The sequence below is a fragment of the Streptomyces sp. NPDC058375 genome (genome assembly GCF_042723425.1).
GTDB lineage: Bacteria > Actinomycetota > Actinomycetes > Streptomycetales > Streptomycetaceae > Streptomyces > Streptomyces durocortorensis.
On sequence record NZ_JBHXJG010000001.1, the window covers coordinates 1 to 112,701 of the forward strand.

Sequence of the window (112,701 nt, forward strand, 5' to 3'; positions counted from 1 at the left end):
ATCACCGTCCTCCCGGGGGCTTCCGCGTACCGGGTACTACTTCACGTCGACGAAGTCACCGGCGGCCGAGACGGCCGGGGTGGTGGACGTACCGGCGAAGCTGTAGCGCCAGTAGCCGTCGGCCGAGGCCTTGACGGTGGTCTTCAGGGCGCCGGTGGAGCTGGAGGTGACGGTCTTGACCGTCGTGTAGCTGGTGGCGTCCTTCGCGCGGAACTGGAGCTTCACGGGCTGGTTGGTGTAACCCTTGTACGTGTTGGTGTCCCAGTGGGCGCGGGTCAGCTTGCCGGTGGCCGTCAGGGTCGCGCCCTTCTTGACGGGCTCCGGGGCGGCGTTCACGGTCAGCTTCGAGAAGCGCTGGAGCGACGTCTTGGCGACCGCGTAGTTCTCGATGACCTCGCCGTCGTTGGTGAGGGCGGCCGCACCGATGGTCCAGGAGCCGGCGTCCGAGTTGTACAGGAACGCCGGGTCGAAGGTGACGGTCATCTTGCAGGTGGTGGTGGTCGCGTTGACCGCCGTGCAGTCGGACGCTTCCTCGTTCTGGTCGATGCCGATGCTGTTCGGGTCGTCGATGGACGAACCCCTCCAGACGAAGGCGTAGATGTCCGAGACGCCGGTGGCCGTGACCGACAGGCTGTAGGTCTGCGGCGTCTTGGTGCCCGCCACGGCGGGCTTGCCGCCGTTGAGGACGGCGGCAGTGATCTTCGCGGCGCCGGCCTTCGCGGTGGCGCCGAACGAGCTCTTCCCCTTGCCGGACTCCGCCTTCGCGGGCTGGGAGGCCGAGAACGGCTGGGGCACCGACCACGAACGGTCGTCTTCGGCCTGCGCGGCCGGTACGGCGAGAGCGGACAGGGCCAGGGCGCCGGAGACGGCGGCCACGGTGGCACGGATACGCATGTGTTCCCCAAGTGGAGAAGGGGCCCCGGGGCACGTCGTCAGCCCGGGCGGGGCCCAATCTGGTCCAGGAGCCTGTTGGCTCACAGGGGTAGACAGGCGAAACGCGTGAACAGTTGTGCGCCCGAATGAACTTTCTGTGAAAGGAGTGAAGATCGCATCGACGCCCCGCCCGTCACCCCCGCCACTCTCGTCACGCCAGCCACCTGCACACTGCCCCTCACACCCGCCCCACGGGCCGCGCCCCCTCAGTCGAACCAGCGGTCCCGCGCCAGCTCCTCCGTGCGTGACGGGTCCTCCAGCAGGGCCGCGACCTCGAAGCGGCGGGGCCACTGGCCGGCCGCCCACGCCAGCCCCGCCGCGACGCCCTCCAGGGTGGCGGCGTGCACGACACCGTCCGGGGTGCGGCGCCAGTCCAGTTCGACGCCGCCCGCGCGGAGTTCGGGGTGCTCGATGTACGCGTCGGGGGTGGCGGGGCCGAGCAGGACGCGGACCGGCTCCGGTACGCGGTGCTCCTCGCCCTCGCTGGTGACGTCCGCCTCGACCGTCTCGCCGAGCCGCCGCACCTGGAGGAGGTCGGCCAACTCGGCGGCCCGCGAAGGGGCTACGGGGAGCAGGGGCAGCCCCTCCGTCAGCGGCAGGACGTCCGGGGCGTCCGCGATCACGGCGTCCGCCGCGTCGACCACCGTGACGTCCCCGTCCACCACCGCGCGCAGCTCGTCCGGCAACGTCACCTGGTCCGGGTCCAGTTCGGCGAGGGCCGTGTACAGCGCGTGCAGTTGTACGGGGGTGACGGGGCGGTCCTCGTCGGCGAGGCGGCCCAGCAGTTCGGCCGCGCCGCCCGGCTCGTCCAGGAGGGCGGCGACCGAGGTACGCACCCCGAGGGCCCGCAGGACCTGGGCGTCGTCGAAGCCGGTGGCGTCCACCGCGTCGTACAGCCCGGCCAGCAGCGGATCGCCGCCCGCCGCGCGCAGACCGGCCGGGCGGCGGCCGTCCAGCACCGGGTGGTCGCGCAGCCACCACGCGGTGTACGGGCGCACGGACTGCGTCGTGCCGTCCGGGAGCAGCACCCGCACCGGCTGCGTCAGCGCGTCGCGCAACGGCGGCTGCGCCAGCAGCGCGAGCGCCTGCGGCCAGGCGTCGTCGTCGACCAGGTCCAGATCCCGTACGGCGACGATCTCGGTGGCGACCGGCGGCACCGGGGTCTCCGGCAGCTGGTCGAGCAGGTCCTCGCACCAGACGTCGACGGCGTCCAGCAGGCCGGCGTCGTCGGGTTCGGCGAAGTCGCTGTCGCGGGGCTCCAGTTCGTCCGGATCGAGGACGACGTCGGTGGCGCGTACGAGAGCGAAGGTGGCGAGCACTCCGCAGGCGGTGAGGGGCGCCTCGCCCCAGCGGTCGACCAACTCCTGGTCGACGAGGGCGAGTTCCCCCTCCCGCATGATCTGCGCGAACGGGCTGCCGGGGAGGACGAGTTCCCCGGCGGGAGCGGGCTCGCCCTCCTCGTCGGGGAGGGCGAGCGCCCCGAGCCAGGGCTCGTCGCCGGGGGCCAGTTCGGCGTCCCGGACGAGAGTGAGGACCGTCTCGGCCAGCTCGTCGCCGTCGAGCGCGTCCTCGTCCCAGATCTCCCCCGCGTCCAGCGATCCGGCGACGGCCGCTCGCACTTGAGGGGTCGTCAGCACGGCGCGGGGCGTGGCGGGAAGCGCCCCGAGCTTCTCCAGCAGCGGGTGGGCGGCGTCCGGGTGCGCGACCTTCAGCCCGAGCCGGGAGAGGCGGCCGAGGACGGGGCCGGTGAGCGCGTCCGGGAGGGGCAGCAGGATCTGGCGCGGCCCGACCGTGGTGCGCGGCGGGCGGCCCGCCTGCTCGTCCTCCGGGTCGCCCGCGAGCGGCACGGGGAGGCCGGTGAGCCGGTCGGGGTCGGTGCCCGCGAGACTGTCGTAGAGCCGGTGCCACCAGGCGGGGTCGCGTTCCAGACCGGCGAGGCGGTCGATGGCTTCGGTGAGGGGCACCCGGGCGACGCCGAGCGTGCGGAGCTCGGGGCGGCGCTCCAGGCCGGCGGGCAGCAGACAGGGCAGCACCTCGGCGAGCACCCATACGGTCTCGGCCCCGACGCCCTCGACGACCTCGGCCTCGACGGGCCGCAGGGCGGAGGAGGCCTCGGTGGCGGCCTCCGCGCGGTCCCAGTCGTCGCCCCAGCCGCTCTCCGCCTCCGGGTCGCGGGGTGCGGCGGGCTCCAGGAACGCGATCCGGGGCAGCCGGGCCAGGATCGCCCCGCGCAGGGCCCCGTCCAGCGCGCCCTTGCCGAGCCGGCCCGGCACCAGGTCGATCGTCCCGGTCGACACCGGCCGCCAGTCGCCCAGCAGCTCGGCGTACGCGTCGGCCGCCCGCTCCACCAGGAAGTCGGTCAGCGGCCCCGGCGCGGGGTGCCTGCGGGCGGTGTCCAGCGGGAGCGAGGCGATCAGCAGGGCGGGGACGCCGAGAGGTTCGTCGGTGGGGGTCGGGGCATGCACGACCGGCGCCGTACGGGGGTGGAGCGGGGCACCGGACTCGTCGACCGGGACCGCCCAGGTCACCGACCAGTGCGGGCGCAGCCGCTCCTCGACCGGGCGGTCGGCGAGCAGGGAGGGCTCGATGGGCCCGTGGTGGAGGACGGTGCGCCAGCGGCCCAGACCGCGCGCGGAGTCGTCGATGTGCGTGTACGGGCCGTGCTGCGACCGGGTCAGGGTCCGCGTGCCGTCCGGGGTGTCGATGACGACCTCGTCCAGGCCGGGCAGGGTGAGCAGCAGCGCGTCGTCCACGGCGGCCAGCAGCCGGGCCACCAGGTCCTCGGCGGTGCCGTCGCGCAGCGGCAGCACGACGACGGTGTCGTACCCCTGGGGCGCGGAGCCCTCGGCGGGCAGCGGCAGGCGCAGCAGCGGCACGTGTCCGTCGCGGCGGCGCAGCTCGTCCCCGAGGCCGGGGGAGCCGACGGCCGCCTGGCGGGCCAGCTCGCGCGCCTCGGCCAGCGACCAGCGGACGCCGCCGTGGCGGCCGAGCACGGCCGGTTCGTCGCTGACGGCGAGGACGGCGGCGAACCCGACGCCGAAGCGGCCCACCGCGGACTCGTGTCCCTCGCGCTTGGCGGAGGCCCGCAGGGTGCTCAAGGACTCCACGCCGGTGGCGTCGAGCGGTGCGCCGGTGTTGGCGGCGGCCAGCACGCAGCGGGCGTCCGGGTCGCCGGGGGCGGCGGGGTGCAGGGTGAGGCGGAGCCGGCCGGGGGTCTTGGCGCGGGCGGCGGCGTCGGCGGCGTTCTGGGCCAGCTCGACGACGAGGCGGTCGCGGTAGCCGCCGAGCGCGAGGTCCTCCTCGGCGTTGGCGTCCTCCCGGAACCGGGCGGGTCCGGCGCCCCATGCGTCGAGCACGCCGCGCCGCAGCCGTGCCGTCCCGAACGGATCGGCCCCCTCGGTCGCCTTGATGCTCACGCTGTCGACTCCGTCCGCCGTGGTGTTGGGTGGCGTGCCAGTTCCTGCCGCCCAGTGTGCGCCCGAAGGTACCCCGCGCGCCGCCCACGCCGTACCAACGTTCCGGCCCACCCGGCCCCCAGCCCGTCCGGCGTTTGAGGACGGAACCGTCGACATGGTGCGCCGAAATCAAGCCAAGCCCGTCCGGCGCTTGAGGACGAAACCCTCGCCTGGGTAGGCGGCCACGAAACAGGACCCCGGAGCCTAAGCCCCTGAAGCGGCACCCCGGACCACCGCCACGGTTCCGTCCTCAAACGCCGGACGGGCTGGGGTGGACGGGCTGGGGTGGGCGGACCTCAGGAGTGGCCCAGGTCCTCCGACGCGCCGTCCGGCTCGGTCGGGACCGAGCCCTCGCCCCGCTTCGGCCGCAGCGCGTACGCGTCCACCCGCATCGTGTCCAGCGCATGATCCGCCGGCCGCACAGGCTTCGGCATCACCGCCGCCTCCGAGTGCCCACCGCACCCGTACGCCAGCGACACCACATGCCCGTCCGCCGGACCGAACTCGTTCGCGCACACCCCGAACGCCTGCTTCAGCGAGCCCGCCATCGGGATCAGGAACGCACAGCTCACACACGTCGCCGGCGCCGCCTGCGCCATCGGCGTCTTCGGCCCGAACGCCTCGTCCCACCGGTCCGCCGCCTCGTACAGCCCGTACCGCGACAGCACCCGCGCCCGACGCGTACCCAGCTCCTCGGCCACCGCGGCGATGGAACCCCGGCTGGTCGCGGCCACCGGCCGGTCCGTCAGCTCGGCGTCCTCCGAGTCGACCAGCTCCGCCAGCTCCTCGGAGACGATCGAGTTCGGCGGCGGCTCGTCCTCGCCGGTCCAGCCGGGCTCCAGGCGCAGGTCCTCCGCCTCGGTGGGCAGCAGGTCCCCGGGGCCCATGTCGCCGGGGCGAAGCCGCTCGCTCCACGGCACCCACTCCGGCGCCAGGAGCGCGTCCGCCCCCGGCAGCAGCACCGTTTCGTCCAGGGTGACGTTCTTCGCGCGGGAGGCCCGCGCCACCGTCACCGCCCAGCGCCAGCCCCGGTAGCCGGCTTCCTTGGCCTCGAAGTAGTGCGTGACGACCCGGTCCCCTTCGGAGACCACGCCGACATGCTCACCGACCACACCGGGCGCGGCGGCCTCCTCGGCGGCCGCGCGCGCGAGGTCCACCGCCTCGGCGCACAGGCGGTCGGGAACGGGGGTCCGGGCCGTACGGCTTCGCGTCGTCGTCGCAGCACTCACAGGTCTTCGCTTCTCTCCATACGCCAGTCTCACGAGCGCGCCAGCTGCTGCACGATTGCCGTTTTCGGCCAGACAAGTGCGGGCGGAGCGGACCTGGGGGCCGCGTCGACGTCCACACCCGTTGTGCCTGCCTCGGGCGCGCCTTCTGCCACCCATTCTGCGGGATCGCCGAGAGGCGCGCGGCCAAGAACAACCGCCGGTGGCGCGTTACGCACGCTACCCTCTCCGCCGCTCTGCGCCCACCTGCCCGCCCCAAACGTGCCGTATCCGTTCCCGACGGGTTCCCGCCGACACCGATCACCGCACGGCGCCGGCCCGCTCGTCCGACAGGGCGTCACCCACCGCGTCCCACGCGAGTCCGCGGCCGATCACCGTTCATACCGGCCAGGGTTGGGGCACTATGACGGGGTGACTGCCGCCAGGTCGCACGACGGTCCCGGCCCGCTCCGCAGGGCGGGACGGGCGACGGGCCATGCCCTGCGCGCCCCGTTCACCGGCACGGCGCGCTCCATCCGCAAGGCGACGCACGCCCACGGAGCGGGCGAATCCGGCCTCGGCAAACTCATCGAGCTGCACGCCGTGAACGGCGCGGGCGACGTCATGATCACCGTCGCCCTCGCCTCCACCGTCTTCTTCTCCGTGCCGACCGACGAGGCGCGCGGCCGGGTCGCCCTCTACCTCGCCATCACCATGGCCCCCTTCACCCTCCTCGCCCCGGTGATCGGCCCGCTCCTCGACCGGCTGCCGCACGGCCGCCGCGCCGCGATGGCGGGCGCGATGCTGGCCCGGGCGCTGCTGGCGATCACCATGTCGGGCGCGGTCGCCACGGGCGGTCTGGAGCTGTATCCGGCCGCGCTCGGCGTCCTGGTCTCGTCGAAGGCGTACGGCGTGGTGCGCAGCGCGGTCGTGCCTCGGCTGCTGCCACCGAATTTCTCCCTGGTGAAGGCCAATTCCCGGGTCACTCTGGCCGGGCTGCTGGCCACGGGGGTGGCGGCCCCGATCGGCGCCGGCCTCCAGACCATCGGCTCCGCCTGGCCGCTCTACGGCGCCTGCGCGATCTTCGTCGCGGGCACCTTCCTCGCCTTCACACTGCCGCACAAGGTCGATTCCGCGAAGGGCGAACGCCGGGCGCGGCTGATCGTCCCGCACCACGGGGAGAGCGCGCCGCGGCCCGCCCCCGGCAAGGCGTCGGGGCGGACGGGCAGCACCCGGGCCGGGCTGCGCAGAGGCGGCGGCAAGGCCGGCAACGGGGAGAAGCCGGCCAAGGAGCGGCCGCCGGGCCTGCGGTCCGTCGGCGGGTCCGTCCTGCACGGGCTCCAGGCCAACGCCGCGCACCGAGCCCTCTCCGGCTTCCTCATCTTCTTCCTGGCGTTCCTGCTCCGCGAGCACCCGCTGGCCGGGCAGAGCGCGGCGGTCTCGCTGGGCATCGTCGGCGTGGCGGCCGGGGTCGGGAACGCCTGCGGTACGGCGGTGGGCTCCTGGCTCCGGGCCCGCGGCCCCGAGGTGATCATCGCGACGGTGCTGGGGCTCGCGCTCGGTGTGGCGGTCCTCGCCGCGGTGTTCTTCTCCACCCTGCTGGTCGCCGCCCTCGGCGCGGTCGCCGGCTTCACCCAGGCCCTGTCAAAACTGTCGCTCGACGCGATGATCCAGCGGGACGTGCCCGAGGAGGTCCGCACCTCCGCGTTCGCCCGGTCCGAGACGTTGCTCCAGATGGCGTGGGTGGTCGGCGGCGGTATCGGCATCGCCCTACCGCTCAACGCGGTGCTCGGCATGTCGGTCGCCGCGGGCATCCTCGCACTCGGCGCGGCCACGTCCGTACGGGGCCTCCTGGGGGCCGCGCGGCGCGGCACGCCGCACCCCCGCGTGGCGTGAGCGGAGGCGACCGATAGCCTTCGGCCCATGACCGTTGCGTTCTTCTCCGGTAAGGGCCGTCGAATCGGCGTCGCTCTTGGTGCCGTGTCCGCGGGACTCCTTGTCCTGTCCGCCTGCGACAAGCCGACGCCGCTCGCGACCGTGACGGTCGGCAGCGACTCGGTGAACACCGAGGCCGCGTGCTACGACGACGGCAACCCGATCAAGGAGTCGCTGATCCAGGGCTGCCTGAACAAGAAGGCCGACAAGACCGTCAAGATCTCCATGGACGACAAGGTCCGCTTCGGCGTCGACCCCGAGATCGCCGAGAACGGCTGGACGCTCTTCATCAACGGCCAGCAGGCCGAGCAGGAGCCGTACAAGAACACGTACCGGACGATCCCCGGAAACGCGTTCCTCGCCAGCCAGACGGGCGAGACCTCCAAGGAGACGACCGTCTCCATCGTGGAGACCAAGGGCAAGAAGCTCACGGGCGTCTGGCAGTTCAAGTTCGAGAAGAAGGACTGACCCTGCAGGACCGGGGCCGGCCCTTCGCCCTGTTCCGCCCTGCTGCTCCCCGTGCTGCTCCCCGTCCTCGACTTTGAGGCTGACTTCCGTGCGTGTGCTCGTCGTGACCGCTGTCCCGGTGGAACGGGACGCGGTCACGCGTGCGTTCGGGGGCGCGTCGGAGTCCGTGGCGCTGCCGGGGGGCGAGCTGCACCGCCGCGGGGCGTTCGACGTCCTGGCGGGCGGCGCGGGCCCGGCCGCGGCCGCCGCGGCCACCGCCTTCGCCCTCGCGTCGGGGACATCGGCCCCGGAGCCGTACGGGCTGGTCGTCTCGGCCGGGATCGGCGGGGCGTTCACGCCCCTGACCCCGCTCGGTTCGCTGGTCGTGGCGAGCGACATCGTCGCCGCCGACCTGGGCGCCGACACCCCCGAAGGCTTCCTCCCCGTCACCGCGCTCGGCTTCGGCCGGGACCGCTTCACCCCGCCGCCCGCCCTCGTACGGGAGGTGGCGGCCGCCACCGGCGCGACCGCCGGCCCCGTCCTCACCGTCTCCACCGTGACCGGCACCGCCGAACGCGCCGGCGGCCTGCTCGCCGCGCACCCGGGGGCGCTGGCCGAGGCGATGGAGGGCTTCGGGGTCGCGGAGGCCGCCGCCCGGGCCGACGTGCCCGTACTGGAGCTGCGGGCCGTCTCGAACGCGGTCGGCCCCCGCGACCGGGACGCCTGGCGCATCGGCGACGCGCTGGCGGCGCTCACGGACGCTTTCGGGAAGACGGCACCCGTACTGGAAGGTTGGAACCGGCATGACGACCGACACCGCAGCTAGCGGCACCCCGGCCGGGGACGCGATCGAGATCGCCTTCTCCCCGTGCCCCAACGACACGTTCGTCTTCGACGCCTGGGCGCACGGCCGCGTCCCCGGCGCGCCCGCGCTGGACGTGACCTTCGCCGACATCGACATCACCAACGGCATGGCCGAACGCGGTGAGCTGGACGTCCTGAAGGTGTCGTACGCGGTGCTGCCCTGGGTGCTGGACGAGTACGCGCTGCTGCCGTGCGGCGGGGCGCTGGGCCGGGGCTGCGGTCCGCTGGTCCTCAGCAAGGAGCTGGGCCTCGACCTGACCGGCCGGACCGTCGCCGTGCCGAGCGAGCGCTCGACGGCGTACCTGCTGTTCCGGCTCTGGGCGGCGGAGATGGTCCCGGGCGGCGTCGGCGAGGTCGTCGTGATGCCGTTCGACGAGATCATGCCCGCCGTACGGGACGGCAAGGTGGACGCGGGCCTGGTCATCCACGAGGCCCGCTTCACATACCGGAACTTCGGCCTCCACAACCTCGCCGACATGGGGCGCCACTGGGAGGACACGACCGGCCTCCCGATCCCCCTCGGCGCGATCATCGCGAAGCGCTCCCTCGGCGAGGAGACCCTGCGCCGCCTGGCCGACGCCGCCCGCAGCTCGGTCCGGCTCGCCTGGGACCACCCGGAGGTCTCCCGGCCGTACGTCCTGGAGCACGCCCAGGAGATGGATCCGGCCGTCGCGGACCAGCACATCGGGCTGTACGTGAACGAGTTCACCGCCGACCTCGGCGAGGACGGCTACGCGGCGGTCCGCGGCCTGCTGACCCGCGCGGCGGCCGAGGGCCTGGTCCCGCCGCTGGGGCCGGACGCGCTGGCGTTTCCCTGACAGCCGGGCCCGGCCCGAAACCGCCGTGTGGGCCCGGCCCCGACAGCCGGGCCCGGCCCACACGTCGAACCGGGCCGGCTACACGTCCAGCTGGTCGGCGACCGCCCTCAGCAGGCCCGCGATCTTCGCGCCGGCGGCCTTGTCCGGGTAGCGGCCCCGCTCCAGCTGGGGCGTGATGTTCTCCAGGAGCGTCGTCAGGTCCTGCACGATCGACGCCAGCTCGTCCGGCTTGCGGCGCTGGGCGGCCGCGACGGACGGCGTGGGGTCGAGGACCACCACGGAAAGGGCCTGGTCGCCGCGCTGGCCCGCCACCACGCCGAATTCCACGCGCTGGCCGGGCTTGAGTGCGTCGACTCCGGCAGGGAGTACCGACGAGTGGACGAAGACGTCGCCGCCGTCGTCGCGGGAGAGAAAGCCGAAGCCCTTCTCGCTGTTGAACCACTTGACCTTGCCGGTGGGCACGTCTGTCCTCGTCCTCGTACTCGTCGGTGTGCGGGAGAGCCGGTCCTCGGGGAGGGCGAGGAGAACGGCTCCGGATAGCAGTACAGCGGGTCACCGCGACCCGCCGGGTTCCAGGCTAATGGCCCTACGGCCGGTGACAAGACGTCCCCGGAGAGTTCCTCCGGGCTGGGAACTACCCTGGTGACGTGAGCACTACTCCTTCAGGCGCAGGCGACCGGCTCGTTCAGGTCGGCGCGATCGTCTTTTTCGTCGGCGCACTGGCCACCCTGGTCACCGTGGCCCCCCTGTTCCTCGGTACGGACCCGTTCCCGCCGGTCGCGTACGCCGTCTGCATGCTGATGGGCGTCGGGTTCCTGATCGCCGGGGCGGGCGTCGTCCGCTCGGCATGGGTGAACTCGCCGAAACGGGCCGCGAACCCGTAGCCGGCGTGCCTAGGCTCGGTCCCGTGAACCACGCAGGACGTACCCCGCAGACCCCGCTCCCGGGCCCCGGCTGCGCCGTGCCGGGCAGGACCGCGGAGCACATCGACGATCTCCTGGTGCAGGTCGCGTACGGCAGCGAGGACGCCCTCGGCCGGCTCTACGACCTGCTCGCCCCGATACTGCTGGCGCTGCTGCGCACCCGGCCGGCCACCGCCGACGACGCGCCCGACGCGCTGGTCGAGGTCTTCGCCGGGATCTGGCGCGACGCCCCCGCCTACGCCCCGGGACCGAACGGCCTGGAATGGGTCCTCGACCGGACCCGGGAACGGGCGGTGGCCTAGGGGGTGTCCTGACCTGCAGGACACCCTCTGAGCCCGGCCCGGCCGCCGCTACGCCGCCCGGTCCGCCTCGAAGGCCGTCAACCAGGCCGGGAAGCCCGTCAGGTCCTCCAGCACCACGTCCGCGCCCGCCGTCCGCAGCTCCGCCGCGTCGCACGGGCCCGTCGTCACCCCGACCGACAGCGCGCCGGCCGCCCGCGCCCCGCGCACGTCGCCGGTGTGGTCGCCGACGTACACCTGCGCACCGTGCTCACGCAGGGCCTCGCCCTTCGCCTCCGCCCACAGCCAGCCGATCACCGCGTCCGGCTCGATTCCGAGGTGGGCCAGGTGCAGCTCCGCGTGCGCCGCGTACTTGGCCGTGACGACGATCGCCCGGCCGCCGAGCGCCCGGACCGCCGCCACCGCGTCCCGCGCCCCGGCGAGCGCCGTGCTCGGGGCTATCGCGTGGTCGGGGTAGATCTCCCGGTAGCGGGTGGCGACGGACGGCACGTCCTCGGCCGGGAACCAGTGCGCCAGCTCCGTCTCCAGCGGCGGGCCGAGCCGGCTCACCACCAGGTCCACGTCGATCGGTGCCCCCGTCTCCGCGGACAGGACCCGGAAAGCGGCGGCGATGCCGGGCCGGGAGTCGATGAGCGTCATGTCGAGGTCGAAGCCGACCGTCAGGGGGTGCTGAACCGTGGAAGCCATGCCTGCCATTGTGCCGACCCGCCGCAGGCGGCCCCGAAGCCCCCGTCGGGGACCGCCATCGGGGCCGGAAAGCCGCCGCCTAGACTGAGGCGCGCACTTAGCCAAGCCTTACCGGCCCGGCACCGTGCCCCAGCCCTACTCAGGTTCCGTGTCCGGCCCGATTGGTTCCCATGTCAGCGTCAGCGCCCGTGCGGGCCGCCGCGCCACCCGGTGCGCCCCGCGCACCCCGCCTCTCCCGACGCGCGACCGCGACGGCCGCGGCCGTCGTCGCCCTGCTGCTGGCGGTCCTGCTGAGCCTCGCCGTGGGCGCGCGTTCCATCCCGCCGGGCGAGGTGGTCGACGCCCTGCTGCACGGCGGGCACTCCGACGCCGCCGAGGTGATCCGCACGATGCGGGTGCCGCGCACGCTCATCGGGCTGATGGTCGGCGCGGCGCTGGCCCTCGCGGGCACGGTGCTCCAGGGCATCACCCGTAACCCCATCGCCGACCCCGGCATCCTCGGCATCAGCCAGGGCGCGTCGGTGGCCGTGGTCATGGCCATCGCGTTCGCGGGGGTCCACACGCTGACCGGTTACGTGTGGTTCGCCTTCGCGGGCGCGGGCGTCGCCTCCGTCGCCGTGTACGCCATCGCCTCCCGGGGGCGCGGCGGCGCGACCCCGGTGAAGCTGGCGCTCGGCGGTGCGGCGATCAACGCGCTGCTGGTGTCGGTGACGATGGGGATCCTCACGACGAAGGCGTCGGCGCTGGACGAGTTCCGCTTCTGGCAGGTCGGGTCGATCGCCGGCCGGGAGGCGGACGTCGTGCAGCAGGTGTGGCCGTTCCTCCTGATCGGCGTCGTCCTCGTGCTCTCCGTCGCCCGCGGCCTGGACGCCCTCGCACTCGGCGAGGACGTGGCGAAGGGGCTCGGGCAGAACGTCGCGGCGGTCCGGATCGTCGGCGGGACCGGGGCGACCGTGCTGACCGGGGTCGGGGTCGCCGCCGCCGGGCCGATCGCGTTCATCGGGCTCGCCGTCCCGCACATCGCCCGCGCGGTCGTCGGCAACGACCACCGCTGGGTGCTGCCCATGGCCGCGCTGATCGGGCCCGTGATGCTGCTGGTCTCGGACGTCGTGGGCCGGATCGTGTTCCCGCCGAGCGAGGTCCCGGCGGGCGTGATGACGGCCCTGATCGGGGTGCCGTTCCTGGTCGCCCTCGTACGCCGGAAGGCGGTGCCGGCATGAGCGGTACGTCTGTGACCGACACGGCCGTACGGGTGCGGCCCGCCGGGTACTCGGTGGTGAAGGCCGGGCCCCGCGGCCGGTTCCTGCTGCACCGGCGGGCGTCCGTCGTCGCGGCGGGCCTTCTCCTCCTCCTGGCCGCCGTCTGCGTCGCCTACCTCTGCGTCGGGGAGAGCTTCGTCGCGCCCGGCGAGGTCGTGAAGGTGGTCCTCGGGCAGCCGTCGTCGGCCGAGCTGGTCGTGGGCACGCTGCGGCTGCCGCGCATGGTCGTCGGGCTGCTGGTGGGTGCGGCCTTCGGGGTCGCCGGGGCACTGATCCAGACGGTCGCCCGCAACCCGCTGGCCAGCCCCGACATCATCGGCATCAGCCAGGGCGCGAGCGCGCTCACGGTCGGGGCGATGACCTTCGGCATCACCTCGTACACGGTCCTGCCCTACCTCTCCGTCGTCGGCGGAGTGGCCGCGGCTGCGCTCGTCTACGTCTTCGCCTGGCGCGGCGGTCTGCACGCCACCCGCTTCGTCCTCATCGGCATAGGCTTCGCCGTCGCGCTGCGATCGGTGACCACCCTCTTCCTGACCAAGGGCGACTACCTGGTCGCCCAGCAGGCGCAGATCTGGATGACCGGTTCACTCAACGGGCGCGGCTGGTCGGAGGCCGCCCCGATCGGCTGGACGCTGTTGATCCTGCTGCCCGCCATCGCCTGGGCGGCCCGCGCACAGCGCACCGTGACGATGGACGACGACACGGCCACCGCGCTGGGCGTACGCCTGGGGCGCGTACGGCTCGGGCTCGTCGCCCTCGGGGTGGTCCTGGCGTCCGTGGCGACGGGCACGGCGGGCCCGGTGGACTTCGTGGCGCTGCTCGCCCCGCAGGTCGCCCGCCGGATGACCCGGACCGCACAGATCCCCCTGCTGTCCTCGGCGCTGCTGGGCGCAGTGATCGTCGTCCTCGGCGATCTGCTCGCCCGCAGGCTGTTCTCGCCCACCGAACTGCCGGTGGGCGTCCTCACGGCGGCGGTGGGCGCCCCGTACCTGATCTGGCTGATCATCCGCGGCCACCGTAGCCGCAGTGGAGGCACCGCATGAGCCCGAGCCCGACGACCGACACGGCGCAGACGGGCTCCCGCCTGGCCGCCCGCTCCCTGACCCTCGCGTACGAGGACCGCACCGTGGTCCACGAGCTGGACCTCACCGTGCCGGACGGACAGGTCACCGTCATCGTCGGCCCGAACGCCTGCGGCAAGTCCACCACCCTGCGGGCGCTCGGCCGGCTGCTGAAGCCGCGCGGCGGGGCGGTCCTGCTGGACGGTACGGAACTGGCGCGGATACCGACGAAGGAGATCGCCCGGTCCATCGGGCTGCTCCCGCAGACCCCGGTGGCGCCCGAGGCGATCACCGTCTCCGACCTCGTCGCGCGCGGCCGCCAGCCGCACCAGAGCTGGTGGCAGCAGTGGTCGGACGCGGACGAGCGGGCGGTGACCGGCGCCATGTCCCGCACGGATGTGACGGCGCTGGCCGACCGGCCGGTGGACGAGCTGTCGGGCGGTCAGCGCCAGCGGGTGTGGATCGCGATGGCGCTGGCCCAGGACACGGACCTGCTGCTGCTCGACGAGCCGACGACGTATCTGGACATCGCGCACCAGGTGGAAGTCCTCGACCTGGTACGCCAGTTGGCATCCCCAGCCGCGGACGGCACCCGGGGCCGTACGGTCGTCACCGTGCTGCACGACCTCAACCAGGCCGCCCGGTACGCGGACCGGCTGGTCGCCATGAAGGAGGGCCGGATCGTCGCGGAGGGCGCCCCCGGGGACGTCGTCACGGCCGAGCTCGTCCGTGAGGTCTTCGGCCTGGAGGCGGTGATCGTCCCGGACCCGGTGACGGGCTCGCCGCTCGTCGTCCCGGGCGCACCGTGGGCCCCCGCGCCCGTTCCGTCCTCCGCTTCCGCTTCTTCTCAGCCCTCCGCTTCTGCTTCTTCTCAGCCCTCCGCTTCTGCTTCCGCGTCCGACCCGACTCCCGGAAAGGTCCTCCGACCATGACCCTGCGCAGCCTCCGCCCCCGCGCCCTGGCCGCCGTGTCCCTGTCCACGGTCGCCGCACTGACCCTGGCCGCCTGCGGCTCCTCCGACGACTCAGGTTCCGACTCCGACTCCGCCTCCGGCTCCACCCGTACGGTGAAGACGGCGATGGGCGACGTGAAGGTCAAGGAGGCCCCCGCGCGGGTCGTCGTCCTGGACACCGCCGAACTGGACTCAGCCCTCACCCTCGGTGTGAAGCCGGTCGGCGCGACCCACGCGGACGTGTCATCGGGCTTCCTGAACTACCTGCCGAAGGACCAGGTCGCGGGCATCGAGGACGTCGGCCGGATGATGACCCCGAACCTGGAGGCCATCGCCGCCCTGAAGCCCGACCTCATCCTCACCAGCAAGGTCCGGCACGGCGACAAGTACGCCGAGCTGTCCGAGATCGCGCCGACCGTGATGACGGAGAACACCGGCTACCCCTGGAAGGAGAACTTCCAGGTCCACGCGGAGGCCCTCGGCAAGGAGGCCGAGGCGAAGATGGTCGCGGACGGGTACGCGGACCACGTCGCGGACGTGACGAAGGCGCTCGGCGGCAAGGAGGAGGTCGCCGGGACCGAGGTCAACATGGTCCGCTTCGTCGAGGGCGCGGACATCCGTATCTACGGCAAGCAGAACTACATCGCCACGATCCTGGCCGACGTGGGTCTGGGCCGCCCCGCGATCACCGACAAGGCCAAGGACGGCTTCTCCTACGACGTCAGCCCCGAGAAGATCGACCTCGCGGACGCGGACGTGGTCTTCCACTCGACGTACGGCGACCCGAAGAAGGCCAAGGAGACGCAGACCACCGGCAGCGGCCTGTGGAAGAACATGGACGCGGTGAAGAACGACAAGGTCTTCGCGGTCGACGACCAGCTGTGGATCCAGGGCATCGGCTACACGGCGGCCGACAAGATCCTCGGCGAGCTCCACAAGAGCCTGAGCGAGTAGCCGACGCGCCCGGACCTCACCCCGTACGCCTCCGCGCCCGCCACACCAGGTAGAGCGCGGAGGCGACGGCGGCGACGCGGACGACCACCGGCCAGGTCTCCAGCAGGACGTCCCGCATCGCGCCCTCACGGATCGGCTCGCCCCAGCGCCCCTCCATCCGGCCCCAGATCCATACGAGGGCCGTGGCGGCCACCACGCCCGGCAGGCCGAGCGCCGCCCACTTCGCCTCCGTACGGGAGAGGGTGCGCGAGCTGTACGCGATCAGCCAGCCGCCCGCCAGCGGCAGCCAGGAACCGGTGACCACTCCTGCGACGAGCAGGACTGCGGCCAGAAGCAGCAGCGGGTGGGCGAAGCCGCCGCGGCGGCCGGGGGCGGCGACGGCAGGCTCGGCGACGACGTGAGCCGTCCTGCGGCGGCGGAGCTTCACGAGGCGCAGGGCGCGACGGCGGCCGGCGGTGTTCGCGCCGCTCTCGGCCTTGCCGTCGCCCGCACCCTCCGGGCCGTCCTCCCCGTCTGCCTTCTCGCCCTGCGTGCCCTTCTTGTCCATGTCGACGGAGCTGCTCGGCCGCCTGCCGAGAAGCTCCGGGGCCTCGATGCCGCCGAAGAACCCGGGAACAGCGGTCCCCTCGTCGAAGGGGCCCGGCTCCAGGCGCCACCAGTCGGTCGGGCCGTCCCCGTCGCCCTGCTGGTCCTGGCCGAGCATGTGCGGGGCGGAGGGGTCGGGCCAGGAGTGGACGGGGACGTCGGCGGGGCCGGGGGCGGGGGCGTGGTCGTCGGGGGCGGTCCCGGGTCGAGGCACGGCGGCAGCACCGGCCGAACCGGCCGCACCAGCGGCACCAGCGGCACCAGCGGCGCCAGCGGCACCAGCGGCATCCGTACGGCTCTCCGGCGTATCCCCGGCATCGCGGCGCGACGCGCCCCGCCCGAAACCGGCTTTCGGCCTCTTGAGGCTCTGGGCGTCCCGGCCCCCGCCCGCCAGGGGGCCAGCCTCCTTCAGGCCCTTCGGCTCCCTCGGCTCCCTCGGCTTCTTCGGCTGCCTCGGCTCGCTCGGCTCCTTGCGCAGCAGCCCGCTCCGGGGCCGGGGCAGGCCCCGCCGCTGCGGCTCGCCGCTCCCCGCCCCGGTCCGGGCGGACGGCAGGGGGACCGTGCCGTCGGCGGACCGCGCCGCCGCGGCGACCAGTTCGTCCGGGCTGCCCAGCCTGCCGATGATGCGCCGCACGGTCGCCGGGGAGTCCGCGCCCTCCGTGGCCCGGCGGCGGTCGATCTCGCCCCGGAGCGTCGAGACGAGCCGCATCCGGGCGCCCGACGAGAGCTGTTGCTGCTGAGCCAGGTCGCCGACCCGGCTCAGGTAGTCGTACACGAGCTGGTCGCTCTCGATCCCCACGCGGTGCATCCCCTCTACCCGGCCCTGCCCCGACGGTAGCGTTCCAGCGGCTACCGTGGGACGGATGGGGACGACCACACCACCGCGCACGCTCGCCGAAGCCCTGCGCGCCCGGGGCGACGAATCGCTGGCCGGGCTGCTGCGTGCCCGCCCCGACCTCCTCAATCCGGTGCCGAACGACATCACGCAGCTCGCCACGCGGGCCGGTACCCGGGCGTCCGTCGTCCGCGCGCTGGAGCATCTGGACCGGTTCGCGCTGCAGACCGCCGAGGCGCTGGCGGTGGCCCCGGACCCGGCCCCGTACGACACGCTGCTCTCCCTGCTGACCGGCGACGGCCTGGACGACGGCGACCAGCGCGACGACGCGGGCGCGGCGATCACCGCCGCGCTGCCGACGGCTCTGACGACCCTGCGTGAACAGGCCCTGGTCTGGGGCGAGGACGACCGGCTGAGGCTGGTGCGCACCGCCCGCGAACTGCTCGCCCCGTCCCCGCAGCACCACTCCCCCACCGGCCTGGGCCCCACGGTCACCGAGGCGACGGCGGGCATGTCGCCGGGCCGCCTCCAGGAGATCCTGGCGGCGACGGGGCTGCCCGCGACGCACGACCCGGTCTCGGCGGTGGCCGCGCTGTCCGCTCTCTTCACGGACCGGACGCGGATGGCGGAGCTGCTGGACACGGCCCCGGTGGAGGCGCTGTCGGTGCTGGACCGGCTGGTGTGGGGGCCGCCGTACGGGGAGGTCACGCCCAACCCGACTCCCCCCGTGAAGTGGCTGCGCGACCGGGGCCTGTTGCTGCCGGTGTCCACCCGCACGGTGGTGCTGCCGCGCGAGGCGGCGCTCCACCTGCGCGCCGGGCGCGCGCACCGGACGCCCGAACCGGTCCCCCCGGTCGTCGCGGCGGCCGCCGAACGCGATCCACAGGCTGTGGACAGGGCGGCGGCGGGCCAGGCGTTCACGGCGCTGTCCACGATCGAGGAGCTGCTGAAGCTCTGGAACGGCGGCGGGCCCACGATCCTGCGCGCGGGCGGCCTGAGCGTACGGGAGCTGAAGCGCGCCGCGACCGCCCTCGACGTGACCGAGCCGATCGCCGCGTTCTGGATCGAACTCGCCTACGGAGCGGGCCTGTTGGCCTCCGACGGGGAGACCGACGAGCGGTACGCGCCGACGCCCGCGTCCGACGAGTGGCTCGACCTGTCCGCCGAGGACCGCTGGACGCACCTGGCGACCGCCTGGCTCGCCGCCACCCGGACCCCGGGCCTGGTCGGCGGCCAGGACGCCAAGGGCCGGGCTCTGTCCACGCTCGGACCGGAGCTGGACCGCTCGGCCGCCCCCGACGTACGCCGCCGGGTCCTCTCCCTCTTCTCCGAACTCCCGCCGGGCACCGCGCCGGACGCCGAGTCGCTGCTGCGACGGCTGCGCTGGGAACGCCCGTTGCGCGGCGGAACGACCACGTCCACCACCTCGACGGAGGGGGCGGACCTCCGCTCCCGCCTGGCCCTGTGGACGCTCAACGAGGCGGAGCTGCTGGGCATCACGGGCCGGGGCGCGCTCTCCGCGCAGGCCCGCGCGCTGCTGGAGGAGGGTGAGGAGGCGGGGGCGGCCCTGCTCGCCCCGCTGATCCCCGACCCCCTGGACCACGTCCTGCTCCAGGCCGACCTGACGGCGGTGGCGCCTGGCCCGTTGGAACGCCCCCTCGCGGAGACCCTCTCCGTCCTGGCCGACGTCGAGTCCAAGGGCGGGGCGACGGTGTACCGCTTCACGCCCGGCTCGGTGCGCCGCGCCCTGGACGCCGGGCAGGCGGCGGCCGACCTGCACGCGTTCCTGGCCGCGCACAGCCGTACGCCGGTGCCGCAGCCGCTGAGCTACCTCATCGACGACGTGGCCCGCCGCCACGGCCACCTGCGGATCGGGGCGGCGTCCGCGTACGTACGCTGCGACGACGAGGCGGTCCTCAACGAGATCCTGGCCGACCGCCGCTCCACGGGCCTACGCCTGCGCCGCCTGGCCCCCACGGTCCTGGCCTCCCAGTCCGACCCCGGCTCCCTCCTCGAAGCCCTGCGCGACATGGGGTACGCCCCGGCCGCCGAATCCGCCGAGGGCGACGTCCTGATCACCCGCGCCGGCGCCCGCCGCACCCCGCCCCGCACACCCCCGGTCCCGGTCCCCGAAGGCCCGCCGACCCCGGACGACACCCTCCTCGGCGCGGCGGTCCGGGCCATCCGCGCCGGCGACACGGCCGCCACGGTCGTCCGCAAGGAACCACCGGAGGGCACCACGGGCCCCACCCCCTCCGACACCCTCCCCCGCACCACCCCGGCCGAGACCCTGGCCACGGTCCAGGCGGCCGCGATGACGGGCTCCGCGGTCTGGATCGGCTACGTCAACGCGGACGGCGCGGCCAGCCAACGCGTGATCGCCCCGGTCCGCGTGGAGGGCGGCTTCGTCACGGCCTACGACCACACGGCCGACGAGGTCCGCACGTACCCGCTGCACCGGATCACGGGGGTGGCGGAACTGGCGGAGGACGGGAAGGGGTAGGCGCGGGGCGCCCCTGCCTCACGCGTGTCGAGCTGCTTTCAGCAGAGCCACCGTTTCCCGGCCTGTGAGTGACGTGGGAACAGCCTCGGGCGGCATGGGACAGGTCAGTCGGACGGGAGCTCCACGGAGGGGCAGCCGTGTTGCTTTCCGGCGGCGTCGAGGAAGGCCTGGAAGACGTCTCGGGGGGCCGAGTCCGACGGATCCGAGCGGTTCAACGGTTTCAGGTAGCGATGGTCCCAGCGCACGCCGAGGTAGAGCTCCTTGCCTCCGCACTCCAGAATGGCCCGGCTGTTTCCGTCCACCACACCCGTGCCGTCCGGCAGGTCCTCGAAACCGACGCTTGTCTTGAGACGTTCGTTGACGATGTTCGGGTCGAAGCTGGAACCGAACGACAACCGGGGCTCGTCCTGACCGCCGGACCGGTAGAGGTCGCAGGCCCAGGAGCTCGTTGGAGCACCCGGCAGCGGCGGCGACCTTCGGCTTGAGCGCGTCGATGGTGATGCCGCGGCCGGCGGAATAGCTCTGCTGGGCCTCGCTCTTGGCGACATCCGTCACCGACTTGGACGCTGCGCCCGGCCTCCTTGCCCTCGGCGTCGCCGTAGTCGAGCAGGTTGATCGTGTCGTGCATGATGCGGGCCTCGGCCTCGGTGTGGCGGCCGAGCTCCTCGCCCGGCGAGTCCGGCGGGCGCCCCGTGGCGGCGGCTTCGAGGGCGAGGCCCAGTCCGGCCCGGATGTCCTTGTCGAAGGTGTCCTTGCCGGGGATCTCAAGGTTGCCGCGCCAGTCCACGGTGTTGGCGGTGTCCCAGTCGCGCTTCGTCAGCAGGTACTCCAGGCGGTTCTTGTCGCCGTCCGCCACCGGGTCGAGGTAACCGGTCGCCGTCTGGGGGTCACGGCTCATGACCGGAATGCGCCACGTTGTCGAGCGTGTTGGCGAGCTTGATCGTGCCCTGCTCCCCCCGTGGTAGGCATCGAGATCACGTCACCTTGGACACCAGTTCCATCAGGGCGTCGAGGCGCGGTTCGCAGCACCTTGCCGGGCGCTGGGTGGTCTTCCGGTCGCTCGACGCCTCGCGACCGGTCCCTATGTTCCGGTGCGCTTCGGCCGCCAGGTGCGCCCCGGGCCGAGGCGGTCCTGCGAGTCATGAAGTCCTGAGGCGCCCCGCCTCAGAACCCGCGCAGTTCGTCGGGGGTCCTCTCTACGGAGCCATCTCATCGAGTACAGCGTCGGAGAAGTCCGGCGGCAGTTCGACACCTGTTTCACCGCCCGAGCAACCGGTGGTTCGCCGGTTACCTCCGGGGAGGGCACAGAGGTCCGGTTCGTCGCGCCGGCCGAACCGGAGGCGCTGCTCATGATGCAGCACACGAGCACTCCATCGTTCCGGCCCAGCCGTCGTACCCGTCTGCAATGCTGCGAACATGTCCATCGCCCGCCGCACCCCCGAACCCGTGTCGCCCGCCCCGCCCACCGCGCCGATGCCTCCGCTGCTCACGCAGTCCTGGCTGGATCTGGCGTTCCTGCACTGGGCGGTCGACCCGGCGGACGTGGCGCCGCTGCTGCCGCGGGGGACCGTGCCGGACACGTTCGACGGGGCGACGACGTACGTGGGTCTGGTGGCGTTCCGGATGTACCGGGTGGGGGTGCTCGGGCTGCCGGGGATTCCGTACCTCGGGAGCTTTCCCGAGACCAACGTCCGGCTGTACTCCGTGGACGAACGCGGTCGGCGCGCTGTCGTCTTCCGGTCGTTCGACGCCTCCCGGCTCGTCCCCGTCCTCGTGGCGCGGGCCGCGGTCCGGTTACCGTACGTGTGGTCCCGGATGGGCGTCGAGCGGTCCGGCGACACCCTCACGTACACGAGCAGGCGCCGGTGGCCCGGTCCGCGTGGGGCGGGAAGCAGGATCGTGTTGCGGACGGGTGACGCGATTGACGAACCCACGCCCCTGGAGCACTTCCTGACCGCCCGCTGGGCCCTGCACACCTCGTTCTTCGGCCGGACCGCCTATCTGCCCAATGCCCATCCCCGCTGGCCCCTCCACCGGGCCGAGCTGCTCGAGTGCGACGAGGACCTGGTCGCGGCGGGCGGGCTGCCCGCGCCGGGCGGGGAGCCGTTGAGCGTGCTCTACTCCCCGGGCGTCCCGGTGCGGTTCGGGCCCCAGCGGCGCGGAGCCTGAGGCCCGGACGGGCCTGCCCCGGGCTCGTACGCCTACGCCTGCGCGGTCGTCAGCCCGCGTCCATGTCCGAGAACCTCTCGAACGTGTCCGTCCCCGTGGCGCCCTTCTTCCACGTGACGGTCAGCGTGTCGCCGTTCTGCCGCAGGTTGCCGACCCGGTCCTTGCTCGCGACCCGGACGCCGTCCTCCTCGCACAGCAGAGCCATCTCCAGGAAGTCGCCGCTCTCGTCCTCCTGCCAGCGGCCCTTGCACTCCAGCCCGTCGCGGATGCTCAGGATCGCGTTGATCCTCGCGGGCTCGTCGGTGTACGCCTCGCCGAGCCCGAGCATCGTGGAGTCCGGCATCTTCCACACCGCCTGGAGCCCGGTGCCGGTGGGCTGGGGCACCAACGGGTTGTCCGAGCGGGCAGGCGGTGAGACGGACGGCTCCCCGGCCGGGTCCGTCGACGGGTCCGTCGCCTCCGGGCTCTCCCCGGCGCTCCCGTCGGTCCCGGACCCGGTCGCGCTCGGAGTCCCCACGGACGTGGGCGACTTGGCGTCGTCGCCACCGCTGTCGTCCCCCTGGCTCACGGCGAACCACACCCCGCCGCCGACGACCGCCACGGCCAGCACGGCGGCGACCGCGATGAGCGCCGTCTTCTTCCGCGGGGCGGGCGGGCCCGGTTGCGGCGGGAAGCCACCCGCTCCGGCGCCGGCCCCGGGGAACCCGTACGGGCCGTGGGGGCCGTGGGGCGGTGCCTGGCCGCCGTTCCCGTACGGAGAGGGCTGCTCGTTCCCGTACGGAGAAGGCTGCGCGCCGCCGTATCCGTACCCCTGCGGCTGGCCACCCTGGACCGGCTGCGCATACGGATTCCCGGCCACCGGCTGCTGCTGGCCAGGTCCGGCCACCGGCTGCTGCCCCTGCTCCGGCGGGCCGTGTCCGGGCTGCGGCGGCCCCGGCGGCATCGGCGGCGGGGTGCCGAAGGGCTGCTGCCGGCCCGATGGCGGCGCCGGCTGCGACGGTTGCGGCTGCCCTTGCGGCGTCGGCGGCTGCTCGTCGTACGGCTGAGACACGTGTGTCCTCCCCCGTACCGGCGCCCTGCCGGCACGCCACCTCTTTGTATCAGCCACCCATCCACCGGGGTTGCGTGGTGGTGGGAACACCAGTGTCAGCACACTCCCCGGTATTCCGGTGCGGCGCTGCAAGGCTGGATGCGACACCGAGGCCCGGAAGCGGCTGATGAAGCTGACCCGGAACCTCTGCGGCGGATCATGAGGTGAGCCGGTCCGCGGCCGGAGGCATGCCGGTCGCCGCGGGTCGGCTCCGCCGGCATGCACCGGCCCAGGCGCATCCGCCCACCCCGCCCCGCCGCCCGATGCGGCACACTGGACGTTTGGCCGCTGCCGTGGCCGTACCCCGCAGAAAGGGCCGAAGCGCGTGACCGGACCCCTCATCGTCCAGAGCGACAAGACGCTGCTCCTCGAAGTCGACCACGACCTGGCGGACGCCTGCCGTCGTGCCATCGCGCCGTTCGCGGAGCTGGAGCGTGCGCCCGAGCACATCCACACGTACCGGGTCACCCCGCTCGGGCTGTGGAACGCCCGTGCCGCCGGGCACGACGCCGAGCAGGTCGTCGACGCCCTGGTCGAGTTCTCCCGCTACCCCGTGCCGCACGCGCTCCTGGTCGACATCGCCGAGACGATGGCGCGGTACGGGCGGCTCACCCTGTCCAAGCACCCCGTGCACGGGCTCGTGCTCACCACCACCGACCGGCCCGTGCTGGAGGAGATCCTCCGGTCGAAGAAGGTCCAGCCGCTGGTCGGGGCCCGGATCGACCCGGACACCGTCGCCGTGCACCCCTCCGAGCGCGGGCAGGTCAAGCAGACGCTGCTCAAGCTGGGGTGGCCCGCCGAGGACCTCGCCGGTTACGTCGACGGCGAGGCCCATCCGATCGAGCTGGCCGAGGACGGCTGGGCCCTGCGGCCGTACCAGAAGCAGGCCGTGGAGGGGTTCTGGCACGGTGGGTCGGGGGTTGTGGTGCTCCCCTGCGGGGCGGGCAAGACGCTCGTCGGCGCCGGTGCCATGGCCGAGGCCAAGGCCACCACGCTCATCCTCGTCACCAACACCGTCTCCGCCCGGCAGTGGAAGCACGAGCTGGTGAAGCGGACCTCGCTGACCGAGGACGAGATCGGGGAGTACAGCGGGACGCGGAAGGAGATCCGGCCGGTCACCATCGCCACCTACCAGGTGCTGACGACCCGGCGTAAGGGCATCTACCCGCACCTCGAACTCTTCGACTCCCGCGACTGGGGTCTCGTCGTCTACGACGAGGTGCACCTGCTGCCCGCCCCCGTCTTCAAGTTCACCGCCGACCTCCAGGCCCGGCGGCGGCTCGGGCTCACCGCAACCCTCGTACGGGAGGACGGGCGGGAGTCGGATGTGTTCTCGCTCATCGGGCCCAAACGGTTCGACGCCCCCTGGAAGGAGATCGAGGCGCAGGGCTACATCGCGCCCGCCGACTGCGTCGAGGTCCGCGTCAACCTCACCGACTCCGAGCGGCTCGCCTACGCCACCGCCGAGACGGAGGAGAAGTACCGGTTCTGCGCCACCACCGCCACCAAGCGGAAGGTGACCGAGGCGCTGGTGCGCAAGCACCAGGGGGAGCAGACCCTCGTCATCGGGCAGTACATCGACCAGCTCGACGAGCTGGGGGAACACCTGGACGCGCCCGTCATCAAGGGCGAGACCAGCAACGCCCAGCGCGAGAAGCTCTTCGACGCGTTCCGGCAGGGCGAGATCAGCGTGCTCGTCGTCTCCAAGGTCGCCAACTTCTCCATCGACCTGCCCGAGGCGACCGTCGCCATCCAGGTCTCCGGCACCTTCGGGTCGCGCCAGGAGGAGGCGCAGCGTCTCGGCCGCGTCCTGCGGCCGAAGGCCGACGGGCACGAGGCCCGGTTCTACTCGGTCGTCGCCCGCGACACCATCGACCAGGACTTCGCGGCGCACCGCCAGCGGTTCCTGGCCGAGCAGGGGTACGCGTACCGCATCGTCGACGCGGACGAGCTGCTCGCGGAGAGCTGAGGAACGGAACGGCTGCGGCGGGTCCTCAGCGGGCCCGCCGTACGCCCGCCTCTTCCGCGTACTCCCCCAGGACGACGACGCCGAACGCCGTCGTCACGAACACCTTCACGGCGCGCAGCGCGTCTCCGACGCGGTGGGGTCGGTGGTCACCGGTCACCGCGGTCGCGCCGTGCGCGGGGCCGGTCCTGCGTGGGTTCAGGGTGGCTGTGCTCATGTATCCATGGTGCTCCTGTCACCCGTTCGGGCGCGTCGGCCCGCAGACGGAAGCCGGTGAGCGGGCGTGTAGGTCTGCGGTGCCATGCGGGGGCCCGGCATCCCCTACGGGTGCCCCTTGGACCCGCCCCCTCAGGTGGAGCCCGCGTACGGTCAGCCCGCGTACGGTCAGCCCGCGTACGGTCCCCTGCGCGGCGGAGCCCCGTAATTCGTTTCGACCGTACGCCGCCCTGTGGCTACAATCGCCGGTCTGCCCGCCTCCCGCACCGTGGTACCGGCCTTCGCTGCCGGCAGCCGGGGGAGCGCCGCCGGCCGGACGGAAACCGGCCGACACCCACGCGAACCAACCTTCCGAGCGGACCGCCCTGCTCCGGCTTCAGCCGGCACCGGCGCGGTCCGCCGTCCTGCGTTGAAGAGCCGGAGGCAACACCGTGCCCGCGCACGTAGCAGAAAGCGATTCCACCCCCGAGCCCACCGGCACCACCGACCCCACCGGCGGCACCGACCCCCTGGCGCACGAGCGTGCCCATCTCGCCGCGTCCCGCGCCGCCCTGCGCGGGATGCGCGAGGACGTCCAGGCCCTCGACATCCGCGATGTCACCGCGAACTGGGTCAACGCCGCCGTGCTCCAGTCCCAGGTCGACGACCGCATCAAGGCGCTCGCCGATCTCTCGCACACCCCGCTGTTCTTCGGCCGCCTCGACTATCTGCACGCCGTCGGCGGCGAGCCGGCCGAGGGCGCGGACGGCGAGCGGTTCTACATCGGCCGCCGGCACGTCCACGACGCCGCCGGGGATCCCATGGTCATCGACTGGCGTGCGCCGGTCTCCCAGCCGTACTACCAGGCGTCCCGCACCAGCCCCCAGGACGTGGGGCTGCGCCGCCGCTTCGGTTACACGGGCGGCGAGCTGACCGCGTACGAGGACGAGCACCTCACCGACCCCGCCCAGGACGGCCCCGGGGCCGAGCAGACCAGCCGGCTCCTCCAGGCGGAGATCGAGCGGCCGCGCGTCGGCCCGATGCGCGACATCGTCGCCACCATCCAGCCCGAGCAGGACGAGATCGTACGGAGCGGTCTCGGCGGGACGGTCTGCGTGCAGGGCGGGCCCGGCACCGGGAAGACCGCCGTCGGCCTGCACCGGGTGGCGTACCTGCTGTACGCGCACCGCGAGCGGCTCGCCCGCACCGGCACCCTCGTCATCGGGCCGAACCGTTCCTTCCTCCACTACATCGAGCAGGTGCTGCCCGCCCTCGGTGAGCTGGAGGTGAAGCAGGCCACCGTCGACGACCTGGTGCGCACCGGCGTCGAGGTGCGGGGCGAGGACGAGGCGGCCACCGCCGTCGTCAAGGGCGACGGCCGCATGGCCGAGGTGCTGCGGCGGGCCATCCGCTCCCATGTCACCGCCCCCACCGAGCCCGTCGTCGTGGTGCGCGGCTCCCGGCGCTGGCGCGTGCCCGCGTACGAGATCCAGGAGATGGTCGACGAGCTGCTGGCCCGCGACATGCGGTACGGGGCGGCGCACGAGGCGCTGCCGCAGCGGATCGCGCACGCCGTCCTCGTACGGATGGAGGAGGCCGGGGAGGCTCCCGACGACCGGGTGCAGAACGCCGTGGCCCGGAATCCGGCGGTGAAGGCGGCCGTGAAGGCGATCTGGCCCGCAGTGGATCCGGCGAAGCTGGTGCTGCGGCTGCTGTCCGACGCGGAGTTCCTGGCCGCGCACGCGGAGGGGCTGCTGAGCGAGGAGGAGCAGAAGCGGCTCCTGTGGGCGAAGCCCGCCCGCAGTGTGAAGTCCGCGAAGTGGTCGGCGGCGGATGCGGTGCTCATCGACGAGGCCGGTGACCTCATCGCCCGTACGCACTCGCTCGGCCATGTCGTGCTCGACGAGGCGCAGGACCTGTCCCCCATGCAGTACCGGGCGGTGGGGCGGCGCTGCTCGACCGGTTCGGCGACCGTCCTCGGCGACCTGGCGCAGGGGACGACCCCGTGGTCCACGGAGAGCTGGGGCGAGGCGCTGTTCCACCTGGGCAAGGCGGACGCGGTGGTGGAGGAGCTGACCGCCGGTTTCCGCGTGCCGCGCGAGGTCATCGCGTACGCCTCCCGGCTGCTGCCCGCGATCTCGCCGGGGCTCGCGGCGGTGGAGTCGGTGCGGGAGTCGCCGGGGTCGTTGGCCGTACGGGAGGTGGCGGGCGGGTTGGCAGGTCTGGACGCGGCTGTCGTCGCCGCCTGCGAGGAGTCGTTGCGTAACGAGGGGTCGATCGGGCTCATCGCCGCCGACGCCCGGATCCCGGTGCTGGGCGCGGCGCTGGAGGCGGCAGGGCACGCGTACCTGTCTCCCGGGGAGGAGACCACCGCCGCGTCCCGGCTGACGCTGGTGCCCGCGTCTCTGGCGAAGGGCCTGGAGTACGACTACGTGGTGCTGGACGAGCCCGCCGCCGTGGTGGACGGCGAGCCGGACGAGCGGACCGGGCTGCGGCGGCTGTACGTGGCGCTGACCCGTGCGGTGTCGGGGCTGACCGTGCTGCACGCGGCGCCGTTGCCGGAGGTGCTGGTTCAGGCGTAGGGCCCTCGGGTGCGGGACTGTCCGGTCCCGCACCCCGTCAGCCCTCAGGCGTCCAGCGCCTCGCGCCACTCCCGTACGGCTGCCGCCTCGACCGGGGCCGACCAGCCCCGGGGGCGGGCCGCGCCGCCGATGTGGACCGCGTCGATCCCCGCCGCCCGCAGCCGGGGCAGGTGGTGCAGGTGGAGACCGCCGCCGACCAGGATCTGCGCCTGGTAACCCGGCTCGCCGGTACGGGCCGCCTCGGCCAGGAGGGCCGGGATGCCGGCGTCCACCCCGTCCGGCGAGCCCGCCGTGAGGAACGTGTCGAGGCCGGGCAGGTCCGCGAGTTGCTTGCGCAGGGCGTCACGGTCGGCGGCCCGGTCGATCGCCCGATGGAACGTCCACCGGCAGCCGTCCAGCTCGGCGACGAGCCGCTCGACGGCGACGAGGTCGGCGTGGCCCTCCTCGTCGAGGAAGCCGAATACGAACTCGTCGGCCCCCGCCTCCCGCATCTCGTGGGCCTTGCCGACCAGTACCTCGATGTCACCGGCGGCGAACCCGTCCGCCACCCTGAGCATCACGCGCAGCGGGATGTCGACGGCGGACCTGATCGCCGCGAAGGTCTCCCGGGACGGTGTCAGACCGTCGGCGGCCATGTCGGTGACCAGTTCGAGGCGGTCTGCACCACCGGCCTGGGCAGCGACCGCGTCCTCCGCGTCGAGAGCGATCACCTCCAGGACTGCACGGTTGCTCATGGGTCCTCATTCCTCCGATGCACAGCTACAGGTCTAGTCCAATGGCCAGCCTACGGGTCGGTAGACGGACAGCGCAGCCCTCTATCTCAACGCATGGCCGCGGTGACGCGCGAGCCGACCCCGCAGACGAGTGACCCACACCTCCGACTCTCCCCCGACTCTCCTCCGACTCCCCCTCCACCTCTCCCCCACCCCCCTCCCGTCACACCTTGCACTTCATAGGGGCGGGGGGTATACATGGAGAGAGAAGAAGATACCCCCTAGGGGTATTCGGACGGCTTCAGGGAGGACCTCGTGTCCGCGCACTCCGCCACCACCGCTACCACCGCTTCCGGCTCCGGCTCCGACGCCGGCACCGCCGCGGTCGAGCTCGCGATCGGCGGGATGACCTGCGCCTCGTGCGCGGCCCGAATCGAGAAGAAGCTCAACCGGATGGACGGCGTCGAGGCCACGGTGAACTACGCCACCGAGAAGGCGAAGGTCACCTACCTGGGCGCCGACGTCTCCGTCGAGGATCTGATCGCGACCGTCGAGGCCACCGGCTACACCGCCCGGCCGCCGGCTCCGCCCGCCCCACCCGCGTCCGCCGCCGCTGCCCCACCGGGGAGCGGCGCCACGGACCGGAGCACGGACCGAAGCGCGGACCGGGGCGCGGGGCAGGGCGCGGGACCGAGCGCGGACGACGACGGGCTCACCACCCTGCGCCAGCGCCTGATCACCGCCGTCCTCCTCGCCGTACCGGTGATCGCGATGGCGATGGTCCCGGCGCTCCAGTTCGATTACTGGCAGTGGCTCTCCCTGACCTTGGCCGCCCCGGTCGTCACCTACGCCGCCTGGCCGTTCCACCGTGCCGCCTGGACCAACGCGAAGCACGGCGCGGCGACGATGGACACGCTGATCTCCGTCGGCACGTCGGCCGCGTTCCTGTGGTCGGTGTGGGCGCTGTTCTTCGGGACCGCGGGCATGGCCGGGATGACGCATCCCTTCGAGTTCACGATCGCCCGCAGCGACGGCGCCGGGAACATCTACCTGGAGGCGGCGGCCGGGGTGACGGCGTTCATCCTCGCCGGGCGCTTCTTCGAAGCCCGCTCGAAGCGGAAGGCCGGGGCGGCGCTGAGGGCGCTGATGGAGCTGGGGGCGAAGGAGGTCACGGTTCTGCGCGACGGCGTCGAGTCGACGATCTCGACCGCAGCGTTGCAGGTCGGGGACCGTTTCCTGGTGCGTCCGGGGGAGAAGATCGCGACGGACGGGACGGTGGTCGAGGGATCCTCCGCCGTGGACGCGTCCATGCTGACGGGAGAGTCCGTGCCCGTGGAGGTCGCTGTCGGCGACACCGTCACCGGCGCCACCCTCAACGCCGGCGGCCGCCTCGTCGTCGAAGCCACCCGCGTCGGAGCCGACACCCAACTCGCCCGCATGGCCCGCCTCGTCGAAGACGCCCAGAACGGCAAAGCCTCCGCACAACGCCTCGCCGACCGCATCTCCGCCGTCTTCGTCCCCGTCGTCATCACCCTCGCCCTCGCCGCCCTCGGCTTCTGGCTCGGCAACGGCGCCGGACTCACCGCCGCCTTCACCGCGGCCGTCGCCGTCCTCATCATCGCCTGCCCCTGCGCCCTCGGCCTCGCCACCCCCACCGCCCTCATGGTCGGCACCGGACGCGGAGCCCAACTCGGCATCCTCATCAAGGGTCCTGAGGTCCTGGAGACCACCCGCCGCGCCGACACCATCGTTCTCGACAAGACCGGCACCGTCACCACCGGCCGCATGACCCTCCAGGCCACCCACACCGCCCCCGGAACCACCACCGAAGCCGAAGTGCTGCGGCTGGCCGGTGCGTTGGAGAACGCCTCCGAGCATCCCATCGCCCAGGCCGTCGCCGTCGCCGCGACCGACGCCGTCGGCCCGCTCCCCACCCCCGAGGACTTCACCAACGTCCCCGGACTCGGCGTCCAGGGCATCGTCGAAGGGCACGCCGTCCTCGTGGGACGCGAACAGCTCCTGGCCGAGTGGGAGATCCGGCTGCCCGCTCCCCTCGCCGAGGCGAAGCAGGCAGCCGAGGCGGCCGGGCGCACCGCGATCGCCGTCGCCTGGGACGGCGAGGCGCGGGCGGTGCTGGAGGTCGCCGACGCGGTGAAGGACACGAGCGCCGAGGCCGTCCGCCGGCTGCGCGCCCTCGGCCTCGCCCCGATCCTCCTCACCGGCGACAACCGGGCCGTGGCGGAGTCGGTCGCGGCGGAGGTCGGCATCGACGAGGTGTACGCGGAGGTCATGCCGCAGGACAAGGTCGACGTGGTCAAGCGCCTTCAGAGCCAAGGACGTTCGGTCGCGATGGTCGGGGACGGGGTCAACGACGCCGCCGCCCTCGCCCAGGCCGACCTGGGCCTCGCGATGGGCACCGGCACCGACGCCGCCATCGAGGCCGGGGACCTGACCCTCGTCCGCGGCGACCTCAACGCCGCCGCCGACGCGATCCGCCTCTCCCGCCGCACTCTCTCCACCATCCGCACCAATCTCTTCTGGGCCTTCGCCTACAACGTCGGCGCCCTCCCGCTGGCCGCCGCCGGGCTCCTCAACCCGATGATCGCCGGGGCCGCGATGGCCTTCTCCTCCGTCTTCGTGGTCGGCAACTCCCTGCGGCTGCGCACCTTCAAGGGCGTGTGAGGCCCGGGGCTCGGGGCCGGGCGCGGCGGGAACCCTTTCGGTCCCGCCGCGCTCAGGCGCGTCCTGAGCCGCGTACGAAACGCAGCCGGGTTCCCGGCACCGCCTGCGCCGCCGCGGCGAGGGCCCGTTCGGGGACGACACCGACGACCGGGTAACCGCCGGTCGTCGGATGGTCGTTGAGGAAGACGACGGGCCGGCCGTCCGGCGGCACCTGGATCGCGCCCAACACCATCCCCTCGCTGGGCAGTTCCTCCGTACGGGACCGCTCCAGCGGCGGGCCGTCCGTGCGCAGGCCGATGCGGTTGCTCTGCGACGAGACCCGGTAGGCGGCGGTGAGGAGCGTACGGAGCGCGGCATCGGTGAACCAGTCGTGGCGGGGGCCGGGATGGACCGGGAGCACCAGCTCTGCGGGGACGCCCGGCCAGGGGACGGGACCAGCGGGCGGTGGCGGAGCGTCCGACGCCGGTTCGCCCAGGGGGAGTTCGTCGCCCTCGCCGAGCGGGGCGGGCCCGAGCCCCGAGAGGAGGTCAGCCGAGCGGCTGCCCAGCACCGGGTCCGGCGCCAGGCCGCCCGCGAACGCCAGGTAGCTCCGGAGTCCGGTCCCGGCGGGGCCCGCGTCCAGCACCGCGCCCGCGGGCACCTGTGCCGGCGCGCCCCACGCCACCGGCCGCCCGTCGACCGTCACCCGGCAGCCCGCCCCGCCGACGACGGCCACGACCGGCCGGTCCGGGCGGACCGCGCACCCGGTGAGGGTCGTCTCCAGGACGGCGGCGTCCGGCGGGTTGCCCACCAGCCGGTTGGCCAGCCGGGCGGCGGGCCCGTCCAGCGCCCCGGCCCGGCCGACCCCGAGGTGCGCCCAGCCGGGGCGGCCCGCGTCCTGCACGGTGGTCAGGGCTCCGGGGCGTACGACGTGCAGGCGGGCGGCGGCCCCGGGGGGCGGTGCGGACGTCATGCGCGCTCCTTGCCTCCGCCGCCGGCCCGGGGATCCTGCGGCTCGCCCCCGCTGGGCTGGCCCGCCCGGGGAGCCGGCACCGCGCCCGCCCCGCCGTCCTCCCCGGGAGCCGGCACCGCGCCCGCCCCGCCGTCCGTCATCGCCGTGGTGGCGGGAGCGATGCTCCCGCCGTCCGCCGGCGCGGCCCCCACCGCCTCCACCGCCACGAACCTCACCGGCGTCCCCGGCACGAGCAGCGCCGCCGGCTCCCGGGCCGGATCCCACAGGGCCCCCGGGTCCGGCATCCGCCCGACGATCTGCCAGCCGCCGGGCGAAGGGCGCGGGTACACCCCCGTGTAGGGCCCGGCGAGGGCCACCGCCCCGGCCGGCACCCGGGTGCGCGGGGTCGTGCGCCGGGGCACGTGCAACCGCTCGGGCAGCCCGGTGAGATAGCCGAACCCGGGGGCGAACCCGCAGAACGCCACCCTGAACGCGGTACGGGAGTGGAGGGCGGCCACCTCTGCGACCGGCACGCCCCAGAGCGCCGCGACCTCGCCCAGGTCGGGGCCGTCGTAGACCACGGGGATCTCCACCGGGTCGCGGCCCTCGCGGTGCGGCGGCTCCACCCGCCACGAGGCGAGCTCGCGGGCGAACCGGTCCCGCGCGCCGGGCGTGCGCTCCGCAATCCCGTCGAGCAGGACGGTACGGGCGGCCGGGACGATGTCGCGTACGGCGGGGATCCGGCCGTGCTCGCGGCGGCGCAGCAGTTCGGCGTGGAAGGCCTCGGCGTGCTCGCCGTCGGCCAGCTCGACCAGCAGCGCGTGCGGCCCGGCGGGCAGAACGCGCACCTCGCCCGAGAACGCGGCCGCCCCCGCCGGAAACGTGGCCGCCTCCGCCGAAGACGTGGCGGCCTCCCCCGGCGACGTGGGGGCCTCCCCCGTACCGTCCGGGCCGGTCACGCGAACGCCCGTACCGCGACGCCCGCTTCCTCCAGCGCGGCCCGGACCCGGCGGGCGAGGGCCGCCGCGCCCGGGGTGTCCCCGTGGACGCAGAGCGAGCGCGCCGAGACCGGTATCCGGCTGCCGTCCGCCCCGGTCACCGCGCGCTCGACGGCCATGCCGACGCTCCGGCGGACGACCTCGTCCGGGTCGTGCACCACCGCGCCCGGCTCACCGCGCGGGACGAGGGTGCCCTCCGGGGTGTACGCGCGGTCGGCGAAGGCCTCCTCGACGGCGGGCAGTCCGGCGTCGGCCGCGTGGGCGAGCAGCCGGGATCCGGGCAGTCCGAGCACGGCCAGGTCGCCGCCCGCGAGCCGGACGCCCGCGACGACGGCGGCGGCCTGGTCGTCGTCCCGGACGGCCCGGTTGTAGAGCGCGCCGTGCGGTTTGACGTAACTGACGGAGGACCCGGCGGCCTCCGCGAAGACCCGCAACGCGCCTATCTGGTAGGCGATCTCGGCGGTCAGCTCGGCGGACGGCACGTCCATCGGCCGCCGCCCGAACCCGGCCAGGTCCCGGTAGGAGACCTGCGCCCCGATCCGTACCCCGCCGGCCGCCGCCGTGTCGCAGACCCGCCGCATCACGGAGGCGTCGCCCGCGTGGAAGCCGCAGGCCACGTTGGCGCTCGTGACGACGGCGAGGAGCGCGTCGTCGTCGGTCAGGGTCCAGGCGCCGAAGCCCTCGCCGAGGTCCGCGTTGAGATCCATCGTCACGGGCGCACGGTAATGACCGTTCAGCGGCGCGACAAGGGCCGGTCCGGCGAGTGGCGGGCCTGCGGGCCCCGCGCACCGCCGGTCTTGACCCGTACGTCCTAGAGTCGTCCCATGACGGACAGCCCACGCCTGCCCTACGACCCCGGCCTCCGGCAGCGCTGGCACGACACACTGCTGGCCGCGCGCGCCGGGGCGGACGGACCCGACCCCCTGCCGTACGCCGAGAACCTCCTCGCCCGCTGGGCCGAGCCGCAGCGCCGCTACCACACGACGGCCCACCTGACCGCCGTCCTGGACGGCATCGACGCCCTGGCCGGGTACGCCGACGACGTGCACGCGGTACGCCTCGCCGCCTGGTTCCACGACGCGGTGTACCGGCCCGACCGGAGCGAGAACGAGGAGCGCAGCGCCGCCCTCGCCGAGCGTGCGCTGCCCGAGGCGGGGGTGCCGGAGGCGGTGACGGCGGAGGTGGCCCGGCTGGTCCGGCTCACCGTCACGCACGACCCGGTGGACGGCGACCGCAACGGCGAGGTGCTGTGCGACGCCGACCTCGCGGTCCTGGCGAGCGGGCCGCAGGAGTACGGGACGTACGCGGCCCGGGTCCGGGAGGAGTACGGCTTCGTGCCGGACGAGGCGTTCCGGGCGGGCCGGGCGGCGGTGCTGCGGCAACTCCTCGGCCTGCCACGGCTGTTCCGTACCCCGCACGGCGCGGCGGAGTGGGAGGCGCGGGCCCGGCACAACCTGGCGACGGAGCTGGAACTGCTGACCTCGTCCGGCACGGCCTGACCACGCGTCCCGTCCCCGCGAATGTTCCGGTTCGTTCACGGTGTCGTCCCGGTCAGGCCCTCGCCCGACCGGTGAAGCCCGGCGACCGCTAACGTCTCGCATCGCAGATGCACACACTCTGCAAACGCAGCTCTTTCATGTTTCCGCTCATACGAACTCCACGGGGGTACCGCGAAATGTCCAAGGGATACGGCACGACGGTCGGCAGAACTTCCCGGCGGCGAATGCTGCGCCTGGCCGGGGGCGGCCTCACCATGGCGGCGCTGGGAGCCGGACTGACCGGCTGCGAGGACGAGAGCGCGACCGGCGGCGAGGGCAGCACGCCGCCGCCGCCCAGCGCTTCCCCCGAGGAAGGAAAGGCGCCCGAGGGCGGCGGGGCCCCCGCGCCGCTGTGGACGAAGTCGGTCTCCGCGCAGACGTACGGGGACAACGACGAGCTGGTGACCGTCGACGGCGTGGTGATCGCGAGCGGCGATCCGCTGGCGGCCCTCGACGGCGCGACGGGCGAGGAGCGGTGGTCGCTGCCCGGCGGCGCGGTGCCCGGTGCGCCGCTGCTGCTCGGCGACGGCACCCTGTATCTGGCCAGCGGCAAGTACGACGGCAGCGTCATCGGTTACGTACCGGGTTCCGGCAAGGAGTCCTGGCGCAGCCACCTCGGCAAGGAGTACCGGCAGCCGAGGCCGATCGCGGTGGACGGGGAGCAGGTGTACGTCATCGCCGAGATCCTGGAGGCAGACAACTCCTCCCGCACCAACGTGATCGCCGCGCTGAACAGCACCACGGGCAAGGTCGCCTGGAAGGAACAGCGCGACCTCGGCACCCAGCAGAACGGCATCCACGCCGCCGTACAGGGCCGCCATCTCGTCTACACCGACTTCAAGAACAACCTCACGGTCCGCGACACCGCCACCGGCCGGCAGGTGTGGACGCAGAAGACGACGAAGACGAGTTACGGGCCGTTCGTCGTCCACCAGGATCTGGTGATCGTCCCGCAGGGGCAGCGGCTCCAGGCCTTCGCGCTGTCCGACGGGGCCGAGAAGTGGTCCGTGGAGGCTGAGGAGTTCGCCCTGTTCCGGGAGCCGAGCCTCGTGGAGGACGTGCTGTACATCGCGGACAGCGGCCGCACGCTGTGGGCCCTCCAGCCGGGGACCGGAAAGAAGGTCTGGCAGTCCACGGCCCTCAAGGACGCGAGCGCCCAGGTGCCCCGGCAGTTCGTCACGGCGGGCGGCACGCTCTACGGGGCCACCGACCTGGACCCGCAGGGCGGGATCCACGCCTTCGACGCGAAGACGGGCGGCCTGCGCTGGACGTTCAACGACAAGTCCGGCGACCACCACGCCTGGCTGGTGGCCACCGACGGGAAGCGCGTCTACGCCCTGCACGGCAAGAAGCTCCACGCCCTGCCCGTGTGACAGGTGACTTACGTGACAGGGGTGTGAACAGGCGGGCCCTCCTCCCGGCGCCGGGGAATGCGGATGCGTTCTCCGGCGTTGGGACGAGTCATGCCCGACTCTCCCGCCCGCCGCGCACCCATGCCCCTGGCCGTATACATTCTCGGCCTCTCGGTCTTCGCACTCGGCACCAGCGAGTTCATGCTGTCGGGCCTGCTCCCGCCGATCGCCGACGACATGAACGTGTCGATCCCGCAGGCCGGGCTCCTCATATCCGCGTTCGCGATCGGCATGGTGGTCGGCGCCCCGCTGCTGGCCGTCGCCACGCTCCGGCTGCCCCGCCGCACCACGCTGATCGCGCTGATCTCGGTGTTCGGCCTCGGCCAGATCGCCGGTGCGCTGGCCCCGACGTACGAGATCCTCTTCGCCTCCCGCATCGTGAGCGCGCTGGCCTGCGCGGGTTTCTGGGCGGTCGGCGCGGCCGTGGCCATCGCGATGGTGCCGGTGAACCAGCGGGCGCGGGCGATGGCCGTGATGATCGGCGGGCTGTCCGTCGCCAACGTGCTGGGCGTGCCGCTGGGGGCGTTCCTCGGCGAGCACCTCGGCTGGCGTTCGGCGTTCTGGGCGGTGGGCGCGGCCTCGGCGGTCGCCCTGGTCGGCGTCGTGACACGCATCCCGCACATCCCGCTGCCGGAGAAGAAGCCCGAGCTGAAGCGGGAGCTGGCGATCTACCGGGACCGGCAGGTCTGGCTGGCCATCGTGATCACCGCGCTCGCGGCGGGCGGGGTGTTCTGCGCGTTCAGCTATCTGGCGCCGCTGCTGACGGACGTGGCGGGCCTGGACTCGGGCTGGGTGCCGTGGATCCTCGGCCTGTTCGGGGTGGGCGCGCTGATCGGCACGATGATCGGCGGCCGGGTCGCGGACGCGCACCTCTTCGGGGTGCTGCTCAGCGGCATCACGGCGTCCACGGTGTTCCTGGCGGCGCTGGCCCTGTTCGCCTCCAGCCAGGTGGCGGTGATCGCGCTGGCGTTCCTGCTGGGCCTGTCCGCCTTCTTCACGGCCCCCGCGCTGAACGCCCGGATGTTCAACGTGGCCGGGGCCGCCCCGACGCTGGCCGGAGCCACCACGACGGCCGCGTTCAACCTGGGCAACACGAGCGGCCCGTGGCTCGGAGGCACGGTGATCGACCTGGACTTCGGCTTCGCCTCCACGGCCTGGGCGGGCGCGGCGATGACGGCCCTGGCCCTGGCGGCGGTGGGCGTGGCGCTGCACCTCCAGCGCGGCGGCGGCGAAGGCGGGACCGGCCGGTCGCGGTCGCGGCTCATCGCGAAGAGCACGACGGCGGGCGCCGGGCGCACGGCGCGAGCCGATTCCGTCCCGTCGACGGGCGCGTGACTCCGTAACTCCGGGCCTACCGAACCGGACTCCGTAGCTCGGGGCCCACCGAACCGGACTCCGTAGCTCGGGGCCCACCGAACCGCTTTCGGCCGCCGCCCGGCCGATACCCGTCGGGTCTGCCGAACAGCAGCCGAAAAGTCGCTACCGACCAGTAGCGAGACGGCCACCCGCCCTTCATCATTGAGCGCGAGCATGACAACCCGTCGTCCGACCGACGCACGGGCCATCGGCAGGTTTCCCACCCAGGAGTCCTCATGCATGCAGGCGCCACCGTCCAGCGCACCGCCGCGACGCTGACCGCGACGCTCGCCCTCGTCGCGATCCCCGTCACTTCGGCCGGAGCGACGGAGATGACGACCCCGGCCCGCACCGCCCCCGCGACGACCGCCACCGCCCGTGCCGCGGACGTCGACTACGCCGCCTGGCGGCGGGACGTCGCGGCGGTCGTCGCCGAGGCGCGGCCCTGGATCGAGGCCCGGACGGGGAGCGCCGGGAGCGAGAAGCAGGCGATCGTCCTCGACATCGACAACACCGCGCTGGAGACGCACTTCCACCCGTTCTGGGCGCTGCCCACGCCCGCCGTCGCGGATGTCCGCGAACTGGCCCGCTACGCCGACTCGCGCGGCGCGGCCGTCTTCTTCGTCACCGCACGGCCGGGCATCATCCACTCGCTCACGGACTGGAACCTGAAGAAGGCCGGCTACCCGGTCGACGGACTCCACGTACGCAGCCTGCCGGACCTCTTCGAGGAGGTCAGCGCGTACAAGACCGAGCAGCGGGCGGAGATCGAGGCGAAGGGCTACAAGATCATCGCCAACATCGGGAACAACACCACCGACATGGTCGGCGGCCACGCCGAGCGCGGCTTCAAGCTCCCGGACTACGACGGCCAGCTTTCCTAGCGAGTCGGCAGCGAGCCGACAGCGAGCCTTTCAGCAGACGGGGCGGCGGGCCGCCGGGGTGGGCTACCCCGGCGCCGGCCGCCCCTTCGGCCTGCGGAGCCCCGCGGCCGTGAGCCGCCGGACCAGCTCCTTCGAGCCGATCTCCCGCGCCCCGGCCCGCACGGCGTCCGCGTAGTGCGCCTGTGGTACGTCGTAGTGGTCGCGCTCGAAGGCGCGCGGCGGGCAGCCGATCGCGGCGGCGAAGGCGTGCAGCTCCTCGAACGAGACATCGCTGACCAGGTGCGACCAGAGGCGGCCGTGTCCGGGCCAGGTGGGCGGGTCGATGTAGAGCGTCACCGCCGCAGCACCTCGCCCAGCGCCCCCACCGGCGCCACCGCCACGGCCGCCTTGGTGCAGACCCAGTGCGGGTCGGGCCCGAGTTCCGGCTCGACGTCCAGGGCGTGCGGCTCGTCCTCCGGCGAGCACGCGGGGCACAGCGGCCACCGCCCGTACCGTTCCAGCAGCGCGTCCTGCACGTCCTGGGCGACCAGACCGGCCACGAACTCCGCACCCTCGGGCCACTGCTCCACCCACCAGCGCCGGTGCGTCACCGCGTCCTCGACCAGCGAGACGATGTCCGCCTCGGCGACGTCGGCCGCCGCCAGGTCGGCCATGACGAGCGCGCGGGCGGTGTGCAGGGCCTGCTCCAGGGGGTTCAACTCCATGCCCCCCATTGTGCGCCCGGGGCGGAAAGGGCCCCGCCAGAGGTCTGCCAGAGGTCTGCCAGAGGCCGCCACAGGTCTGCCAGAGGTAGGGACCAAAGAGGGGTTGACGGACCTCGGGGTTGAAAATATCTTTCAGACGTGACCAGTGACGTGAAGGAAATTTTCAGCAGCGACTCTCCGCCCGCCCCCGCGGCCCTCGCCGCCAAGGTCCGGACCCTCGCTCCCTCCATGACCCGCTCGATGCAGCTGGTCGCCGAAGCCGTGGCGGGCGACCCGGCCGGCTGCGCCGCCCTCACCGTCACCGGTCTCGCCGAGCGCACCGGCACCAGTGAAGCCACCGTCGTCCGCACCGCGCGCCTCCTTGGCTACCCCGGCTACCGGGACCTGCGCCTCGCGCTGGCCGGCCTCGCCGCGCACCAGGAGTCCGGCCGGGCCCCCGCCGTCACCGCCGACATCGCGGTGGACGACCCGATCGCCGACGTGGTCGCCAAGCTCGCCTACGACGAGCAGCAGACCCTCGCCGACACCGCCGCCGGGCTCGACACCGTACAGCTGGGGGCCGCCGTCGCCGCCGCGTCGACCGCCCGCCGCATCGACGTCTACGGCGTCGGGGCGTCCTCCCTCGTCGGCCAGGACCTGGCGCAGAAGCTGCTCCGGATCGGGCTGATCGCCCACGCCCACATGGACCCGCACCTCGCGGTGACCAACGCCGTGCAGCTGCGCAGCGGCGACGTGGCCATCGCGATCACGCACTCCGGCTCCACGGGCGACGTGATCGAGCCGCTGCGGGTCGCCTTCGACCGCGGGGCGACGACGATCGCGATCACCGGGCGGCCCGACGGGCCCGTGTCGCAGTACGCGGACCATGTACTGACCACGTCCACGGCGCGCGAGAGCGAGCTGCGCCCCGCCGCGATGTCGAGCCGGACCAGCCAGCTGCTCGTCGTGGACTGCCTGTTCATAGGCGTCGCACAGCGGACGTACGAGACCGCCGCGCCCGCCCTGGCCGCCTCCTACGAGGCCCTCGCCCACCGCCACACCCCGCGCACCCGCTGACCCGCCCCGGGCACCCGGCCGACCCTCCGGAACGGGCCCCGCACCACCCGTACGCGTACGAGACCGAGCACCCCGAGAAAACCGAGAAAGCTGAGCCGCACCCCATGACCTCCACCACCGACGCCAACCCCGACACCCCTGGCTCCGCCGTTACCTACGGCGAGCTCCGCGCCCAGCTGGCCACTCTCACCACCGAGGCGTTCCGCCCCGAGCTGGCCGAGATCGACCGGCTGGCCACGCAGGAGATCGCCCGGATCATGAACGGCGAGGACGCCACCGTCCCGGCCGCCGTCGCCGAGCGGCTGCCGCAGATCGCCGCCGCCATCGACGCCACCGCCGAGCGCATGGCCCGCGGCGGCCGGCTGATCTACGCGGGCGCGGGCACGGCGGGCCGCCTCGGGGTGCTGGACGCCAGCGAGTGCCCGCCCACCTTCAACACCGACCCGGCCGAGGTCGTCGGCCTGATCGCGGGCGGCCCGTCCGCCATGGTCACCGCCGTCGAGGGCGCGGAGGACAGCAAGGAGCTGGCCGCCGCCGACCTGGACGCGCTGAAGCTGAGCGCCGACGACACCGTGGTCGGGATCTCCGCCTCCGGCCGCACGCCGTACGCGATCGGCGCGGTCGAGCACGCCCGCGCGCAGGGCGCCCTGACCATCGGGCTCTCCTGCAACGCCGGCTCCGCGCTCGGCACCGCCGCCGAACACGGCCTGGAGGTCGTCGTCGGCCCCGAGCTGCTCACCGGCTCGACCCGGCTGAAGGCGGGCACGGCGCAGAAGCTGGTCCTCAACATGATCTCGACGATCACGATGATCCGGCTCGGCAAGACGTACGGGAATCTCATGGTCGACGTGCGCGCTTCCAACGAGAAGCTGCGCGCCCGCTCCCGGCACATCGTCTCCCTGGCTACCGGCGCGTCCGACGCCGCGATCGAGGCCGCCCTCACCGCCACCGACGGCGAGGTCAAGAACGCGATCCTGGTCGTCCTCGGCCAGGTCGACGGCCCCACCGCCGCCCGGCTCCTGACCGAGTCCGACGGCCACCTGCGCGCCGCCCTCGCGGCCGTACGCACCACCTGACCCACCCCCGGGTACCCCGACCCCACCCCCCGCACAGCAAGGCACCGAGCACCATGGCCACAGAAGACAAGAACCGCGCCACCGCCGCCGCGATCCTGCCGCTCGTCGGCGGCGGGGCGAACGTCGCCTCCATCGCCCACTGCATGACCCGACTCCGCCTCGGGCTGCACGACCGGAGCCTCGTCGACGACGAGGCGCTGAAGGCCCTGCCCGCCGTAATGGGCGTCGTCGAGGACGACACGTACCAGATCGTGCTGGGTCCGGGCACGGTCGCCCGGGTCAGCCCGGAGTTCGAGCAGCTGGTCGAGGAGGGCCGCGCGGCCGCCCCGGAACCGACGCCGGGTGACGCCCCCGCCGTCTCGGCCGATGAACTGGCGGCACAGGGCGCGGCGATCAAGGCACAGCAGAAGGCGAAGAACGCCACCCCGTTCAAGCTGTTCCTGCGGAAGATCGCCAACATCTTCGTGCCGCTGATCCCGGCGCTCATCGGCTGCGGGATCATCGCGGGCCTCAACGGTCTGCTGGTGAACCTGGAGTGGCTGCCGTCCGTGACGCCCGCGCTGGCGGCGATGGCGTCGGGCTTCATGGCGCTGATCGCGGTGTTCGTGGGCTACAACACGGCGAAGGAGTTCGGCGGTACGCCGATCCTGGGCGGTGCGGTGGCGGCGATCATCGTCTTCCCGGGCGTCGCGAACATCGACGCCTTCGGCCAGACGCTCTCGCCCGGCCAGGGCGGTGTGCTCGGCGCGCTGGGCGCGGCGGTCCTCGCCGTGTACGTCGAGAAGTGGTGCCGCCGGTGGGTGCCGGAGGCGCTGGACGTGCTGGTCACGCCGACCCTGACGGTGCTGATCTCCGGCCTGGTGACGATCTTCGGCCTGATGTACGTGGCCGGGGAGATCTCCTCCGCGATCGGCACGTTCGCCGACTGGCTGCTCTCCAACGGCGGCGCGGGCGCGGGCTTCGTGCTCGGCGGCCTGTTCCTCCCCCTCGTCATGCTGGGCCTGCACCAGGCGCTGATCCCCATCCACACCACGCTCATCGAGCAGCAGGGCTACACGGTCCTGCTCCCGATCCTGGCGATGGCTGGGGCGGGCCAGGTGGGCGCGGCGATGGCGGTCTACTTCCGCCTCCCCCGCAACGAGTCGATCCGCCGCACCATCAAGTCGGCGCTCCCGGCGGGCCTGCTGGGCGTCGGCGAACCCCTGATCTACGGCGTCTCCCTCCCCCTCGGCCGCCCGTTCATCACGGCGTGCGTCGGCGGGGCGTTCGGCGGCGGCTTCGTCGGCCTGTTCAACCAGCTCGGCGACACGGTCGGCTCGACGGCCATCGGCCCGTCCGGCTGGGCCCTGTTCCCGCTCCTGGACGGCAACCACGGCCTGGGCTCGACGATCGCGATCTACGCGGGCGGCCTGCTGGTGGGCTACGTCGCCGGCTTCCTGGCCACGTACTTCTTCGGCTTCGGCAAGGACCTGCTGGCCGAGTTCAACGTCTCCCAGGAACCGGCCCCGTCCACCATCGCGGCGACGGGCGGCACGACCCCGGCGACCGCGCCCCCTGCCAAGGGCAGCCCGGACTCCGGCGGCACCGACCCGGGTTCCCCGGCCAAGGCCCCGGCGGGCGTCTGACCACGAGGTAACAGCCGGCGAACGTCCGCGTACACCGCCACTGACGGGACCACCACTGACGCCGCGCACCGGCGCCCGCCCTGCGGACTACGCCGTAGGTACGGCCCGCACAGGACCACCGACCGATCCGCCCCGGGCACCCCGCCGCCTAGCGTCGTCTCCATGCGAATCGGACTGCTCGGCACCGGAAATGTCGCCCGCGCCCTGGCCCACGGCTGGCGCGCCGCAGGGCACGACGTGCTCCTCGGATCGCGCCACCCCGGGGAGCGGACCGGCCTCGGCCTCCCCGTCGCGGGCCTCGACGAGACGGCCGCGCACGCGGAGGTCCTGGTCAACGCGACGCCCGGCGGCGTCTCCGTGGACCTGCTCCGCTCGATCGGGGCCCCGGCGCTGGCCGGCACCCTGCTGATCGACGTCGGGGTCGGCCTCTCCGACGACTTCAGCGCCCTCACCCACCCCAACAGCAGCCTCGGCGAACTGATCCAGGAGGCGTTCCCCCTGACGCCCGTCGTCAAGACGCTCTGCACGATGGACTCGACCACCATGACCGCCCCGGGCGACCTCACCGAGCCCGGCACGGTGTTCCTCTCCGGCGACGACCCCGAGGCCAAGGCCACCACAGGCCGGCTGCTCACGGACCTCGGCTGGCCGGCCTCCTCCCAGCTCGACATCGGCGGCATCACGACCGCCCGCGGCCAGGAGCACTTCGCGTTCCTGTTCATGGGGATCGCGGGCGGGGTGAACTCCCACACCTTCAACATCAAGGTGGTCACCCGGCCGTAGCCCCTCCACCCCTCAGGCAGGGCCGGGGAACTCCTCCGTCAGCAGCTGTACGTCGAACGGGGACGGCACGGTCAGCGGCTTGCCGAACGGCACCGCGTCCGTGTGCTTGTAGGTGCCGTCCTCGTTCGGTTCGGTGAACAGCGTCACCATCAGCCCCCGGGTGTCGAACCGGTCGATCAACAGATACATCGGAACGCCGGCCCGGGCATACGCGCGGTACTTCTTGGTGCGGTCCTCCCGGGCATTGCCGCGCGAGGTGATCTCGACGACGAGCAGCGCCTTTGAGGCGTCCATCGGGTCGCTGGTCCCGGGATCGGCGGCGGCGATCAGCTCGGTGGGCATGACGACCAGATCGGGGACGTACAGCTTGCCGAGCGGCGCGATGTGGATGCCGAGCGTCTGGTAGATCTCCAGATCCTCGGGCAGCGTCGCGTAGAGCCTGCGCTGAACCCGGGCAGCGATCCCGTTGTGGTGTGCGTGCCGCGGCGGTACCAAAACGATCTGCCCCTCGTCGATCTCGGCGCGCCACCCCTCGGGCACGTCCAGCTCACGCCATGTCTGAAGCAGGTAGCCCCACGCGCGCCCATCCGATGCCTGGCCGTTCTCGACAAACGCTGCGGTCATCGCGGATCCCTTCTTCCGTGGCCTTGCCGGAGCAGGCTAGATCGGGGGTTTCACGGCCGCCGGCCGTTCCCTCACAGCGTCCCGCGAACGAGTGGTCGCGCACAGGCAGCACGCCCTTACCGCCCGGTACCCACGACCCAGCCCCAGGAATGAGAACCGGCCCGCCGGTCATACTGGCCCAGGACAGACAGTGGACAGCCCGCACCCTCGGCGCCCGCTCGGGGAGGTGTGGGCCGACCGCCGAGGGGCACACGACGGTCAGCAGAGATATCCCGGACGTATCGATGAACCGTCGCGCGAACGAGCCAGGCGACCTTCGCGAAAGGAGCCACACATGAGCGACTCCCTCTGGGGCTACCAGCCGGCGAGCGGTCACACCGCGGGCGCCGACCTGACCGGATATGCGGTCGAGGCGACCGACGGCAGTATCGGAAAGGTCGACAAGCACTCCGAGGAGGTGGGTTCGGCCTATCTGCTCGTCGACACCGGAGTCTGGATCTTCGGCAAGCACGTCCTGCTGCCCGCGGGCACGGTGAAGCGCATCGACGCCGAGGACCGGAAGGTCTACGTCGACCTCACCAAGGAACAGGTCAAGGACTCCCCGGAGTTCGACCGCCACCAGCAGACCGAGGACCCGACCTACCACGAGCAACTGAGCGCGCACTACATGGCCTACCGCGTCATGTGACGCGGTGCGCGCCCCCTCGACGGCGGCGGGCCCGACCCCGAGGAGGGGCCGGCCCCGCCGCCCCACGTGCGGGCGCACGGGTGGGCGGGCGTATGGACGGCGGCCCTCAGACCACCAGGTCCGACCAGAACGGCACCCGGTCACCGGCCGCCGGCTCCGGCCACCCCTCCCCCGGATCCCGGTCCCCGAACTCCTGCTCCACCCACTCCGCCAGGTCCCGCCCGTAGTGGATGGTGTCGGCCCCGACGACGGAGAGCACGGGCCTCCCGTACGCCGTCCCGCTCACACTTGTCCCTGTCCCGACCCCCGCGCCCCGCGCCGCCAGGTACCGGTGCGAGTAGAGCGGGATCAGCTTCGGTACGGAGGCGAGTGCGGCCCGCGCCACCGCGACGGCCTCCGCCGGGTCCGCCGGGCGCGGCCCCCAGCGGCCGCCGGGGAGCCACCAGCCCCTCTCCACCGAGAACAGCAGTCCCTCCACCGGCCACGCCAACCGCTCCCGGATCAGGGCCGGGTCGCCGTCCCGCCAGTCGTTCCACGGGTTCCGCGGAGACTCGCCCTCCTCCGGCGGGGCCGCCCGGCCCACCGGCAGCCCGGCCGCCAGGAAGCCCCGGTGGTCGTCGGCGAAGACGATGCCGTACGCCGCCTCGATCCGGTCGAACTCCGCGTCGCTCAGGCCGGGCCGCAGCTCGCACACGCCCAGCTCCGCCAGACGGCGCGCCGCCCGCACTCCCTCGTCACCGGTCATCGGGGCAGCGTAGCGACCGCACCCCGCCCGGCGAGCGGGGGGCAGCCGGTCGCGCCGCCCGTCCGCACCCCTGCCGGCCTCAACGCGGCAGCTGCCCCTCCCTGTTGATCTCCGTCACCCGGGCCCGCAGCACCACGCCCGGCGACGCCGGCCGCACCGCCTCCGGCGGGCAGTCCCACTCCGGCCCGCCGCCGGGCGGCCGCAGCCGCACGTCCGGCCCCGACCGGCCCGTCACCCGGCCCACCCGCCCGTCCCGCGCGTCCACGGCGAACGCGCCCTCCTCGGGCGCACCCGGCACACATCCCTCACCCGTCATGACCGCTCTCCTTCTCCGCCAGCACCTCGCACAGCCGCAACGCGGTGTCGATGTTGCAGCGGCCCAGATCGACCAGGGGCGCCGGTTCGTCGCCCGCGCACGAGACCGGGTCGATCCGCAGGGACGGCAGCTTCACCCCGAACTCGGCGAGCCCTTCCCTCAGCTGCTCCACGGCGTCCTCCGCCGTCCGTACCCGCTCCGCCGCCGCCTTGCGCCGCTCCATCGCTTCCATGCCACACACCTTCCACTCTGCGTGATGGGCATGCATACCCAGCGTGTTCAACGCGCAGTTGACCCGGAAGAGGCGCCTACCGGGGCTCCACCACCCGCCAGGCCCCCGGAACCTCCTCTGGGAGCGCTCTCAGCACTGTCGGTGCCCGGCGCTAGGCTGTAGACGAGCCGGCGGCCCGCGTATCGCCGCCCCGTCGACAAGGAGCGACCGCCTTGACCGAGCAGTCCCCCGGATCCCGGCCCACCCTGGAAGCCGTCGCGGCCCGCGCGGGGGTGTCGCGGGCCACCGCCTCGCGGGTGGTCAACGGGGGCGACGGCGTCCGCAAGCCGCTCGTGGACAAGGTGCTCAAGGCCGTCGACGAGCTGGGGTACATCCCGAACCACGCGGCGCGGACCCTCGTCACGCGGCGCACCGGCGCGGTGGCCGTCGTCATAGCCGAGCCGGAGACCCGGTTCTTCTCGGACCCCTTCTTCTCCCAGCAGATCCGGGGTATCAGCAAGGAGCTCACCGCCCACGACACCCAGCTCGTCCTGCTGCTGGTGGAGGGCCCCGGGGACTTCGACCGGATCGCCCGCTATCTGTCCGGCGGGCACGTCGACGGGGCGCTCGCGTTCTCGCTGCACACCGACGACCCGGTGCCCGCGATCACCCGGCGGGCGGGCATCCCGGCGGTCTACGGCGGCCGCCCCAGCTGGACCGCCGACCCGGGTGACCAGGCCGTTCCGTACGTCGACGCGGACAACCGGGGCGGGGCGCGGCTGGCCGTGCAGTATCTGAAGGACCTCGGGCGGCAGCGCATCGCGCACATCGGTGGCCCCGCCGACCAGACCTCGGCGATGGACCGGCTGGACGGCTACCGGGACGTGCTGCTGGACGTGGACCCGACGCTCGTCGCCGACGGGGCGTTCACCGTGGAGAGCGGGGCGCGGGCGATGGCCGAGCTGCTGGAGCGGCGGCCCGACCTGGACGCGGTGTTCGTCGCCAACGACCTGATGGCCTCGGGCGCGCTGCGGGTCCTGCGCGAGCGGGGGATACCCGTGCCGGAGCAGGTGGCGCTGGTGGGGTTCGACGACATGGACTCGGTGGCCTCGGAGACCGATCCGCCGCTGACGACCGTCGGCCAGGAGATCGAGGGGCAGGGGCGGCTGATGGCCCGGCTGCTGCTGCGCGCCCTGGACCGGGAGCGTACGGGCAGCGGCGAGGTCCCGGAGTCGGTGATCACCCCGACCACCCTGGTGCGCCGCGCCTCGGCCTGAGGGGCGGGGACGCGGCCCGAGAAGCCGACCGGCTCCGGGCATGAGTACGGCGGGCCGCCGCCCTGAGGAGCCGGAGACCCGCCGCACCGATCGTGCCCGTACATCAGCGTTCTACGCGTACGGGATGTCGCCCCGCACAGGACCTACACGTACGGGATCCGCAGCACCGCCGCGTCCGTACCGGTCTGCACCTGGGACGTGCCGCTGCCGAGCGCGTTCCAGATCTCCAGCCGGACCGTGCCGTTCTTCAGCTCGCCCAGGCTGCCGGTGGCCGCCTTGACGCCCGCCGCCTGCGTGTACTCCTCCCACCCGTTCACCGGGTCGGTCGCGAAGTAGCGGAAGGTCTCGGCCCGGTCGAACGTGCCGTCGCCGGTCAGGTCGTAGCTGACCCGGACCTGCGGGGCGAGCCCGACCTTGGTGCCCGCGTCCACCCGGAGGCGGAACGCGGTGGCGGCCCCGGCGGATACCTTGCCGTTGACCTTCTTCACCTCGTAGACGGTCGGGCGGTACGGGGTGCCGTCCCGGTTGACGCCGTCGGCCGAGGCGATGGTGTCCGCGCCCGCCGGATCGGTGGTGGCGGTGGTGAGGACGCCGCCGGTCTTGAGGCGGAAGGTGTTCCCGGTGCCCGGCTCCCCGGGCTCCTCCGGGTCGGGGTCGGGGTCGGTGCCGCCGGGGCCGGTGCTCGTGGCCGTCGAACGGGCGGGCACGGACAGGGTCTTGCCGTCGGAGAAGGTCACCGTACGGGCGCTGGAGCCGTGGTTGTGCGCGGTGTAGGTGCGCGTCCCGTTCTTGGAGAACACGGCGGAGGTGGGGATGTCGCCGCTGACCGTCATGTCGGGGGCGCCCACCGCCGCGAGGGTGTTGATCCAGTGGTAGGTGTGCGCCTTGGACTCACCCTGCTCCGGCTCGTAATTCCCGTTCACCCCGTCCCACTTGGCCTTCGCGGCCGCCGGGTCGGAGAGCGACTCGAACTCCCAGAGCAGGTCGCGCCACTCCTGGGCGGGCCCGCCGTTCTCGCGCTCCATCTCGGCGATGTTCCGCTTGATGGCGGCCTTCTCACGGGCCAGGTGCAGCGAACCGCCGGTCACCGGAAGGACGTTGATGCCGTGGATCTCCTCCGGGTTGGCGGTCCACCAGGTGGAGTACGCGCCACCGCTGCCCCAGACCATGCCGACCGTGTCATGGCCGAAGGAGCCGGGGAAGACCTGCTGGTCGGCGTCGAACCAGTATTGGGTGATCGCCTCGGACTCGGTCGTCAGCAGGTAGCTGCCGAGGTCGCGGAGGGAGTTGTCGCCCATGGCCGAGCCGAAGAGCACCAGGGCGGCGCTGAGGTTGATGGACTCCGAGGAGGACTCCTGGTTGTTGCCCGCCGCGAAGCCCTGGTGGCCGGAGGCCCAGCTGTGGCCCGCGTAGACGTCGAAGCCGCGCAGGAAGGGGTAGGCGGAGTCGGTGCGGCTGGCGTTGGCGGTGTCACGGATGAGGTGCTTGATCATCGTGCCCCAGGCCGAGTCGGCCGCCCAGGCCTGGTCGTACTGGGCGATGATCGCCGCCGCGTAGACGTAGTAGCTGTAGTGGAAGTGGTGGTCGTTGAGCTCGGTGTCGCTGCCGTACGAGGCCGGGTAGCCGGTGAGGGTCTTCCAGTCCTTGTCGTAGCTGAACTCACTGGCCCCGCCCGCCGTGAACCACTCCTGGAGCCGGCCCTTCATCAGGCCGAGGAGCTTGTCGCGGGTGGCGGTCTGGCCGATCTGGTCGGCGACGGGCACCAGCTGGGCGAGGCGGCCGAGCGCCTTGCCGGTCCAGTAGGTGTCCGAGGCCCCGGAGAAGGGGTCGGAGGCGTTCGCGACCTCGTTGAGATAGCCGGTCAGCCGGGCCTTGTCGACGCCGCTGGAGGCGGGCAGCGCGGGCACGACGCCGTTGTTCTTCTGGCTGGTGGTGAAGGTGGCTGACTCGCGCACCTTCATCGTGCCGCGCGGCGAGACGTACGTGTACGGGGTCAGCGCGTCGGAGGTGTGCAGCCACTGGTGGCGGTAGAGGGCCTGGAGCGTGCCGCGCTCGGTGCCCTCCTTGGCCTCGGTGGTCAGGCTGTAGGTCGCCCGCACGTTGCCGCCGGTGGTCTGCCAGGCCACCTGCGAGCCGGTGACGAAGCTGAAGGCGTACTTGCGGTAGGTGGCGAGCGCGTCCGTGGAGGGCAGCACGGCCAGCGAGAAGTAGTCCTTGGAGCCGAGCCCGGCGGTGATCGTGGAACCGGAGACGTTCCAGTCGCTGCCGGTCGGGGCGAAGAGCGCGTAGTGGTGCCCGGCGACGGTGATGCCGAGGACGTTTCCCTGGTCGGAGAAGACGGTGGGCGCGGAGGCGGTCGTGATCCGGGCGTCGCCGCCGGAGCCCTTGGCGTACACGAAGGGCATGCCGTGGCCGATGGTGGCCCGGAAGGTGCGGGAGCCGTCTGCCCAGTAGGGCGTGACTGTCCAGTCGGACCAGGCGTCGGCCTTGGTGTCGGGTGAGTTCAGGCCGGAGAGCCCGACGGTGAGGTCGGCCTTGTGGGCGTACTCGTACTGGCGGCCGTCGCCGACGATCGCGGGCGTGGTCGGATAGCCGACCTCCAGGCCGGAGGCCTTGGCCTGGTACGTGAGCGGGTGACCGTACATGGGGGTGCTGTACGGGTTGTCGCCGTAGCGCTGGAAGGCGAGCGAGGACCACCAGTCGTTCGTCGGGACCGGCTTGTCCCGGGCGGCGGTGGTGAGCTTCGGGGTGACGGGCGCGCCGGTGTTGGTGGTCGGCCCCTGGGTGCCGGCCGGGCGCGCGTCGGTGTAGCTGCCGGCGCCGGCGGGGATGGTGGCGGCGGCAGCGGGGGAAGCGGCGGGGCCCAGGCCCACAGCGGCCACGGCGATCGCGAGGAGCGTCGCGGCCGCGGGTCTGGGGGTGACTCGGGAAACGAGTCCGGAGAGGGAGGTCAGCACGAGCAGCACCTCGATCATGGGGGGCGAAGAGCGCATTCGAGAGCGCTCTCAAGTGCCAAGGAACGTAAAACTCCTGAAACGTGAGTGTCAAGAGAACGCACACAGACGGCAGTTGGGCGGACGTCCGATGTAACCCCAAGCTGTTATGCGTTCGAGTCTTGACGGGGCGGAGGTGGTGGGAGACGCTCCAGACGCAGGTTTTGAGAGCGCTCTCAAGGCGCTCGGTTCATCCCGAAGCCAAGGGAGGCTTCCCATGCCCATCGCCCGAGCCGCCAAGAGAGCCACCGCCCGCCTCGGCGCGGTCGTCCTCGCCGGGGCCCTCCTCGCCGCCTGTGGATCCGGTGACTCGTCGGACTCGTCCGACAGCGCGGGCGGAAAGGTCACGCTCAACGTCGACCTCTTCGGGTCCTTCGGCTTCAAGGAGGCCGGCCTGTACGAGGAGTACCAGAAGCTCAACCCGAACATCACGATCAAGCAGAGCGACACCCAGGACGAGGCGGACTACTGGAAGTCGCTCCAGACCCGGCTCGCGGGCGGCGGCGGTCTGGCGGACGTGCAGGGCGTCGAGGTGGGCCGGATCGCGTCGGTCACCCAGCAGCAGTCCGACAAGTTCCAGGATCTGAAGGAGTTCGGGGCCGACAAGCTCAAGGGCGAGTTCGCCGAGGCCAAGTGGTCGGCGGCGACCACCAAGGACGGCAAGATCCTGGGTCTCGGTACGGACGTCGGCCCGGAGGCGATGTGCTACCGCACGGACCTCTTCAAGGAGGCCGGGCTGCCCACGGACCGCGAGGAGCTCGCCAAGAAGTGGGCCACGTGGGACGGCTACCTGGAGCTGGGCAAGGAGTACAAGAAGAAGGCCCCCGCCAAGAGCGCCTGGCTGGACAGCGTCGGCTCGCTCTACGGGATCATGATCGGCCAGGAGAAGGAGCGCTATTACGACGCCTCCGGCGAGCTGATCTACGACAAGAACCCGGCGGTCAAGGAGGCCTGGGACACCTCCGTGGAGGCTGCCGAGGCGGGCCTGAGCGCCAAGCTCGACCAGTGGTCCCCGCAGTGGAACCAGGCGTTCTCGGCCGGTTCGTTCGCCACGATCCCGTGCCCGGCCTGGATGCTCGGCTACGTCAAGGGCCAGGCCGGCGACGCGGGCAAGGGCAAGTGGGACATCGCCAAGCTGCCCGGTGGTGCGGGCAACTGGGGCGGCTCCTACCTCTCCATCCCGCGTGCGGCCAAGCACAAGGAGGAGGCGTACGAGCTGATCGAGTGGCTGACCGCCCCCGAGCAGCAGGCCAAGGTCTTCCGGAAGCTGGGCAACTTCCCGTCCTCGACCGGCGCCATCGAGACGATCGCGGACGCCAAGGACGACTACTTCTCGGGTGCGCCGATCGGCCAGATCTTCGGTGACGCGGCGAAGGAGTCCCCGGTCCAGGTGCTGGGTGTGCACGACCAGAACGTGATGCAGCAGATCACGAACGCGCTGAGCGAGGTCGAGCGCAAGGGCGTGTCGTCGGACAAGGCGTGGGGGACGGCGAAGAAGGGCGTGGACAACGTGATCGGCTGACCCGCCGGTCCGTACCGTTCCGTTCCTCCCCGCCCTCCCCGGGGCCGGGCCACCGGTGCACACCACGGTGGCCCGGCCCCGCCCCCGTACGCCGCTCCGCCCTCTCCGTAACCAGCCCGCCCCCCGATCCCGAAGGGCCGCACCGTGTCCCTCACCGCCACCGCGAAGGCCGGGCCCCCCAGCCCCGCCGGAACCGGGCCCGGCCCCGACGACGGCCGGGCCGCCGCGCTCCGGCGCACCTGGCGCAAGGCCTCCCCGTACGCCTACATCGCCCCCTTCTTCACGCTCTTCCTGGCCTTCGGCCTCTTCCCGCTCCTCTACACCGCGTTCGTCTCGCTCTACCGGGTCGAGCTGCAGACGAGCGGCGAGATGGAGTGGCGAGGCATCGCCAACTACACGGCGCTGTTCACCGACGAGTTCTTCTGGACCTCGCTGCGCAACACGTTCACGATCGGCGTGCTGTCCACGGTCCCGCAGCTCGCGATGGCACTCGGCCTCGCGCACCTGCTCAACTACAAGCTGCGCGGCCGCACCTTCATCCGCACCGCGATCCTGCTCCCGTACGCGACGTCCGTCGCCGCCGCGACGCTGGTCTTCGCGCAGCTCTTCGGCAAGGACTTCGGGCTGATCAACTACGTGATCGGGCTGGTCGGCTTCGACCCGGTGGACTGGCAGACCGGCACGGTGGCCTCGCAGATCGCGGTGTCGTCGATCGTCGTCTGGCGCTGGACCGGCTACAACGCGCTGATCTACCTGGCGGGCATGCAGTCGATCCCGCACGAGCTGTACGAGGCGGCGGAGATGGACGGGGCGTCGCGCTGGCGCCAGTTCATCCACGTGACCCTGCCCGGCCTGCGCCCCACGATCGTCTTCACGGTGATCATCTCGACGATCGGCGCGACGCAGCTCTTCGGTGAACCGCTGCTGTTCGAGGGATCGATCTCGGGCGGTATCTCGCACCAGTACCAGACCCTCGGCCTGTACATGTACGAGCAGGGCTGGGGCTTCTTCCACCTGGGCCGGGCCGCGGCTATCGCCTGGGTGATGTTCGTCCTGATCGTGGTGCTCGTCGGGGTCAACGCCCTGCTCGTGCGCCGCCGCGCCGCTAAGGAGGCCGGCCGATGACCGCGCTCGCCGCACCGCCGACCGCCCCCGAGAAGGGCGATCCGCCGCAGACCCCGCCGTCGGGCCGGCGCATCGGCAAGGGAGGCGCGGGCCGCACGATGAAGGGCGGCTGGCTCTCCTACCTCATCCTCGGCTTCGCCCTCCTCATCTCGGCGTTCCCGTTCTACTGGACGATCGTCGCGGCCAGCCGGTCCAACGCCGACATGGCGAAGGTCCCGCCGAGCCTGCTGCCGGGCCCGAACCTGATCAAGAACTTCGAGCAGGTCCTCGAAGAGGCGGACATCGGCAAGGCGCTGCTGAACTCGCTGATCGTGTCGGGTTCGATCACGATCGGCACGGTCCTGTGCTGCACGCTGGCCGGATTCGCCTTCGCCAAGCTGAAGTTCAAGGGCCGCAACGCGCTGCTGACGCTGACGATCGGGACGATGATGATCCCGCCGCAGCTCGGCGTGATCCCGCTGTTCATGCTGATCGCCGAGCTCCAGTGGGTGAACCAGCTCCAGGCGGTCATCCTGCCCGGCCTGGTCTCCGCCTTCGGTGTCTTCTTCATGCGCCAGTACCTGGTGCAGTCGCTGCCGGACGAGCTGATCGAGGCGGCCCGGGTCGACGGCGCGTCCACCGCGCGCATCTTCTGGTCGATCGTGATCCCGATCGCGCGGCCGGGGATGGCGGTGCTCGGGATGCTCACGTTCATGACGGCGTGGAACGACTTCTTCTGGCCGATCATCGCGCTCTCCTCGCAGGAGCCGACCGTGCAGGTCGCGCTGCGCCAGCTGGGCGGCGGTTACGTCAACGACCAGTCGGTGATCATGGCCGGCACGCTGCTCGGCACGCTGCCGGTACTGCTGGTCTTCGGCCTGCTGGGCCGGCAGATCGTCGGCGGCATCATGCAGGGCGCGGTGAAGGGCTGACGCCCTGAGCCCCACCGCTGGGCCACCCGTCCCCTCCCCCCTCACTTCCTGGAGTGTCAGTCTCATGACCGCTGTCGATGCCCGCCCGGCGACCGCCGCAGGCACCCTCCCCGAGACCGGTACGGTGCTCCGTTTCCCCACCGCCTTCCGGTGGGGCACGGCCACCGCCGCGTACCAGATCGAGGGCGGGGCCGCCGAGGACGGCCGTACGCCGTCCATCTGGGACACGTTCAGCCGGACGCCCGGGAAGGTGCGCAACGGCGACACCGGTGACATCGCCGCCGACCACCTGCACCGGATGCCGGACGACGTACGCCTGATGAAGGAACTCGGCGTCACGGACTACCGGTTCTCCGTCTCCTGGCCCCGGGTCCAGCCGACCGGCCGGGGCCCGGCGGTGGAGCGGGGCCTCGACTTCTACCGCCGTCTGGTGGACGAGCTGCTGGCGGCCGGCATCAGACCGGTGGCGACGCTCTACCACTGGGACCTGCCGCAGGAGCTGGAGGACACGGGCGGCTGGCCGGAGCGGGACACGGCGCATCGGTTCGCGGAGTACGCGGGCCTGGTGGCGGGGGCGCTGGGCGACCGGGTGTCGACGTGGACGACGCTGAACGAGCCCTGGTGCGCGGCGTTCCTCGGGTACGGGAACGGGGTCCACGCCCCGGGCCGTACGAGCGACCTGGCGGCCCTGCGCGCGGCCCACCACCTGAACCTGGCGCACGGGGCGGGCGCGAGGGTCCTGCGGGACCGCCTCCCGGAGACGGCCGAGATCTCGCTCACCCTGAACCTCCACGCCCTGCGCCCCCTGACCGACACGGCGGCGGACCGGGACGCCGTGCGCCGGATCGACGCGGTGGCGAACCGGATCTTCCTGGACCCGGTGTTCCACGGGAGGCTGCCGGAGGACCTGGTGGCGGACACGGCGGCGGTGACGGACTGGTCGTTCGTGAAGGACGGCGACCTGGAGGTCACGTCGACCCCGATCGACTCGCTGGGCATCAACTACTACTCCCCCAGTGTGGTTTCGGCGGGTACGTCGGAGTCCCCGTCCCCGTGGGCGGGCGCGGAACAGCACGTGGCGTTCACCCCGGCGGAGGGCCCGCGCACGGCGATGGACTGGCCGGTGGACGCGAACGGCCTGTACGAACTGCTGACCCGCCTGCGCGACGAACTCCCGTCCCTGCCGCTGCTGGTGACGGAGAACGGAGCGGCGTACGAGGACTACGCGGACCCGGAGGGCGAGGTCCACGACCCGGAGCGGGTGGCGTACCTGGACGGGCACCTGACGGCGGTGCACCGGGCGATCGCGGACGGGGTGGACGTACGCGGCTACTTCCTGTGGTCGCTGCTGGACAACTTCGAGTGGGCGTACGGCTACAGCAAGCGGTTCGGCATCGTGCACGTGGACTTCGCGTCGCAGCGGCGGACGGTGAAGGACAGCGCGCGGTGGTACGCGGGGGTCATCGGGCGGGGCGGGCTGGAGCGGAGCTGATCCCCCTCGTTCACTGAAGGGCCCCCGGGTGCGTGCGCCTCGGGGCCCTTCGGCGTGCGCGACCCGGGGCCCTTCGGCGGGCGCGTCCCGGGGCCATTCGGCATGAGCACCCCAGGGCACTTCGGCTTGGGCGCCCGGGGGCCCTTCGGGGTGCGCGCCCGGGGGTCCTTCGGCGTGCGCGCCCGGGGGCCCTTCGGCGTGCGCGCCCGGGGGCCCTTCGGCGTGCGCGACCGCTGATTCTCCAGGATTCAACCGGACGCCTGACGCCCGATTCCTCCCGGATGCGGCTGGGCGGCTTTCGGCCGGATGGAAGATCGGGGATGCGCGGGAGGCGAGCGGTTGGCGGCAGCGATGAGCAACAGGGCCCCCGGGTGACCGAGAGCCCGTCCCGCCCCGGTGAACCGAGGTTGATGCCTGCCGGACTCCGCGGAAGGGCACACACCGCCCCCGTACGGCGACCGTGCGGGCAACCGCTTTCACTCCCCGAAGCAACATGGCGCGAATGCACCCCACGCGACAGGTGCCGCGAGACACGCCCCTTGACGACCGCCCAACCCTCGTCCGTATGGTCTAGACCAAGCAGCGAGGGCGGCCGGCCCCGTCGATCACGCACCGGCCCCAGCCTCGCTTCCCGCCCCCACCTCCAGGCGCGCACCGCCCCGCACGATCAACGGATTCCCCCCATCGCCCCAGGTGCCCGACGAGCCGCGCGGGTCCACCCATGCACGTTTTCCCACCCCCACAGACATCACGGGAGACCGCACATGAGCAGCCACACCGTAGAACCGAGCCTGTCCCCGACCGATGAAAGTCCTGAATCCTCACTGGCAGAGCCCCAGTTGGAGCAAGCTGCCCGCCCTCCCGGCTCCCGGTTCCCTCTCCGACTCGCCGAGCTGGTCGACACCCACGCCCTCACCCTGCTGAGGGCGACGGTCGGCATCGTCTTCGTCGGCTTCGGCATGCTGAAGCTGTTCCCCTCGGCCAGCCCCGCCGAGCAGGTGGCCATCGACGCGGCCACGAAGATGACCCTGGGCCTCGTACCGGAGACAGTGCTGCTGCTCTCCCTCGCGGCGCTCGAAACAGCCATCGGCATCGGCCTGATCGTCGGCCGCCGCCTGCTGCGCCCCGCGCTCGTCGCGTTCTTCCTGCATATGGGAGGCGTGTTCTCGACCCTCTTCCTCCTCCCCGACGCGATGTGGCAACCCCACTCGCCGGCCCCGACGATGGAGGGGCAGTACGTCGTCAAGAACGTGGTCCTGGTGGCGGTGTGCCTGGTCGTGGCCGCGAACGAGTGGAGTCACGGGGCCCGCCGCGGGTCACGAGGACGGTGACCGGCACAGCCGGCGGAACAGGCGACCTACGGATTCGACGCCGCCCGAAGCAGGCGCAGTTGACCGATCTCGGCGACGTTCTTCATCAGCTCGGCGTTCAGCCAGGCGGCCGCGTGTCCGATGGTGTTGTCCGGCGAGGTCTGCCACGGCAGCGTGGAGACGGCGTCAAGATCGACGTCGGTGAGTTCGTCGAGGACAGCCAGCCACTGGGTACGCAGATCCTGAAGCCAGGCGACAGCCGCCGGCCCGTTGCCCGGCCACGTGACGTCGGTACGCTCCCGGGGCGTCCGGCCTCGTAGGTGAGCGATGGCGGTACTCCACCACCAGCCGATATGCCAGCTCACCCAGCCGATGGTGGGAACAGGGACGGGGTCGGGCTCGGTCTCGGCCCAGTCCGGCAGCCAGTTTCCGGCGGGATCCGGACGCACGGTCCACGACAGATCAGCAGGTTCCCACAGGAAGTCATCGGCCCCGAGCCGCTCCAGGTGGTAGTCGAACAGTGACCAGGTCATGTCGAACTGCCAGCGCAGCAGCTCGCAGCGGGGATTGCTCATCCTTCGATCCTCGCATTCGGTCACGTAATCCGCTGAAAATCCGGCGCAGTTCAACACCGCTTTCATGGAACGGATTCGCTGAAACAGAACCTGGACATGCGCAGGATCATTTCAGGATGGAGCCGCCCCTAACGTCGTCGATGTCAGCACGGAGCACCGCAGTCGACCGCCGTTGGAGTTCATGATGCGCTCGCGTCTCGCCACCCGTTCCGCCCGTCTCGTCCTGGCCGCCGCCGTCGTGACAGCCCTCGCCGCGACCACGGCCTGCGGCCCCGAGGACCCCGCGGAGAACGGTGCCCCCGCAGCCCCCTCCGCTTCCGCTTCCTCCACCGGTGACGGCAAGAGCGAGACTCCGTCGGGCGACAACGCCTCCGCCAGTGAGAGCGCGTCGGCCGGAAGCTCCAAGAGCGGCGGCTCCACGTCCGGTGACAAGGGAGAATCCACCGGCGGCGACAAGAGCGGCTACGGCCAGTCCTGCGGCACCAACGACCTGGACTTCACGGTCACCTGGGAAGCCCAGCCGATCAGCCACTACCTCGTCACCGCCAAGGCCAAGTCCGGCATCACCTGCTACCTGGACGTCAACACCCCGAGCGTCTCCTTCGGTTCGGGCGCAGACGGCGTGGCCTCGCCCGTCGGCCAGGGCGGCGAGGACCCGATCAAGCTCTCCGGCTCCTCGGTCGCGTACGCCGGGATCGACGCCAAGACCACCGAGGGCGACGGCGGCAAGAAGTTCGAGAGCGTCATCATCGCCACCTCCGAGGACGACCCGAACCCGGCCCAGGTCGAGCTGCCCGACGCCCCCACGGTGGACAAGCCGATCGTCACGAACTGGTCGACCAAGCGCGACGAGGTCATCCCGCGCGTCATCTGACCGCCCGCCCCGTCACCGTAGGACCGGCGCACTCCGCACCACCGCGCCGACGATGCGAGAAGGCCCGGGTGCGCCGCACGACGAAGGCGCCCGGCGGGCCTCTCCCGCACGTGGGGGAACCCCCACCGAGGCGAGGTACGGCCCACCCACGCGAACCGCCAAGAAGCCGACGAGGTTCGATGGCTTCGTGATGGGACGAGAGCGCGCGCGAAAGAGACAACCTCCTTTCGGCATCCCGAAAGGCATCGTCCTGCTGGCGACACCGGAGGGCTGGCGCCACAGCATCCTCACGGAGGAAGGCGGAACGCTCTGCGGACGCCTTGCCGACGTGCCGGCCGACGCCACCCCGGCCGAGGCGCGGGCCGCCGTGGCCGCCATGGTGGTGAGCCTGGCACGCGACCTCCACGCAGCAGACGTCGACGTGACCTGGGATCCGCCTCGGGATCCCGGCTCCTGGTCAGCCCGAGTCACTGTTGCGTCGATCGCGCCGGGTACCTGAATCCGGGCAAAGGCTCGGACCACAGCGGACTCGCGCAGGTCGCCGACCGACTTCAGGATGCGGGGTCGAGCGCTGCTGTCAGCCGCGTCCGCCAGAGCCTGTGGCCATAACCATGTTCTGCGCGATCTCGTGGACAAAGCCGGTCTCCGCGCGTGCGGGGATTCTTAGCTCCACGCCTTCAGCGGAAGCTGCCCCCTGCCTGGCCGGATGACTTCGCGCTGGTCCCGGAGCCAGACGTGCTGGCCCCGGTCGGTGACGGTCAGCCCGAACTGCCCGGGACCGGGCCGCCCCACCGCCTCGTACTCCCACCAGGTCTGCTCGATCTCCTCCCACAGAAACCCGGGCCCGTACTGCCACACCTCCTCCCCGGTAACAGCCGTCGCCGCACTCCCGTTCTCACGAGTCACCCACACCTGAACACCCTCGTCGGTGTCCTGGTGGATGAGCCGGACACCGGGCAGCCGCGCCCCCGCGAACAGGGCGAACCCGAGATCCAGGAGCCGGGCGGGGTCCAGGCCGGCCGCCCGGGCCCGCCCCTTTCCCCCAACCTCGTGGAGATCGGGGACGCGGTGGGCGCGCATCGGCATGTACGTCGCCCCGCCACAGAACGGGCCCACGGCAGTTCCGTCGTCCTGAACCCGAAGCTGAACCAAGGCCCCGGACCAGAACTCCCGGGCCAGCGGGGCCACGATGATGTCGCCGGGCCGGACCTGCCGCAGCAGCGTGTGCGGGACGTACCGCAACGCGCAGGTGGCGATCAGGCGGTCGACCAGGCCGAGGCCGGGCCAGGGCTGTTCGCCGTCCCCGACCCGCAACTGCGGCCGATACCCCGCCTGGGCGAGAGCTTCGGCGGCCTGCCGGGCCACGGCCGGATCCAGCTCCACGCTGTGGACCAGATCATCACCGAGCCGCTCGCAGAGCAACGCGGCGACGTACCCCGTGCCAGTGCCGATCTCCAGCACCCGCATCCCGTCCCGGACGTCGAGGAGCCCGAGCATCCGGGCCACCATCGAGGGCATCGAGTTCGACGACGTCGCGATGCCCGGCCCGCCCTCGGCCCCGTCGTCGAGCTGCGTGACGACCGGCTCATCACTGTTCACCAACGCCAGCCAGGCATCCGTCCCCACCACCGGCTCACACCGGTCCGGCAACTGCCGCCAGACAGCGGACGGGACGAACCGGCTGCGCGGAACAGCCTCGAACACCCGCCGCCAACGACCCGTGAGCAACCCGCGATCAGCGAGACCCCGCACCAGATCCGGGTACGTCGGTGCCTGCGGTGTCCCGCTCACGACTGCGGGATGAACTGGGGGCGGCTGCCGTCCGGCGACGGCTTCGGCTCCTGCGGCGGCGTCCACGGCTTGTCCGACGGCGGCCCACCATGCTTACCAGCCTCAACCTGCACGAAGTTGATCGTCATCATCCATCTCCTGTGCTCGAAGCAACTGACTGATTCACCGGGCAGTGAAGCCGGTAAATTCCGTACGGCGGGAACAGATCAACCCGGCGCGGACAACCACCCTCCGCACACGCCCGACACAACAGATCCCGCCCAAAGGACGTGAGCCGCACGGCGGTCACCGGCACACGCCAACACGCCTCACACATACGGACATCCGTCACCGACAAGGCGACGCTCATCCGGCATCCTGGAGCGCGGTCGCCACGACGTGACACGGGCAGGTACACCCCGGCAGCCGGCACAGGGCATGCACCTCGGCCAGGTCCGTCACCAGGGCACTCCGGCAGACAAGACTGCACGGACCATCCGATCCCGCCGACAAGGCGTCCACGGCAACGACCGGCCTTCCGGCCTCCTCGGCGGCGGTGACCGGATCACCCCGCCACAACAACGTCACCCCACGATCGACGCAGTGGATCCCCGTCTCGTCCTGGACCGAAAGGTCGTGCGCCTCCCCGTCCACGAAACACCTCATCCGCGCCGCGCCTCCCGCCAAGCACGACCCAAACCCACAGCCGTCGGACAGCAAACCCCCGCACGACAGACCGCGCAGAACTGGGTATGCCCGAGCCACATCCTGTACGTGGCGTCGCCGCTCCCGCGCCGGCTGTTCCTCGTGTGACTTGCCCCGGCATGCGGCCGGGCGATGCGTAGTTTTCCCACGGGCACAGGATTGGTCATCCGGGTCTCCTCAACTACCTGTCTGGCGCGGACGGGTAGAGCATGGATGTCAGGACGACACGTAACTGCTACGGCGTGTAGCGGCGCGCACGGTTCAGACGGCTCCGACCCAGTGGGCGAAGTGCGTCAGACTCTCGGCGTCAGAGCGATGGAAGCGGCGCAGGTTCCGGGCGACCTCGCGTGTCCACGGGTGCTCGCGGGTGTGCTGGGGGGCCGCGGCACGCGCCATCCTGAGGCTGGTAAACGCCTCTACAGGGCGGCCTGCCCAATCCTGTGCCCTGGCAAGTTCAATGTAGAACCCGCTGCGGCGCTCGGCCGACAGACCGATGCCCGGTGTCCATGCGGCAGCAGCGCGGAGGGCCCGGTCTGCGTGGTCAGGTCCAAGGCTGACCGCGACGGACACTTCGTGGATACGGACACTTTCGGCCCCGAAAGCCGTGCCCAGGTAACAGCCTTCCCGGCCGACTTGTTCGCTCAACTGCCGCGCGTGAACCAGGTGGATATCGGCCGCGGCAGCGTTACGGGCACGACTCGCGAGCACTGCGGCCCGCATGTGAAGTGCGCCGCGAGCGGCTGCCTGCGTGCGCCCGTCCGGTGGCGGGGCCGCGTCGATGGCCCGCTCCAGAGCTACCAGACCGGCTGCATGGGCGCGAGCCGCGAAGAACGTCTCGGCGCGAACGTACGAGGCGGTCGCCTGGACGAGGGGGTCGTCTGCTCGATCGGCTGCCCAACGCATCAGGTCGATGAGCCGCGCGGAGAGGTCGTGTGCCCCGTGCTTGAAGGCGACTGCATCTGCGGTTCGAGCAGCAGAGGCCAGCATCCGCGCGGCATTCTGGTGTTCGGCCCCAGGCGCTGTGTGGACGTACCGAATCGCATCGGTCAGCAACCCAGGGATGACGGTGGCGATCCGGCCGTACTGGGCCGCGAGACGCCAGCCCTCCGCCTTGGTGATCTCATCGGCCACTTCTTCCGGTCTACGTGTCGGCGGCCCAAGCGCAAGGTCGTACCCGGCGATCGCTTCCGACAGGGCCGGCAGCGCCCGATGGACACGCCTCTCCGTGCCCACGTGATCGGCGCGCAGACGCGCGACATCCACCTCCAGGGCATCCGCGATCGCTTCGAGCACCTCATCGCTGGGCCGACGGGCGCCTCGCTCAATGGCCCGAACCATGGCGTAGGACACGTGGGAGGCCGCCGCAAGTGCGGTCTGGGTGTACCGGCGTGCACGACGGCATGCGGCGATCCGTCTGCCGATCTCCTGCGGACTGTCGGAGGACACCCACTGACCGTACGCGGGGGATGACTCTAAGGAAGCTGATTCCCTCTAGTTCCCTGCGATATCGGTGAGTTCCGTAAGCGACTGGACCACCCAATCGGCAGTCACGCGAACGTGATCGTCGCCGCCCCAGAGGTGTCCCCAGGGCCCCCGGCGAATGTGCGCAGTACGCAGTCCGGCCCTGACGGCAGGGAACGTGTCGTTCGCAGGGTGATCGCCGACATACACGGTTTCCCGCGCGGGGGCACCGGACGCATCCAAAACTTTCGCGAAGAACTCCCCCGAGGGCTTGGCGCAACCCCACTCCTCGGATGTCGCGACGAGATCGGCGGGCAGGTCGAGCGCCCGGAGCAACTCGCCGGCGCGCACGGTCTGGTTACCTGCGATCACGACGCGCATCCCGAGTCGGCGAAGCTCCGCGAGTGCGGGCCGGACGTCTTCGTACAGGTCGCTCTCATCAAGGTACTCACCACGTCCGGCTGCCTCACGGGCGACGTACTCGGCCCGAATGTCGATACCCGGCTTCACTAGCTTCAGCGCTTCGGAGTTGTCGAGCCCCTGGGCTGTCACGGCACCGACAAGAGCGGACAGCGTGTGTCGGGGCGTGCCGAGCCAGTCGGCCCAGGACCCCCAGTAGCGGTCGTCGCGGACGAGAGTCTCACCGATGTCGAACACGAACGTCTTCACACATCGAGCCTAGGGTCGATGACGACCGTCGCGCCATCTTCCCGGCCAGAGACTGAACTCAGTGGGAATCAAGGGGACACAGGTCACCGGGTCGACCGGTAGCTTACGGAGGGTGCTGGTGAGCGAGGAAGTTTGACGGCGCGCAACGCCTGAAGGCATCCGGTATGCGATCCGCCTCGCCGAGGCGTGAGAGGAGGGCGTCGTGTCCGACGACCTGTCTGCGGTGGGCCGCTTTCTGTACGAGGCGGGCACGCTCAAGCAGACGCGGCGCACCGGCTGGTGGATGGCCGGCGTCCGTGACCCCGAGAGCGTTGCCGAGCACTCGTGGCGTACGGCGCTGATCGCCACGATCATCGCGAAGCTGGAGGGGGCCGACCCCGCCCGGGCCGCCTACCTCGCTGTCTGGCACGACACGCAGGAGACCCGTACCGGGGATGTCAACCACCTCGGGAAGAAGTACGCGCCCGCCGGCAACCCACAGGAAGTCACCGCCGACCAGACGGCGGGCATGCCCGAGGTGCTGGCTTCAGCGGTCCGCGAGCTGGTCGCGGAGTACGAGGCGAAGGAGTCGCCGGAGGCGGTCTGCGCCCGGGACGCGGACAAGCTGGAGTGCATGCTCCAAGGCCTCGAATACAAGGCCCAGGGTTACGAGAACGCCCAGCGGTGGATCGACAACAGCCGCGGTCGTCTCGTCACCGATACCGCCAACCGCCTGGCCGGCGAGCTGCTGGCGCAAGGAAGCCTCGACTGGCTGCGTACCGCCTTGGGCGAGAACACGAAGTAGCCCTCACCGAAGCCCGGGGCTCGGGTCCTGAGCCCCTAGCCCCGGGCTTCGGGACGGTCGGGTCACTCTTCCGGGTGTACGTGAACGGGGCTCCGGCCCGAAGCTCAAGACCCGGGACTCGGGTGTCGGGATGCGAGACCCGAGGGTCGAGCGCCTTCCTTAACCGGTAGGGAAAGAAGGGGGGGTTAAGGAAAACCTCCCCACCTCCCCACCCCGTCACGGCCAGCCGGTATGACTAATCGTGACAGCTTGCGGCGCAGCGTGACGGCCGCTTACGGTGCGAGAACTACGAGAACTAAACGACCCCGACACGGTTTCGCAGACCGGGCCGGGGTCTCACCGCAAGATCGACGCCGTAGAAAGGCGATCCCGTGGTTACCCAGCACCATAGCCCTGCCCTGCCCGTCCCCGCAGTCTCCGCCGCGTACCCGATGGCCAACCCCGGCTACGGCAAACGCTCCGCGCCGGAGCAACTCCCCCGCACGCGCCACGACTTCGCCCTCCTCCCCACCCGCGAACGCTACGTCGCCGGATTCGTCGACCACCTCCCCGAAGGCGCGGCGATGAGCGTGAAGCAACTGGCCAAGCAACTCCCGCTCTACGGACAGCAGGCCATCTCCACCGCCCTGAACGCCCTCTCCGTCGCCGGGTATCTGCGGCGCGTCCGGTGCTCGGTCGGCACCGGCGACGAGACCCGGTGGGCCTTCCGCACGTTCTGGTCCCGCACCGCCCGCGACAACGAGTGGTGGAACACCTTCCTCGCGACCGAAAACGCCGCCCAAGCCACAGCACCCGCCGCCGCACCGCAAGCGCCCGCCCCCGACAGCGCCCCGCCGCCACCCTGGCTCCCGGTGGAAGGACCGCCGCTCGCGCAGCCGGAAGACCCGTCGCCTGCCGGACAGGCCCCCGAACCCACCGGCGTACCGCACCAGCGCACCCCACCCCAGGCACCAGCCGCCAAGCCCACGCAACCCACCGGGCCCTCCCCCGCCTACCTCGCCCTGGCCCGCCTCGGCCGCGACGACCACCGCCTCGCCCTCTCCGCCGACGACTGCACCACCCTCGAACCACTCGCCACGCAATGGCTCGACCGAGGCGTCACCATCGACTACCTCACCAACACCCTCACAGCCGGGCTCCCCACCCAAGTCGACTCCCCCGCCGGCCTCCTCCGCCGCCGCCTCATCGACAAACTGCCACCCCACCTGCCAGCCACCCCAAGCACCCCAGCCGACGCACCCGCCCCCACCCACCGCATCCTCGTCGAATGCACCGACTGCGGCCGCCCCGGACCCTCCGAAGCCCTCCCCGACGGCCTCTGCCGCCCCTGCCACCAAACCCACACCACCCCCGCCGACACCCCACCCGGCCCCACCGAAATCGCCGAGATCACCGCCGTGAAAGCCCACATGGCCAACCTCCGCGACCTGCTCAAACCCGTCTGAGCCCCACTACAGCCGAGGTGTTCCCGTCCGCCCAGTCCCCTGTTCCGGGCGGACGGGTGGTCTCTGCCGGTGCGAGGTGACGCGGCTACCCGACCGGCCCCGCCACCCGAAAACCCACCCCGATCCCCGCCAGGTCCTGCTCGTACGCACCATGGCGTCGCGCGCACCTCGCCAGATCCCGGTCGTGGCGGAAGGCCCCGCCCCGCGTGATGTGGCGGTCGAACGCCCAGTCCTCGGTCTCCGGCACCTCGGCGGGCGCGCCGGGGTACGGGGCGTAGAGCGTGGACGTCCACTCGTCGGCGTTACCCGCCATGTCCAGGATCCCGAACGGGCTCGCGCCCTCCGGGAACGAGCCGACCGGCGTCGTCGTGCCGACGCCCAGGTCCACCAGGTTGGCCAGGCCCGTGCGGTACTCCTCGCCCCACGGGAACTCCCGGCCGTCGTCCCCCCGCGCCGCCCGCTCCCACTCGTCCTCGGTGGGCAGGCGTACGACGGCGTCGAGGTGGTCTCCGAGCCACCGGCAGTACGCCGTCGCCTCCCCCCAGGTGACCCCGATGACCGGGTGGTCCGGCGCACTCTGCGGGGCGGGGCGTTCCGTGGCCGCCGCGAAGCGTGACCACTGCTCGACCGTGACCGGTGTACGGGCGATCCGGAACGCCGGGACGTGGATCTGCGCAGCCGGAGCCTCCTTCAGGTACCACTCCGCCGGTACCCCGGTGTCCACGTAACGGCGCGCCACCGTTGGGACTTCCTCGGCGGGGGTACCGCGACGCAGCGTCCCGGCCGGAACGTCGACCCAGTCCACCCCCTCCCCCCTCCCCGCCGCCCTCTCGGCCTGCTCCACCCTCTCCGCCCGCTCCACGCGCTCCTCCTTCTCCGCCTCCGCGGCTTCCTCCGAGGCCGGGCTCATGCCGCCGCCACCACCGTCTTCGCCAGATCCACCGCACCGGCCTCGGCCGCCTCGGGCAGCAGCTCGTACCCCTGCCTCTGGTACAGCGCGATGTTGCGGTGGCTGGCCGCGCCGGTCGACAGGACGATGCGGCCGGCCCCCTCCCCCGCCGACTCCGCCCGGCGCAGCAGCCAGCGGCCCACGCCGAGTCCCCGCAGGTCGGGGGCGACGGCGAGCCGTCCCACGTGCAGGTCCGTGCCGGTGCGGCGGGTGCGGACCATGCCGAGCAGCCGGCCGTCCCGCCAGAGGCCCGTCGCCTGCCAGTCGGCCAGCCAGGCGCGAACGTCGGCCGGTGACTCGTGGAGCGCCGGGATCGCCAGGGTGTCGTTGACGATCGACTCCTCCATCCAGCAGCAGCGTTGCAGCACGGTCACCTCGGCGGCGTCGTCCGGGCCGAGCGGGCGTGCGTACGAGCCGGGGAGCGGGCCCGCGACGGATGCCGTACGCTCCCGCTCGCGCATCGGGGCCAATGCCCTTGCCAGCCGCACCAGTTCTGCCAGCAGCCCTTCTGCCGCGTCCGCATGGCGCGCCTCGGGGGCCAGGCGGTCCCCCTGCATCGCGTCGGCGATCCGCAGGGCGACGGTCGCCCCCAGGGGCACCAGCCGCAGGGTGGTCACCACCTGCTTGGCGTGCTGGACCGCGCGGGTACCGGCCGAGGTGTGGCCGTAGCTGACGAAGCCGACCGGCTTCCAGGCCCACTCGGGGCCCAGGTAGTCGAGGGCGTTCTTCAGCGTCGCCGGCATGCCGTAGTTGTACTCCGGCGTCACGAGGACGAAGCCGTCCGCGCCGTCGACGATCCGACTCCATCGGCGGGTGTGCTCGTGCTGGTGGATACCGGTCGACGGGTGCTCCTCCTCGTCCAGGAAGGGGAGCCCCAGATCGCCGATCGCCAGGGGCACGAGGTCCGCGCCGAGCAGGTCGGCGCTGGGTCCGAGCGTGTCGGTCAGCCACTGCCCGACGCCGGGGCCGAGCGCGTTGGGGCGGGTGCTGCAGACCAGAACGAGGATGCGCAAGCGCTTCGTTGTCATGGAAACGAAATTAGCCGGTAGATTGATTACATGTCAACGAATGAGACGGATTCCCCGGGCGAGACGGAGTCCCCGGTCAAGACGGACTCCCCGGTCGACTGGCTCGCGCCCGACGAGGAGCGCGCCTGGCGGGCGTACCTCCGCATGGTGACCGCCGTCCAGGTCCGCACCGCCCACGACCTGGCCGAACTCGGCCTGTCCGAGCCGGACTACGAGGTGCTCAGCACCCTGTGCGAGCGCGAGGACGGCACCAGCACACTGCACGAACAGGCCGCCAAGATGGGCTGGTCACGCAGCCGCCTGTCCCGGCACGCCTCCCGCATGGAGGCCCGCGAACTCATCCGGCGTGCCCCCGACCCCGCCGACGGCCGGGGCTGCCTCCTCGTCCTGACCCCCACGGGCTGGGACACGCTGCGGGATGCCGCGCCCTCCCATGTCGCTTCCGTGCGCCGCCACTTCGTCGACCGGCTGACCCCCGACGAGCTCGCGGTGCTCGGCCGCATCGCGCAGAAGCTCAGCACCGACCGGGACGGCCTGTAGCGCCGGAACGATGGCGCACAGCCGGGGCACGGTGTCGGGGCGGGAACGGGGCACAGTGCCGGGGCGGGAATCAGGAAGCCGCAGTCAGGACGCCGCAGTCAGGACCTCCATGGCGGTCGAGATGTTCCGAGACAGGTCGATCATGCTGTCCAGCACCAGTCGGTCGTCGGCCCACGCAGCGAACTCTTCCCGTCGCCTCTCCACCGCCTCCCACGTCGGCTCGTCGAAGCCCTCGATCCCCCGGGACCGGCCCTCGAACCGCCGGCGGTGCACCACAGGGTCGGAGCACACCACCTCGATGAACACCACCGGCACGCCACGACGGGATGCCAGCGACCGCCACTGCGCCCGTGCCTCCTCCACAGCGTTGACCGCATCGATGATCACTGTCTGGCCCAGGGCCAGCACGCCGTCCGCGACCGCCTCCGCCACGACATACGCGGCGAGGCCCGTGGGCTGACTACGAGCCACCCCGGCCCGCCGCATCGCGGCCTCGATCGGATCCACCGACACGACGGGAGCGGCCAGCTTCCGCCCCAGTTCCTCGGCGACCGAGCTCTTCCCCGCACCGGGCAGCCCGGCCATCGCGATCAACATCAGCCCACCCTCGCACGGTCGACCGGTGCCGTCAGCCGTGCCCGAGCTGCGGCTCTCACCTCGGCCGTCTCCATCGGATCATCGCGCAGTACGGCGATCCGCCCCAGGACCTCCGCGTTCGATGGTGCCGAGGCGATCCCCAGCAGCCGTGTCGTCTCCTCGCAGTCCCAGAGGGACTCGGTGTACACGGGATCCAGGCCGTCGCGCCCGATGGCGGCCCACGCCTCCAGGTACGCGGTCCGTTCGTAGGAGTGAGGGGTGAACTGCCAGAAGCGCCGCAGGTACGGCAGGGCGTCGGCGGCATCGGCGCCGAACCGGGCCAGACGCCGGGCGGTCCGGTCGGGGCCACACCAGGTCCGCGACGTCCACTGTCCGGCGAGTTCGTCCACAAGCCCCGGAACAGCGTCGGGTCCGGGGTGGTCGGCGAGGACGTCCGCGCCCAACCGGGCCAGCCAGAGGCAGTCGTCCCGTACCCAGCCGTGCGCCGCCGGTACGGCGAGGGCTCCGAGGCGCTCGACAGCGCGCCTGACCAGGGGCAAGGATCGGCGGCCGTCCGGCGTACCCAGCGAGGGGACCAGGGGGATCAACCCCTCAGCAGGCTCTCGGCCGTTCAGCGCACGCAGCGCGTCGATCTTCGTGGTGTTCTCCGTACGGGCGTCGGCGAGCAGGGCGAGCAGTTCCGCGGTGCCGAGCCCGACCGGAGAGGGCCGCGCGACGACAGGGCGGCTCCGGGTCTCGATACCGAACCGGATCCACGGCTCAGGGCCCAACGGAGTCTCCGCCTCCGCGGCGATCCGGACACGTGCGACGTCGCCGAGGTCTTCCCACCACTCCAGCGGCCGGCAGGCCGCCACCGACTCCAGCACACGGACCCAGTGCTCGCCTTCGCGGACGTACGCACGAAGCCCTTCCCTGGCCTCGTCCGATCCGGCGAGAGCGAGGAGCTCCAGTACCTCGCAGGCACGCGAGCACGTGTCCACATCGCTCGCCAGCATGCCCACGACCGGTGCGGGGGACAGCTCCCCGTCCCGGATCAGCCGCGCCAGGTACAGGGCCCGGTCATCGGTCCCGTCCCATCGCCAGTCACGGCGGATCCCGTCGTACACGAATGCGGCGGCCCCTCGTCGGTCCCGGAGCGCCCGCACCGCGCCCCGACCACGTCCACGTTGCAGCAAGCCGTCCATGGAGTCGGGGTGTGCATACGGCGTTTCGTGTTCGTCGCTCATCACACGGCACCCTGCCCGACGCGGGCGGCGGCCCGCCAGCCGATATACGTCGGCCGGTACACCGGTCCGGGGGGGGGGACCGGCCCCGGACTCCTCACCCCGCCCACCTCCCCGTCAGGAACGTCAGCGCGACGAGCGTCGTCACCGGGGCGGCCACGCACAGGTACGCCGTCCTGAACCACGGCCGCCGCAGGCTCAGCGCCGCCAGACCGATCCACAGCGGCCACCACAGCAGCGTCGCGCGCGGGACGGACGTGTACCAGTACGAGGTGCCCAGCGCCCACAGGCTGAGGGCCACGTACACCGCTTCCGGCCAGCGGCGTCGGCGTACCAGCAGCGCCACCAGGGCAAGACCCACCAGCATCGCCGCCAACTCCGCCTGGAACATGAACGCGTAGCCAGTCGACTGCGTGCCGCCGAACGCCCCGGCCCAGGTGTTCGCCCACGCCTCCCAGGGGGTGTGGAACGTGCGGTACCAGCCGCGTTCCTGCGCGTGCTTCCAGGCCATCCAGTCGCCGGTGTGCGCGTGCAGATACCAGCTGTACGCGGCCGGGGGCAGCGCCGGAAGCAGCGTCCAGCCCGCCGCCCGCCAGGTCCGCCGGCCCCCGCCCGCACGGGCGGACAGCAGGAACAGCAGCCCGATCGCCGCCGCGAGGAACAGGCCGCTGACGCGCACCGCCGTCCCCAGCGTCGTCAGTACGGCGGCGAGCGCCCACCGGTGCTTCATCGCCGCGAGCCAGGCGGGCAGGCCGAACGCGAGGAACAGCGCCTCCGTGTAGCCCGCCGCCAGGAACACCGCGCAGGGCGAGAGCAGGAAGAGGACGGCCGTACGGTGGCCCGCCTCGCCCTCCGGCAGATACGCCCGCGCGATACGGGCCAGGGCCAGTACGGCCACCGCGCCCGCGACGAACGAGATCAGCAGCCCGGCCGCCGTCCAGTCCGGCACCACGGTGTGCACGGCACGGAGAAGGACGGGGTAACCCGGGAAGAACGCCTCCCGGTTGTCCCAGCCGCTCGTCCACGGACCCGAACCGGCGGGGAAGTAGCCGTCGCGCGCTATGTGGAGGTAGTGGTTCGCGTCCCAGCGCTGGAACGGCGCGAGGACCGGGGCCGCCTCCCGTGTGCCGGACTGTGCGGGGAACAGCCAGCGGGCGAAGTGGGCCGTGATCCACAGCGAGACGCGCGTCAGGAGGTAGAGCCACAGGACGCTGCGGTCGGCGGGGGTCAGGCGGGCCGCGGCCCGGCGAAGCCGACCGGCGGCCCGGGGCTCGGGCGGAGCGGCGGAGGCGGCCCGCGACTCGGGGGGCGCGGGGCGGGCGGGGGAAAGCGTGGACAACTCAGGCACCTTTCGGGCGCGCCTCGCGGGTGCGTCGGGGCGTGCGGGATCGCCCGGGAAGCCGCCGGGGCACGGAGGAAGGAGAGGTGGGTGAGGAGTCGGGAGAGGGGGCGGGGGCGGGGGAAGGGGTGGACCGTGGAGGGCGGCGAGAGGAGGGCGGGGAACGTGCGTCCACGTCAGGGCATCGACGTGGCCCCATCAGTCGTCGCTGCCGACGTCGACGTCTCTGTCGCCGTCGGTGGCGTGATGGGCGTGGTCGTACTCGTACTCGTCCTCGTGGACAGTCCGCCCGGCGCGGTGGTCCGGGCCGACGTCCCCTCCGTCCCCGCGCTCCCCGGCACCGTGTTGCTTGGCGTCGGCGGCGGCGTCGGCGGCTCCGTCGGCAGCCCCTCCGACGGTACGGGCGACGGGTGGCCGGGCGACGGATAGCCGGGCGACGGGCTCGTGGCCGGGGCGACCGGCCCCGGCCGTACCGGCAGCAGGCCCACCGCGACCGCGCCGCTCCCGCCGACGACCAGGCAGACGCCCACCGCGACCACGGCCATCCGGCGTCGCTGCGCGCGCATTCCGCGTCGGGTGATGCTCGACGCGGCGTCCGGATCGGTCCGGGCCTGCCCGAACTCACCGGCCTCCCGAAACAGGGACCGCAACGGATCCCGCGGGTCAGACATCGGGTCGGACATCGGGTCAGACATCAGGAGCCTCCTCGATGCGGGGGTCCTGCAGACGGTGCGCGAGCGCCGCCCGGCCACGGACCAGATGCGTCTTGATCGTGCTGCCGGAAAGCCCGGTCTCCCCGGCGATCTGCTCGACCGTGAGGTCGCACAGGTAGTGCAGGGTCAGCGTCCGCCGCTGCTGGGCGGGCAGTTCCCGGAGCGCGTCGACCAGCACCACATGGTCCGGATCAGGCGGCGCGACGTGCTCCGCCCCACCGCTCCCCCGGTCCCACGCGTCCGCCGACCGCCGCCGGAAGCGCCAGCGACTCACCGCGAGCCGCCAGGCGACCGTACGGATCCACGCCTCGGGCTGCCCATCGCGCTCCAGCCGGCCGCGCCGGACCCACGCCTTGACGAACGCCTCCTGCACGACGTCCTGCGCCTCCTGGAGGTCGCCGGTCATCACGTACAGCTGGCCCGTGAGACGCGCGACCGCCTGGACGTAGAACTCTTCGAACTCCTCGACGGTCAAATATCGCTCCCGGATCTTTCGCTTCACCGGGTATACGCCCGGCGCGCTCCATCCGGTCGACACCACCCGCCATAAATCCGGGGTGACGGTCGTCACAGGACCTGAACGGCCCAGGAGCCCCCTCGCCCGCGGCGCTCCCCACGCATCTCCCGGAGCTCAAGCCGCGAGACCCGAGCGCTCTTAACAGTGATGGGGTGGATGGGCCAGCAGTCCCACCCGCCCACCCTGGCTGCGAAGTTGACAGTTTGTGATCGAGTTGCGACGCACGGTCGCCAGGCTCTAGCGTGCGGGAAGACCACGACCAGGCAAAAGACGACCCCCACCGGTGCTCCAACACCGACAGGGGTCTAACCACCGAAGATCGATAACATCGAAAAGGCGATCCCCATGGCTGACAGCCAGCTTAGTGACCTCACGCACGCCACACCGCATCCCATGGCCAACCCCGGCTACGGCAAGCGCTCCGCGCCCGGCGAACGCCCCCGCACCGACCGGGACTTCGCCCACCTCCTCCCCCGTGACGCCGCCGTCGCCGCGTACATCGACCGGCTGGCCGACGGCTCCGACATCTCCGTGAAGACGCTGGCCAAGCACCTCCCGTACGGGCAGTGCGCCCTGAGCACCACCCTCAACCGGCTCCAGGACGCGGGACACCTACGGCGCGGCAGCGAGTGCGTGATCACAGATGAGGTCATGTTCTGGGTGACCCGGACCTTCTTCTCCCGCACCGCACGCGAGGACGACTGGTGGAACGCCTACACCCGGGGCGACGCCCCACCGGACGAGCCGCAACGGCCCACCCGCTCGCGGGCGTTCATCCTGCTGGCGGCCCTGGGGCGGACGGCCCCGGCGCTGACGCTGTCCGCCGCCGACTGCGTACGCCTGGAGCCGCAGGTCGGTGAGTGGATCGCCCGGGGCGCGACCGAGGCGGAGCTGCTGCACGCCCTCACCAGCGGGCTGCCGTCTCCCGTCCACTGCGCCGCCCGCCTCGTCGAACGGCGGCTGCGCGACAAGCTGCCGCCCGAGCCGATCCTGCCGGGGCCCCGGACCGTCCTGCGCACCCTCGAATGCGGAGACTGCGGAGTGCCCGGCCCGCCCGAAGCGCTCCTCGGCGGCCTCTGCCGGCCGTGCCGAGGGCCGTCACCCGAGCTCCCGGTGGGCCCGCCGGGAGCCGTGCAGCCGCCCGGCGTACGGGGCCGGATGAACGCGGTCCGGGCGGGGCTCGTTCCTCGATCCGAAAGGACATACCGATGACCGTGCGGCTCGCCCGGAGATCCGACGGGGCACGATGGAGGGGAGGAGGCGACGCCATGACCCCCAGCTCCGCCGATCACGCACCGCACGCCCAGATGTCCGTGGAGGAGTTCGAGCAGATCGCCCGCGCGGCCCCCGAGACCGTGACGCTTGAATTCATCGACGGAAAGCTGGAGGTCAAGCCCGTGCCGGACGGGGATCACGGAACCATCTTCATGTGGCTGCTGCGTCAGTGCATGCAGCATCGCCCCGACCTCGACCTGCACCCCGAACAGGGGCTGATGGTGGAGACGTACCGGCAGGGTCGCGCCCGTCCCGACGGCGTTCTCGCTCCTCGTCGGCACTTTGCCGGACAAGGGGAGTGGGCACCCACCGAGGGCGTCCTGATGACCGTGGAGGTGACCTCCTACGACCACGACACCGATCGTCGCGACCGCACCGAGAAGCCGCACGGATACGCGGCGGCCGGCATTCCGGTGTACCTCCTGATCGATCGCGAGTCCGGAACCCTCCTCGTCCACAGCGAGCCCGACAAGGGCCGCTACCGGCAGCAGCACTCGTACGACTACGGCGACGCGGCCGCCCTCCCCCACCCCGTCGACATCACCCTGGACACCGAGGAACTCAAGGACTACGCCCGCTGATCCGCCGCCCTCGGTCCTGACGCGGTCAGAGGCCGCCGGTGAAGGCGAAGAGGAACGAGAGCGGGTAGAGCACGCCCACAGCTCCCAGGACGAGGCCCGCGAGGCACTGGGTCCGGTTGAACCCGCTGATCAGGCCCAGCACACCGAAGGTGACCGCCAGACTCCCGGCCAGGAGGGCGAACAGGCCGAGGAAGAACGCGGCGACCAGCGCGACGACGCCGAGGCCGAGCGAGACGGGCCCGTAGAGGGTTGCGGGGCTTTCGACGGTTCCGGTTCCGGTTCCCATGTCGCTTCCTCACGTGAAGTGTCAGCGCCGTTCGAGGGCCGGGAACGTCGTTCCCGCAGGTCCCGGCCTTCCCAACGCTCCCATCATGGCATCCGCCGCCGAACCGCCCCGAGCGCCCCTCACCGCACCTCCGCCGTCAACTGCGTCGTCGCCAGTTCGCGGTAGAGGTCGTCCGACACGATCAGCTCCTCGTGCGTCCCCGCCGTGCGGGCCCGGCCCTCCTCCAGGACCACGATGCGGTCCGCGTGCCGGACGGTGGAGAGGCGGTGCGCGATGACCAACACCGTGGTCTGCTCGGCCAGTTCCAGAATCACGTCGCGCAGCGCCTGCTCGTTGACCGCGTCGAGCTGCGAGGTCACCTCGTCGAGGAGGAGCAGCCGGGGGCGGCGCAGCAGGGCGCGGGCGATGGCGATGCGCTGGCGTTCGCCGCCGGAGAGGGTGACGCCCCGGTGGCCGACCGCCGTGTCCAGGCCCTCGGGGAGCCGGTCGACCAGGGCGTCCAGGCGGGTCCGGGCCACCGCCTGCGTCAGCGCCTCCTCCTCGGCGTCCGGGGCGGCGAAGAGGAGGTTCTCCCGCAGCGTCCCGGCCAGGACCGGCGCGTCCTGCTCCACGTACGCGATCGAGGCGCGCAGTTCGGCCAGCGGCCAGTCGCGGATGCCCCGGCCGCCCACCGTGACGGTCCCGGAGTCGTGGTCGTAGAAGCGTTCCAGCAGGCTGAACACCGTCGACTTGCCCGCCCCCGACGGGCCCACCAGCGCCACCATCCCGCCGGCCGGCACGTCGAACGTCACGCCCCGGTGGGCGGGGGCGCGCTCGTCCCCGTACCCGAACGTCACGTCCTGGAAGGTGACGCCCAGCGGTGTGCCTGCCTCCGGTACGCCCACGGGTCCGGCGGAGGGTTCTCCCGGCAGCGACTCCACCTCGTCGATCCGCCGCACGGCGGCCAGGCCGCTCTGGAGGCCCGTCCACCCCTCGACCAGGCCACCGATCGGGCCCATCAGGTAGAAGAGGTAGAGCAGGAACGCGATCAGGGACGAGATCTCCAGCGAGCCCGACGCCGCCCGCGCGCCGCCGACCCCCAGCACCGCCAGGAACGCCAGCTGGATCGACATCGTCATCGTGACCTCGGTGACCGAGGCCCACTTCGCCACCGACACACCCCGGTCGTGCGCGTGCCGCGCCGCCTCCGCGACGGCCGCCGTCTCCCGCTCCTCCGCCCCGCTCGCCTTGACCGTGCGGAACGCCTGGAGCACCCGGTCCAGCGCCGCGCCCATCGCGCCCACAGCCTCCTGTGCGCGGAGCTGCGCGCGCTGAATTCGGGGCATGATCAGGGCGGTTACGGCTCCGATGCCGACGACCACCACCAACGTCACGCCGAGCAGCGTCAGGTCCATGTACGCCATGAGGGCGACCGTTCCCAGCAGCATCAGGACGCTGTTGGCCGATTCGACGAGCCCGCTGGACAGCACCGTACGCAGCAGCGTCGTGTCGCTCGTGACCCGTGACTGGAGGTCGCCGGGCGTCAGCCGGTCCACCGCCGGGACCTTCAACCGCATGATCCGGCCGACCAGTTGGTCACGTGCGCGCAGGACGACGCCCTCTCCCGTACGGGACATGAGGAAGCTCCCGTACGCGGAGAGGCAGGCCCCGGCCAGCACGAGCGCGGTCAGCGCGACGAGCGGAGCGACGGGCGAGCGGCCGTCGGCGAACGTGTCGACCGCGTGCTTCGCCATCAGCGGCATCGCCAGACCCGCCCCGGACCCGGCGAACGAGAGCAGCCCCGCCCGGATCAGGACGCCCCGGTGCGGACGGACCCGGGCCAGGAGCAGACGGAGGGGGGAAGGGCCGCCTGAGGCAGGCGGGGGCGTGAGGGTGGGGGAGGTGGCGGCCGGGGTGGGGCGGGCCTGGTCCGGGGGTGTCTCCGGACCGGGCCGTTCCGTGCTCTCAGGCGGTCTGCCCGCACCCGGACCCGGACCCGCCTGTCCCGCCCCCGCCGTCGTCCCCGCCACCGCGCTCACCCTGAACCCCCTCGCGTACCGTCACCACCATCAAAGGACGCAGATCAGCGGCCTCTGCCTGTTCCCCGACCGTACGTCCTTCCGCCAGCACCCAGGCGTGCGGGGAGAACGGCGGGGTCGCCCACACCCCCGCGCACCAGTCGGGCCAGACGCCGGACATCCGGCACGCCAGGGCGACGGCCACCGAGCGGGGCAGGCAGCCGTAACGGCTCGCGCAGCGGCGGCTGGTGGAGACGACCGCCTCCAGCACCTCCAGCGTCTGCGCGTACGAGGCCGGGCGCGCCCCCCGGGCACACCCGGCCAGCACCCGGCGCAGCCGCCCGGGCTTGAGCCGGGCCAGGACGAACGCCGCGGCGATGGCCGTACGCAGCCGCACCCCGCCCGCTCCCGAGCCCCGGCGGGGCATCGTCATCTCGGTGGTCATGGGCGCAGGATCTTCGCCTCGACGAGCTGGCGGGTCAGCTCCGCGACGTCCGACTCGGCCTCGGCCCGCTCGACGTCGAACTCGGCGACGATCCGCTCCACGGCGATCTCGGGCGCGTGCCCCGCGGCGAGGGTGTCGACGACGATGACGCTCGTGTCGTTCAACTGCCAGTAGCTGCCGTCCTTCTCGTCGAGGAGGACGCCGCCGTACTCGGTGGTCGTGACGGCGATGCCTTTTCTGAGCTTCACAGGGTTGCCTCGCTGGTCGTGGAGGTGCGGTGGGGTGTCGTCGGCCAGGCGTTCTCGGCCGTACGGAGCCAGGTCTCCCCGGCCACGGTCGAGCTGATGGAGTGCTCGACCAGGACCGGTGAGAAGGGTTCGGCGGCGAGCCGGAGGAGGCGGCGGGCGTCGACCAGGCCGTGTTCGGCCAGCCGGGAGTTCGTCCACAACTCGGCCATTTCCGGCGCGTGTTCGCGTAGACCCTGGTGTTCGTCGGAGGCCATGTGGTCCTTCGTCGTCCGGGCCAGCAGCGCGTCCGGCACCACCCCGCGCATCGCCTCGACGAGCAGCGGCTTGTAGCGCCAGGGGCTGATGCGCTCCGGCAGGCGGACGGCGAGGGCCGCCTCCAGGACCCGGTCGTCGTAGAAGGGCGCGGCGACCGGCAGGCCGATCGTCATGCCGATGTCCTCCATCGCCTGGAAGTGCCGCGCCCCCATCCGTACGCCGTCGATGTCGACGTGCCGTCCCCGCCACGGGTCGATCGGCTCGGCGTGCTCGGCGGCGGCCCGGAACTCCTCGGTGATCAGGGACTTCGCGTGGTCGGTGAGCCAGGGGTGCAGCGACTGCCGTACGCCCCAGGAGAGCAGCGGGGTCCGGGCGACGGGCTGGGGTGCGGCGGTGACCGCCCCGGCGAGCCAGCGGGGGAACGTCGAGCGGTCCAGCAGGGCCTTCAACGTCGGCAGGAGCGGCCAGCCGAGCTGGTGGCGCAGGCCGCCGAGGTGGTTCCAGGCGGTGAGCGGGTTGCCGTGGAAGAGGTCCTGGTAGGCGTGGGGCAGGCCGAGGAAGATCTCGTCGCCGCCGTAGCCGGTGAGGTGGTAGCGGGAGCCGGTGGCACGGGCACGGCCGAGGAGCAGTTCCGCGCGGGCCCGGCCGGGGGCGACGGGAAGCGGTTCGTCGTTCAACTCGGCGGCGGTGGAGGCGAGATCGGCGTAGAAGTAGGGGGCGTCGGAGGCGGGGACGATGTGGTGCTCCAGGACGGCGTGGTGACCGGAGGCGGGGCCCACGTGGTGGTCCCGGGCGGGGCCGGCCGTACCGCGTGCCGCCTCCACCGCTCTTCGCGCCCAGCTCTCGTCCTCGCTGTAGCGGTCCCGGGCGGCCACGGTCAGCAGGGACAACGCCTCGGGTCCGGTCTCCCGGGCGGCGAAGGCGAGGGCGGTGGAGTCCAGGCCGCCGGAGAGTTCGCAGCTGATCCGGTCCAGGCCGCCGACATGGGCCCGTACGGAGGCGGCGACGGCCCCCCCGACCTTGCGGGCCCCCTCCGCCAGGGGGAGTTCCCCGGGCGGCGGCTCCCACCAGCGGTGCTCCGTGGGACCGGGGACGGCGGCCGTGCCCGGTGCTGCGACGGGCAGGGCCAGTCCGTACCCGGCACCGGTCTCATGAACGCCACGCCACACGGCACGGCCGCTCAGGGGGTGCGGCAGGAAGTCCAGCAGCCGGAGCGCCAGCGCGCCCTCGTCGAGGGGCGCGTCGATCAGGCGGGCCAGGGCGGCGGGACGGTCGGAGGCGATGGTTCCGGCATGCGGGTGCCGGGCGTGGTAGATCCGGCGGAGTCCCGTGGCGGTGCCCCGGATCCAGCTCTCCCCGGACAGCCGGGCGACCACGTGGTAGAGCCCGGGCAGCCGGGCGAGCCGGCGTTCCAGACCGGCCCGGTCGCGGGCGCCCTCCAGGAGCCCGGCGAGCACGGCGTCGGGGACGCGGTCCGGGCCGACGAGGACGAGGGCGTCCTCGCCCCGCGCGAGGTGGCTGACCTTGCGGACCGGCGTGCGGGCGACGACCCAGGGCCGGCCCGAGGGGTGAACGACGGTCAGAGTGTCGCCCGCTCCTCGGGCTTGCCCGGCAGCCGCTCCCGGCGCGGGAAGCTGCCCGGCCGCTGCCGCTCCCGCCACGCTGTCCGGCAGGACGACGAAGTAGTCACGCAGTTGGCCGGGCATCTTCACCTTTCGGAAGTTCTCACACAGTGCACAGGGAACGGGCCGGCGGATCAGATGATGCGCCGGCTCCAGTACTCCTTGTACGAGCCGACGAAGTAGCCGGCGGTCTTCTTCGAAAAGTCGCCCTGCTTGAACATCGACGGCTTCACATAAGCCTTCTTCTGCTGCTTCATGACACCTTCCCTTCTGTGTGGTTGACGACCGTTATGCCCAACTGGCTTCTGCATAACTGGAGTTATTCATGCGACGGGTGTTCACCGTGCGAACACCAGAGCCATCATGTCCCTCTGTCGAACCGGTACGCATGATTCCGACTTACCGTGCGAAGTTGGCTGGATAGCGCGAGCGGCGAGGTCCGGGGCGGGCCGCTTCGGGACGCCGCCGTCCGGGCCCGGGCTGCCGATCGGTCGCCATGTGCAGTCGCACACCGGCGCGGCATGGACGCGCAGTGGACTGGACCAATGACCGGAAGCGGCCACCGGACCGGGCAGTGAGCTGCCAAGAGAGGGGGCGGGCGCCCCGGAAATCGGAGAACCAGGTGGAAACGGGCCCCGGGGCGGCTCCGCGGCCGCACTACCCCAGGGATCGCGTGCGCGCCACCGCCCTGGGTACAGCAGACCCGACACGTGTTGCCGTACGGGGAAGGCCACGGCAAGTAGTCATTCGGCCACGCCAACCGCCCGTCACCACGCAGCGACCACGCGCGGGCGCGCGGGAGCCGCCCGGTGACACCGCACGCGTGACCGCAAACCGCCCGCCACCGCCCCGCAAGCGCGCACGCCCGACCGACAACCGCCCGCCACCGCCCCGCAAGCGCGCTCGCACGACCGCCAACCGCTGACCGCTGACCGCTGACCGCCCCGACGCCTACCGCCCGCGCAGCCGGTATCCGCCCCAGGCGCCCCAGGCCGCCGCTCCCGCGCCCAGGAGCAGCGGGATCGTGCCGTAGCCGACGACCGTCGAGGAGTGGGCGTACCAGCGTCCGCCGTCGAAGACCTGGGTCGCGGTGATCGTCGCGGGGTCGGTCCGGCCGTCGTGGTCGGTGAAGAGGATCCGGGTGCGCTCGATCCGTTCCGACCGGGGCACGCCGTCCGCGTGGGCGCGCAGCGCCTCCTGGGCCGCCTCGTCGCGCTCCGCCGCGTCGGCCCGCTGCTGGGCGGCGCTCTCGCCGAAGCAGTGCCAGACGGTCCGGCCCTTCTCGGTGCGGGTGTCGCGGCAGTCGATCCGGCCGAAGGTCTCCACCCGCATACCGAGGGCGCCGGAGAGGCCCGTCCCGGTCACCACGACGGACAGCCCCAGCGCGAACAGCACGGCCCCGCCGATGACCAGCGAGACCCCCTTGAGCCGTCCCCCGCCCGTTCTCCCCGCAGCCCTCACCCTCATGTCCGCCCCGCCCCCCGTATCCGTACGCGTACGCCCCGATCCCGCACGTCCCGTCTCCGCATTGTCCCGAGGAACCCGGACACGCCACAGGGGCGGCACCTCCGTGAAGGAGATACCGCCCCTGTGGGACGTACTGCGAACGTACGGGGACGTACGCGGAACTTCGGATCAGGCGGGGAGGCCGGAGCCTCCGTGACTGATCAGAAGTCCATGTCACCGCCCGGCATGCCGCCCGGAGCGGCCGCGCCGGCCTTCTCGGGCTTGTCGGCGATGACGGCCTCGGTGGTGAGGAAGAGCGCGGCGATGGACGCGGCGTTCTGCAGAGCGGAGCGCGTGACCTTCGCCGGGTCGAGAATGCCCTCGGCGATCATGTCGACGTACTCGCCGGTCGCGGCGTTGAGACCGTGACCGATCGGCAGGTTGCGGACCTTCTCCACGACGACGCCACCCTCGAGACCACCGTTGACGGCGATCTGCTTGAGCGGGGCCTCCAGCGCGAGCTTCACGGCGTTGGCGCCGGTCGCCTCGTCACCCGTGAGGTCGAGCTTCTCGAAGACGGCCGAGGCCTGGAGCAGAGCCACGCCACCACCGGCGACGATGCCCTCCTCGACGGCGGCCTTGGCGTTGCGCACCGCGTCCTCGATGCGGTGCTTGCGCTCCTTGAGCTCCACCTCGGTGGCGGCGCCGGCCTTGATGACGGCCACGCCGCCGGCCAGCTTCGCGAGGCGCTCCTGGAGCTTCTCGCGGTCGTAGTCCGAGTCGGAGTTCTCGATCTCGGCACGGATCTGGTTGACGCGACCCTGAACCTGGTCGCTGTCACCGGCGCCGTCGACGATCGTCGTCTCGTCCTTGGTGATGACGACCTTGCGGGCGCGGCCGAGCAGGTCCAGGCCGGCGTTCTCCAGCTTGAGACCGACCTCCTCGGAGATCACGGTGCCACCGGTGAGGATGGCGATGTCCGCGAGCATGGCCTTGCGGCGGTCGCCGAAGCCCGGGGCCTTGACGGCGACGGACTTGAACGTGCCCTTGATCTTGTTGACGACCAGGGTGGAGAGCGCCTCGCCCTCGACGTCCTCGGCGATGATCAGCAGGGGCTTGCCCGACTGCATGACCTTCTCCAGCAGCGGGATCAGGTCCTTGACGCTGCCGATCTTCGAGTTGACGATCAGGATGTACGGGTCGTCGAGCGACGCCTCCATACGCTCCATGTCGGTCGCGAAGTAGGCCGAGATGTAGCCCTTGTCGAAGCGCATACCCTCGGTGAGCTCCAGCTCCAGACCGAAGGTCTGGGACTCCTCGACGGTGATGACGCCTTCCTTGCCGACCTTGTCCATCGCCTCGGCGATCTTGGCGCCGATCTCGGTGTCGGCGGCGGAGATGGAGGCGGTCGAAGCGATCTGCTCCTTGGTCTCCACGTCCTTGGCCTGCTCCAGCAGAGCGGCGGAGACGGCCTCGACGGCCTTCTCGATGCCGCGCTTGAGGGCCATCGGGTTGGCGCCTGCGGCGACGTTGCGCAGGCCCTCGCGGACGAGAGCCTGGGCGAGAACGGTGGCGGTGGTCGTACCGTCGCCGGCGACGTCGTCCGTCTTCTTGGCGACCTCCTTGACCAGCTCCGCACCGATCTTCTCGTACGGGTCCTCGAGCTCGATCTCCTTGGCGATGGAAACACCATCGTTGGTGATCGTGGGCGCGCCCCACTTCTTCTCGAGGACGACGTTACGGCCCTTGGGGCCGAGGGTGACCTTGACGGCGTCGGCGAGCTGGTTCATCCCGCGCTCGAGACCGCGCCGTGCCTCCTCGTCGAACGCGATGATCTTGGCCATGTGAAGTGGTCCTCCCGGACAGGGGTGGATTTCTCCGGACCGGGAGGCGCCCGCGACGGACGGCCTGCGCGTGTGATGGTTCCTTGCCCCATCGCACCTGCGGGCCTCACCGGCCCGATCCAAGTTCTGTCACTCTCACCTGGAGAGTGCTAACGCCAATGATTAGCACTCGACCCCTGCGAGTGCAAGCGTCCCTCTCCGGATGTGGACAGCGGCGCGCCCCCCGACAGGGCCCCGGCAGGGCCACCCGGACGCGCGTAGGGCCCGATCCCCTGATCCCGGGGTCGGGCCCTACCTGCGTGAGTGGTGTCGTCGGACGACCGCGCCGAGCTCAGCCGACGGCGAGCTTGACCATGTCGGCCTGGGGCCCCTTCTGGCCCTGCGAGATCTCGAATTCAACTCGCTGACCCTCTTCGAGGGTGCGGTACCCGTCCATCTGGATCGCGCTGTAGTGGACGAAAACATCCGCACCACCGTCGACCGCGATGAAGCCGTACCCCTTCTCCGCGTTGAACCACTTGACGGTGCCCTGAGCCATGCCCAACTCCCCTATTACTGGCCCTTGCACGGGACCGCACTTCGCGGGCCCGGGTCGGAACTCACCCTCCGACAGGAGAGGGTGCGCGGCGCCGCAGCGCGTCGACCGCGGCCGAATGTATCCGCCCAACTGCCCTCTGCAACAGGTCAATCGGACGAGAATTCTGGGCATGGAAGAACGCGCGAATATGCGGGTTTGCTGAGATTTACGGGCAAGTCGGGCCAGGCAAAGGGCACTTATGCCGCAAGAGGTTCAGGTACTTTGGCTGCTTCTTATCGGGGCCGGGCGCATTCTCATATGCGGGCGGCACGGGCAGCGGGTGGGGCTTCCCCAACTGTACCGCGCTCAACCATGCAGAATTGCCCCCTCCGCTTCTCTCGCGGAGGGGGCAACTGTGGTCACTCAGAGGTGCGGTGAGGGCATGCCGGGGCGGGGCGGGCGGCCCGGGGCGGTTCAGCAGCCGCCGGCCACCGCGGGGATGATCGAGACGCCGGCGCCGTCCGGGGTGGCCGCGTCCAGGCCGCCCTCGAAGCGCACGTCGTCGTCATTGACATACACGTTCACGAAGCGGCGCAGCTTGCCCTGGTCGTCCAGGACGCGGGCGGCGATGCCCGGGTGGTCCTTCTCCAGGGACTCGATGACCTCGGAGAGCTTCGTACCCTCCGCCGGGACCTCGGCCTGGCCGCCCGTGTACGTACGGAGGATGGTGGGGATGCGGACCTTGACGCTCATGGTGGTGCCCTTCTTCCTTCGTTACGGGGTGGTCGTCAGGCGGTGCCGAGGCCCGCGGCGCGGAACGCTTCCAGGCTCGGCTTGATGGTCGCCGTGGCCTGCGAGGTCGCGGAGACCGCGTCGAGCGTCTTGAGGCCGTCGCCGGTGTTGACCACGACGGTGGTGAGCGTCGGGTCGATGACACCGGCCTCGATGAGCTTCTTCGTCACGCCGAGCGTCACCCCGCCCGCCGTCTCGCCGAAGATGCCCTCGGTGCGCGCCAGCAGCTTGATCGCGTCGACGACCTGCTCGTCGGTGACGTCCTCCACCGCGCCGCCGGTGCGACGGGCGATGTCCAGGACGTAGGGGCCGTCCGCCGGGTTGCCGATGGCCAGCGACTTGGCGATGGTGTTCGGCTTCTGCGGGCGGACCACGTCGTGACCGGCCTTGAAGGCGGCGGAGACCGGGGAGCAGCCCTCGGCCTGGGCGCCGAAGATCTTGTACGGCTTGTCCTCGACCAGGCCGAGCTTGATCAGCTCCTGGAGACCCTTGTCGATCTTCGTGAGCTGCGAGCCGGACGCGATCGGGATGACGATCTGGTCGGGCAGCCGCCAGCCGAGCTGCTCGCAGATCTCGTACGCCAGGGTCTTGGAGCCCTCGCCGTAGTACGGGCGGAGGTTGACGTTGACGAAGCCCCAGCCCTCGCCGAGCGGGTCGCCGATGAGCTCGGAGCAGAAGCGGTTGACGTCGTCGTAATTGCCCTCGATGCCGACCAGCTCACCGCCGTACACCGCGGCCATGACGACCTTGCCCTGCTCCAGGTCGTGCGGGATGAACACGCAGGAGCGCAGTCCGGCCCGGGCGGCGGCGGCGCCGACGGCTCCGGCCAGGTTGCCCGTGGAGGAGCAGGAGAGGGTGGTGAAACCGAAGGCGCGGGCGGCCTCGACGGCGATCGCGACGACGCGGTCCTTGAAGGAGTGCGTCGGGTTGCCGGAGTCGTCCTTCACGTACAGGCCGCCGGTGACGCCCAGCTCACGGGCGAGGTTGTCGGCCTTGACCAGCTTGGTGAAGCCGGGGTTGATGTTGGGCTTCTCCGCGACGTCGGCGGGGACGGGCAGCAGCGGGGCGTAGCGCCAGATGTTGTCCGGGCCGGCCTCGATGCGCTTGCGCAGCTCCTCCGGGGAGCCGGTGGGCAGGTCGTAGGCCACTTCCAGCGGCCCGAAACAGGACGCGCAGGCGAAGAGCGGGCCGAGCTCGAAACGCTCGCCGCACTCGCGGCAGGAAAGCGCCGCGGCGGGACCGAGGTCCGGGGAAGCGGTGGTGGCATTACCTGCGACGGTCTGAACAGCCATGATGGCGGAGGCCCTTTCTCCTCATCTTCCTCGCGACGCATTTCGCCGCAAGACGGAATTGGCACCTTCCCCACCGTGACCTCGCGGTCGGCAGGAGGGTTGCCGGGACTTCAACGGGCCGTTCCCTCAGTCCCTCTGGATGAGCTCTATGGCACTGGATCTTCGATCCAGGCGTTTATGTGCGGTCCGACCCCGACATGCGAGGGTCATCCGCGTTGTTCAAGACTGTAACCGAAGCACCGGACCGTTGAGATAGTCGTCCGAACCGCGAGATGGATCACACACAGGGAGTGCCGACCGTGCTCGAAGAGGTGGAACGCTGGCTGACCAGGCGTTCCTGGTCGTCCGGCGACCGCCCGCTGAACCGGCTCACCGACGCCCGGGCCGCCGACCCGCGCGTCACGTCCGTGAGCGTGGTCCTTCCCGCGCTGAACGAGGAGGCCACGGTCGGCGCGATCGTGGCGACGATCCGCCGGGAGCTGATGGAGAGGGTCCGGCTGGTCGACGAACTCGTGGTGATCGACTCCGGCTCCACCGACGCCACGGCCGCCGTGGCCCGGGCGGCGGGCGCGCGCGTGGTCCACCGGGACGCGATCCTGCCCCGGATCCCGGCCCTGCCCGGCAAGGGCGAGGTGCTGTGGCGGTCGCTCCTGGTGACCAGCGGCGAGATCGTCTGCTTCGTGGACGCCGACCTCAAGGACTTCTCGGCGGACTTCGTCTCGGGCACGGTCGGCCCGCTGCTCACCGATCCGGCCGTGCAGTTCGTCAAGGCGATGTACGACCGTCCGCTCGGCGACAGGGCAGGTCAGGGCGGCCGGGTCACCGAACTGGTGGCACGCCCGCTGCTCAATCTGCACTGGCCGCAGCTGGCCGGTTTCGTGCAGCCCCTGGGCGGTGAGTACGCGGTGCGGCGCTCCCTGCTGGAGCGGCTGCCGTTCCCGGTCGGTTACGGAGTGGAGCTGGGGCTGCTCGTGGACGCGCTGCACACGGTGGGCCTGGACGCACTGGGCCAGGTGGACGTGGGGGTGCGGCGCCACCGCCACCAGGACGGTCAGGCGCTGGGCCGGATGGCGGCGGCGATCTACCGCACGGCGCAGCTGCGGCTCTCCCGGGGCCATCTGGTGCGGCCGGCGCTGACGCAGTTCGAGCGGGGCGAGGAGGGCTTCGTGCCGCGCACCCATGCGGTGGACACGGAGGAGCGGCCGCCGATGCGGGAGATCGGGGAGTACGCGGAGCGCCACGCGGCGTGAGGCGGTGGGCGACGGCCGCGCGGGGCGGGCACACGGCGTGCGGGCGGCGACCGCGCGGGGCGGGCACACGGCGTGCGGGCGGCGACCGCGCGGGGCGGGCACACGGCGTGCGGGCGGTGACCAGTCCTCCGGACGCGCGTTTGGCGGCTTCCCGAACGGGCTAGGTTCCGCTACATGGTCTCCGAGCACACGTCTTCCTCGCATGCCCAGGTCCTCGTCGCGTCCAACCGCGGCCCGATCACGTACACGCTCGGCGAGGGCGGGACGCTCGACGCCAAACGCGGCGGCGGCGGTCTCGTCTCCGGGCTGAGCGCCGTCGACGACAAGCTGTGGGTCTGTGCGGCCCTCGGCGACGGCGACCGCGAGGCGGTGCGCCGCGGGGTCGGCGAGCCGGGCGTACGGATGCTGGACATCGACGCCGAGGTGCACGCCGACGCGTACAACGGCATCGCGAACTCGGTGCTGTGGTTCGTCCACCACCTGCTCTACCAGACGCCCGTCGAGCCGGTCTTCGACGCGGAGTTCCGCCGCCAGTGGGCGTCGTACGAGACGTACAACCGGGCGTTCGCCGAGGCGCTGGCCGAGGAGGCGGGCCCCGAGGCGACGGTCCTCGTGCAGGACTACCACCTGGCCCTGGTCCCCGGCATGCTCCGCGAACTGCGCCCGGACCTGAAGATCGGCCACTTCTCGCACACCCCGTGGGCGCCCGTCGACTACTTCCGGCTGCTGCCCGACGACATCGCGGAGCAGCTGCTGCGCGGCATCCTCGGCGCGGACCGGGCCGCGTTCCTGACCCGGCGCTGGGCGGACGCGTTCATCGGCTGCTGTACGGAGATCCTCGGCGGCACCGGCCGCACCAGGATCGGGGTCCACGGCCTCGGAGCCGACGCCGACTTTCTGCGCCGCCGCGCGCACGAGGCGGACGTGGACGACCGGATGGCGGCGCTGCGGGAGCAGGTGGGCGAGGACCGGAAGACGATCGTCCGGGTCGACCGCACCGAGCTGTCCAAGAACATCGTGCGCGGCCTGCACGCGTACCGGGCCCTGCTGGACGCCCACCCGGAGTGGCGCGAGCGCGTCGTGCACATCGCGTTCGCCTACCCCTCCCGCCAGGACCTCGCCGTCTACCGGGACTACACGGCGGCGGTGCAGTCACTGGCCACGGAGATCAACGGGGCGTACGGCACCGAGAGTTGGACGCCGGTGGTCCTCCACGTCAAGGACGACTTCGCCCGCTCCCTGGCCGCGTACCGGCTGGCGGACGTGGCCCTGGTCAACCCGATCCGCGACGGCATGAACCTGGTCGCCAAGGAGGTCCCCGTCGTCTCGGACCACGGCTGCGCGCTGGTGCTGTCGCGGGAGGCGGGGGCGTACGAGGAGCTGGGCGAGGACGCGATCGTGGTGAACCCGTACGACGTGGTGGGCACGGCGGAGGCGCTGCACGAGGCGCTGACGATGACCGGGGACGAGCGGTCCGGCCGCACGAAGCGACTGGCGGAGGCGGCGACCGCGCTCCCGCCGCAGCAGTGGTTCCTGGACCAGCTGGAGGCGCTGCGGCAGGGGTGAGCCGACGCTGAGGCGACCGGAGCGGCGGTCCGCCGGTCCGCCGCTCCGGCCCGACTACAGCCGGCCGCTCCGGCCCGGCTACAGCCGCTCGGCCAGGGCCGCCAGGAAGTCCACCACCGCGGCCGGGCCGGGCACCGACAGGTCGGCGCGTTCGGCCAGTTCGGGCACCTCGGCGCTGCCGCTGCACACCAGCAGGCCGGGGATGCCGTCCGGGCCCTCGGTCCGCAGCTTCTCCACCGCGGCGAACGCGGCGAGGTCCCCGAGGTCGTCGCCGGCGTAGATCACGGACTCGGCGTCCAGCTCCGCGACGAACCCGGCGAGCGCGACGCCCTTGTCCATGCCGGGCGGGCGCAACTCCAGGACCAGGCGGCCCGGTTCGACGATCAGCCCGTGTCTCGCGGCCAGCTCGCCGAGGGGGCCGCACAGCGTCTCGAAGGCCGCCTGCGGGTCCTCGGCGCGCCGGGTGTGGACGGCGACGGCCTGGCCCTTCTCCTCGATCCAGGTGCCGTGCCAGGCTCCGAACTCATGGAGTACGCCCGGGAGTTCGGCGCGCGCCGCGGTGACGCCCGGGTGCGGGGCGGGGGCGTGGACCGTCCCGGTCACCGCGTCCCAGCGCTCGGCGCCGTAGTGCCCGAGCACGACGAGGTGCTCCAGACCGGGGACGCCCGCGAAGCCCCCGTAGCGCACCGCGACGCCCGCCGGGCGGCCGGTGATCACGGCGATCGCGGCGACCTTCGGCGCGAGCGCGGCGAGCGCCTCGACGGTGCCCGGGTGGGCGCGGGCCTGCTCGGGGTCCGGGACGATGTCGGCGAGCGTGCCGTCGAAATCGAGCGCGACGACCGCACGGTCGGGCCGGGCGAGAACGGCGTCGAGCCCCTCGCGGCCGGCCGGGGTGGTCGGGGACGGCAGGTTTTCCGGGTGACTGCCCATGGGGCGAGCCTAACGGGTACGAGGCCCCCGCCGCCGGGTCCGGACCCGGCCGGCGCCCCCGCCCCGGCCACCCCCGCACATCTCCTCCGCACATCTCCTCGGAACATCTCCTCCGGCCCGCCGCGCTTGACAGCCATTCCCTCACGACTCCATGATTCCATTAATTGACTAATGGAATCGAGGCGAGGCGCGTGGCAGACATGACCACCCCGAACGCGACATCCGGCAGCTGGGCCCTGGAAGCCCGCGGCCTGGGCAAGCGCTACCGGCGCGGCTGGGCGCTGCGCGACTGTTCCTTCCGGATCCCGGCCGGCCGCATCTGCGGTCTGGTCGGCCCGAACGGGGCCGGCAAGTCCACCCTGCTCGGACTGGCGACCCGGCAGGTGCAGCCGACCACCGGCGAACTGCGGGTCTTCGGCGTACCGGTCGACGACCCCGCCGTGATGCCCACCTTCGCGTTCCTCGGACAGGACAAGCCGCTGTTCAAGCGGTTCACCGTGGCGGACACCCTGCGCATGGGCGCCGAGCTGAACCCCGGCTGGGACGCGGCGGCGGCGGAGCGGATCGTCCGCTCGGGCAACGTCCCGCCGCACGCGAAGGTCGGCACGCTCTCCGGCGGCCAGCGCACCCGCGTGGCCTTCGCACTCGCCTTCGGCAAGCGGCCCGACCTGCTGCTCCTGGACGAGCCGATGTCGGACCTCGACCCACTGGCCCGCGACGAGATGAGCACCCTGCTGATGGCGGAGGCCGTCGAGCGCGGCACCACGGTGGTGATGTCCTCGCACATGCTGACCGAGCTGGAGGACATGTGCGACTACCTGCTGGTCGTCGCCGAGGGCCGGATCCGGATGGCCGGTGACGCCGACGCGCTGGTCCCGGCCCACGCGCTGGTCACCGGGGTGGCCCGGGACGGCTCGCTGCCGACCGAGCTCCACCACCACACGGTCGTCGAAACCCGGCTCCAGGGACGGCAGTTCCAGGCGATGATCCGGCCGAAGGGCCCGCTCCCGGCCGACTGGGAGAGCGCCGAACCCTCCCTGGAGGAAGTCCTCCTCGCCCATCTCCGCTCCCCGGACGCGCCCTCGCTCTACACCCAGGGCGCCCGCGTCGAGGCCGAAGGGAATCAGGCCGCATGAGCACCACCCTCACCGAGAAGTCCGCCGAACCCGGCACCGGACGCCGTCTGTTGCGCGGTATGCCGTGGCTCGTCGTCCGCCAGCACCGGGTCGCGCTGGCCTGCGTCCTCGGCCTCACGCTGCTGACCGCGCTGTGGATCCTGTACGAGCGCCACGAGCTGGTGCAGCTGCTCGACGCGAAGGGCTGGCCGGAGAAGGACGCCGGCCGGCCGATGGACAACAACCGCGGCTACAACTACATCACCAGCATCATCAACGGCTTCCCGCTGATCCTCGCCGTCTTCATCGGCGCCCCGCTGATCGCGGGCGACCAGGAGAGCGGCACCGCTCAGCTCGTCACCACCCAGTCCGCGTCCCGCCGCCAGTGGCTGATCGCCAAGCTGGGCCTGGCCTACACCCTCGCGCTGGTCTCCGGCGTGGTGCTCTCGGCGCTCTTCACCTGGTGGTGGAAGCCGCATCGCTCCCTCTTCCTCAGCGAGTGGATCGACGGCGTCATCTTCGACAACACCGGGCCGGTCCTGCCCGCGTTCCTCCTCTTCCTGACCGCCGCGGGCATCACGATCGGCGCCCTGGTCCGCCGCGTGCTCCCGGCGATGGTGCTCACGTTCTTCTTCACGGCGGTCACCACCCTGTTCGTCTGGGACGAGGTACGCGTACGGCTCGGCTCCCCGAAGATGTTCACGTACCCGATGGACAGCGAACTCCCGGCCCGCTTCGACGATGCCTACGAGGTCGACCGCTGGGTCGGCAGCGCCGACGGCACCTTGTACAACTGGGGCCGCTGCGCCGAGGCGACCGAGAAGGCGCAGAACGCGTGCATCAAGGAGCACGGCATCGTCAACGACGTGATCGAGTACATCGGTTACCACCAGATGGCGGGAATGCAGTGGCTCGCGGCAGGCATCCTGCTCGCCGGAACGGCCCTGCTCACGGCGGTCACCCTGTGGCGGGTCTCCCGCCGCCCGCTGTAGGTACGGCGCGCGCCCCCTACGTAAAGTGTCGGCAATCGAGCGGAAGGTGAAGTCCGTGGTCGTGTTCCGCATCGACCGGCGCAGTGGAGTGGCGACCTATCTCCAGATCGTCCGGCAGGTCGAGCAGGCGCTGCGGATGGGAGCGCTGGAGGAGGGCGACCGGCTGCCCACCGCGGCGCAGGTCGCCGCGACCACCAAGGTCAATCCCAACACGACCCTGAAGGCCTACCGCGAACTGGAACGCATGGGCCTCGCCGAGGTGCGCCAGGGAGCGGGCACGTTCATCACGCGCTCCCTGGCCCAGCCCCAGTCCGGCCCCGACTCGCCGCTGCGGGTCGCCCTCGCGGACTGGATGACCCAGGCCCGTACCGAAGGCCTCACCGGCCAGGACGTCACGGCCCTGTTTTACTCGGCGTTCGAGAGCGCGTACCCGGGTGAGGCAACCGACTGACGCGCGGGAACTCCCGTCCGGCCAGGCGCGGTTGCAGCGGTGGCCGCTGCCGTGGGCCGGGCTGACGGCGTGCAGGATGCCGGACCCGACGACGGTGAAGGACGAGGGGTCGGTGTCGCGGCACATTCCGCCGGAACGGGCCTTGTCCACCACGGCGGTACCGACGTTGCTCCGCTTCCCGCCGTCCGCCACGGAGCTGAGCCTCGCCGTGTACTCGCAGTGCCCCGAGCCCTATACGTCGGCGATGGAACTCCCCGTTCGCGATGGGCTCGTCGTGCACCACCTTCACGGCGACGGTGCGCCCGCCCGCCGACCGGGCCAGGTACACCCGGCCCGTCCGCCCGCGCCGAGCCGGCCGGGCAGCGGACCCGGCCCGATCCGCGCCGGGTCACCGGCCGCGAGCGGCCGTATGCCCTCCATCGCCGTGTACCGCCCGCTGTCCTGGCCCGCGCCCTTGCCCCTGCTGACCCGATCCCCCGATGACCTTTCCCAGAGAAGGACGGAAACAGGAACTGGCCGGCTACGTAGGATCGCGGAAATGGGGACGAACACGGGGAACCGCCTCGGGAGCCGCTTCCGGGAGCGTGCCGTCGGCCCGGCCTGCGCGGTCCTGGCGTTCTGCGTGGTGCCGGCCGGCCTGCTGGCGGGCGCATCGGCGGGCTGGCGGGCGGCCCTGCCCATGACGGTCGCGGTGCTGGGCGTGCTCGCCGTGGCCTCCCTGCACACCCGGTGCCGGACCGCCCCGGTGACCGCCGTCGTGGTGGCCGCGAGCTCCGCCCTCGGCACCCTGTTCGGCGCCCCTCCGGTACTGGAGAAGGCGACAGGCGTCGCCACTCTGGCGGAGATCACGGGGCTTCTGCTGCTCGTCTGTCTGGTCGCCCGGTACGCAGAGACCCGGCAGGCGTTCGTGCTCTGCACCGTACTCGGGGCCCTGGCATCAACAGCGCTTCTGCGGCTCCAGATTCCCCCGACCGCGATGCAAGTCGCCACGCAGAGCGCGTTCTTCGCCCTCGGCGCCATCGCGGCGGCCGCCGCGGGCGGCGGTCTGCGCGCGCTGGAGACCCGCAGGATCCGGGCGGTGCACGAGGCCCGTCGCAGTCAACGCCTGCAACTGGCGGGCGACCTCCATGACTTCGTGGCCCATGACGTGTCGGGCATCATCGTGCTGGCACAGGCCGCGCAAGTGATCGGGACGGACCGGCCGGAGAAGGTGCTGCCCCTTCTCCAGCAGATCGAGGCCTCCGGCGTGCAGGCCCTCGGCTCCTTGGACCGTACCGTCCACATGCTCAGGTCGTCCGACGGAACCGTCCCGGCCAACCGGGGCACGGCCGACCGGAGCACGGCCGACCGGAGCCCGGCGGCGGACGCATCACAGCCGAGCGCGTACGGCCTGGCGGACATCGTGGACGTCGTCGACCGCTTCCGGAAGACGGGCGGCCGGGCCGAGGTACGCCTGGACATCGAGCGGTCGCCCGAGCGGATCGGCCGGGTTCCCCGCGAAGTGGCGGGCTCCGCCCGCCGGGTGGTGGTGGAGGCGCTGACCAACGTACGGCGGCATGCCGGAACCACGCCCTGGGTGACCGTGTCCGTGGAGCTCGGCCCCGAGCTCCCGGAGCCGGTGCTCACCGTGTCCGTGACGAACGGCCCTCCCTCCGTCGGCGAGGCCGGCGGCAGGCGCCTCGGCGACCGGGGACGGCCCGGCGCCACCGGCCTGGAGGGGCTCGCCGAACGCGCCCGGGCGCTCGGGGGAACACTGGATTTCGGCGTCCACGAGAAGCACGGCTGGCGGGTCACCGCGATCCTTCCACTGAACTGAGAAAGGGCCAGGGCGTGTCGGGCATTCCGCGGCGCCGCCTTCGGAGTCAGCCGCGGGCGCAGCGCTTGCACATCCCGCGCCGCCGGAAGTAGTAGGCGAGCGTGGCGGCGGCCAGGGCGATGCCCCAGACCGGCCAGACCATCTCCGGAACCGTCGCTCCCCAGTCGTCCTTCTGGTTGTCGAAGGCGCCCTGGAAGTGCAGCCGGATGTACACGACGCCAGCGATCGTCACCATGACCGAGACCAGCGGACTCCGGTGAGGGCCGGCCGGCGCCCGACTCGGTACGCCCGCAGCCGGTGCACGCGCCGGACGTGCGGCGCTGGTAAATGATCGCGGAGGCGACCAGGAGGCCCACCGAGCCCACCGCGAACAGCTGGTTGATCACGGTTCCAGTTGATCGCGCTGAACTTCAGCATGAAGACGTAGGCGAGGTGGCCGAGGATCCGAAGTCGGCGAGCGTGCAGAACACCGCGGCCGCCGAGAGTGCGGCGGCGCCCACCAGCACCCGCGCGGGAATCCGCCGCCGGCGCAGCGCGAGGAGCAGGGCCACCACGGAGCTGCCCAGGAACCCGCCCGCGATCCACGGCGCCAGCCGGTCACGGCCGACGTGCTCGAAGGCCGAATACTCCGGGTTGGCGTCGTCGGCGCCGAACGGGAAGCCGTCCCCGCCGAACGCCCAGTAGGTGTGGGCGAGTCCGTAGAGGAGGAGCGCGAGAAAGGCCGCGTAACCGGTCAGGGCCGTCCGGTCGAACCGCCCGTGCACCGGGTCGGGATCCACGCGCTCGGGGCCCACGCTGCTGGTGGAAGCGGTACGCGCGGCGATGGCGGGCGACACCCTGATCAGCCCCTCGCTCACCGTCAGCCTGCTCCAGCACCACCGGGAGGCCGACAGACCCAGGCCCGCGCAGCCGCTGGTCGCGCTGACGGGCCGGGAGACGGAGATCGCCCGGCTGGTCGCCCAGGGGATGACCAACGCGGAGATCGGGGCGGCGCTCTTCATCACGGCCGGTACGGCCAAGACCCATGTCGCCAACGTTCAGCGGAAGCTGAACGTCCGCAACCGGGTCGGTATCGCCGCCTGGATCTGGGGCAACGGCCTGGAGGAGCAGTGAGAAGGCCTCCACGGGGAAGGGGCCGAACTCGCGTGGGTGCCGATACCGGCCCCGCGATCGCACGGACACGTGGGTAGGCTCGTCCTCGCTCATGACAGACCGGGGGAGCGCGCATTGGAACGTCTGCACCACGACGACCCTGCATGGGCGGGGCCGTACGTCGCCCTGGCGCGACTCGCCCCGGAGCCCGATCAGGCCGTTCCCGAACACCGCTTCATCGGCCGCAGCGCCGATGGCGACCGCACGTTCCTCGTCCGCCGTCCGCTCCCCGGCTCGGACCCGGCTCGCTGGGCCATGGAGGCGGAGCATGCCCGCCGGCTTTCGATAGCGGGGTTCCTCCCGGTCGAGGAGGTCGGCGTCACGGGGGGCCTGCCCTGGTGCACGACACCGTACGTCCCCGCGCTCTCACTGCCCGCGGCCCTGCGGGCCCACGGCGGCCCGCTGCCCGAGCCTGCCGTACAGGCACTGGCCACCGCCCTCGCCGGGACGCTGGCCACGGCCCACGCCCACGGCGTGACACACGCGGGTCTGTCCCCGGCCGCCGTCCTGCTCACCGCCGATGGCCCCCGCCTGAGTTGCTTCGGAGCCGTACGGGCCGCGGCACCCGATGGCGAGCGGCGCAGCGGCCTGCCGGGCCTGGACTCCGGCAGCCTCGCCCCCGAGCAGGCATCGGGCGGACGGCCGCGTCCGCTGGGCGACGTGTACGCCCTGGGGGCGGTGCTCGCCCGGGCGAGCACCGGCCACACCGTGCCCGAAAGCGGGGAGCTGCCCACCTCGCTGCGCGCCGTGATCTCTGCATGCCTCTCGCGTGACCCCGCGAGGCGCCCCCAGGCGCACGAGGTCCTCGCCCACCTGAGGACCGGCGCGAGTGCGGCAACGTACACGCTCCCGACGGCGCATCCGCCCACCGCCCTGGATGCGACCGCTCCGGTCCCCCTACCAGCAGCCGTGGTCGCCGCGGTCGCACGCCAGTCGGCGCAGGTCCTTGCCGCCGAACTCTCCTCCTCCCCCGCTCTGGACTGACGGCTGATGTTCTCCCCACTCGCCCACGACGATCCGCACAACCTCGGCCCGTACCGCCTCATCGCCCGCCTGGGCGGCGGCGGCATGGGCACCGTCTACCTCGCCCGTTCGTCCACGGGCCGTACGGCAGCGCTGAAGACGATGCATGCCCGCATCGCCACCGACCCCGCGAGCCGCACCCGCTTCCGCCTCGAAACCGACGCGGCCCGGGTCATCGGCCCCGTCCACGGCGCCCAGGTCTTCGACGCCGATCCGCATGCCGAAACCCCATGGCTGGCCACCGAGTACGTCCTCGGACCGCCTCTCGACGACGCCGTCGCTCTCACGGGTCCGCTCCCCGAGCCGACTGTCCGCGCGCTGGGAACCCTGCTGTGCGCGGCGCTGGCCCAGCTGCACGCCTCGGAAGTCGTCCACCGCGACCTCAAACCCTCCAATATCATGATCACGGCAGACGGTCCCAAAGTCATCGACCTCGGCATCGCTCGCGCCCTCGGCGACGACCGCCTCACCCGCACCGGTACCGCCGCAGGCACGCCCGCCTTCATGTCCCCCGAACAGGCCACCGGCCAGGAACACACATCCGCGGGCGACGTCTTCGCCCTCGCCGGCGTCCTCATATACGCGGCCACCGGCCACGGGCCCTTCGGTACCGGGCAGCACGCCGACCTCATGTACCGTGTCCGCCACGCCGACCCCGACCTCACCGGAGTCCCGGCGGCCCTAATACCGGTCCTGGTCCCGTGCCTCAGCAAGAACCCCGCCGTCCGCCCCACCACGACCGAACTCGCCGCCCAACTGCGGGGCGGGCAGAACGACTTCTCCTCCAGCCTCCCCGAGCCTCTGCTCCTGGAGATCGGCCGTCGCGCCGGCAGCGTCTGGCACGCGCGGGCCCACCGCCTCCCGGCGCCCGTGGGCCACGCCCTCGCCGAAACCGTTCCGGGCAGCGAACCGACGTCTCCGTCCGTTCTGTCCCGCCGCAATATCCTGAAGTTCGGCGGGAGTTCGGTCTTCGCCGCGGCAGCGGTCGGAGCCGGAGCCTGGGCCTGGCGGGGCCGTCGGGAGGGCAGCCCTCCCGACGGCTCGGGCACCGCATCATCAAAAAGGCCCGCATGGGATCTCCTCTGGCAGGTGAAGACCAGCTACGCCGACCCTCTCGTCCCACCCGCCCCGCTCGTCCTCGATGCACTGCTCCTCGTGGGAGAGCACGGCGTACAGGGCCTGGATCCCGCAACGGGAGAGGCCAAGTGGTCGGAACCCGAGGTCTGGTTCATGCGCCGGACGGCCACGGACGGCGAGAAGCTGTACGCCGTCGACTACACCCTCGATGAGACCGGTCCGCTCACCGTTGCCACGGTCGATCCGGCCACCGGGAAGATCGACGCCCCGTTCGGCGAAGTCAAGGACCTGAGAGCGGCCCTTCACGGAACCCAACTGCTCTGCGCGACGAGTGAGGCCGTCTTCCTGGCCGCGGGACGCGGGCCCGATACGGATACCGGCTTCCACAAGGACCAGACGTGGTTCCTGCTGGCTGTCGACACCCGTACGGGCAAGGCGCTCTGGAGGGCTCCGCTCCCCGCTCGATCCCACGGCTCCGAGCGCCTGCACTTCCTTGCGGCCCGGGCCGTGGGCGCGTACCTGGTCCTCGTCCAACAGTCAGAGGACGGTGAACCGCGTCTCACCGTCCACGACGCACAGACCGGGAGGGCACTCTGGAACCGGCAGCTCGACGGCGTGCAGCCACCCTTCAGCCGGGCCCACCTGGCCGTGGACGACCGGTACGTGTATCCGTCGGCAGGTGAACTCGTCGCGCTCGGCCTGGCCGACGGCCGTGAGGGGTGGCGCTTCGAGGGGCGGACCCCGGGAGCGCTGTTCGGCCCCGCGACGGTCGACGACGGTGTCGTGTACGCGGTGGAGGAAGGCCGCGGCATGGTCGCGCTCGACGCCGCGAGCGGCACCGAGCGGTGGGCGGAGAAGAATCGCGCGGTCACAGCCGAGGACCTCGACACGCCACCCGTGGCCGGGATCGCCCACGTGTACAGCAAGGGGCCTTCCGGACTGATGGCCTCGGACATGCGAACGGGCGCCGTGTCCCGCCCCTTCAAGGCCGCCAAGGCACGGTACTTCGCCCATGTGTCCGCCGAGCGGCTCATCGCCATCGGCGACGAGTACACCGCCGCGTACCCCCTCGCCTGAGCTCACAGAAAGCCTCACCCACCATGAAGCCTCTGGAATCCGGAGACCCGATCCGTCTGGGCCCGTACCGCATCCACTCCGTGCTGGGCGAAGGAGGCATGGGCAAGGTCTACGTCGGCCAGGACGGCGAAGGGCGCGTCGCCGCCGTGAAGGTGCTGCACCCCCACCTGACGCACGACGCGGACCTCACACGTCGGTTCGTCCGCGAGGCGCAGATGGCCAGGGCGGTCACGGCCGGGACCGTGGCCCGTGTCCTGGACGCCCGGACGGAGGGCGGACGGCCCTGGATCGCCACCGAGTTCCTGACCGGTCCCACACTCGCGGACTCCGTCCGCTCCCACGGGCCGCTCGACGAACCGACGGTACGGGCCCTGGCGGCGGCGCTCGGCCGCGCGCTCCGGGACATCCACGCCGCCGGGCTCGTCCACCGGGACCTGAAGCCCGCCAACATCGTGCTCACCGCGACGGGCCCCCGCGTCATCGACTTCGGCATCGCCCGCCCCGAATACGGCCTCACGCTCACCACCACCGGCGAGACCCCCATCACCCCCGGCTACGGTGCGCCCGAGCAGGTCCTAGGCCGGCGGGTCGGCCCACCGGCCGACGTCTTCTCCCTGGGCGCCGTCCTCGTGTACGCGGCGAGCGGGCAGCACGCGTACGAAGGTTCCCACGTCGCCGCCGTGCAGTACGCGGTCGTCCACGGCACGCCGCGCCTGGACCGCGTACCGCCTGCGCTCCAGCCGCTGATCGGCCCGTGCCTCGCCCAGGATCCGGCGTTCCGGCCGGTCCCGGACCAGATCATTCGGTACTTCGCCCCGCCCCGGGGCGCCGAACGCGTCTGGCGGAAGGGGCCGATCGCGAAGGACATCACGTCCCACGAACACCGCCTCCATCAACTGACGACGCTGCCGGGCGGGCGCACACCGCATCCCGTTTCCCGTCGCCGCCTGCTGACGGGCCTCGCCGTCGGCGGTTCCGTGCTCGCCGTCGGCGGCGGCACCGCGGCATGGTGGAACCGGAAGGCGGGCGATGGCGGACCCTTCGACGTCCCTCCGGCCGTGCCGACCCCCAAGGCCCGCGTCCTGGACGCGAAGAAGGGCGACTACGTCCTCGGCGAGACCCCCGAGCCGCTCTGGAAAGCCCCGTCCGCGCTCGCCGAAAGCCCTGCGGCGCCCTTGCCCGTACGTGATGTCCTCATCGTCGCGGCGGCGAAGGGCGGCATCGCCGCGCGCAGCGTCGTCGACGGCTCGGTCCGCTGGTCGGCGCCCGACGTGGTGGCCGCCGGCCTCTACCTGTCTCTTTCCGACCGGTTGGTGGCGGCCGTGGACCGGGACGGCACGCTCGTCACCTTCGTCGCCTCGTCCGGCGAGCCCAAGTGGACGTCTCCCGCGCAGGCCGACTCGCTGCTCGCCGCAGACGCCGAAGCCGTCTATGTGATCACCGAGGACGGCCGGGTACGCGCCGTAGGCCGGTCCGATGCCAAGGTCCGCTGGACCGTGAAGGTCGACGCGGACCTCGGTGAGAAGGCAGCGTCACGCGGCCTGGCCGCACAGCGCCGACTGGTCATCACGGCTGCGGACGGTTCCGTGGTCGCCCTCGACACCGCCGACGGCCGGCAGGTCTGGCAGCACCGGCAGCTGACCGTTTCGGGCCGGGTCCAGGCCGATCAGTCGGAGGGCACTCTGTGCGTGACCGGCAAGCAGTTGTCCGCCTTCGATCTCCTCAGCGGCAAGAAGCGCTGGTCGACGGAGAGCCCGAAGCTGCCCAATGGCAATCCGGCCTTCTGGAGTTCCCCGACGATCGACGGCCAGATCGTGTACGCGACCGAGGTCATCTTCCCCGCACAGATCGACATGCGAACGGGAAAGACCACCGACTGGATCTACACCGGTCTCCTCGACTGCGATGCGGGCAGCCCCCTCGTACTGCAGGGCAATGCGCTCTGGTCGGTGGCCGCCGACGAGAAGCAGGCAGCGGTCCGGGCCTTGGACCTCTCCGCCGATCCGCAACCGACATGGATGTTCCCCGTGCTCGAGAACCCTGACCGCTACTGGCTCACGGGTGACGCGCACCGTGTCTTCGTCCTGGACGGCACATCACTCAGCGCCCTGCCGGTGTTCTGACCACGGCCTCGCCGTCAAGGCCGCGCGACCCACCACGCCCGAACGACTACTGCTGCACCAGGGACGCGGCGCCTGCGGTGGCCGCGCTGCCGACGGGGGCGTCGTCGGTGACGACCTCGACGTACGGGAAGCGCAGGCTCAGGCGGGCGGCCCGCACCGGGTCGGGCTCTACGGCGAGGTGCCGCCCCCGGCCGCCCAACAGCTCCCGGACCAGGGCGGTCACTCAGGGTGTGTCCAGTTCCACGACCACGGCCTGTCCCGACTCGGGCACCGCGTGGTCAGGGCCATGGCGATCCGGCGGGGGCCGGGCGCCCCGGCGCGGGCCCAGGGTCCTCAGTGCGGGGGCCCGCCGGGCAGGGCGGCTCGGTCGCTCGTCACAGCGCTGCTCTCTCGCGTTGTAAGGGAGTGGGCGCGGAGTGCCGGGGCACGGCGAGGCGTGCCCCGGTACCGGGCGGTCACTCGCGCATGCCCGCCAGTTCGACCGGCCGGACGCGCAGCGCGAACGACGCGGGCAGCACGGAGGCCACCATCGCGAGCAGGGCGCTCGCGCCGATCACCGCGGCGACCGTGCCCCACGGCACGACGACGTCGGACCACACGTCGAGCAGGCCGAGGGCGCTCCACACACCGAGCAGGTTCACCCCGGCGATCACCGCCCCGAGCACCGCGCCGACCGCGACCACCACCAGAGCCTCGACCCCGACGAGCCGCAGCACCTGCCCCTTCGTGGCGCCCGCCAGCCGCAGCGAGGCGAGGTCGCGGACCCGGTCCGAGGTCGCCATCATCAGGGTGTTGGCGAGCGCGATGCCCGTGTAGACCAGGGCGATGCCGAGGATCATCCACAGGCCGAGCCGGGTGTTCTCGCTGGAGCGCGGGTAGTGGGCCTCGACCCACCGGTCGCCCGTCAGGAGTTGGACGCCGGTCGCCTTCGCGGCGGCGCCGAGTGCCGCCGCCGCGCTGTCCGCGCCGTCCCGGGGCAGTGCGATGTCGACGCGGTCGACGGGGGCGCCGGCGGCGTTGCGCTCGGTGAGGTAGACGCCGTTGCTGCCGGTGCCGGTGGAGAGCACCGCCGCGATGCGCAGGTCCGCCTTGCGGCCGTCGCCGAGCCAGACGGAGACGGTGTCCCCCACCTTCGTGGTCAGCCACTCCTCGTTGACGACGATGCTGTCGTCGTCGAGGTCGGCGAGGCGGCCCGCGACGACCGGCAGGTGGGAGACGGCCGCGTGCGCCGCCGGATCGACCGCCTTGGCCTCGGACTTGACGAGGGCGACCCCTTCCTCCAGGACGGTCACCCCGGTGAACCGGGTGGCGCTGACGGTCACGCCGGGGACGGCTCCGGCGCGCCGGACGAACTCGTCGGGCAGCGCGCGGCCCTCCCCGCCGGCCGTGGCGACGTAGTCCGCGGTGATCTGCTCCCGCGCCTCGCCGGCCTTGGCCTCGCTGATCGTGGCGGTGGTGCCCATCAGGGAGGCGGCGAGGGCGACGGTAATGATGACCGGGGCGGCGACGGCGGCGGTCCTGCGAACCCCGGCGGACGCGTTCTCCCGGGCCAGCATGCCGGTCGCGCCGGGAAGCCGGGCCGGCAGCCAGGTCAGCAGCCGGGTCAGCGGTTTGACCAGGACCGGCGCGAACAGGGCGAACCCGACGATCAGCAGCATCGGCTGGGTGATGTAGGTCTTGCGCTTGAGGACGTCGCCCGGGCTGTCCAGCAGGGCCAGGGAGAGCAGCCCGAGGCCGGTCGCGAGGACCGCGCCGCCGATCAGCCAGCGGCTCACCGGCATCGCCCGGGCGTCGACCGCGGACTCGCGCAGCGCCTCCGTCGGACCGACCCGGCCGGCCCGCCACGAGGAGACGACTACCCCGCTCAGGGCGACGAACAGGCCCGTCCAGAACGCGGTGTGCAGCGGCCACGTCTGCTCGCCGATCCGGAACCAGGCGGGGGCGATGCCGACGTCGGCCATCCAGGTGGCGAGCCGGGGTGCGCCCGCCGCGCCGAGCCGGCAGCCGGCCGCCGAGGCGAGCACGCCGACGACGAACGCCTCGATGAGCACCATCCGCCGCACCTGGGAGGGGGTGGCACCGGCGGTGCGCAGCAGTCCGAACTCCCGGCGCCGCTGGGCGACCGCGAAGGAGAACGTCGAGGCGACGACGAACACCGAGACGAAGCCGGTGACGCCCGCGGCGGTGCCGAGGAGCGCGTTCACCGAGACCAGTGCCTCCTCGTCCCGGTCGGGGTCCAGGTCGGCGCGCCGGCGTTCGTCACCGGTCAGTACGTCGAACCCGGCGCCCACGGCCGCCTCGACCCGGTCGGCCGGAGCGTGCACGGCGACGGCGTCCACGTCGGGAGAGATCCGAGCGGCCTCGGCGTCGGTGAAGAACAGCGCGTTCTCGAATCCGGCCGACGCGACCGTCCCGACGACGGTGATCTGCTCGGAGCCTCGGGCGGTGGTGGCCTGCACCCGGGTGCCGGGCCGCAGCGCGTCCCCGGTGGCGACGGCCTCGCCGGGGGCGGAGGGGGCGCGTCCGGCGGTCAGTGTGTAGGGGGTGAGCCCGGCGACCGACCACGGGTGGCCGACCGTGTCCTCGCCGAGCCCGGGGCCCGAGACGGGGAAGGTGCGGTCCTCGACGGCCTTGCCGAGCGCCGCGAGCTTCGCGGTGACGGCGGCCGGGACCGCCGCGGGGTCGGTGATCGTCTGCGTACGTTCCCCGATGGGCGTGTCCGCCCGTACGAGGTCGGAGGTCTTCACGACGACCGGCGCCTTCACGAACCGCTCGGGCCCGCGGTCCGGAGCGTCGAAGGTCGCCGCGAGGGCCAGCCCCGTGGTGGCGATGAGGCCGACGCCGAGGGCGAGGGCGATGAACGAGCCGATGAACGTGACCCAGCGGGTCCGCATTCCCTGCAGAGCGAGCTTCAGCACGGGAGGGCCGCCAGTCCGGTCATGTGCGCGGCGACCTGCTCGGCCGTCGGGGCGAACAGCTCGTCGTGGACCCGGCCGTCGGTGAGGAACAGCACCCGGTCCGCGAAGGAGGCGGCCACCGGGTCGTGCGTCACCATGATGACGGTCTGTCCCTGGTCGACCATCTGCCGCAGCAGCGTGAGCACTTCACGGCTGGTGGTGGTGTCCAGAGCGCCGGTCGGCTCGTCGCCGAAGAGCACGTCCGGCCGGGTGACCAGGGCGCGGGCGAGCGCCACCCGCTGCTGCTGGCCGCCGGACATCTCACTGGGCCGGTGCCCGGCCCGCTCGCGCAGCCCCACCTTCCCCAGCACGTCCAGGACATCGCTCCGCCTGGGGCGGCGGCCGGCGAGCCGCAGCGGCAGCGCCACGTTCTGCTCGGCGGTGAGCGAGGGCAGCAGGTTGAACGCCTGGAAGACGAAGCCGATGCGGTCCCGCCGCAGCAGCGTGAGCTTCTTCTCGCTCAGCTTGCTCAGGTCGGTCTCCCCAAGCAGCACCTCGCCGCTGGAGGGCCGGTCCAGGCCCGCGGTGCACTGGAGGAAGGTCGACTTGCCGGAGCCCGAGGGCCCCATGACGGCGGTGAACGTACCCCGGGGAATGTCCAGGGAGACGTTGTCCAGGGCGGTGACGGCGCTCGCGCCCTTGCCGTAGGAGCGGGTGACCGAACGGAGTCGGACGGCTGCTTGATTCATGGTGTCCACTCCATCGGGCCCGGATCCGGCGCACATCGCAGCCGGACGGAGTCTTCGGGGTGGAGGTAGCTCCACCCTGATGTGCACGGTGGTTGTACCGGGTGGAAGGCGGCAGGGCCCTGGGCGGCGACAGGAAGGTGCGCGGGCAGCCTCCTGCCGCAGGCCAGGTCCACTCAGGCCCGGTCAGGCCAGGCCAGGTCAGGTCAGGTCAGGTCAGCGAGGCGCCGACCAGCACCGTGGAGCGACGGACACGGTCCGTCAACGCCTCAACGCCTCAACGCCCCACACGACCGCGGGGTGGCGGGAGGCGGCTCGGAAGGACGGCCCGCCGACTGGGTGGTCCGCGCGTTCTCGGGCCTCATATCGTGCCCCCATGCACTCACCCAGCCTCCGGCAGGCCCTGCACCAGCGCCGATACCTCCGGAGCAGCTGGCCGTGGCGCTGCGCCCTGTACTTCCTGACCAGCGTGCCGCTCGGCGCCGCCCTGCTGGTCTGCCTGCTCGTCCTCGCGCTGACCGGCAGCCTGCTGACCGTGGTCCTCGTCGGGGTGCCTCTGCTGCTGACGCTCGTTCTCGCCGGGCTGCCCGTCGCGCATGTGGAGCGGCGCCGGCTGCGCCTGATCGACCCGGCCGTACCGCTGGACGACGCCCACCAGGATCCGCCGCGCACCGGGCCGGCCGCCTGGCTGCGCACCCGCCTCCAGGAGCGCTCCACCTGGCGGGAGTTGGGATACGCCCTCCTCTTCGGCTGCCTCCTGTGGCTCCTGGAGGCCGCCGTCATCGGCACGGTCCTCGGGGTGAGCGGGGGGCTGATATCCACCCCCCTGGTCATGGCGATGGCAGGCGGCGGCGAGGAGGCACGCGTCATCAAGCTGTGGCTGGTCCACTCCTACCCGGCGGCGTTCGCCGTCGCCCTGGCCGGGGTGCTCCTGCTCCCGCTGCTGGCCTATCCGCTCGGCCTGCTCGCGGTGGGCCGCGCCCAGCTCACCCGCCTCCTGCTGGATGCGTCTCCCCGGCAGGACGACGTACGGGTCCAGGAGCTGAGCCGGTCGCGGATGCGCCTGGTGACCGCCTTCGAGGCCGAGCGCCGCCGCATCGAACGCGACCTGCACGACGGTGCCCAGCAGCGGCTGGTCGCCCTGTCGATGCACTTGGGCCTGGCCCGCCTCGACGCCCGCGAGGAGCCCCTCGCCGGGCTCCTGGCCCAAGCCCACGGGGAGGCCCAGGCCGCCCTGGTCGAGCTGCGGGAACTGATCCAGGGCATCCACCCCCGGATCCTCACCGACCGGGGTCTGGCAGCGGCCATCGAGGACATGGCCGACCGCTCCCCCGTCCCGGTCGACCTCGATCTCGACCTGCCCCACCGCTTCCTCGAAGCGGTCGAGTCCGCCGTCTACTTCGCGGTGTGCGAGGCGCTGGCGAACGTCGCCAAGCACAGCCGGGCGACCCGGGCCACCGTCGAGGCGCGCGTCGACGGAGGCCAACTCGTCGTCCGCGTACAGGACAACGGCGTGGGAGGCGCGGACGAGGCCGACGGCACCGGGCTGGAGGGAGTCGCGGATCGCATCTCCGTCCTCGGCGGCCACTTGCTAGTGTCCTCACCGTCCGGCGGCCCCACGGCCTTCCGCCTCCTCGTACCCTGCACCCCGGCTCCGGACCCCCGACCCGACTCCCCGCCGGCCCGATAACCGATAGAGGAACCAGATGTTGCGCATCGTGCTGGCCGAGGACAGCGTGCTGCTGCGGGAGGGCCTCGTCGGCCTCATGGAGCGCTTCGGCCACCAGGTCCTCGCCGGCGTCGGCACGGCGGACGAACTCATGACGGCCGTCGCCGAGCACGACCCCGACATCGTCGTCACCGATGTACGGATGCCGCCGGGCTTCTCCGACGAAGGGCTGCGGGCCGCGCTGCGACTGCGCGAGAAGAACCCCCGGCTGCCCGTCCTCGTCCTGAGCCAGTACGTCCAGCGCGCCTACGCCGAGGAGCTGCTCGACTCCTGCGACGGAACCCACGTCGGCTACCTCCTCAAGGAGCGCGTCGGCAACGTCGAGGAGTTCACCGAAGCCCTCCGGCGGGTCGCCGCCGGCGCGACCGTCGTCGACCCCGAAGTGGTCCGCCAGCTCCTCCGCCACCACCGCGACCCGCTCACCAAGCTGACCCCCCGCGAGCAGGAGGTCCTCGCCCTGATGGCCGAGGGCCGGTCCAACGCCTCCGTCGCCGCGGCCCTGCACGTCAGCGAGGGCACCGTCAGCAAGCACTTCGGCTCCATCCTCACCAAACTGGACCTGAACCTGTCCGACGCCACCAACCGCCGGGTCCTCGCCGTCCTGGCCTACTTGCGCGGCTGACCTTCCGGGGGCGTTACGGTGCCCCCCTCGTCCGGGTCCGCTCGGCCGGCATCGGGGGTGGCGCAGGGCCTGGCCGATTCCGCCGCGCCCGGCCGGATGGAAGCCATGGCCGGGGAAGCTGAAGGAACGGCCTTGGAGTTGTGCGCTCAGCCGCGAGATCCTGGTCGGCCGCACCCTCGCGGGTGGGCTGGAGGCCGTACGCCCGTCCGACGGGAAGCCGTTGTGGAAGGCGGCCTCCCCCTCCCCCGGCGACCGGGCCGCGACCAGCAACCGGGGCGTGGTCCTGCCGGGCCGCGGCAGCAGCCCGCTGATCCAGGACGATGTCGTCGTCACCATGGAGGCCGGTGTGGTCAGGGGACGTGCGGCCACGGACGGGAAGGTCCGCTGGGAGAGCGACACGGGTGGCGGCGAGGAGACCGAGCTCTTCGGCGACCCGCTGCTCGGCGACAAGGTCGCGTTCTTCAGCCTCGGCGGCGGCGCGGCAAGCGTATACGCGGTGGACGTCCGCAGCGGCGAACGGCTGTGGGTGGAGGGATTCACCTCGCACGACGCGCCGACGGCCGGGTACGGACTGTAGCGCGCCGAGACCTTCGTGGAGGGCAGGCTCATCGCCGTGACCGACGGCGGCCTGGTCGCGTTCGACGGCAAAACCGGGGAGCGAACACCGGTGATCGTGCCGGGCGACGAAAGCTGCGCCGCGATGCGCGTCCACGGTGGTCAGGTGTACTGCGACATCGAGGGCCAGGACCCCGCAGTCCTGGACGCGGTCACGCTACGCCCGGTCCCGGCGGACCAGGACCCGAACGCCCGTGCCCCGCGGGCCCAGCGCGTGGTCGCCGCCGGGAGGCGCGAGTACGGGCTGGAACCGAACGCGTCCAGGGGCGCGGTTGAACTCACCGCCCTCTCGGCCCCCGGCGTCGGCCGGTCTTCGCGCACCGTCGGCGCGCTGCCCGGACAGGAAGCGGACCAGGCCGAGTCGGCGAAGGCCGGCTACCTCCACTCGGAGCCGGACGTCGTCGGATCCACCGCGCTCTTCGCCGACAACCGGAACCTCTACACCCTGCCCCTGCGCGGCGGCGAGAGCGCACGGCACGAGATCGAGGGAGCGCCCGGGTACGTACCGCCCGGCGGTTCCGGTGCCGGAACCGACGACTTCGGAGAGTTCGACGACGTGGCGAACAAGGTCTGGGCGCAGGCGTACGACGCGACGGCGCTCACGGCGACCGATGTCATGGTGGGTTCGCCGGGCTTCATGTCGCCCGAGCACGTCAACGGCGACCGGTCGGTGACCGGCGCGTCCGATGTGTTCTGCCTGGGAGCGGTACTCCGCTTCGCCGCCACCGGCCACGGACCGTTCGAGGACACCGAACTCGCCGCGATCGTGCACCGCATCGCCCAGGGGCGGCCCGACCTCTCCCGGGTGCCGGAGGAGCTGCGGCAGACCGTGGCCGACTGCCTGCACCGGGATCCCGCCAGCAGGCCGACGACCGCCGAGCTGATCCGGGCGCTCGACACCTCGTCCCGGCCGGAGCGACCGGGCGTCCCGCACGCGTCGACCCCCGGCGCCTTCTCCTGGCCGGACGACGTGCGCGAGCTGATCGGTACGTACGAGACCGCCGTGGCGGCGGCTCTGGAAGCACCCCCGATGCCCCGGACCGCCCCGACTCCTGCCCCGACCGGCGCCGTTCAGGGCTCGCTGCACGGGCAGAGCGCGGGGGCGGACACGACGCACCGGACGGGCAGCCGGAGCTGGGGCGGTCCCGCACCGGGAGGCCGGCGTGGGCGCGCGGCCGCCGGCTGCGCCTGGCCTTCGCCATGGGAGCGGTCCTGCTCTCCGGAGTGCTGGCGGCCGCCCTGCTGGTCCTCCCGGACGACGACCCCGGACCGAGGACCCCGGGCACCGCCGCTCCGGCACCGGAACGCAGTGCTGGGGAGAGCGGCGAGAGCACCGCCCCTCGGCCACGCAGCCCGCGCGCACCGCGGCCGTAACCGTCAGCGGGATGACGGACTTCGGGCCCGACAGCCTGGACCGAACCCTCCAACCCGAGGACTGGCGCCCGTGGGCAGCCTCCTTCGAAGGTCCCGGCCGCTGACGACTGCGCGCTCAGCGGCGATGTCATCGTCTGCCGGCTCCGGGACGAGGCGACACGGCAGACCCGGCTGGAGGTGCGCGACGCCTCCGACGGCTCCCGGCTGTGGGGCTATCCCGCCGAAGGCGTGCCCACCGGCCTCCTCGGTGTCGGCGGCCTCGACGTCGACGACCGGCACGCGTATGCACCGCAGCCGACGGGGACGGGTTCGACGTGCTGAACCTGCCCGACGGAAAGCCGGTCGCCCGTCTCCCGGGCCGGACCGGGTACGACTCCTCGGGGGCCCGCGTCCACGACGGGCGGGTCTTCGTCTCGTACGCAGGCGGCGGCAGAGCGGGGAGCAGCACCAACATGCAATTCCGCGCGTACGACACCGACGACCGCGCCCAGGTCTGGGAGCGGGTGATCCCCTGGGCGTTCCCGTCCAGTCTTGACGTCGTGGGCGACCGCGTGTGGCTTACCGGCAGCCGGGCGACCTCCACCCTCGACCCGGCGACCGGCAAGACACTGGCCGAGATTCCCAGGAACTGCGACCGCCGCATCCGCAACGCCCCCTACGACATCTGCGGCGGCGCCATCATGGACGCGCGGACCCTGCGACCGGCTCGATGAGGTCGCGGATGCCCTCGACGCTGGGCGACTTGTCGCACTGGCGATGAAGGATGCGCCGGTCGCGGTCGGCGCCTAGGCGCAGCAGCACGTACAAAATGCGTACTGGCCCCCGGCGGTGATCTGACACTGTTGGCGAATGGTTGTAAGCACTTCTTTGTGTCCCAGGTCGGAAGGTGATGTGACTCCGCCGACGGGCGCAAGCAGTGGATCTGGCTCTACTCGATCCTGGTGGGTGGCATGTCGCGCCGCGCAGAGCGCGCTCCAGGCGGATCAGCTTGCGTGTAGCCGACGCATCCTCGACGCTTCAGGGATGATCGATACGGGGCTCGCGCAACGGATCGTGCTCGTCACCGGAGGCAGCGGAGGAATCGGCGGGGCAATTAGTCGTGCCTTCGCTGCTGAGAACGCTCGCGTGGCCGTGCACTACTACGTCCCGGAGGAAGCGTCACCTCCGGGCAGGGAATGGGAGCATGTGACTCCTCCGGCAAAGGCGGCGGAGGATCTGGCGCGGAAGCTTGGCGAGGCCATCACCGTTGCGGCCGATCTTTCCGCAGGGGACGCCGCTGAGCGTTTGTTCGACCACGTTGAAGCCCGGCTCGGGCCCGTTGATGTGCTGGTGAACAATGCTGCCCATTGTGAGAGTCCAGATACCATCGATGCACTGACTGCAGCTGGTCTGGAGCGCCATTACCAGGTCAATGTCGCCGCACCGGCGTTGCTGACGTCCGAACTCGCACGCCGTGCACGTGACGGTCAGTCTCCCTGCGTGGTGAACATCTCCACCGACGCCGCACGCGCATTCCCCGGCCAGATCGGTTATGGCACGTCCAAGGCAGCTCTGGAAGCGTTCACCCGTGCTGCCGCACTTGATCTCGGGCGTTCAGGGATCAGGGTCAATGCCGTGGCGCCTGGGCCCGTGCAGACCGGTTGGATGGACGCCGCGCTGATCGACCAGGTTCGGGAGAACGTACCTATGGGACGGCCGGGCGAGCCGGAAGACATCGCCGACGCTGTCGTGTTTCTGGCTTCCCGCCAAGCGCGGTGGATCACCGGACAGGTTCTGCAGGTGGCCGGCGGGCACGCTTTGTGAAGCCGTCTCCCTCCGGCTGGGAGGTCCGCTCTTACTCGGTGGGGCGGAGGGCTGACAGGTGAGACGCGGGTGCGGGCTCGTGGGATATCGGTCCACCAGGCGTTAAGACGGTGGAAGTTCATCGCGGTGGCGGTGAGCTGGTGCTGTAGCCGGGCCTTGGCCAGCCCGTGATAGCGGCATCGCCGCAGGCCGAAAGCACGGACGCCCTGGGAGATGGTGCCTTCGACACCCGCCCGGTGTGCATACTGCTCCTCCCACTCCTGGGTGTCTTCCTGGGCTCGTGCATGCTCGATCACCTCCTGCTCCGCCCGGGGACGGAGGTTGATCCGGCGCCCCATCGTGGCGTTCGTGCCGGCACGGGTGCACTGCTCCCGGTCCTTGCAGGGACGGCAGAGCCCCAACGGGAACCGTGCCCGGACAACGGCTGCTCCCTGCTGGGAGCGGTCTTCCCGCCAGTTGCTGGTGGTCTTGCCGTTGGGGCAGGTCACCCGCCGGTTGTCCCAGTCGATGGTGAAGTCGGTCTGGGAGAAGCCTTCGGCGTCCTTGGTCTGCCAGCTGGTGGACGCGAGGATCGGGCCCACCAGGTCGACCTCGTGGTCCCGGCGGGCGGTGACCACCTCTCGCGCTGTCGCATATCCGGCGTCGACCAGGTGCTGGCCGGGCAGGAGGTCGCGTTCGGCGAGGTGGGCGTCAATCGGGCCGACCAGGCGCACGTCCTGGACGGTGGAGTCGGTGGTGGCAACGTGGGTGATCAGGTTCGGGCTGTCTGGTTCGCAGGTCCCGGTGAGGTGGACCTTGTAGCCGTCCCAGAAGGTGCCGCGCTTCACGCTCCCCCGCGCGTCGGTGTCGTAGGGCGTGACCAGCCGGTCCGCGCCCGGTGGGCGGTCCTTGAGGTCCCGGCACCGGACCTGCCCGTCGTCGACGAAGTACTGCTGGACCCACATCTGCCGCAGGGTCTGGACCCGGTCAAGCAGCCTCAGGGACGCAGGGGCGTCGGGTCCGTGCAGGGCCGCCAGCAGCCTCATCCCGTCGGGGCCGATCTGCTCGAACAGCTCGGTCTGCTTGGCCTTTCCCTCGGGCAGGCGGGTGTCTTCGAACCGGATCGCATACCGGGCGAACCAGTCGGCCGGAACCCAGGCGGCCAGCCACTCCGGCTCGCTGTCGGGCCACGCTGTTCAGCGCGGCCCGCAGAGTCTCGCCGAGCCGCACCAGGCCGTTGATCTGTCGCGTGGCGGAGAGCACGATCGTGGAGTCCGTGCGAGCACGGCCGCCAGCCTTGAGCAGGCCGTGCTCCGCAGCGGCCCCAAGAACTCGGTCCAGGAGCTGGACCCCGGCGTCTCCGGTGATCCGCCGGTCCCTGAACTCAGTCAGCACCGAGTGGCCGAAGCCCGGATCGCCCCGGCTCCAGCCCGAGGAGATACTTCCAGTCCAGCCGCCCGCGCACAGCGTCTGCGGCCTGCCGGTCCGAGAGCCCCGCGGCGAACTGCATGACCGACACCAGCGCCAGCCTGCCTGGCGACCACGCTGGCTTCCCCCGACTCGGGTACAACTCGGCGAAGTCCGCATCCGAGAACAACTCGCCCAGCTCATCACGTATCCGCATCGCCAGGCTGCCCTTCGGGAACACAGCCCGCGCCACCCAGGCCGTCTCCTCTGGAACCCCATCGATCTTCCTGGCGTGCAACGACACCGACACCCTCCCCAAACACAACGTCGGCCTTCACGACCACAACGGGTCATGAAGGCCGACGTCACGTTCAGGCCCCGGATTCGCCAACAGTGTCGTGATCTTGCCGGGGGCCAGTCGCGTACCGCATTTGATCTGCGGTTTTCCAGCTGAGCCGCCTTCGGGATTCGAACCCGAGACCTACGCATTACGAGGGCCTGCAAGATCGTGACGGTGGGTGGCGAATGATGCTGTCTGAACCTGATTTCCCTGGTCAGCTAAGTGCGAGCGCCCACAAGGTGCCAGCCAGACCCGATCCGTGCCGCCCCGTCCGCTCACGCACCGCTCACGCGCGCTGGACGTTCGACAGCCTGCTGCGACAGAGCCTGAGCTCCCGAGACGAAGAACGCAGCACGCACTGCCGCCATCATCATTTCCCCCGTTGTCCCATGCGCCCCCTCGTCATGGATTCATCGAACCCCTCCTGTGGCAGCTCAGTAGTGGAGTCGCCAGCGGTCCCGCCTCACTCAGAGCTGCCCGCCCACCGCCCGGCAGGTCTGCCGGTCACAAGCGTGCTCGATGCGCGCCGTCGAATCGTCCGTGCGGAGGAAGAGGACGAACTCGCAGCCCCCCACCATTCCTTTCTCCTTCGCCAGCACTCGCAGGCTGGAGAGCTGGGCCGCACTCGTCGCTCGCTTGAGAACGATAGGCGTGGGGTGACCAGCCATGGAAAAGGTTCGGACCATGGGGGCCTGCCGCATTCCGAGCTGCCACGTAAGCCAGCTGCTGACGACGACGCCGCTGCCCCGGAGAATGTCCTTGTCCACAGTGAGACGGACCCCGAAGACGTTTCCGGCGGGATCTGCGGCCATGGTTGCCGGCCGTACCGGCTCGCTCTCCTCGATCGGAACCGCCCCGCGCGCGACAAGGTCGATCAACCCGTCGTCCGTCGTGCCCACCCTGTCGTCCAGCAGACACTGCTGAAGGCGCCACAACGTCACTGGGTACCGCTCACTGACCTTCACGAAGAGAGCCTCCCTGGGCAACGGCCCCAGTTCGGTCAGCACCGCTACGAAAGCCTCCACGGCGTTCGGGTACGGAGTGACGTTCAGGTGAGGCCATTCAGCCAGCGCCCACTTGCCCTCCAGACGGAGCTGCACGAACCTCTCGTCCCGCCTGAGCGCCTCGGATACAGCGGGCTTCCGCCTGATTCCGGTCGGTTCCACCAACTCCTCAGCCCGGCAGGGCTCGCCATTCGCCAGCAGGTAGAGGTAAGCCGCGTCCCTACCGCGGGCGCGACGGCGTAGCCAAGAGCCCTCGAAGCCGGGGACCAGAGGGCTGTTTGGATGCCCGAGAATATCCAGCACAGGGACCTCGCCGGGTACACCAGCGCTCGCGAAGGTCACCGCCACGTCCTCCCCACGCAGCGGCGCCTCCCCCACCCCAACTCGCAGCAGCATCTCCAGGGCGCTCGGATTGCGTGTCCACCAGCCGTTCAGACGACCAGCCCAAGTCAATGGAGGCTCAGCCCCGATGTCTTGGAGGAGAAGACCGACACCAACGTGCTCGTGCACGGCCAACACCGCGGCCACCTCGGACTCGGGTACCGCCGGGCGCACGGTGAGGGCCATGAGCCGATCCCGCCAGTCGTCGACGAAGGCGTCGGCGAAGGCGCAGAGATGCTCCCGTGCCTGCAGAAGCAACTGGCGAACCCTTTCGCGGCTCATCTCGTGCTCCTGCCCGATACTCCCGAGCGTTCCCCCGCTGGCACGTTCCTCGACCATGCGACGCGACCGAGAGGGGAGAGCACGCCAAGCAGCGCCGAGCCAGTCGTCGTCATCCCTCGTCATGGCGGAGCCCCGCTCAACCATCGGTGACATGCGCGCTGATCAGATCGAGCCGGTTGGCGATCAGCTCGTTCTTCGCCTTCTGCTCCAAAGTGATCTTCCGAACGAACGAGTCCACCGTGCAGATGACCCACGGCAGAGCGTCACCGCCGGCCTGCGCAGCGATGGCCGCCCACGCGAGATGCTTGAAGTCGCGCATGGGAGCCCACGCGAAGCGCCGCTCCGTCTCCTCATCGTCCTCGTGGCGGATCGTCACGCGGAGCGGCTTGATGTCCAGGGTCTCGAGATCGACCGTCCAACCGGAACCAAGAGCCCTCACGACGAGCTCACTGACCGGAGTGGACGGCTTGGC

Annotated in this window: 103 protein-coding genes, 3 pseudogenes and 1 riboswitch (1 of these 107 only partly in view); of the genes and pseudogenes, 55 read left to right on the plus strand and 51 right to left on the minus strand. The window is 72.0% G+C overall.

Going from position 1 to position 112,701, the window contains the following annotated elements:
• Positions 1-36 precede the first annotated feature (36 nt).
• The 3 genes from ACFWM7_RS00005 to ACFWM7_RS00015 all read right to left on the minus strand — a co-directional run bounded on the left by ACFWM7_RS00005 (position 37) and on the right by ACFWM7_RS00015 (position 5,617).
• Positions 37-894 (minus strand): calcium-binding protein, encoded by an 858-nt coding sequence (locus ACFWM7_RS00005; protein WP_383253187.1) that lies wholly within the window; start codon positions 892-894, stop codon positions 37-39.
• 245 nt (positions 895-1,139) lie between these two features.
• A complete protein-coding gene (locus ACFWM7_RS00010; RefSeq protein WP_383253380.1) occupies positions 1,140-4,343 on the minus strand; it encodes a sacsin N-terminal ATP-binding-like domain-containing protein in 3,204 nt (1,067 codons plus the stop codon).
• 341 nt (positions 4,344-4,684) lie between these two features.
• Positions 4,685-5,617 carry a DUF3027 domain-containing protein gene (locus ACFWM7_RS00015; protein WP_383253189.1) on the minus strand — a complete coding sequence of 311 codons (933 nt, stop codon included), beginning with the start codon at positions 5,615-5,617 and terminating at the stop codon, positions 4,685-4,687.
• 408 nt (positions 5,618-6,025) lie between these two features.
• Here ACFWM7_RS00015 and ACFWM7_RS00020 point away from each other — a divergent pair, with 408 nt between their 5' ends.
• From ACFWM7_RS00020 to ACFWM7_RS00035, 4 genes are all read left to right on the plus strand, one after another.
• Entirely contained in the window at positions 6,026-7,489 is a 1,464-nt protein-coding gene (locus ACFWM7_RS00020) for an MFS transporter (RefSeq protein WP_383253191.1), read from the plus strand.
• Between the two features lie 27 nt (positions 7,490-7,516).
• The gene (locus ACFWM7_RS00025; protein ID WP_205083183.1) at positions 7,517-7,996 is read left to right on the plus strand and encodes a DUF2771 domain-containing protein; all 480 of its coding nucleotides are present in this window, start codon (positions 7,517-7,519) and stop codon (positions 7,994-7,996) included.
• Positions 7,997-8,084: 88 nt separating this feature from the next.
• On the plus strand, positions 8,085-8,801 hold the full coding sequence (locus tag ACFWM7_RS00030) for a futalosine hydrolase (RefSeq protein WP_383253194.1): 717 nt from the start codon (positions 8,085-8,087) through the stop codon (positions 8,799-8,801).
• Entirely contained in the window at positions 8,779-9,657 is an 879-nt protein-coding gene (locus tag ACFWM7_RS00035; protein WP_383253196.1) for a 1,4-dihydroxy-6-naphthoate synthase, read from the plus strand. Before ACFWM7_RS00030 ends, ACFWM7_RS00035 begins: the two co-directional genes overlap by 23 nt.
• Positions 9,658-9,735: 78 nt before the next feature.
• Here ACFWM7_RS00035 and ACFWM7_RS00040 read toward each other — a convergent pair whose 3' ends face one another.
• Positions 9,736-10,119 (minus strand): cold-shock protein, encoded by a 384-nt coding sequence (locus ACFWM7_RS00040; protein ID WP_383253198.1) that lies wholly within the window; start codon positions 10,117-10,119, stop codon positions 9,736-9,738.
• Between the two features lie 185 nt (positions 10,120-10,304).
• Between ACFWM7_RS00040 and ACFWM7_RS00045 the strand changes: the two genes are divergently transcribed.
• Positions 10,305-10,541, plus strand: coding sequence for a hypothetical protein (locus tag ACFWM7_RS00045; RefSeq protein ID WP_352239484.1), 237 nt, complete (start codon positions 10,305-10,307; stop codon positions 10,539-10,541).
• A 23-nt stretch (positions 10,542-10,564) separates the two neighbouring features.
• Complete coding sequence (locus tag ACFWM7_RS00050) at positions 10,565-10,882, plus strand: hypothetical protein (RefSeq protein ID WP_383253201.1); 318 nt, start codon at positions 10,565-10,567, stop codon at positions 10,880-10,882.
• 48 nt (positions 10,883-10,930) lie between these two features.
• Here ACFWM7_RS00050 and ACFWM7_RS00055 read toward each other — a convergent pair whose 3' ends face one another.
• The gene (locus tag ACFWM7_RS00055; protein WP_383253203.1) at positions 10,931-11,566 is read right to left on the minus strand and encodes an HAD family hydrolase; all 636 of its coding nucleotides are present in this window, start codon (positions 11,564-11,566) and stop codon (positions 10,931-10,933) included.
• Positions 11,567-11,736: 170 nt separating this feature from the next.
• Here ACFWM7_RS00055 and ACFWM7_RS00060 point away from each other — a divergent pair, with 170 nt between their 5' ends.
• The 4 genes from ACFWM7_RS00060 to ACFWM7_RS00075 are packed head-to-tail and all read left to right on the plus strand — an operon-like array spanning position 11,737 to position 15,792.
• On the plus strand, positions 11,737-12,786 hold the full coding sequence (locus ACFWM7_RS00060; protein ID WP_383253205.1) for a FecCD family ABC transporter permease: 1,050 nt from the start codon (positions 11,737-11,739) through the stop codon (positions 12,784-12,786).
• Positions 12,783-13,868 (plus strand): FecCD family ABC transporter permease, encoded by a 1,086-nt coding sequence (locus ACFWM7_RS00065; protein WP_383253207.1) that lies wholly within the window; start codon positions 12,783-12,785, stop codon positions 13,866-13,868. Before ACFWM7_RS00060 ends, ACFWM7_RS00065 begins: the two co-directional genes overlap by 4 nt.
• Complete coding sequence (locus ACFWM7_RS00070) at positions 13,865-14,818, plus strand: ABC transporter ATP-binding protein (RefSeq protein ID WP_383253209.1); 954 nt, start codon at positions 13,865-13,867, stop codon at positions 14,816-14,818. Before ACFWM7_RS00065 ends, ACFWM7_RS00070 begins: the two co-directional genes overlap by 4 nt.
• Positions 14,815-15,792: an ABC transporter substrate-binding protein gene (locus tag ACFWM7_RS00075; RefSeq protein ID WP_383253211.1), complete on the plus strand. Its 978-nt coding sequence runs from the start codon at positions 14,815-14,817 to the stop codon at positions 15,790-15,792. The genes ACFWM7_RS00070 and ACFWM7_RS00075 overlap by 4 nt, the downstream gene beginning before the upstream one ends.
• A gap of 16 nt (positions 15,793-15,808) precedes the next feature.
• Here ACFWM7_RS00075 and ACFWM7_RS00080 read toward each other — a convergent pair whose 3' ends face one another.
• Positions 15,809-17,185, minus strand: coding sequence for a hypothetical protein (locus tag ACFWM7_RS00080; RefSeq protein WP_383253212.1), 1,377 nt, complete (start codon positions 17,183-17,185; stop codon positions 15,809-15,811).
• A 55-nt stretch (positions 17,186-17,240) separates the two neighbouring features.
• Between ACFWM7_RS00080 and ACFWM7_RS00085 the strand changes: the two genes are divergently transcribed.
• Positions 17,241-19,715: a helicase C-terminal domain-containing protein gene (locus ACFWM7_RS00085; protein ID WP_383253214.1), complete on the plus strand. Its 2,475-nt coding sequence runs from the start codon at positions 17,241-17,243 to the stop codon at positions 19,713-19,715.
• 104 nt (positions 19,716-19,819) lie between these two features.
• Here the strand turns inward: ACFWM7_RS00085 and ACFWM7_RS00090 are convergent, their stop codons facing one another.
• Positions 19,820-20,110, minus strand: coding sequence for a hypothetical protein (locus ACFWM7_RS00090; RefSeq protein ID WP_383253215.1), 291 nt, complete (start codon positions 20,108-20,110; stop codon positions 19,820-19,822).
• Between the two features lie 1,021 nt (positions 20,111-21,131).
• Between ACFWM7_RS00090 and ACFWM7_RS00095 the strand changes: the two genes are divergently transcribed.
• Positions 21,132-21,884, plus strand: coding sequence for a YqjF family protein (locus ACFWM7_RS00095; protein WP_383253217.1), 753 nt, complete (start codon positions 21,132-21,134; stop codon positions 21,882-21,884).
• Positions 21,885-21,933: 49 nt separating this feature from the next.
• Here ACFWM7_RS00095 and ACFWM7_RS00100 read toward each other — a convergent pair whose 3' ends face one another.
• A complete protein-coding gene (locus tag ACFWM7_RS00100) occupies positions 21,934-22,935 on the minus strand; it encodes a hypothetical protein (RefSeq protein WP_383253218.1) in 1,002 nt (333 codons plus the stop codon).
• A gap of 364 nt (positions 22,936-23,299) precedes the next feature.
• Here ACFWM7_RS00100 and ACFWM7_RS00105 point away from each other — a divergent pair, with 364 nt between their 5' ends.
• Positions 23,300-24,943, plus strand: coding sequence for a DNA repair helicase XPB (locus tag ACFWM7_RS00105; RefSeq protein ID WP_383253220.1), 1,644 nt, complete (start codon positions 23,300-23,302; stop codon positions 24,941-24,943).
• 25 nt (positions 24,944-24,968) lie between these two features.
• On the opposite strand, the gene ACFWM7_RS00110 is transcribed toward ACFWM7_RS00105, so the two are convergent.
• On the minus strand, positions 24,969-25,157 hold the full coding sequence (locus ACFWM7_RS00110) for a hypothetical protein (protein ID WP_383253222.1): 189 nt from the start codon (positions 25,155-25,157) through the stop codon (positions 24,969-24,971).
• A 430-nt stretch (positions 25,158-25,587) separates the two neighbouring features.
• Here ACFWM7_RS00110 and ACFWM7_RS00115 point away from each other — a divergent pair, with 430 nt between their 5' ends.
• Positions 25,588-27,717 carry a HelD family protein gene (locus tag ACFWM7_RS00115; RefSeq protein WP_383253223.1) on the plus strand — a complete coding sequence of 710 codons (2,130 nt, stop codon included), beginning with the start codon at positions 25,588-25,590 and terminating at the stop codon, positions 27,715-27,717.
• 44 nt (positions 27,718-27,761) lie between these two features.
• Here ACFWM7_RS00115 and ACFWM7_RS00120 read toward each other — a convergent pair whose 3' ends face one another.
• Positions 27,762-28,451 carry a copper homeostasis protein CutC gene (locus tag ACFWM7_RS00120; protein WP_383253225.1) on the minus strand — a complete coding sequence of 230 codons (690 nt, stop codon included), beginning with the start codon at positions 28,449-28,451 and terminating at the stop codon, positions 27,762-27,764.
• Positions 28,452-28,745: 294 nt separating this feature from the next.
• Here ACFWM7_RS00120 and ACFWM7_RS00125 point away from each other — a divergent pair, with 294 nt between their 5' ends.
• Positions 28,746-31,112, plus strand: a complete 2,367-nt coding sequence (locus tag ACFWM7_RS00125; protein ID WP_383253227.1) for a heavy metal translocating P-type ATPase — start codon at positions 28,746-28,748, stop codon at positions 31,110-31,112.
• A 52-nt stretch (positions 31,113-31,164) separates the two neighbouring features.
• On the opposite strand, the gene ACFWM7_RS00130 is transcribed toward ACFWM7_RS00125, so the two are convergent.
• The 3 genes from ACFWM7_RS00130 to ACFWM7_RS00140 form a co-directional block, all read right to left on the minus strand.
• Positions 31,165-32,064 (minus strand): biotin-dependent carboxyltransferase family protein, encoded by a 900-nt coding sequence (locus ACFWM7_RS00130; RefSeq protein WP_383253230.1) that lies wholly within the window; start codon positions 32,062-32,064, stop codon positions 31,165-31,167.
• Positions 32,061-32,891, minus strand: a complete 831-nt coding sequence (locus ACFWM7_RS00135) for an allophanate hydrolase subunit 1 (protein ID WP_383253382.1) — start codon at positions 32,889-32,891, stop codon at positions 32,061-32,063. Before ACFWM7_RS00135 ends, ACFWM7_RS00130 begins: the two co-directional genes overlap by 4 nt.
• A 107-nt stretch (positions 32,892-32,998) precedes the next feature.
• Positions 32,999-33,748 (minus strand): LamB/YcsF family protein, encoded by a 750-nt coding sequence (locus tag ACFWM7_RS00140; RefSeq protein ID WP_383253384.1) that lies wholly within the window; start codon positions 33,746-33,748, stop codon positions 32,999-33,001.
• 117 nt (positions 33,749-33,865) lie between these two features.
• Between ACFWM7_RS00140 and ACFWM7_RS00145 the strand changes: the two genes are divergently transcribed.
• The 4 genes from ACFWM7_RS00145 (at position 33,866) to ACFWM7_RS00160 (ending at position 38,231) form a co-directional block, all read left to right on the plus strand.
• Entirely contained in the window at positions 33,866-34,540 is a 675-nt protein-coding gene (locus ACFWM7_RS00145) for a hypothetical protein (protein ID WP_383253232.1), read from the plus strand.
• A gap of 176 nt (positions 34,541-34,716) precedes the next feature.
• Complete coding sequence (locus tag ACFWM7_RS00150) at positions 34,717-35,952, plus strand: PQQ-binding-like beta-propeller repeat protein (RefSeq protein ID WP_383253234.1); 1,236 nt, start codon at positions 34,717-34,719, stop codon at positions 35,950-35,952.
• 120 nt (positions 35,953-36,072) lie between these two features.
• On the plus strand, positions 36,073-37,326 hold the full coding sequence (locus tag ACFWM7_RS00155) for a Cmx/CmrA family chloramphenicol efflux MFS transporter (protein WP_383253386.1): 1,254 nt from the start codon (positions 36,073-36,075) through the stop codon (positions 37,324-37,326).
• A gap of 257 nt (positions 37,327-37,583) precedes the next feature.
• Positions 37,584-38,231, plus strand: coding sequence for an HAD family acid phosphatase (locus tag ACFWM7_RS00160; protein ID WP_383253236.1), 648 nt, complete (start codon positions 37,584-37,586; stop codon positions 38,229-38,231).
• A 63-nt stretch (positions 38,232-38,294) separates the two neighbouring features.
• Here the strand turns inward: ACFWM7_RS00160 and ACFWM7_RS00165 are convergent, their stop codons facing one another.
• Together ACFWM7_RS00165 and ACFWM7_RS00170 are read right to left on the minus strand one after the other, a co-directional pair.
• Entirely contained in the window at positions 38,295-38,567 is a 273-nt protein-coding gene (locus tag ACFWM7_RS00165) for a DUF4031 domain-containing protein (RefSeq protein ID WP_383253238.1), read from the minus strand.
• Complete coding sequence (locus ACFWM7_RS00170; RefSeq protein WP_191047596.1) at positions 38,564-38,935, minus strand: hypothetical protein; 372 nt, start codon at positions 38,933-38,935, stop codon at positions 38,564-38,566. The genes ACFWM7_RS00165 and ACFWM7_RS00170 overlap by 4 nt, the downstream gene beginning before the upstream one ends.
• Positions 38,936-39,073: 138 nt before the next feature.
• On the opposite strand from ACFWM7_RS00170, the gene ACFWM7_RS00175 reads away from it, so the two are divergent.
• The 4 genes from ACFWM7_RS00175 (at position 39,074) to ACFWM7_RS00190 (ending at position 43,475) form a co-directional block, all read left to right on the plus strand.
• Positions 39,074-39,991, plus strand: coding sequence for a MurR/RpiR family transcriptional regulator (locus ACFWM7_RS00175; RefSeq protein WP_030593557.1), 918 nt, complete (start codon positions 39,074-39,076; stop codon positions 39,989-39,991).
• Positions 39,992-40,095: 104 nt separating this feature from the next.
• Positions 40,096-41,067 (plus strand): N-acetylmuramic acid 6-phosphate etherase, encoded by a 972-nt coding sequence (gene murQ, locus ACFWM7_RS00180; RefSeq protein ID WP_383253241.1) that lies wholly within the window; start codon positions 40,096-40,098, stop codon positions 41,065-41,067.
• Positions 41,068-41,120: 53 nt separating this feature from the next.
• Positions 41,121-42,692 carry a PTS transporter subunit EIIC gene (locus ACFWM7_RS00185; protein WP_383253243.1) on the plus strand — a complete coding sequence of 524 codons (1,572 nt, stop codon included), beginning with the start codon at positions 41,121-41,123 and terminating at the stop codon, positions 42,690-42,692.
• A gap of 162 nt (positions 42,693-42,854) precedes the next feature.
• Complete coding sequence (locus ACFWM7_RS00190; protein ID WP_383253245.1) at positions 42,855-43,475, plus strand: NADPH-dependent F420 reductase; 621 nt, start codon at positions 42,855-42,857, stop codon at positions 43,473-43,475.
• 12 nt (positions 43,476-43,487) lie between these two features.
• Here the strand turns inward: ACFWM7_RS00190 and ACFWM7_RS00195 are convergent, their stop codons facing one another.
• Positions 43,488-44,099 carry a Uma2 family endonuclease gene (locus ACFWM7_RS00195; RefSeq protein WP_383253247.1) on the minus strand — a complete coding sequence of 204 codons (612 nt, stop codon included), beginning with the start codon at positions 44,097-44,099 and terminating at the stop codon, positions 43,488-43,490.
• A gap of 334 nt (positions 44,100-44,433) precedes the next feature.
• Between ACFWM7_RS00195 and ACFWM7_RS00200 the strand changes: the two genes are divergently transcribed.
• On the plus strand, positions 44,434-44,787 hold the full coding sequence (locus ACFWM7_RS00200) for a PRC-barrel domain-containing protein (protein WP_383253249.1): 354 nt from the start codon (positions 44,434-44,436) through the stop codon (positions 44,785-44,787).
• Between the two features lie 106 nt (positions 44,788-44,893).
• Here the strand turns inward: ACFWM7_RS00200 and ACFWM7_RS00205 are convergent, their stop codons facing one another.
• From ACFWM7_RS00205 to ACFWM7_RS00215, 3 genes are all read right to left on the minus strand, one after another.
• Positions 44,894-45,532 (minus strand): hypothetical protein, encoded by a 639-nt coding sequence (locus ACFWM7_RS00205; protein ID WP_383253251.1) that lies wholly within the window; start codon positions 45,530-45,532, stop codon positions 44,894-44,896.
• A gap of 79 nt (positions 45,533-45,611) precedes the next feature.
• Positions 45,612-45,848: a hypothetical protein gene (locus tag ACFWM7_RS00210; RefSeq protein WP_383253252.1), complete on the minus strand. Its 237-nt coding sequence runs from the start codon at positions 45,846-45,848 to the stop codon at positions 45,612-45,614.
• Positions 45,838-46,080: a hypothetical protein gene (locus ACFWM7_RS00215; RefSeq protein ID WP_383253254.1), complete on the minus strand. Its 243-nt coding sequence runs from the start codon at positions 46,078-46,080 to the stop codon at positions 45,838-45,840. The genes ACFWM7_RS00210 and ACFWM7_RS00215 overlap by 11 nt, the downstream gene beginning before the upstream one ends.
• Positions 46,081-46,292: 212 nt before the next feature.
• Between ACFWM7_RS00215 and ACFWM7_RS00220 the strand changes: the two genes are divergently transcribed.
• A complete protein-coding gene (locus tag ACFWM7_RS00220; protein WP_383253256.1) occupies positions 46,293-47,336 on the plus strand; it encodes a LacI family DNA-binding transcriptional regulator in 1,044 nt (347 codons plus the stop codon).
• Between the two features lie 143 nt (positions 47,337-47,479).
• Here the strand turns inward: ACFWM7_RS00220 and ACFWM7_RS00225 are convergent, their stop codons facing one another.
• Positions 47,480-50,311 (minus strand): glycosyl hydrolase, encoded by a 2,832-nt coding sequence (locus ACFWM7_RS00225; RefSeq protein ID WP_383253390.1) that lies wholly within the window; start codon positions 50,309-50,311, stop codon positions 47,480-47,482.
• A gap of 235 nt (positions 50,312-50,546) precedes the next feature.
• Between ACFWM7_RS00225 and ACFWM7_RS00230 the strand changes: the two genes are divergently transcribed.
• The 5 genes from ACFWM7_RS00230 to ACFWM7_RS00250 all read left to right on the plus strand — a co-directional run bounded on the left by ACFWM7_RS00230 (position 50,547) and on the right by ACFWM7_RS00250 (position 56,710).
• A complete protein-coding gene (locus ACFWM7_RS00230; protein ID WP_383253258.1) occupies positions 50,547-51,851 on the plus strand; it encodes an ABC transporter substrate-binding protein in 1,305 nt (434 codons plus the stop codon).
• A gap of 144 nt (positions 51,852-51,995) precedes the next feature.
• Positions 51,996-52,976, plus strand: coding sequence for a carbohydrate ABC transporter permease (locus ACFWM7_RS00235; protein WP_383253260.1), 981 nt, complete (start codon positions 51,996-51,998; stop codon positions 52,974-52,976).
• A complete protein-coding gene (locus ACFWM7_RS00240) occupies positions 52,973-53,887 on the plus strand; it encodes a carbohydrate ABC transporter permease (RefSeq protein ID WP_097990513.1) in 915 nt (304 codons plus the stop codon). Before ACFWM7_RS00235 ends, ACFWM7_RS00240 begins: the two co-directional genes overlap by 4 nt.
• 64 nt (positions 53,888-53,951) lie before the next feature.
• The gene (locus tag ACFWM7_RS00245; protein ID WP_383253263.1) at positions 53,952-55,379 is read left to right on the plus strand and encodes a GH1 family beta-glucosidase; all 1,428 of its coding nucleotides are present in this window, start codon (positions 53,952-53,954) and stop codon (positions 55,377-55,379) included.
• 764 nt (positions 55,380-56,143) lie between these two features.
• Positions 56,144-56,710: a DUF417 family protein gene (locus ACFWM7_RS00250; protein ID WP_383253266.1), complete on the plus strand. Its 567-nt coding sequence runs from the start codon at positions 56,144-56,146 to the stop codon at positions 56,708-56,710.
• Positions 56,711-56,736: 26 nt separating this feature from the next.
• Here the strand turns inward: ACFWM7_RS00250 and ACFWM7_RS00255 are convergent, their stop codons facing one another.
• A complete protein-coding gene (locus ACFWM7_RS00255) occupies positions 56,737-57,264 on the minus strand; it encodes a DinB family protein (RefSeq protein WP_383253392.1) in 528 nt (175 codons plus the stop codon).
• A gap of 184 nt (positions 57,265-57,448) precedes the next feature.
• Here ACFWM7_RS00255 and ACFWM7_RS00260 point away from each other — a divergent pair, with 184 nt between their 5' ends.
• Positions 57,449-58,138, plus strand: a complete 690-nt coding sequence (locus ACFWM7_RS00260; protein ID WP_383253394.1) for a hypothetical protein — start codon at positions 57,449-57,451, stop codon at positions 58,136-58,138.
• Between the two features lie 187 nt (positions 58,139-58,325).
• Entirely contained in the window at positions 58,326-58,637 is a 312-nt protein-coding gene (locus ACFWM7_RS00265) for a hypothetical protein (protein ID WP_383253268.1), read from the plus strand.
• A gap of 164 nt (positions 58,638-58,801) precedes the next feature.
• Here the strand turns inward: ACFWM7_RS00265 and ACFWM7_RS00270 are convergent, their stop codons facing one another.
• The 4 genes from ACFWM7_RS00270 to ACFWM7_RS00285 form a co-directional block, all read right to left on the minus strand.
• On the minus strand, positions 58,802-59,929 hold the full coding sequence (locus ACFWM7_RS00270; protein WP_383253271.1) for a methyltransferase domain-containing protein: 1,128 nt from the start codon (positions 59,927-59,929) through the stop codon (positions 58,802-58,804).
• Positions 59,926-60,057 (minus strand): hypothetical protein, encoded by a 132-nt coding sequence (locus ACFWM7_RS00275; RefSeq protein WP_383253274.1) that lies wholly within the window; start codon positions 60,055-60,057, stop codon positions 59,926-59,928. The genes ACFWM7_RS00270 and ACFWM7_RS00275 overlap by 4 nt, the downstream gene beginning before the upstream one ends.
• Positions 60,058-60,874: 817 nt before the next feature.
• The gene (locus ACFWM7_RS00280; protein WP_383253276.1) at positions 60,875-62,059 is read right to left on the minus strand and encodes a helix-turn-helix domain-containing protein; all 1,185 of its coding nucleotides are present in this window, start codon (positions 62,057-62,059) and stop codon (positions 60,875-60,877) included.
• 45 nt (positions 62,060-62,104) lie between these two features.
• Entirely contained in the window at positions 62,105-62,743 is a 639-nt protein-coding gene (locus ACFWM7_RS00285) for an HAD family hydrolase (protein WP_383253278.1), read from the minus strand.
• A gap of 202 nt (positions 62,744-62,945) precedes the next feature.
• Between ACFWM7_RS00285 and ACFWM7_RS00290 the strand changes: the two genes are divergently transcribed.
• Both ACFWM7_RS00290 and ACFWM7_RS00295 read left to right on the plus strand, forming a co-directional pair.
• Positions 62,946-63,527, plus strand: coding sequence for an HD family hydrolase (locus tag ACFWM7_RS00290; RefSeq protein WP_383253280.1), 582 nt, complete (start codon positions 62,946-62,948; stop codon positions 63,525-63,527).
• Between the two features lie 371 nt (positions 63,528-63,898).
• Entirely contained in the window at positions 63,899-64,972 is a 1,074-nt protein-coding gene (locus ACFWM7_RS00295; RefSeq protein WP_383253282.1) for a MarR family transcriptional regulator, read from the plus strand.
• A gap of 85 nt (positions 64,973-65,057) precedes the next feature.
• Here the strand turns inward: ACFWM7_RS00295 and ACFWM7_RS00300 are convergent, their stop codons facing one another.
• On the minus strand, positions 65,058-65,882 hold the full coding sequence (locus ACFWM7_RS00300; RefSeq protein ID WP_383253284.1) for a formylglycine-generating enzyme family protein: 825 nt from the start codon (positions 65,880-65,882) through the stop codon (positions 65,058-65,060).
• Positions 65,879-66,949, minus strand: coding sequence for a GNAT family N-acetyltransferase (locus ACFWM7_RS00305; RefSeq protein ID WP_383253286.1), 1,071 nt, complete (start codon positions 66,947-66,949; stop codon positions 65,879-65,881). Before ACFWM7_RS00305 ends, ACFWM7_RS00300 begins: the two co-directional genes overlap by 4 nt.
• Positions 66,950-67,093: 144 nt before the next feature.
• On the opposite strand from ACFWM7_RS00305, the gene ACFWM7_RS00310 reads away from it, so the two are divergent.
• Positions 67,094-67,489, plus strand: a complete 396-nt coding sequence (locus tag ACFWM7_RS00310) for a MarR family winged helix-turn-helix transcriptional regulator (RefSeq protein WP_383253396.1) — start codon at positions 67,094-67,096, stop codon at positions 67,487-67,489.
• Between the two features lie 84 nt (positions 67,490-67,573).
• On the opposite strand, the gene ACFWM7_RS00315 is transcribed toward ACFWM7_RS00310, so the two are convergent.
• The 3 genes from ACFWM7_RS00315 to ACFWM7_RS00325 form a co-directional block, all read right to left on the minus strand.
• A complete protein-coding gene (locus ACFWM7_RS00315; protein ID WP_383253288.1) occupies positions 67,574-68,086 on the minus strand; it encodes an AAA family ATPase in 513 nt (170 codons plus the stop codon).
• On the minus strand, positions 68,086-69,312 hold the full coding sequence (locus ACFWM7_RS00320) for a hypothetical protein (protein WP_383253290.1): 1,227 nt from the start codon (positions 69,310-69,312) through the stop codon (positions 68,086-68,088). Before ACFWM7_RS00320 ends, ACFWM7_RS00315 begins: the two co-directional genes overlap by 1 nt.
• 94 nt (positions 69,313-69,406) lie before the next feature.
• Positions 69,407-70,648, minus strand: coding sequence for a mannosyltransferase family protein (locus tag ACFWM7_RS00325; protein ID WP_383253292.1), 1,242 nt, complete (start codon positions 70,646-70,648; stop codon positions 69,407-69,409).
• Between the two features lie 165 nt (positions 70,649-70,813).
• On the opposite strand from ACFWM7_RS00325, the gene ACFWM7_RS00330 reads away from it, so the two are divergent.
• Entirely contained in the window at positions 70,814-71,077 is a 264-nt protein-coding gene (locus tag ACFWM7_RS00330; RefSeq protein ID WP_383253294.1) for a hypothetical protein, read from the plus strand.
• A 258-nt stretch (positions 71,078-71,335) separates the two neighbouring features.
• Here the strand turns inward: ACFWM7_RS00330 and ACFWM7_RS00335 are convergent, their stop codons facing one another.
• Complete coding sequence (locus tag ACFWM7_RS00335) at positions 71,336-71,836, minus strand: SigE family RNA polymerase sigma factor (protein WP_205087013.1); 501 nt, start codon at positions 71,834-71,836, stop codon at positions 71,336-71,338.
• A 435-nt stretch (positions 71,837-72,271) separates the two neighbouring features.
• Between ACFWM7_RS00335 and ACFWM7_RS00340 the strand changes: the two genes are divergently transcribed.
• On the plus strand, positions 72,272-73,090 hold the full coding sequence (locus ACFWM7_RS00340; protein ID WP_383253398.1) for a hypothetical protein: 819 nt from the start codon (positions 72,272-72,274) through the stop codon (positions 73,088-73,090).
• 56 nt (positions 73,091-73,146) lie between these two features.
• Complete coding sequence (locus ACFWM7_RS00345; RefSeq protein ID WP_383253297.1) at positions 73,147-73,734, plus strand: Uma2 family endonuclease; 588 nt, start codon at positions 73,147-73,149, stop codon at positions 73,732-73,734.
• A 25-nt stretch (positions 73,735-73,759) separates the two neighbouring features.
• On the opposite strand, the gene ACFWM7_RS00350 is transcribed toward ACFWM7_RS00345, so the two are convergent.
• The 11 genes from ACFWM7_RS00350 to thrC all read right to left on the minus strand — a co-directional run bounded on the left by ACFWM7_RS00350 (position 73,760) and on the right by thrC (position 84,478).
• The gene (locus tag ACFWM7_RS00350) at positions 73,760-74,020 is read right to left on the minus strand and encodes a hypothetical protein (RefSeq protein WP_383253299.1); all 261 of its coding nucleotides are present in this window, start codon (positions 74,018-74,020) and stop codon (positions 73,760-73,762) included.
• 119 nt (positions 74,021-74,139) lie between these two features.
• Positions 74,140-76,029: an ABC transporter ATP-binding protein gene (locus ACFWM7_RS00355; protein WP_383253301.1), complete on the minus strand. Its 1,890-nt coding sequence runs from the start codon at positions 76,027-76,029 to the stop codon at positions 74,140-74,142.
• Complete coding sequence (locus ACFWM7_RS00360) at positions 75,965-76,462, minus strand: lasso peptide biosynthesis B2 protein (RefSeq protein ID WP_383253303.1); 498 nt, start codon at positions 76,460-76,462, stop codon at positions 75,965-75,967. Before ACFWM7_RS00360 ends, ACFWM7_RS00355 begins: the two co-directional genes overlap by 65 nt.
• Positions 76,459-76,710, minus strand: a complete 252-nt coding sequence (locus ACFWM7_RS00365; RefSeq protein ID WP_383253306.1) for a lasso peptide biosynthesis PqqD family chaperone — start codon at positions 76,708-76,710, stop codon at positions 76,459-76,461. The genes ACFWM7_RS00360 and ACFWM7_RS00365 overlap by 4 nt, the downstream gene beginning before the upstream one ends.
• Positions 76,707-78,671: an asparagine synthase-related protein gene (locus ACFWM7_RS00370; RefSeq protein WP_383253308.1), complete on the minus strand. Its 1,965-nt coding sequence runs from the start codon at positions 78,669-78,671 to the stop codon at positions 76,707-76,709. The genes ACFWM7_RS00365 and ACFWM7_RS00370 overlap by 4 nt, the downstream gene beginning before the upstream one ends.
• 50 nt (positions 78,672-78,721) lie before the next feature.
• Complete coding sequence (locus ACFWM7_RS00375; protein ID WP_205081835.1) at positions 78,722-78,844, minus strand: keywimysin-related RiPP; 123 nt, start codon at positions 78,842-78,844, stop codon at positions 78,722-78,724.
• 694 nt (positions 78,845-79,538) lie between these two features.
• A complete protein-coding gene (locus ACFWM7_RS00380) occupies positions 79,539-80,054 on the minus strand; it encodes a hypothetical protein (protein WP_383253310.1) in 516 nt (171 codons plus the stop codon).
• Positions 80,055-80,254: 200 nt separating this feature from the next.
• Complete coding sequence (groL, locus tag ACFWM7_RS00385) at positions 80,255-81,877, minus strand: chaperonin GroEL (protein WP_003967345.1); 1,623 nt, start codon at positions 81,875-81,877, stop codon at positions 80,255-80,257.
• 331 nt (positions 81,878-82,208) lie between these two features.
• On the minus strand, positions 82,209-82,415 hold the full coding sequence (locus ACFWM7_RS00390; protein ID WP_003967346.1) for a cold-shock protein: 207 nt from the start codon (positions 82,413-82,415) through the stop codon (positions 82,209-82,211).
• Positions 82,416-82,868: 453 nt separating this feature from the next.
• Entirely contained in the window at positions 82,869-83,147 is a 279-nt protein-coding gene (locus ACFWM7_RS00395) for a MoaD/ThiS family protein (RefSeq protein WP_006126483.1), read from the minus strand.
• Positions 83,148-83,182: 35 nt separating this feature from the next.
• A complete protein-coding gene (gene thrC / locus ACFWM7_RS00400; RefSeq protein ID WP_383253313.1) occupies positions 83,183-84,478 on the minus strand; it encodes a threonine synthase in 1,296 nt (431 codons plus the stop codon).
• 18 nt (positions 84,479-84,496) lie between these two features.
• Positions 84,497-84,624: riboswitch (SAM riboswitch) on the minus strand.
• Between the two features lie 153 nt (positions 84,625-84,777).
• Here thrC and ACFWM7_RS00405 point away from each other — a divergent pair.
• Positions 84,778-85,728 (plus strand): glucosyl-3-phosphoglycerate synthase, encoded by a 951-nt coding sequence (locus ACFWM7_RS00405; RefSeq protein WP_383253399.1) that lies wholly within the window; start codon positions 84,778-84,780, stop codon positions 85,726-85,728.
• Positions 85,729-85,902: 174 nt separating this feature from the next.
• Positions 85,903-87,294 carry a trehalose-6-phosphate synthase gene (locus tag ACFWM7_RS00410; protein WP_383253315.1) on the plus strand — a complete coding sequence of 464 codons (1,392 nt, stop codon included), beginning with the start codon at positions 85,903-85,905 and terminating at the stop codon, positions 87,292-87,294.
• Positions 87,295-87,372: 78 nt separating this feature from the next.
• Here the strand turns inward: ACFWM7_RS00410 and otsB are convergent, their stop codons facing one another.
• Positions 87,373-88,224, minus strand: a complete 852-nt coding sequence (otsB, locus tag ACFWM7_RS00415; RefSeq protein ID WP_383253317.1) for a trehalose-phosphatase — start codon at positions 88,222-88,224, stop codon at positions 87,373-87,375.
• 191 nt (positions 88,225-88,415) lie between these two features.
• On the opposite strand from otsB, the gene ACFWM7_RS00420 reads away from it, so the two are divergent.
• From ACFWM7_RS00420 to ACFWM7_RS00435, 4 genes are all read left to right on the plus strand, one after another.
• Complete coding sequence (locus ACFWM7_RS00420; protein WP_383253319.1) at positions 88,416-89,360, plus strand: ABC transporter ATP-binding protein; 945 nt, start codon at positions 88,416-88,418, stop codon at positions 89,358-89,360.
• Positions 89,357-90,331: an ABC transporter permease gene (locus tag ACFWM7_RS00425; RefSeq protein ID WP_383253322.1), complete on the plus strand. Its 975-nt coding sequence runs from the start codon at positions 89,357-89,359 to the stop codon at positions 90,329-90,331. Before ACFWM7_RS00420 ends, ACFWM7_RS00425 begins: the two co-directional genes overlap by 4 nt.
• 46 nt (positions 90,332-90,377) lie before the next feature.
• Positions 90,378-90,782, plus strand: coding sequence for a GntR family transcriptional regulator (locus ACFWM7_RS00430; RefSeq protein ID WP_383253401.1), 405 nt, complete (start codon positions 90,378-90,380; stop codon positions 90,780-90,782).
• Positions 90,783-91,320: 538 nt separating this feature from the next.
• A complete protein-coding gene (locus tag ACFWM7_RS00435; protein ID WP_383253324.1) occupies positions 91,321-92,598 on the plus strand; it encodes a sensor histidine kinase in 1,278 nt (425 codons plus the stop codon).
• A 46-nt stretch (positions 92,599-92,644) separates the two neighbouring features.
• Here ACFWM7_RS00435 and ACFWM7_RS00440 read toward each other — a convergent pair whose 3' ends face one another.
• Together ACFWM7_RS00440 and ACFWM7_RS00445 are read right to left on the minus strand one after the other, a co-directional pair.
• Positions 92,645-92,833, minus strand: a complete 189-nt coding sequence (locus ACFWM7_RS00440; RefSeq protein ID WP_383253326.1) for a hypothetical protein — start codon at positions 92,831-92,833, stop codon at positions 92,645-92,647.
• 175 nt (positions 92,834-93,008) lie between these two features.
• A complete protein-coding gene (locus ACFWM7_RS00445) occupies positions 93,009-93,392 on the minus strand; it encodes a hypothetical protein (protein ID WP_383253327.1) in 384 nt (127 codons plus the stop codon).
• On the opposite strand from ACFWM7_RS00445, the pseudogene ACFWM7_RS00450 reads away from it, so the two are divergent.
• The 4 genes and pseudogenes from ACFWM7_RS00450 to ACFWM7_RS00465 form a co-directional block, all read left to right on the plus strand.
• Positions 93,379-93,711: pseudogene (locus ACFWM7_RS00450) on the plus strand (response regulator transcription factor); the annotation flags it as partial. The gene ACFWM7_RS00445 and the pseudogene ACFWM7_RS00450 overlap by 14 nt on opposite strands.
• 114 nt (positions 93,712-93,825) lie before the next feature.
• On the plus strand, positions 93,826-94,734 hold the full coding sequence (locus ACFWM7_RS00455; protein ID WP_383253329.1) for a serine/threonine protein kinase: 909 nt from the start codon (positions 93,826-93,828) through the stop codon (positions 94,732-94,734).
• A gap of 6 nt (positions 94,735-94,740) precedes the next feature.
• Positions 94,741-96,927, plus strand: coding sequence for a PQQ-binding-like beta-propeller repeat protein (locus ACFWM7_RS00460; RefSeq protein ID WP_383253331.1), 2,187 nt, complete (start codon positions 94,741-94,743; stop codon positions 96,925-96,927).
• A gap of 23 nt (positions 96,928-96,950) precedes the next feature.
• Positions 96,951-99,050 (plus strand): protein kinase, encoded by a 2,100-nt coding sequence (locus ACFWM7_RS00465; RefSeq protein ID WP_383253333.1) that lies wholly within the window; start codon positions 96,951-96,953, stop codon positions 99,048-99,050.
• A gap of 46 nt (positions 99,051-99,096) precedes the next feature.
• Here ACFWM7_RS00465 and ACFWM7_RS00470 read toward each other — a convergent pair whose 3' ends face one another.
• The 3 genes from ACFWM7_RS00470 to ACFWM7_RS00480 form a co-directional block, all read right to left on the minus strand.
• On the minus strand, positions 99,097-99,273 hold the full coding sequence (locus ACFWM7_RS00470) for a hypothetical protein (RefSeq protein ID WP_383253335.1): 177 nt from the start codon (positions 99,271-99,273) through the stop codon (positions 99,097-99,099).
• 232 nt (positions 99,274-99,505) lie between these two features.
• Positions 99,506-101,968, minus strand: coding sequence for an FtsX-like permease family protein (locus ACFWM7_RS00475; protein ID WP_383253337.1), 2,463 nt, complete (start codon positions 101,966-101,968; stop codon positions 99,506-99,508).
• Complete coding sequence (locus ACFWM7_RS00480) at positions 101,962-102,696, minus strand: ABC transporter ATP-binding protein (protein WP_383253340.1); 735 nt, start codon at positions 102,694-102,696, stop codon at positions 101,962-101,964. Before ACFWM7_RS00480 ends, ACFWM7_RS00475 begins: the two co-directional genes overlap by 7 nt.
• A gap of 373 nt (positions 102,697-103,069) precedes the next feature.
• Here ACFWM7_RS00480 and ACFWM7_RS00485 point away from each other — a divergent pair, with 373 nt between their 5' ends.
• The 7 genes and pseudogenes from ACFWM7_RS00485 to ACFWM7_RS00515 all read left to right on the plus strand — a co-directional run bounded on the left by ACFWM7_RS00485 (position 103,070) and on the right by ACFWM7_RS00515 (position 108,836).
• Positions 103,070-104,383: a sensor histidine kinase gene (locus tag ACFWM7_RS00485; RefSeq protein WP_383253342.1), complete on the plus strand. Its 1,314-nt coding sequence runs from the start codon at positions 103,070-103,072 to the stop codon at positions 104,381-104,383.
• Between the two features lie 16 nt (positions 104,384-104,399).
• Entirely contained in the window at positions 104,400-105,044 is a 645-nt protein-coding gene (locus tag ACFWM7_RS00490; RefSeq protein ID WP_383253344.1) for a LuxR C-terminal-related transcriptional regulator, read from the plus strand.
• 118 nt (positions 105,045-105,162) lie between these two features.
• Positions 105,163-105,621 carry a PQQ-binding-like beta-propeller repeat protein gene (locus tag ACFWM7_RS00495; protein ID WP_383253404.1) on the plus strand — a complete coding sequence of 153 codons (459 nt, stop codon included), beginning with the start codon at positions 105,163-105,165 and terminating at the stop codon, positions 105,619-105,621.
• A gap of 654 nt (positions 105,622-106,275) precedes the next feature.
• Positions 106,276-106,542 (plus strand): annotated as a pseudogene (locus tag ACFWM7_RS00500) (protein kinase); the annotation flags it as partial.
• 668 nt (positions 106,543-107,210) lie between these two features.
• Positions 107,211-107,354 (plus strand): hypothetical protein, encoded by a 144-nt coding sequence (locus ACFWM7_RS00505; protein WP_383253406.1) that lies wholly within the window; start codon positions 107,211-107,213, stop codon positions 107,352-107,354.
• The gene (locus ACFWM7_RS00510) at positions 107,348-107,746 is read left to right on the plus strand and encodes a hypothetical protein (RefSeq protein WP_383253408.1); all 399 of its coding nucleotides are present in this window, start codon (positions 107,348-107,350) and stop codon (positions 107,744-107,746) included. The genes ACFWM7_RS00505 and ACFWM7_RS00510 overlap by 7 nt, the downstream gene beginning before the upstream one ends.
• 310 nt (positions 107,747-108,056) lie before the next feature.
• Positions 108,057-108,836: an SDR family NAD(P)-dependent oxidoreductase gene (locus ACFWM7_RS00515; RefSeq protein WP_383253346.1), complete on the plus strand. Its 780-nt coding sequence runs from the start codon at positions 108,057-108,059 to the stop codon at positions 108,834-108,836.
• Between the two features lie 31 nt (positions 108,837-108,867).
• Here the strand turns inward: ACFWM7_RS00515 and ACFWM7_RS00520 are convergent.
• The 3 genes and pseudogenes from ACFWM7_RS00520 to ACFWM7_RS00530 form a co-directional block, all read right to left on the minus strand.
• Positions 108,868-110,526, minus strand: a pseudogene (locus ACFWM7_RS00520) (IS1182 family transposase).
• A gap of 503 nt (positions 110,527-111,029) precedes the next feature.
• Complete coding sequence (locus ACFWM7_RS00525) at positions 111,030-112,286, minus strand: RNA polymerase subunit sigma-70 (protein WP_383253348.1); 1,257 nt, start codon at positions 112,284-112,286, stop codon at positions 111,030-111,032.
• Between the two features lie 79 nt (positions 112,287-112,365).
• Positions 112,366-112,701, minus strand: partial view of a hypothetical protein gene (locus ACFWM7_RS00530; RefSeq protein WP_383253349.1) — the 3' portion only. Its footprint extends 264 nt past the window's final position; the window shows 336 of its 600 coding nt (coding positions 265-600); its start codon lies beyond the right edge, outside the window; its stop codon occupies positions 112,366-112,368.

What these genes read in the sequence shown, in the direction of transcription:
- ACFWM7_RS00525 (WP_383253348.1), bottom strand. Translation starts at nt 112,286, where the DNA reads ATGGTCGAGGAACGTGCCAGCGGGGGAACGCTCGGGAGTATCGGGCAG.
- ACFWM7_RS00240 (WP_097990513.1), top strand. Translation starts at nt 52,973, where the DNA reads ATGACCGCGCTCGCCGCACCGCCGACCGCCCCCGAGAAGGGCGATCCG.
- ACFWM7_RS00440 (WP_383253326.1), bottom strand. Translation starts at nt 92,833, where the DNA reads ATGGTGACGATCGCTGGCGTCGTGTACATCCGGCTGCACTTCCAGGGC.
- ACFWM7_RS00460 (WP_383253331.1), top strand. Translation starts at nt 94,741, where the DNA reads ATGTTCTCCCCACTCGCCCACGACGATCCGCACAACCTCGGCCCGTAC.
- ACFWM7_RS00300 (WP_383253284.1), bottom strand. Translation starts at nt 65,882, where the DNA reads ATGAGCCCGGCCTCGGAGGAAGCCGCGGAGGCGGAGAAGGAGGAGCGC.
- ACFWM7_RS00395 (WP_006126483.1), bottom strand. Translation starts at nt 83,147, where the DNA reads ATGAGCGTCAAGGTCCGCATCCCCACCATCCTCCGTACGTACACGGGC.
- ACFWM7_RS00380 (WP_383253310.1), bottom strand. Translation starts at nt 80,054, where the DNA reads ATGAGGGTGAGGGCTGCGGGGAGAACGGGCGGGGGACGGCTCAAGGGG.
- ACFWM7_RS00095 (WP_383253217.1), top strand. Translation starts at nt 21,132, where the DNA reads ATGTCCATCGCCCGCCGCACCCCCGAACCCGTGTCGCCCGCCCCGCCC.
- ACFWM7_RS00205 (WP_383253251.1), bottom strand. Translation starts at nt 45,532, where the DNA reads ATGACCGGTGACGAGGGAGTGCGGGCGGCGCGCCGTCTGGCGGAGCTG.
- groL (WP_003967345.1), bottom strand. Translation starts at nt 81,877, where the DNA reads ATGGCCAAGATCATCGCGTTCGACGAGGAGGCACGGCGCGGTCTCGAG.
- ACFWM7_RS00340 (WP_383253398.1), top strand. Translation starts at nt 72,272, where the DNA reads ATGGCCAACCCCGGCTACGGCAAGCGCTCCGCGCCCGGCGAACGCCCC.
- ACFWM7_RS00080 (WP_383253212.1), bottom strand. Translation starts at nt 17,185, where the DNA reads ATGCACCGCGTGGGGATCGAGAGCGACCAGCTCGTGTACGACTACCTG.
- ACFWM7_RS00190 (WP_383253245.1), top strand. Translation starts at nt 42,855, where the DNA reads ATGCGAATCGGACTGCTCGGCACCGGAAATGTCGCCCGCGCCCTGGCC.
- ACFWM7_RS00070 (WP_383253209.1), top strand. Translation starts at nt 13,865, where the DNA reads ATGAGCCCGAGCCCGACGACCGACACGGCGCAGACGGGCTCCCGCCTG.
- ACFWM7_RS00185 (WP_383253243.1), top strand. Translation starts at nt 41,121, where the DNA reads ATGGCCACAGAAGACAAGAACCGCGCCACCGCCGCCGCGATCCTGCCG.
- ACFWM7_RS00130 (WP_383253230.1), bottom strand. Translation starts at nt 32,064, where the DNA reads ATGACGTCCGCACCGCCCCCCGGGGCCGCCGCCCGCCTGCACGTCGTA.
- ACFWM7_RS00055 (WP_383253203.1), bottom strand. Translation starts at nt 11,566, where the DNA reads ATGGCTTCCACGGTTCAGCACCCCCTGACGGTCGGCTTCGACCTCGAC.
- ACFWM7_RS00485 (WP_383253342.1), top strand. Translation starts at nt 103,070, where the DNA reads ATGCACTCACCCAGCCTCCGGCAGGCCCTGCACCAGCGCCGATACCTC.
- ACFWM7_RS00425 (WP_383253322.1), top strand. Translation starts at nt 89,357, where the DNA reads ATGAGCACCACCCTCACCGAGAAGTCCGCCGAACCCGGCACCGGACGC.
- ACFWM7_RS00215 (WP_383253254.1), bottom strand. Translation starts at nt 46,080, where the DNA reads ATGGAAGCGATGGAGCGGCGCAAGGCGGCGGCGGAGCGGGTACGGACG.
- ACFWM7_RS00035 (WP_383253196.1), top strand. Translation starts at nt 8,779, where the DNA reads ATGACGACCGACACCGCAGCTAGCGGCACCCCGGCCGGGGACGCGATC.
- ACFWM7_RS00225 (WP_383253390.1), bottom strand. Translation starts at nt 50,311, where the DNA reads ATGATCGAGGTGCTGCTCGTGCTGACCTCCCTCTCCGGACTCGTTTCC.
- ACFWM7_RS00480 (WP_383253340.1), bottom strand. Translation starts at nt 102,696, where the DNA reads ATGAATCAAGCAGCCGTCCGACTCCGTTCGGTCACCCGCTCCTACGGC.
- ACFWM7_RS00345 (WP_383253297.1), top strand. Translation starts at nt 73,147, where the DNA reads ATGACCCCCAGCTCCGCCGATCACGCACCGCACGCCCAGATGTCCGTG.
- ACFWM7_RS00025 (WP_205083183.1), top strand. Translation starts at nt 7,517, where the DNA reads ATGACCGTTGCGTTCTTCTCCGGTAAGGGCCGTCGAATCGGCGTCGCT.
- ACFWM7_RS00275 (WP_383253274.1), bottom strand. Translation starts at nt 60,057, where the DNA reads ATGACGATCAACTTCGTGCAGGTTGAGGCTGGTAAGCATGGTGGGCCG.
- ACFWM7_RS00465 (WP_383253333.1), top strand. Translation starts at nt 96,951, where the DNA reads ATGAAGCCTCTGGAATCCGGAGACCCGATCCGTCTGGGCCCGTACCGC.
- ACFWM7_RS00435 (WP_383253324.1), top strand. Translation starts at nt 91,321, where the DNA reads ATGGGGACGAACACGGGGAACCGCCTCGGGAGCCGCTTCCGGGAGCGT.
- ACFWM7_RS00410 (WP_383253315.1), top strand. Translation starts at nt 85,903, where the DNA reads ATGGTCTCCGAGCACACGTCTTCCTCGCATGCCCAGGTCCTCGTCGCG.
- otsB (WP_383253317.1), bottom strand. Translation starts at nt 88,224, where the DNA reads ATGGGCAGTCACCCGGAAAACCTGCCGTCCCCGACCACCCCGGCCGGC.
- ACFWM7_RS00140 (WP_383253384.1), bottom strand. Translation starts at nt 33,748, where the DNA reads ATGGATCTCAACGCGGACCTCGGCGAGGGCTTCGGCGCCTGGACCCTG.
- ACFWM7_RS00060 (WP_383253205.1), top strand. Translation starts at nt 11,737, where the DNA reads ATGTCAGCGTCAGCGCCCGTGCGGGCCGCCGCGCCACCCGGTGCGCCC.
- ACFWM7_RS00085 (WP_383253214.1), top strand. Translation starts at nt 17,241, where the DNA reads ATGGGGACGACCACACCACCGCGCACGCTCGCCGAAGCCCTGCGCGCC.
- ACFWM7_RS00145 (WP_383253232.1), top strand. Translation starts at nt 33,866, where the DNA reads ATGACGGACAGCCCACGCCTGCCCTACGACCCCGGCCTCCGGCAGCGC.
- ACFWM7_RS00490 (WP_383253344.1), top strand. Translation starts at nt 104,400, where the DNA reads ATGTTGCGCATCGTGCTGGCCGAGGACAGCGTGCTGCTGCGGGAGGGC.
- ACFWM7_RS00210 (WP_383253252.1), bottom strand. Translation starts at nt 45,848, where the DNA reads ATGACGGGTGAGGGATGTGTGCCGGGTGCGCCCGAGGAGGGCGCGTTC.
- ACFWM7_RS00250 (WP_383253266.1), top strand. Translation starts at nt 56,144, where the DNA reads ATGAGCAGCCACACCGTAGAACCGAGCCTGTCCCCGACCGATGAAAGT.
- ACFWM7_RS00350 (WP_383253299.1), bottom strand. Translation starts at nt 74,020, where the DNA reads ATGGGAACCGGAACCGGAACCGTCGAAAGCCCCGCAACCCTCTACGGG.
- ACFWM7_RS00200 (WP_383253249.1), top strand. Translation starts at nt 44,434, where the DNA reads ATGAGCGACTCCCTCTGGGGCTACCAGCCGGCGAGCGGTCACACCGCG.
- ACFWM7_RS00155 (WP_383253386.1), top strand. Translation starts at nt 36,073, where the DNA reads ATGCCCCTGGCCGTATACATTCTCGGCCTCTCGGTCTTCGCACTCGGC.
- ACFWM7_RS00320 (WP_383253290.1), bottom strand. Translation starts at nt 69,312, where the DNA reads ATGAGCGACGAACACGAAACGCCGTATGCACACCCCGACTCCATGGAC.
- ACFWM7_RS00375 (WP_205081835.1), bottom strand. Translation starts at nt 78,844, where the DNA reads ATGAAGCAGCAGAAGAAGGCTTATGTGAAGCCGTCGATGTTCAAGCAG.
- ACFWM7_RS00195 (WP_383253247.1), bottom strand. Translation starts at nt 44,099, where the DNA reads ATGACCGCAGCGTTTGTCGAGAACGGCCAGGCATCGGATGGGCGCGCG.
- ACFWM7_RS00170 (WP_191047596.1), bottom strand. Translation starts at nt 38,935, where the DNA reads ATGGAGTTGAACCCCCTGGAGCAGGCCCTGCACACCGCCCGCGCGCTC.
- ACFWM7_RS00305 (WP_383253286.1), bottom strand. Translation starts at nt 66,949, where the DNA reads ATGACAACGAAGCGCTTGCGCATCCTCGTTCTGGTCTGCAGCACCCGC.
- ACFWM7_RS00390 (WP_003967346.1), bottom strand. Translation starts at nt 82,415, where the DNA reads ATGGCTCAGGGCACCGTCAAGTGGTTCAACGCGGAGAAGGGGTACGGC.
- ACFWM7_RS00065 (WP_383253207.1), top strand. Translation starts at nt 12,783, where the DNA reads ATGAGCGGTACGTCTGTGACCGACACGGCCGTACGGGTGCGGCCCGCC.
- murQ (WP_383253241.1), top strand. Translation starts at nt 40,096, where the DNA reads ATGACCTCCACCACCGACGCCAACCCCGACACCCCTGGCTCCGCCGTT.
- ACFWM7_RS00110 (WP_383253222.1), bottom strand. Translation starts at nt 25,157, where the DNA reads ATGAGCACAGCCACCCTGAACCCACGCAGGACCGGCCCCGCGCACGGC.
- ACFWM7_RS00150 (WP_383253234.1), top strand. Translation starts at nt 34,717, where the DNA reads ATGTCCAAGGGATACGGCACGACGGTCGGCAGAACTTCCCGGCGGCGA.
- ACFWM7_RS00360 (WP_383253303.1), bottom strand. Translation starts at nt 76,462, where the DNA reads ATGACCACCGAGATGACGATGCCCCGCCGGGGCTCGGGAGCGGGCGGG.
- ACFWM7_RS00075 (WP_383253211.1), top strand. Translation starts at nt 14,815, where the DNA reads ATGACCCTGCGCAGCCTCCGCCCCCGCGCCCTGGCCGCCGTGTCCCTG.
- ACFWM7_RS00230 (WP_383253258.1), top strand. Translation starts at nt 50,547, where the DNA reads ATGCCCATCGCCCGAGCCGCCAAGAGAGCCACCGCCCGCCTCGGCGCG.
- ACFWM7_RS00315 (WP_383253288.1), bottom strand. Translation starts at nt 68,086, where the DNA reads ATGTTGATCGCGATGGCCGGGCTGCCCGGTGCGGGGAAGAGCTCGGTC.
- ACFWM7_RS00515 (WP_383253346.1), top strand. Translation starts at nt 108,057, where the DNA reads ATGATCGATACGGGGCTCGCGCAACGGATCGTGCTCGTCACCGGAGGC.
- ACFWM7_RS00120 (WP_383253225.1), bottom strand. Translation starts at nt 28,451, where the DNA reads ATGAGCAACCGTGCAGTCCTGGAGGTGATCGCTCTCGACGCGGAGGAC.
- thrC (WP_383253313.1), bottom strand. Translation starts at nt 84,478, where the DNA reads ATGGCTGTTCAGACCGTCGCAGGTAATGCCACCACCGCTTCCCCGGAC.
- ACFWM7_RS00260 (WP_383253394.1), top strand. Translation starts at nt 57,449, where the DNA reads ATGCGCTCGCGTCTCGCCACCCGTTCCGCCCGTCTCGTCCTGGCCGCC.
- ACFWM7_RS00245 (WP_383253263.1), top strand. Translation starts at nt 53,952, where the DNA reads ATGACCGCTGTCGATGCCCGCCCGGCGACCGCCGCAGGCACCCTCCCC.
- ACFWM7_RS00310 (WP_383253396.1), top strand. Translation starts at nt 67,094, where the DNA reads ATGGTGACCGCCGTCCAGGTCCGCACCGCCCACGACCTGGCCGAACTC.
- ACFWM7_RS00255 (WP_383253392.1), bottom strand. Translation starts at nt 57,264, where the DNA reads ATGAGCAATCCCCGCTGCGAGCTGCTGCGCTGGCAGTTCGACATGACC.
- ACFWM7_RS00370 (WP_383253308.1), bottom strand. Translation starts at nt 78,671, where the DNA reads ATGCCCGGCCAACTGCGTGACTACTTCGTCGTCCTGCCGGACAGCGTG.
- ACFWM7_RS00160 (WP_383253236.1), top strand. Translation starts at nt 37,584, where the DNA reads ATGCATGCAGGCGCCACCGTCCAGCGCACCGCCGCGACGCTGACCGCG.
- ACFWM7_RS00005 (WP_383253187.1), bottom strand. Translation starts at nt 894, where the DNA reads ATGCGTATCCGTGCCACCGTGGCCGCCGTCTCCGGCGCCCTGGCCCTG.